Here is a 115,343-nt window from a genome sequence, read left to right as displayed (position 1 = left end):
GACATTGCAGCAACTTGGGAAAAAAGCAGTGGTGTTGGCAGGTGATACTCACAATGCTTGGGCTGCAACCTTGCATACACATGAAACAAATCATAAGGTTGGGTTGGAATTCGCGACCAGCTCGGTATCATCGCCCGGAATTGAGTATTACTTAAATGTGCCTGCAGACGAAATGGCAGCGTTGGAATATGCCTTTCAAGAACTGATTGATGAACTGGATTATTGCAACTTAAATCAACGTGGTTATTTAACGGTGACTTTTGATCGTGCGCAAGTGGTTGCAGATTGGAAGTTTATAGATACGGTTAAGGCACGTGAATACAAACTCGATGATACGCGTGGTCATCAACAGAAGTATGGTGTAGACTTAAAACCAATCATTGATGTCGCTAAAACTGCTTAAAATTGGTGTGATATTTACAGAAAACCGAGTCTAAGTTGCTCGGTTTTTTTTGATGATTAAGCGGAGGTTTTTAATCGAGTTTATCTTGAATATAACTGTCTAAATCTATGTATTTAATGCTTTTACATAAATTGTGTTCAACCTGCATCAGTTGTTGATGTAACTGAATTGCATGTTGATATTGCTGATTCAATTGGGCAAAACGAGGGCTATTTTTATTGGAAAAATACATCCGATATTGAATTTTAGCAGCTTGACGATATGACCAATACGCAGCACGGCGAAATTGCGTTAAGCAATATTTTTGTTCAAGGCTTATGTGGTCACGGAACATATTCTCTTTATAGAAACGTACAAAACCAAAACTGATGCAGAAAAAGAATAAAATCCCTTGCAGAATTGCACTCTGAAAATAGGCGAAATTTACCGCTTGTAGCAGAATCAATACTGCTATTTTTATGGTGGCATGTTGCTGTAGTTGATACCACGATGCCGAACTGTGTTTAATTTGATACAACACATAAGGTAGAAGCAGCATAAAACCTAACATGATGGCTAAAATCGCCAATGCCTTGGCTTGAAAGGCATCGTACTGCGTTACAAAGTTTTGAATCCCGTGCGCCAGACTGATTGAAATAGGAATAAAAATCAGGCAGGCCAAGACCCATGGAATCATTTCTTTCCAATCATCCAGCATGCCTTTGCTTTGAATAAAACCATAAAACAAAATATTTCTTTTAAATGCAGCAGGGTATTGTTGTTGCAATTGCTGCAAATCAAGAAGCGCTTGTTTAGGGTTCATAGAGGCATCATTGAATATTGAATAAAGAGGGGAAAACCTAAAATTTAGGCATAAAAAAACCAGCTTAATGCTGGGTTCTTTATTTGCACCATTTTAATCTATTTTAAAATGGTGCCCGAGGCCAGACTCGAACTGGCACGCTTTGAGGGCGGGGGATTTTAAATCCCCTGTGTCTACCGATTTCACCACTCGGGCATAGTTTTACAAGATTGGAGGCGGAGGTCGGAATCGAACCGGCGTCCACGGAGTTGCAGTCCGCTGCATGACCACTCTGCCACCCCGCCGCGTCTTGTGATGCGTATATTAGCAAGCTCTGAAAAAAAAACAATACTATTAAATGAGCAGATGCACATTAATTCGACATATAGAATAAAATAGTCTAAATAATCATGTATTATTTGCAAAATTGATTCATATCAACATTTGGAGATGTGCCGTGGCATTAATTTTAGACGGTCGTGCATTGGCAAAACAAATTGAAGCTGATCTGTTAACACGTGTAGAAGCGTTAAAAGCAAAATCAGGTCGTACCCCAATTCTAGCGACTATTTTGGTCGGTGATGACGGTGCATCTGCAACTTATGTACGCATGAAGGGCAATGCTTGCCGTCGTGTGGGCATGGATTCTTTAAAAGTAGAATTGCCAACAGAAACCACCACAGAACAATTATTGGCAGAAATTGAAAAATTGAATGCCAATCCTGATGTGCATGGTATTTTGTTGCAACACCCAGTTCCTGCGCAAATTGATGAGCGTGCTTGTTTTGATGCGATTTCACTTGCAAAAGACGTAGATGGTGTGACCTGTTTAGGTTATGGTCGTATGGCAATGGGCGAAGCTGCATATGGTTCTGCAACACCTGCAGGCATTATGACCATTCTTAAAGAAAAAAACATTGAAATTGCAGGCAAACATGCCGTTGTTGTGGGGCGTTCGGCAATTTTAGGTAAACCAATGGCTGCGATGCTTCTTGAAGCCAATGCAACAGTAACCATTTGCCATTCACGTACCCAAGATCTTGCAAGTTTTGTGAAACAAGCGGACATTATTGTTGGTGCGGTTGGTAAAGCTGAATTGATTCAAAAAGACTGGATCAAACCAGGCGCTGTGGTTGTTGATGCAGGCTTCCATCCACGTGATGGCGGTGGTGTTGGAGATATCCAATTGCAAGGCATTGAAGAGATTGCTTCTGCATATACGCCTGTACCAGGTGGCGTTGGCCCAATGACGATTACAACTTTGATTCGTCAAACGGTTGAAGCGGCTGAGAAAGCGTTAGGTTGATGAAGACCTCTCCCTAACCCTCTCTTGCGCTTCAATTTAAAAGCAGTGCTTTAAATTTTGCTCAGGAGAGGGGAAATTCATTGTGAAAATAATGGATGCTCCTTCTCTTGCGCCGTATACGGCTCAGGGAGAAGGCTGGGATGAGGGCTTAAAAATTCTCTCCCTAACTCTCCTAAAAAAGAGTGGGGAATTCATTGTAAAAATAATGAATGCCCCCTCTCCTTTAAAAAAGCAGAGGGAACTTTTTAAATTAGAACGAATAAAAATCCAATGAGCTGTACCTTTCAATTTCCTAAAGCCCCTGAACATCTTTTAGATGCTTTACATGATGTAATTCCAAATTGTGAATTACTGGCACAGCAATTGCCTGAAACGCCTATTTCACTTTGGCTTATTCCACCAGTATTTCCTACCGACAAGCTAGATGATGAAGTGATTCGTCGTATTTGGAATGATACGCCGTACTGGATTTTCTGTTGGGCTTCAGGACTTGCAATGGCGCAATGGTTATTGGCAGAACCGCAGCAAGTAAAAAATAAAGTCGTTTTAGACTTTGGTGCAGGTTCGGGCGTGGTGGCGATTGCTGCAAAAATGGCAGGTGCCAAACGGGTAATTTGTTGTGATATTGACCCCATTAGCCTTGCAGCCTGTCGAGCCAATGCTGAATTGAATGATGTGGTGCTTGAATATTTAGATGATCTATACAAAGCAGAACAAGTGGATGTATTGTTGGCTGCCGATGTACTTTATGATCAATGCAATCGCTTTTTTTTAGATGAGTTCTTAAAGTTCGCCCCAGAAGTTTGGGTGGCAGACAGCCGAGTGAAAAACTTTAGTCATCCACAATATTTAAAAATAGATGAACGCAGCGCGACCACATGGCCAGATTTGGATGAAGCCAAAGAGTTCCGTAATGTGAGTTTTTATAAGACGCGATAACTCATCACGTCTTATAGGAAGCCAGTTTTGTGGCGCGAATTAATTGCAGCTATAACGCACAATGCGCAGTGTGCTTGGGCGAGCATCTAAGGCCTGACGTGTAGCATAGTTTTCACTGCTATGTAGCTCAGGTGTGTTCGATAAGCCAATAGAGGTGCGGCTTTGCCCAAGTTGGCGACCATACGGGTCTTGTTGGTTGGCTGCAGGATTCACCACTTCATTAATACTTAAAATCCGCAATTGATAAGTTTTATGCGCACCAAGTTCTTTTTGGCAGGCACGCTGTAATTTACTTTCATCGCGCTGTTGGTTTTGACGTCCTGCAAGAGTGTAGGCTAATACTGCGTTGCGATCAGTTTTGCTTTCGACTTTATAGCCAATAAAACTATTCTCGTTTTGCTCAGGCAAACTTTGACAAGCGGATAAACCTAACCCAAGTCCCGTCATAGCCAAAATAATCATTGTATTCTTCATGGTTTTATTCATGATCATGTCTCATGTTTTGATGTCATTTCATTCTTGTTTTAAGTATGCCATAGCTGAGTGGACAAAGCATGGCTTTGTTGGTGATGTGGTAGGCTGTCTATATTGGGGGTGATAAGTGTGTTTTGATGATGTCATGTTTTTACCTTGAATCTTCGTATTATTTAGTATTTACACATCAGCGGGGGATGTTGAAGCTGGAATGTTGATGTTTTTAGCAACTAAAATATTAGGGCAATAAAAAAGGTCACCGAAGTGACCTTTTCTTAGCAATCAGCGTTGAATTACGCAGATTTAACCGCTTCAAGTAAAGCAGCTTGACGTGCTTTCAATGCAGCAGGTAGGCGCTCACCAAGTTTGTTGAATAACTCAGTGTGGCTTTCTAACTCTTTGATCCATTGTTCTTTGTCTTGCGCTGTTACAGTTTCAAATTGCTCTTTAGAGAAATCTAAACCAGTCCAGTTCAATTGCTCATACGTTGGAACAAAACCAATTGGAGTTTCAACAGCTTCTGCACGACCTTCGCAACGATCAATGATCCACTCAAGTACACGCATGTTTTGACCAAAACCAGGCCATACGAAGTTGCCTTCTGCATCACGACGGAACCAGTTTACGTTGTAGATACCTGGTAATTTGTTGCCTGCAGCTTTTGCTTTTTCGCCAACTTTCTCACCCATTTCTAACCAGTGAGAGAAGTAGTCTGCCATGTTGTAACCAGCAAATGGAAGCATTGCAAATGGGTCGCGGCGTACAATACCTTGTTGACCAACGGCTGCTGCAGTAGTTTCAGAACCCATAGTTGCAGCTTTATATACGCCATCTACCCAGTCAAATGCTTCTGAAATTAGAGGCACTGTGTCTGCACGACGACCACCGAAGATGAACGCTGAAATTGGAACACCTGCTGGATTTTCCCAGTCAGCATCAATAGAAGGACATTGACCCGCTGCAACAGTGAAGCGCGCATTTGGATGAGCTGCTTTTTCTGCGCCAGTATGTGGTTGACCTTTCCAGTTGGTTAAGTTTGCAGGAACTTCTTTAGATAGACCTTCCCACCATACTTCGCCGTTGTCAGTCACAGCAACGTTGGTATAAATCACGTCTTTGTGCAGAGTTGCCATACAGTTCGGGTTAGTCTTGGTGTTTGTACCAGGAGCAACACCGAAGAAACCAGCTTCAGGGTTAATTGCATATAAGCGACCATCTTCACCTGGTTTGATCCAAGCAATATCGTCACCTACAGTTTCAATTTTCCAGCCTTCATAACCTGCAGGTGGAATTAACATCGCAAAGTTGGTTTTACCACATGCAGAAGGGAATGCTGCTGCGATGTAGTGTTTTTCGCCTTGTGGGTTGGTCACGCCTAAAATAAGCATGTGTTCAGCTAACCAGCCTTGTTCACGACCCATTGCAGAAGCAATACGAAGCGCTAAGCATTTTTTACCCAATAATGCGTTACCGCCGTAACCAGAACCATACGACCAGATTTCACGAGTTTCTGGATAATGTACGATGTATTTTTCTTTGTTACATGGCCAAGCAACGTCTTTCTCGCCTTCAGCCAATGGTGCGCCCACAGTGTGTACGCAAGGAACAAATTCGCCATCTGTGCCCAATACGTCATAAACAGCTTTACCCATACGAGCCATTTTAGACATGCTGACAGCAACATAAGGAGAGTCAGTTAATTCAATACCGATGTGCGCAATGTGGCTACCTAATGGGCCCATAGAGAATGGAACCACATACATGGTACGACCAGCCATTGAGCCGTCGAATAAACCGTTTAATTTAGCGCGCATTTCAGCTGGCGCTTCCCAGTTGTTTGTCGCACCAGCATCTTCTTTGTTTTCAGAGCAGATGTAAGTACGGTCTTCAACACGAGCAACGTCAGAAGGATCAGAATTTGCAAGGTACGAACCAGGGTGTTTTTCTTGGTTTAATGCTTGCATGGTGCCGTTAGCGATCATCAAGTCGATTAGACGTTGATATTCTTCTGCGCTACCGTCACACCATTCAATTTTTGCTGGTTTCGTTAACTTTGCAATTTCTTCAACCCATGCAATAAGCTTAGGGTGACGAACGAATTCTGGTGCGTTCACTTGGGTCATGGTGAGGCCTATCTTAAATGTGTACAAGTCGTGTACAAAGTACAATCTGAACGATGGGGTACATGGTTCAGATGAAATATGAAAAAAAAGTGGCTGTATTAAAGCACAAAAACATAAAAAAAATAAGACATAGGCTTGATTTAGCTTTATGTGAAAAATACCCATATAAATAATGAATAACATATATGAAACATGGGCTTACAACTTTTTTGTGTTCCATTTATCATTATTTAAAAAAATTATGGGTATTATTTATTTTAATTATTTTTAATTAAAACATGTACTTATATCTTAAATTTTATAAAGAATGATTATTGATTTAATGAATGGTCGTCATTCGATTTTTACATAAAGCTGCTTTTCATTCTGCATCAATTGGTTGAAATTAGAGCAAAAGCTTTAAAATGATTGAAGAAAATGTCGACAACATTACAGCCTTTATCTCTTATTTATAATCAAAAATCAGGATTTCATGCCACACAGCAAGAAGGTGTCTATGAAGAACTGTTGCATGTTTTGTCACAGCATGGTTTTGAAATCCAATTGTTTGAAATGGGTGAAATCGCCAATTTTGATCAACTGATGCAACAGGTATTAGCACGGCATCAAGCAGCGCATTTAAGCGGTGTAGTGGTTGCAGCAGGTGGTGATGGTACTTTAAATGCAGTGGCGGCTAAACTGAAAGGCACTCACATTCCGATGGGTATTTTGCCTTTAGGCACGTTTAATTACGTGGCGCGTTTATTGAATATTCCACTGGATTTAATTGAAGCCGCACAGGTCATTGCCACAGGCACGACGCGAGCTGTGCATGTGGCACAAATCAATCAACATATTTATTTAAACAATGCCAGTTTGGGTTTGTATCCTTTATTCATTCAAAAGCGCGAGCGTTATAACCAATATTTAGGACGTTTACCTTTGCATGCCTATACTTCAGGTTTGGATGTGCTGATTCGTGACCGTAAAGAGTTAAAATTAAAAATTGCAGTCGATGGCAAACTTTATCCCTTAAAAACCCCGTTGATTTTCTTTGGCAATAATCAATTGCAATTATCTGAAATGAATTTACGTATTGCGCAAGCGGCAGAACAGGGCAAAGTTGCGGGTGTCGTGGTTGCCAAAAGCGATAAGCTGACTTTATTTAAAATTTTATGGCAAATGATTCAGGGCAAACTAGATCAAGCCAGTGATGTTTATAGTTTTGCTGCAGATCAGGTGGTAATTCACAGTACACAGACGCAGCTGACCGTGGCGATAGATGGGGAAATTGTCAAAATGCGTCCGCCATTACATATTTCGGTGCAGAAGAATGCACTCAACATTAAGGTGCCGCATGCTGTTGCATCTGTCTGATTTGCATTTCGGCACTGAAAATGTGGCTTGTATGCAGGCAGTACAACAACTGTGTGCAAGTATGCGACCAGAAGCGGTAGTGGTGAGCGGCGATTTAACTCAACGCGCACGTTATGCACAATTTTATGCCTGTAAGCATTTTTTAGACAGTTTAGATGTGCCGTATTTGGTAGTACCAGGTAATCACGATATTCCGCTGTTTCATCTCTGGAAAAGGTTTTTGAGTCCATTCGCCCGTTATCAGCTGTTTTTTGGACGCATGGAAAGTGTGTTGGAAACGCAACATTTTTATCTGATAGGCGTAAATAGTATTCGACGCCGTTTTCATACTCGCGGGCATATTTCTTTAAGTCAAATTCAGGAAGTTGAAGCTTTGCTACAAGTTGCGCCAAGTAATAAGTTTAAAATTTTGGTGGCGCATCAACCATTTTATACACCACCAGATGATCGCCACAGCATTAAAGATTGCCCAGTGTTGGGGCGAATTGCCTTAGAGCAGTGGAGCAAAAATGGTTTGTATGCCTTGCTGCATGGGCATTTACATCAACCAGCCGTGTATGACTTAAATCAAATTTATGCCTTAGGTGTAGCGCATCCTGTGCTGGATATTCATGCAGGTACTGCAATTTCATATCGTTTGCATCAAGGTATGCCGAATAGCTTAAATGTATTGTGTAACAATGGTGATGTGCAGCATTACATTTTTGATGCTGAAAAAAAGCAATTTGTGTTGTGGCAACAAAATGCAGAATAAAACACCGACCTAGCCAATTTGTCTAAAAAAACAACAAAAACTGAAATATTTTTATCTTTCCCCCTTGAAGCGTTTATTTCCATCCCCACAACAGTGTCATCTAAAATTTATTTTGATGATGACCAAAGGAATAATTAAGTCGTCATCAGGAATCTATACATAGACTTAGTCTGATGGAGTTATTTATGAGCAACATTCGTCCATTACATGACCGCGTAGTTATTCGTCGTGTTGAAGAAGAAACAAAAACAGCTGGCGGTATTTTGCTTCCAGGTTCTGCTGCAGAAAAACCAGCTCAAGGTGAAGTGATTGCAGTAGGTAATGGTCAAATCACAGACAATGGCGTACGCGCTTTAGACGTAAAAGTGGGCGACAAAGTCTTGTTTGGTACTTATGCAGGCACCACAGTTAAAGTAGACGGTGAAGAACTTCTAATTATGAAAGAGTCTGATATTTTAGCGGTACTTGAAGGCTAAGTTCAGAACTCATATTCAAAGCAAATTTGAACATTATTTAAAAATATTTGGAGTTAAACATGTCAGCTAAAGACGTAAAATTTGGTGATTCAGCTCGTACAAAAATGATTGCAGGTGTGAACGTACTTGCAGATGCTGTGAAAGTAACTTTAGGCCCTAAAGGCCGTAACGTAGTGATTGACCGTTCTTTCGGTGCACCGCACATCACTAAAGATGGTGTATCTGTTGCGAAAGAAATCACCCTGAAAGACAAATTTGAAAACATGGGTGCGCAATTAGTTCGTGAAGTGTCAAGTAAAACCAATGACATCGCAGGTGACGGTACAACGACTGCAACAGTACTTGCACAAGCCATTTTAAATGAGGGCATCAAATCTGTAACTGCGGGCATGAACCCAATGGATTTGAAACGTGGTATCGACCTTGCTGTAAAGGCAGTCGTTGCAGACATTAGAGCAACGGCTAAACCTGCTTCTGACACGAAAGCGATTGAGCAAGTAGGTTCTATTTCTGCAAACTCGGACACGACTGTGGGCAAGTTAATTGCAGAAGCAATGGAACGCGTTGGTAAAGAAGGCGTAATCACTGTTGAAGAAGGTTCAGGCTTTGAAGACGCGCTTGACGTTGTAGAAGGTATGCAGTTTGATCGTGGTTATATCTCACCATACTTCGCGAACAAACAAGATACTTTGACTGCAGAACTTGAAAACCCGTTCATTCTTCTTGTTGATAAAAAAATCAGCAACATTCGTGAACTGATTACTGTCCTAGAAGCGGTTGCAAAAACAGGTAAGCCTCTTCTGATCATCGCTGAAGATGTTGAAGGCGAAGCGTTGGCAACACTTGTTGTAAACAACATGCGCGGCATCATTAAAGTATGTGCAGTGAAAGCACCTGGTTTTGGTGATCGTCGTAAAGCAATGCTTCAAGATATCGCGATCCTGACTGGCGGTACTGTGATTTCTGAAGAAATTGGTATGCAGTTAGATCAAACTTCACTTGAACACTTAGGTACTGCACATAAAGTAACTGTATCTAAAGAAAATACAGTGATTGTTGATGGTGCTGGTGATGCAAATCAGATTTCTGAGCGTGTTCAGCAAATCCGTGCGCAAATCGAAGAATCTACTTCTGAATATGACAAAGAAAAACTTCAAGAACGTGTTGCTAAATTAGCAGGCGGTGTAGCAGTCATCAAAATTGGTGCTGCAACTGAAGTTGAAATGAAAGAGAAGAAAGACCGTGTGGATGATGCGCTTCACGCAACTCGCGCTGCGGTTGAAGAAGGTGTTGTTGCAGGTGGTGGTGTTGCACTGGTACGTGCTGCATCTGCACTTGATGGTCTGACTGGTGCTAACGATGACCAAAACGTAGGTATCAACATTCTTCGTCGTGCAATCGAAGCGCCGCTTCGTCAAATCGTATCCAATGCTGGTGATGAGCCATCTGTAGTAATCAATGCTGTGAAGAACGGTGAAGGTAACTATGGTTATAATGCTGCGACTGGTGAATATGGCGACATGCTGGAAATGGGTATTCTTGACCCTGCAAAAGTAACTCGTTCTGCACTTGAGCATGCAGCGTCTGTTGCTGGCTTAATGTTAACTACGGAATGTATGATTACTGAAATTCCAGAAGAAAAACCAGCTATGCCTGATATGGGCGGCATGGGTGGCATGGGCGGTATGATGTAATACATCTGCTGGTCATTCGATCATAAAAATCCCCGCAATTGCGGGGATTTTTTTAAATTATCAATAAAAGTTATATTTTTAATTTAAAATAAATTAGAATCAGTGACTTAGGTTGAACTGCTAGAATTAAGTGTTAACCACATTGTATTTTGATGGTAAACAAAAAATAGTTTTGGTTTTAAGATTTTTTATTGGTTTATCTTTGTACACGACAAAAAAAGATAACTCATTGAAATAATAGCATAATACTTGTTTTCTGACGACGAATATGATGACACATTTCAATGAGTTAGGACTTACGCATTGACGGATTCAAAAAAGTATTAGAATACTTTATAAAGTATCTATGATCAGACGAATTAAACATGCTTCTACAGCAACTTGTACTCTACCCATTTATATGGGCTTTCTCATGACAGAACCGAACTCTATTAGCTGCACACAACTTGCCGAGACTTATAATATCTCGCATGATAGTGTAAATCGCTTTCTAGAGCGTGAAGACTACACACCTCACGACCTATATCAAGAATCAATTCAACATGTTGATAATAACAAACTTATAGTCAGTATTGATGATACTGTTTTAGATTAACCATATAGTCAACATATGGACTTAGTTAGCTATTTTGGCTCAGGCAAACACCACCGATCCGTCAAGGGTATTAATCCCATTACCTTTTATGCGACAGATCAAAATGGTCAAAATATTCCAATTAATTTCCGAATTTATGACAAATCTGAAAGTAAAACCAAGAATGATTACTTTATGGATATGTTAAGTGAAGTACTCAGTTGGGGTGCAAAGATTCAATTTATTACAGGTGATAGTTGGTATTCATCGACTGGAAATTTAAAAACCATAAGAAAATACGGTATTCGATTTATGTTTGGTATCGACTGTAACCGTAAGGTTTCCCCAGAAAAAGGACAATGGTTTCAACTGCGTTTATTGCCAGATTTCCATCAGGGTCAAGTGGTCTGGCTCAAAGATTTTGGCTTTGTACAATTATTTAAGACACAATTAAAAGAACAGTAGATGTTTTATATTGTGCATCAAGATGAAGATGATTTATTGTCCTTTGAGGGTTTTTATTAATTACATTCAAGTCATTGGGAAATAGAGCAATATCACCGGGTGATTAAACAGGTTTGTCATATTGAAAAGTTTCAAGTAAGACGATCTGAACTGATTTAAAATCATATTTTTTCAGCCTTGATGGCCTACGTTGAGATACAAAAGAACCAGTTTGAGCGGATCTTTGAAAATATATATCGTTGGCAGAAGAAATTATTTAGACCAATGATCAAAAACTTTATTGATGACTTTATTCTCGATACAAATCATCTGCTACCACAGAGAATCTATAAATAATAGTGCGTAAGTACTATTTTTATTGAAAAATAAATCAGATTTTGATTGATAAATTTGTTGTGTTTTGTATATTATTACCACAGGACCGCGGTGGCGGTGGGGTATGAATGGCGTAATTCCCTTTTAACCACGCATTCGTAACGGTTTTGCTGGTTTACATGATCCTAGGGTAGGCCAGTCTTTTTATAAAAATTGAAGGAAATTTATATGAAATTTCAAAAATCTCTATTGGCAGCAGCATTAGCAGTTGTAGGTTTTGGTGCACAAGCTGCACCAGTTACTGAATCTGGTGAAGCAAACGTTTACAAATATTCAAATGGTGAAGATGTCCTTTATAAGATCAAAGTTACCAATGACGAAGGAACTGTGTTTGCTGATGGCTGGTATAAAAAAGCAGAAAACGGTGACTTATCAAAATTTGAAGGTGATGTTGCTGGGTATTCAACTCTAGTTTCTGGTGGTCAGTTAGAAACTAAAATTACTTATGATAATCAGGATCCAATTGTTGCTGGTGGTGACCTAAGCGACGAAGATCGTAACTACTACTATGCTTATAATAATAGCGTTACTATTCCTGGTAGTACCGTTGGTTTTGAAATGAATGGTCAATTGGTTAATACTGACTTAACAGGTGTTAATGGTATTCCAGCAGAAGAGCAAATTGAAGCAGAATATCCTCTTGACCAATTAGAACCTACAGGCTCATTAGTTAAGAAAGATATTGAAATTGGTAACTTAACTAAAGATAGTTTAGGCAGCACGAGTAACCGCGATTTTACTATTGCTGGTGATAATGTTTACGGTACTGTAGCAACAGCTGCAGCATCAACAACAACTACGGTAACTAGCACCTCTGTAACAGGTTTAACAGGTAATGGTTTAACTGTTGTTGATGCTCCGAAGGGTTCTATTGTCGACTTAGAAAAAGGTACTGTAACTACAGTTAAATTATCTGATGATGCGAAAACTACTCGTACAGAATTGCAAGCATTTGCAGCAGAAGATGGCGCTCGTGTATTTGAAATTCAAAATAAATATTACCAAGTTGAAGGCAATAAATTAGTTGACTTTAAAGGTGATGTTGACGAATTAACTCTAGTTGGTGCTGGTGTTGCAGATACAACTACAGGCGGTTCAGTTGATACTTTAGTTAATACAGGTTTTGTTTCTAGCCAAAATGTAACTTATGGTGAGTCTAAGACTTCAGTTGTAAATGGTACTTCAATTAATGTAGCAAGTACAGATCCAAATGTAGCTAACCCTGAAAGTGGTGATGTATACCAAGTTACAGCAGCTGGACAAACGACTTCATCATCTAAAGATGTTAAAACTGGTATTATTGCAGTAGATCAAGCAGGTAATAAAACTTACGGTTTACAAGCTACAAATACTACAGATGGTAAAGTTACAGCGCAAACTACAGTAACTGCAGCTGGCATTGAAACTACTGGTGACATCGCTTTTGTTGATGCTGCTACTGGTGCAAAAACTTCTGTGAAAGGCTACTTAGAAGAAACTTCTAAAGCTGTTGATGCTAAAGTTGATGCTGCTTTAGTAGAAGTTGATTCTCGTTTAACTCAATTCAATTCTACAGCAGCTCGTTTAAACAGCCGTATTGATGACGTAGAGCAAACTGCTTACCGTGGTATTGCGATTGCTTTAGCTGCTCAACAACAAATTCCTAACATCGGCGCAGGTCAATTCGCAGTATTCGGTGGTGTAGGTCACTATGAAGGTGAAACTGCTGGTGCTTTAGGTGTTGCAAGCGTATTCGCTGATGGCCGTACTTCTCTAAGTGCTGCTCTTGGTTTCGCTGGCGGTAACGAAGTTGGTGGCCGTGTAGGTGTTTCATATGTGTTTGGCGGTAAATAATTTACCTTCAACATAGTTGAAATAAAATCCCCGCAATTGCGGGGATTTTTTATAAGCAGGCCAATAAAAAATACAATAAAATAAAACTAAAGTTAATGCATAAAAAAGTAAGAAAAAGATAAATATATCGAAAATAACTAGGGTCTGTTGACATTTCATAAAGGCAGCCACAGATAAATACAAGCTAAGGCAACTGCGCTTTGAAAGTTTCGCTTTAGTTTATCATACCGTGTAGCAATTCCTCGGAATTGCTTCAAACGACAAAATACATTCTCAACTAAGTGTCTGATTTTATATAAATACCAGTCCATATGATCATTACTTGATCTTGTGTTTGATTTCTTCGGTATATTCGCTTTAGCACTTCTATTTTTAATCTGCTCTCTTAATGTTTCAGAATCATAGCCTTTATCCATACAGACCATTTCAGTGTCAGTTAAATGTAATTGTTCGACTAAAATAGGGGCAACTTTGACATCATGGGTTGTTCCATCTGAAATAATAAATTCGATCGGGTTACCGTGAGAGTCAACAGCTAAGTGGATTTTAGAACTATTACCCCCAACACTTTTTGAAATATCATGATCAGGGATTCCTGCTGAATGTTGGTGTGCTCTAACATGAGTAGGATCAACAAATATCCATTCATGATCCGCGCTCTCTGAGAATATTTTAAATATTTTCATTAGCTTATCTTTGCTAGACCAACGATTGTACTTTTGAAAAATTGAGTTAGGATTAACAAAGAGCTCGGGTAAATCTCTCCAAGGGCATCCTGTTCTAATACGATATAGGATTGCCTCAAAAAAATTTCTCAAATTTGATTTGAGATAAATATTAAACTTCTTGCGTTAGTCAAATTTTAAGCAGCCAAAAGCTATATTTTATGAGGCTTTAGCCAATTCAAAAATTAGATAAAACTATACTTTCGCAAGAAGTCTATTAAATTTGCGGACAATAGCTTTTAACTTAGACCATGTTGATCATTCAACATTGTACGAGGCATGGCGAGGGCTTTGGTGCACAAAAATTTCATAACTATATGATTTTAAAGGTTTTGATTACTTTTTGATACAAAATTAAATTTATTTAAATCAGATGCTTACATATTTATGCAACAAAGCCCATGGCGAGTAGTGAATTTAGTTTGGCGATTGAATTTTACTATCTCGCTATTTTTTTTACAGCAAATGTCAACAGCCCCTAAATGTATGATGAGCTTTTTTATTAAATTGGTAGTGCTTAATGATTAAGCTGGGGGGAGATATGAAAGAACAAGAACACCAGATCATTGGGTTAATTTATGATGCCGCGATGGATACGCGTTTATGGCCGCAATTAATTGAAAAAATTGTTCAATATACAGACAGTAAAACCGCCATTTTTACTGCCTTAGATCAATTTAGCCCAAGTTACGATTTTTTATTTAGCCATAATATTCCAGATGAAGCTTTGCATGCCTATCGTGATGAGCGGATTCGCGTGATTGACATGCAGTTGCACCGAGTATTGTGGGAAAATTTAGGTGTGGGGCAAGTAGCGAGCTCGGATTTATCGCATTATGGGGAAAACCCTGAAAGTGATGAATATATCTTTTATGAACGGTGTTTGAATCCGACGGGAATTAGTTATATCTCGGCTGTTTTGCTCGATCAGGGTTCACATCGTTGGGCAGTTTTAGGATTACATCGTGCGCCAGATGTAGCGCCGTATCAACAAAAAGAGTTGGATTTTTTAAAGCATTTGGGTGTGCATTTGCGCCGTGCTTTAAAATCCATCGTCAGTTTAGTTTGGTTAAACAAGAAAATTTAAGTTTGTATAGCGTGCTCGATCATTTAAAAACAGGTGTAATTTTGCTTGATCATCAGCTGAGTTTGATTTATTCAAACCCTGTAGCTCAAAGCATGCTGGAACACGATTCATGTTTAGGTTTGGACTTGTATAATTGTTTAAAAACAAATGCTTATGATCAAAATCGTTTAGATCAATTATTGAACTCAGCCTTATTGGGACAGTCGGCATTAAACGCAGATGTAGGCGGTGTATTGTCTTTGTCAGATGCGAAAGGACAACAATTAATGCTGACTATCGTACCTTGTTCTAAATTAAAAAATATGCAGCATCAAAATGCAGGACAACATCAAATTGCGGTATTTCTGACCGATAAACATCAGCACTATGCCTTGTCTAAAGCCTATTTGCAGCAAGCTTATCAATTATCTAAACGTGAGTTTGAGTTGTGTGAGTTGTTGTTGAATGGTTATAAGTTAGAAGAAATTGCGGAACATTGCGGGATTACCCTCAGTTCGGTGCGCACTTATTTTAAAAATATTTATGAAAAAACCCAATGCAACTCGCAAATTGAACTTATGCATTTATTAATGGGTTGTACCATTCATTTTGAGCATATTGGTTAAAGCTGCCTAAGTTTGGCTTAGGCAGCTTTTGAATATGTTTAGTTACTACGTTGTAGGGTAACAGAGTCTTCGCCTTGCGGATGCAAGGTCAGGCTTGTTCCTGAGATGCTGTAAGTTGCATTCACTTTACTGCCATCCCAAGAGTCTTGTAAGCCACCGCAATCGTTGGTGTCATATAACACTTCTGTTGCGGCAAGTGTATTGGCTGTCATTGAATATTTGCCATATTCAATACCTGGGTTAGCGCAATCATCATCGCCTTCAGTGTCTAACAAGAAATAGAATCCTGTGTCAAAGAAAGCAAATAAATGAGTTTGATTAAATTGCCAAGTGCCGACTAAACCTGATGATTGTTTGACTTTAGTTAAAATATAGGTGCTATTACTTCCTACATCAGTCAGCACTAGATCTGTACCGTTATAACTTAGGCGGTAATGACCATCATTGTCTGGATGTGAAAGCCCGTAGTCTCCATTAGTATCTACTGAGATCACAGGGCTCAGCGCTGAAGTTAAAGCATTCCAATTTAGTCGTCCTGTTTCGATACCAGACTTCCCTGTTTCATCAGCTACATCTGCTTCACCTAGCGCATAACGTCCGTCTGGTAAAATATGTAATAAAACAGCAGATGTGTTGGTGCGTCCAATTTCCCAAGTTCCAGCAATATCTTTATAAAAGGTGGCTTGGAAGTTTTCTGCAGCTTTTTCTGGTGTCACGATTCGATCTAATGGGATATCGGTTTTAGGGATCACTTCATTGACAAACGTAGTTGAAAACTCTGCGGGTGCTTGCTCGAAATTCATATTCACAGCGGTTAAGGCTGTTTGAATATCTGGTTTAATTTCGATCCCATTACTATGGTCGCCATCATGATCTAACGTTTGTAAAAACACCATTAAATTTGTTCGGGCATTTTCTGATTCGGCTAAATCTAGTGGTGTAATACGTGCTTTGGCTTCAATCGCTTCACCCAGTTGGACATCGCCAATAAAGAAGCGGACAGTATCACCCTCTGCATATTCAAACTCACCTTTATCATTGGTGAAGTCTTCAAAACTTTCACCTGAACTCGAGGTTCTGAGATATTTAACCCCAGTTACAGGTCCATCGGTCAGTATCCCAGTTTTTAGGGAGCTTGAAGGTGGGGGAGCAGAACTACCAGAATCATTGTCTGAACCGCCACATGCACTCAGTAAGCCTGCTAAAGTTAAGCATAATAAAGTTTTTTTCATCACGAATTCCTTGTTATTCAAATTATCATGTCTGCAGTATAGAAATTAGATGAGTTTAGGTGCTATCCCAAAATTGGGAGGGTGTACACAAAAATCTGTGAGAAAAAATGAAGACCAATCAATATTTTTGTGACAAAACTAGATTTTTTGATGTGCAGTCATCGAAGTTCTATTTAGCTGTGTTAATTTGAAACACGGTTTCAAGTTTTTTTGATGATTTTCATCCACTTGATTCATTTCATATAAATCTCATTATTGTTATCTATAAGTGATCCAGTTTTATGCTGTCTAAATTTTTTATTGAACGTCCAATTTTTGCAGGTGTGCTCGCTATTATGGTGATGGCACTCGGGATTTTTTCAGTATTAAATTTACCAGTAGAACGTTATCCAGACATTGCACCACCTCGTATCACTGTCAGCGCAACCTATACGGGAGCTTCGGCAGAAACGGTGGAAGAAAGCGTCACACAGGTTTTAGAACAGCAAATTAAAGGCTTAGATCACTTACTGTATTTCAGTTCTAGCAGTGATTCTTCAGGACGAAGTCGCATCAGCATTAGCTTTGAAAATGGTACCAACCCCGATACCGCACAAGTCCAGGTACAAAATGCGATTAATGGCGCAATTAACCGCTTACCTGAAGATGTGCAGCGTCAGGGGGTAAATGTCTTTAAATCATTGGGTGATACCCACATGGTCATTGGGCTGTACGATGCCACAGGCAAAAGCAGCAATATAGCCTTGTCTGACTATATGATGAGTCATTTAGAGCAAGAGTTGGCACGCATTGAAGGTGTGGGTGAGGTCGATGTTTTTGGTGCGCAATATGCAATGCGGATTTGGCTGAATCCGATAAAGTTAAAACAATATGTGCTGATGCCAAGTGATGTACGTGCTGCGGTATTGGCACAAAATACTCAAGTTGCAGCAGGGGCAATTGGTGAATTACCCACAGCACAAGAACAATATCTCAATGCCAAAGTCACCTCAGGTTCACGCTTAAAAACGGTAGAAAAATTTGAAAATATTATTTTAAAAGCAGATCAGGCAGGTGGCTTTGTTTATTTAAAAGATGTGGCACGTATTGAACTTGGTGCAGAAAATTATCAAAGCTTTAATACCATTAATGGTTTTCCATCGGCAGGGATGGGGATTTCATTATCTTCTGGTGCCAATGCGTTACAAACTTCAGCCTTAATTCAAAAACAAATTGAGCATTTAAAACAACAATTGCCCGAAGGTTACCAAATTGTCTATCCACGCGATAACACACCTTTCGTGCAGGAATCAATTAAAGAAGTGGTGAAAACTTTAATTGAAGCGGTAATTTTAGTCGTCATTGTGATGTTCTTGTTTTTACAAAACTGGCGCGCGACGCTCATTCCTACCGTAACCGTGCCTGTAGTGATTTTAGGCACCATGGCCGTGTTGCAACTCTTTGGGATGAGTATTAACACGCTGACCTTATTCGCTTTGGTCTTAGCCATTGGTTTATTGGTGGATGATGCGATTGTCGTGGTGGAAAACGTCGAGCGTTTAATGCACGAACAGCAGCTCTCGGCTAAACAGGCATCTATCGCATCTATGCAGGAAATTAGCGGTGCTTTGGTCGGCATTACCTTGGTTTTGACCGCAGTATTTATTCCAATGGCATTTTTTGGTGGTTCGACTGGAGTAATTTATCGCCAGTTTTCTATCACCTTAGTCACTGCGATGGTGCTGTCTTTAGGTGTGGCCTTAATTTTAACGCCTGCTTTGTGTGCCTTGATTTTAAAACCCAATCCACAACCAGCCCAATGGGCCATCTGGTTTAATCAAAAACTGGAACGCTTAAAACAACACTATCTCAAATTATCAGGCTGGACGATTCAGCATAAAGCGGTGTGTCTGGTTATTTTTGCAGGTTTATTGACGGTGTTTGCCTTGTTTTACCGTGCCTTACCTACCAGTTTTATCCCGAATGAAGATCAGGGCATGTTGTCGGTGCAATTTAAATTACAGGAAGGTGCGCCGTTGTCTAAAAGTCGTGAAGTGGGCGAAAGCATACGTGAATACTTTATGCAGCATGAAGCCCACAATGTTGATTTGGTGATGATTCGTTATGGACGTAATTTTTCGGGAACAGGGCAGAATTTAGGGCAGGGTTTTATTGCGCTAAAACATTGGGATGAGCGTCAAGGGCAACAGCATACCGCACAAGCTATTCGTGAACGTGCCATGCAGCATTTTCGACAGCATCCCAATGCACAAATTACCATTGGCATGCCCGCAGCAGTTCGTGGTTTGGGGCAAACCGATGGCTTAGAGTTCTGGATGCGCGATGTGAATGGTACAGGACGCGATTTTTTAATTCAGCAATTTCAAAATTTACAGCAGCAAGCCGCTCAATATCAAAGCTTTAAAAATTTAGATCAACGTGCCAATCCTGAAAAAGCGGAGTTAAACGTCACGATTGATCAGAAACAGGCGATGGCAGCAGGTTTAAATCAAACGGCTATTAACAGTACCTTAGCGGCAGCTTGGGGCGGCAGTTATATCAACGACTTTATTGACCGTGGTCGAATTAAACGCGTAATTATGCAGGGTGATGCCGAGTTTCGTGGTAAACCTGAAGATTTGAATCAATGGTCGGTACGCAGTCAGCAAAATCAAATGGTACCTTTTAGCCAGTTTGCTCAACTCAGTTGGAGCGGTGGGCCAGAAGTCGTCAATCGTTTTATGGGGTATAGCGCCGTGCAAATGGAAGCCGATACTGCCGAAGGATATAGCTCAGGGCAGGCGATGCGTGATTTAGAACAGATGGTGGCACAGCAGCAGGGCATTGACTTGGCATGGAGTGGGTTGTCTTTTGAAGAAAATCAGTCCAGCAATCAGGCTTTGTTACTGTATTTGGTTTCCATCGGGTTTATTTTCTTATGCCTTGCTGCCTTGTATGAAAGTTGGAGTATTCCAACAGCCGTGATGAGTGCCATTCCTTTAGGAATTGGTGGAAATATTATTTTCAGCTATTTGGCAGGTTTCCCGAACGACATTTATTTCCAAATTGCCTTGCTTACCACCATTGGTTTGTCATGTAAAAATGCCATTTTAATTGTGGAGTTTGCTTCGGCTGCGCAGCAACAAGGCAAACAGGTGATTCAAGCCGCTTTAGAAGGTGCAAGCTTACGGCTCAGACCTATTTTAATGACCTCATTGGCATTTGGTGCAGGTATTTTGCCGCTAGTATTTGCCTTTGGTGCAGGTGCAGCAAGCCGTCAGGAAATTGGGGTGAGTGTTTTAGGTGGAGTTATTTTTGGCACAATTTTAGTGCTTGTTTTTATTCCGTTTATGTATGTGCTGGTTCGTTCTATATTTCAAGTGAATCGTTCATCACCCATAAACTAAAGATGTTTTTTATTAGGCACTTAGCAAAATTATAGGCTATGATATGAAACGCTAAAAATCTTGTATAAATCTACAGATTTTCGGGTTTTTAAGGGTTGGTTTGGGCTGAGAAACTTTGCCCATTCTTCATTTTACGTTTTGGAATGATGGAGTGGGTGAGATTAATGACCAATCTGCACGCTGAACAGTTAGAACAAGCCTTGCAATTACATCAGTCAAGTACAGTGCGCAGCTTGATCGATGGTATCAACCCTGCCGATTTAGCCGACTTAATGCAGCACTTGAGTCTGAAAGCACAGCTGAGTTTAATTGAACAAATTGACAGTGCTGCCTTGGTGATGGAGTTTTTACCACTGCATTCGCAACATCAAATTGCAGAGGCGATGGCACCGCAGCAATTGGTCAAACTGATTTCAGCCATGCATTCAGATGACCGCACCGACTTATTTAAGTTACTTTCTCCGCATTTACAGCGTTTTGTCAGCTTACACATTACGGAAGAAAAACGCGCACAGATTCAGACTTTAGCGCGATATCCTGAAGAATCTGCGGGCGCGATTATGAGTTCGGATTTCGTGGTGCTCTCGCCAGAACTGAACATGCAGCAAGCCATAGATGAATTACGCAGAATGACCACAGATCGGGAAACTTTGTACCTGATTTATATTGTCGATGAACTGATGAAACTATTGGGGGTGATTTCTTTAAGAGAAATAATTCAAAACCCGCCTGAACAGAAAATTAAAAATGTGATGCGCACAGATTTAGTCACTGGTTTAGTGACAGAAGATCAGGAAAGTATCGCGCAAAAACTCAGCCATTATGATTTTTTGGCCTTACCGATTGTAGATGATGCACAGCATTTACTGGGGATTGTCACCTATGATGATGCGATGGACGTGGTACAGGCAGAAACTACAGAAGACTTTTTAAAATCAAGTGCGGTAGCGTCTTCACCTGGCATGAGTATAAAAACTGCGCCAATTTTATTTTTATATCGCAAACGTGTGTTTTGGTTGGTGATTTTGGTATTTGGCAGTTTATTGTCTGGAATTGGCATTGCGCATTATGAAGACACTATTGCAGCACATATTGTACTGGTTTTTTTCTTGCCGCTTTTGGTCGGTAGTGGTGGTAATGCGGGTTCTCAGTCTGCGACCTTAATGGTACGGGCACTGGCTACAGGTGATGTGCAATTTAAAGATTGGCTGCATTTACTCGGACGTGAAAGTTTGGTGGCGCTATGTTTGGGTGGAACTATGGCTTTTGCGGTTTCAATTTTAGGCTATTACCGTGGCGATATGATGGTGTCTGTGGTATTGGCACTGAGTATGCTGGGCATTGTGCTGATGGGCTGTTTAATTGGCATGAGTTTGCCTTTTATTTTGCATCGCCTGAAACTAGACCCTGCCAGTGCCTCTGCGCCTTTGGTAACCTCGATTTGTGATGCAACGGGCGTGGTGGTGTACTTATTTATTGCTTCACAGTTGTTACTTTAAACACTGTCGGTGATGATGACTTATTCAAGACCTCATCTTAAACTTTTTGCATTGATCAAAATTCTGTTTATAAAATCATAACAGACCTGAGTAAAAAACTGCTTTATTCTCAAGTAGATTGCATTTACCCAACGATACGTTTTCTATGCCAGAACCTGCATCTTCAAAAAAACTTAGCCAGCAAGAGGTGATTCGCTTAGAGCGCGATTTAGCCAAGTTTGCCAATATGATGGATTCTGTGGTGCGTATTCCATTTACCAAGCAGGGCGTGGGAGCAGATGCCGCATTAGGCACTGTACCTGTCGCGGGGGATGTCGCAGGTTTTGCACTGACCTGTTATGCGATTTATAAAGCCAAACAAATTGGTGTACCACAAACCAAACTCACTCCCGTGATTAAACTTGCTGTGATGGATGCAGTAGTTGGTTTTGTGCCAATTGTCGGCACAGTATTTGATGTATTTATTCGTCCAAGCCGTAAAGCTTTAGATGTAGTGCATACGCATATCCGTGAAGAATATCAGATTCACAGTGAGCATCATGTGGTACATCCTTTTTTACATGAGCGATTGGAACGTAAACAGCAGCAGTCAGCATTTTGGCGTAATCCTGTAGTGGCATGGCTGTGGCTACATTTGCCTGATTTGCTTGGTGTGATTTTTCTTATTTTCTTTATTTGGGCAGCATGGCTCGGTGCAAGTTGGTTGTGGCACTGGTCACAAAGTTTTGCTGTTTAAATGAACCTGTTTAAAGTACAAAACCATCTGGCAGATCTAATTTACAGACATGAAAAAAGCTTCCCTGAGGAAGCTTTTTGGTGTCGCTGTTACAATATCTTGCTAGCAGTATTAAGGTAAATTTAATTGCTGTAAAGCTGCAACACGTTGTTCAATGCTTGGGTGAGTTTGGAATAACGCTGCCAAGCTAAAACCTTCTTCTTTACCTGCAGAAATCGCAAAAGCTTTCATTTCTTTTGGCATTGCATCAGGCATTTCAGATTCTGCCTGTAAACGTAATAATGCAGAAATCATGGCTTGCTTACCTGCCAAACGTGCACCTGCTTCATCGGCACGGTATTCACGTTGACGCGAGAACCACATCACGATTGAAGAGGCCAAAATACCAAATACGATATCCAGTACAATGGTAATTGCAAAATAAGCCAAGCCTGGTGCTTCGCCATCTTCACGACCAAATACGTTACGGTCAATGAAGTCACCTGCAACACGGGCAAAGAACATGACGAATGCGTTGACCACACCTTGAATCAGTGCCAAGGTCACCATGTCACCATTGGCAACGTGACCAATTTCGTGTGCCAAAACTGCACGTAATTCATCTTTGTTCATACGCTCAAGCAGCCCTGTAGATACAGCGACTAAAGCATCGTTTTTATTCCAACCTGTTGCAAAAGCATTCGATTGGTAAGAAGGGAAAATACCCACTTCTGGCATTTTGATACCAGCACGTTGCGACAACTGCGCAACTTCATTTAATAACCACGCTTCAGCTTGGTTACGAGGTGCATTCGGGTCAATTAATTCAGTCCCAGTTGTTTTTTTCGCCATCCATTTAGACATGAATAGTGAAATTAAAGAGCCAACCATACCAAAGACAAAACAGATGACCAACAGGTTGCCTAGGTTTAAGCCACCCGCGCCATGGTAACTACCGACACCGAAGAGTGACAAAATTATGCCAGCTACAACCAGTACCGCGAGGTTGGTTAGCAAGAACAAACCAATCCGCATCATTGAGTAAATCCTCTTATATTAAAAATGTAATCTGATTTATTAATAAACCATGCCGTAAATATGCGGTGTATGTATTAAAAATTCAAGAAAAAATAATAAAACTGTACTAAAAATATTTTGCGCTGATACTGCAATTGGCATTTCAAAAAGGCTTGCGTTGCCGCAAGCTCAAATGAAGTGCTGCAGCTTTTATTCTGAAATAAAAATACGTGCCGAAGCCGTGGCATTCCCTGTCGCGTATGAACCTGCAGGTGCATCGGTAAAGCGACCATCGGCGGCCATAATAATTTGACGTTGTGGGCGTTTGTTTGCCGCCACTTGATGACTACTGGCAGTGTAACTCTCTGACTGCGCAATCACTTGAGCATTTTGACTCTGAGTATTGCTATTGTTATTTGCCGTAATCGCATTGTTATTAGCACTTGCACTAACACCGTTGGCATACAGGTTGCTATAACGACTGGTCACACGACGTACATAGTCCTGAGTTTCACGAAAAGGTGGTACACCGCCGTATTTTGCAACATTGCCTTCGCCCGCGTTATAACCCGCCAAAGCTAAAGTGGTGTTGCCATTAAAGCGTTTGAGTAACCAAGCCAAGTATTTTGCACCCGCCATAATGTTTTCATGCGGGTCATAAGCGTTGCTGACATTAAAACGTCGTGCTGTCGCAGGCATGAGCTGCATTAGACCTTGTGCACCGACAGGCGAGCGGGCGTTGACATTAAAACCTGATTCGGTATGCATCACTGCTTTAATTAGACCTTCTGAAACACCGTGTTGTTGTGCTGCTTGCTGAATAATGTGGTCAAAGGCGTTTTTATTGCGGCTATAACTTGGCAATACCGACGCTTCGGAATTGCCCCAGTTGCGATAACTGTGAATATTGCTGTCTGGATAATATGTGACTTTTACTTTTGTCAGTGAACGATCTGCACTTTTGCGGTTAGTCAGCAAGGTACTGCCATTGCTGTCCTTATACATATAAATTTGACCTGCGTGCGTTGTCGTTGCCAAAGGCATGATGCTGGCAGTCCCCAAAATATACAGTAAAAAGGCATTAATTTTATTGTTCATGCTGTGAATACACTAAAAGCTGTCCCCAAACAGTTATGAGGAGTTTAACAAAAATCTCACAGATGAAAAGGCTTTGTACAAATTCATTTACAGTAGTGTCGAAAAAAATCAAGCTTAATTGCTGACAGAGTAATCAAAAAAAATATTTATTTTTTTTTAATTGGATCAGCTTGACACACTTAAGTGTATGATTTTAAATTAAAATAAAATCGATCAAAAAGTAATCAATTTAAAGAGAAGCCTTAGAATAACGGCAAGAGGCGTTGTCAAGTTGTTTTAAATCCACAAAGTTATCCACAGCTTTTGTGGAAAACTGTGGAAAAGTCCAAAAGATAAGCATCTTGGCGAAAAAGTGAACCTGAGGGTTCAAACTTGCCGCAGAAAAAACGATCTGCGCAGACAAAAATAAAGTGTGCAAACAGAAATGAACGCGCAGTCAGAAATTAAGTTCTCTGACGAAAAGGAAGATTGCGATGAAATTACATTCTTTTGATGCGGGATTGGTCTGAATCGGCTAAAATTGCGCGGTAATTTTTTTCATGGGTTAATCGCGTCTATGTTCTCACCAGTTGAGTCCGATCAAGGCTTTAATTTCAAACCAGAACTTCCAACCAGCTCTGCGTATTATCGTTTGTTGAAAAAGCTGCGTCGCCAAGTCGGGCATGCGATTCGTGACTTCAACATGATTGAAGATGGCGATAAAGTCATGGTGTGTATTTCTGGTGGTAAAGACAGTTATACCTTGCTGGACATTATGTTGCAGTTCAAGCGCATCGCACCCATCAATTTTGATGTGGTGGCTGTGAACTTAGACCAAAAGCAACCGGGCTTCCCTGAAGATGTATTGCCGCGTTATTTAGAAGAAAATAACATCCCATATTACATTTTAGAAAAAGACACCTATAGCATCACCAAGCGTTTAACGCCTGAAGGTAAAACTTACTGTGCAGTGTGTTCGCGTTTGCGTCGTGGTTCTTTGTATGGCTTTGCGCAGGAAATAGGGGCAACCAAAGTGGCGCTTGGGCATCACCGTGATGATATTTTGGCGACTTTTTTCTTAAACTTGTTCCATGGCGGTAGCTTAAAAGCCATGCCACCGAAGTTGTTGTCATCAGACAAGAAAAATATGCTGATTCGTCCACTGGCTTATGTGGAAGAAAAAGACATCATTAAATATGCAGAAATGCGTAAATTCCCAATTATTCCGTGTAACTTGTGTGGTTCACAGGAAAACTTACAGCGTGCCATTATTAACGACATGTTACGTGAGTGGGATAAAGCACATCCTAAGCGTTTGCACAGTATTTTTGGCGCATTACAGAATGTATCGCCATCGCAGTTGGCAGACCGTGAATTATTCGACTTTGAAGCGTTAGACAGCCAGCGCGTATTTGATTTTGCCGATCAGGCCGAACAAAACGCAGCAGAGCAAAACAAACGCATCAATATGGTCAATTTAGGCTACGCTGCAGACTAAGCGATAACAGCCTGTCAATCCCTTTAAAATGTAATCAACACCAAGCCAGAGCTTGGTGTTTTTTTATGAATTTGATTTATTTGAGAAAGTCGTCATTTCGACTAAAAATACAAAAACTGAACGTCCCGTACAAAATTTCTTAGCCTTTCACGAAAGGTTCATGCTATAACAATCAGCAAGCAAAACAGCTTAATAATGATGGTGTCTGGATAGACAACACACATGCACAAATATATTGAGGAAAAATCATGCCTGCTTTTTTAACTGATGATTGGTTTGCAACTGTAGAAAATCTAACGGCTCAAGCTGGTGATTTAAACCTACCTCCAGCACTTGCAAATCTGGCAATTAACTTAGTGGTGACTGATGCTGCAGGCAACACAGAATTGTCTTTAGATGGCGGTAAAATCCAAAAAGGTTTGGCGGACAACGCAAAAACAACATTAAATATGGATGCGGAAACTTTACGTAAAGTATTCCTAGAGTTTGACATGGCGGCTGCTATGCAAGCCTTTATGACAGGTAAAATCAAAGTACAGGGCGATATGTCACAATTAATGGCATTACAAACTGCAAAACCAAGCCAAGAACAAAAAGACTTATTTAAGAAGATTCTTGAGCAATCTGCTTAATTCAAGCGATTTACGCTGTAGCAGGCGAATTTCCCGCTATAGTACAAAAAAGCCTAGCTGAAGTATCAACTAGGCTTTTTTATGCACTGCAGCTTTAACAGCGCATTATTCATGTTTGAATTGCAGCTGATATACACTGCAACTCAATCACGCGAGGTAAATTTTAGATATTCACCAATTGCGGTGTGGTCTTAATATGCTCAAGGTAGGCGCGAATACGAGTCACATATTGCACTGCTTGACGATAACGACCGTTGCTCGCTTTGTTACGGTCTAAATACGCATATAGGTTAACCCAATTGTTCGGGTTTTTGCCTTGTGAGCGAATACGCTTCTGAATTTGACTGACTGCACCAGGACCCATGTTATAAGCGACTAGGGCATACCAGTTACGATCAGGAAATGGAATATGCTCATAACGGCTCAGCATTTGGTCATAATACTTAGCACCACCCTGAATACTTTGTGCAGGATCGGTACGGTTGCTTACGCCCATCGCTTTGGCTGTATTATTGGTCAGCATCATAATACCGCGCACACCTGTTGGCGAAACCGAGTTGGGTTTGAGGTAAGATTCCTGATAACCAATTGCCGCCAAAAGATGCCAGTCTAAATCGTACTGCGTGGCAGTCTTTTTAAAGTTGGCCTTATATAAAGGTAAACGATTACGCAAATCCCGCTGGATCACATCCCACGATTCTTGTTTGACCACATTACGATTATAAAATGAAGCCAATTGGGTAATTGAGCCGTTTTGCTTGCCACGACAAACAAAGTTGCTTGCGGTTTGGCTAAGAGGATCATCTGCGTGTTTAAACACCCAGTTCAGCTCACTATTTAAACCATTACGCTTTAAAGTATTTAAATCGCCACAACTGGCAGAAAATGCCGTGAGTTGCTGCTTTTCGATGCTTTGGATACTCGACGTGGTCATGGCAAAGTTCGCTTTACCAGAAGACACCCATTTTAAAGCGGTCGCATTGTCGCTTACCGTTTTAAATTCGAGTTTCACATTCATGCTGTCGGCATAGTTACGCACAAGGTCATAACCAAAGCCATGTAAATGTTGTCCATCTTTAAACACTGTGGTTGGATTTTCCACAGACACAACGGTCAATTTGTTCTGATTGACGACGCTGTCAAATTGATGAACGGCTTTGCCTGCGTTAATACTGTGGAATGGGAGAAGAACAGTACTGAAAGCGAGGACTTTGAATGGGAGGCGATTAAAAAATGAGTGAAGGCTAAGCCTAGACCCAGACGTTGAACTACTGTGCATGTTGGCTCCGCTACAAGTAATTTATGCCCTAAAAAGCAAAGGCAACACACCTTAAACTTTTTCAAGTTTGATAAATTCAATAAGGGTTGGGCAGTCATGACGTCATTCAAAATGACTTGGGATTAAAGGGAAAATGTGTAAAATTTATACACAGGTTAAAAAGTGATCAAAACTAAAAGATGTGCGAATAATAAAGATGAAAATTTTGGATGTCAAATTTTGTACATAAATTTTTTGAAAAATGTAACATAAGATATTCATTTCATTGAGAAATAAATTTTATAAATTTTTATTGTGTATAAAAATGCAATAAAATATAGGATTGATGTTAACCAAATGTAAAAAACTGGCTGCAAAAACACCATGAAATCTAACTTAATTACACGTTCTGGACACGATAAACTCGTGGCAGAGTTACAGCATTTGTGGCATGAAGAACGCCCTGAAATCACCAAAAAAGTAAACTGGGCGGCAAGCCTCGGCGATCGCTCTGAAAACGCAGATTACCAATATAACAAACAGCTTTTGCGTAAAATTGACCGTCGGGTACGTTATTTGGGCAAGCGTTTAGAAGAGCTGCGTATTGTCGATTTTGCACCAGAACAAGAGGGTAAAGTATATTTTGGCGCATGGGTCGAAATTGAAAATGAACAAGGCGAGCAAAAGACCTTGAGAATTGTGGGCGTGGATGAAATTTATGATCATCATCCACAACATATTTCGATTGATTCACCTATGGCTAGAGCTTTGTTGTCTAAACAGGTAGATGATGAGGTGGAAGTGCAGACGCCGTTAGGCAAAAAGAGCTGGTTTATTAATTCGATACGCTATGAAAAGCCTGAAATTGCAGAAAATGACTGATTTTTGATTTTATTTTGAACATTTGGATCATAATTTTTAGAAAATATTTGCCAAGCTGAATTTTTCTTTATATGATAGCCGCCATTGGAAGCGTGGCAGAGCGGTTTAATGCACCGGTCTTGAAAACCGACGAGGGTGTGAGTCCTCCGTGAGTTCGAATCTCACCGCTTCCGCCAAATATCAATGACTTAGCCCTGACATACTCAGGGCTTTGTTGTATTTGGGGTTTATGCAAGGTAAGCCTGTAGTAAGCAAAAAAATAAAACCACATAGCCTTATTGAAATTAAAAATTTTAGCTCTATTAAACTTTAAATATTAGTAAAAAGTTTTGGAATAATGAGCTTAGAATCAGAACAACAAGATTATGAACAAAGATTAAGGTATAGACTTAAAATTCTTTCAGAACAGTTAAAAGCCGATAAAGTAAAAATCGCTTCACACCTAGCTGAAGGTTTCGAAGAGAGTTTTCGAAATATCAAATATGATGAAAGTGGCGAGATCATTTTAGAGTCTGTTGATGGGCGAATTCGTTCAATGGCTTTGGCTATAGAACATTTCGACACAAGGGAAAAATTAAAAAAAGAAATTTCTTTAGTTGAAATTCAAAAATTATATTTTGACCTGATAGAGCATAATTTTGATTTTATCTATCAACAAATGCTTAAGGCGAACTCTACGCCTCACCATATTGCGGAATTTTTATCAACAAAAGCCGATTTTGTTGACAATATGTTTGAACAAATTCCTGGTTTTATGGATGCAATTATATCATTTTGGAAACAAGTAGGTGATATAGGTTATTGGCATTTAGAAGACAATCACTCAAATCTTACTGGTGTATATGGAGGAGATTTATTTCCTACCCACGATGAAAATATTGCTTCAAAATGTGGTATTTACACGGACACAATTGTTCTACCAGATCCTTATGTACGATCACAGCATATATTTGAATTTTATCCAAAAGAGAAAGCTGTCTTTTTCTTAATAAAGCATGCTATGAATATTCTCAAATATAAAAATTTAGCATGTGTTGAAGATGGAATGCCAGTGGTTGTAATACTCCCTGATTTATCAAATTTGGAAGAGGGTGGTAAAGATTTTATCTATAACTTTTCCCAAAATGATGCATTAATTCATGGTAGTAAATTATTCGGTCAAAATTTTGAGAGTATTGAGGAATTTAATGAGTTTTGTTTAAGCCTTAATACTGTAGAAAAAACAATTCGAGCAATTAAAGATAAGAATAGGGTCTTATTTGATACAAATTGGAAAGGTTCTTTAGAGGAACAAATAAATAGGGCTTTAAATGGAGATGAGCTAAAAGCTCTTAATAGAACAGAGCCAGGTTTGTTACTCAAAATGCAAGCTGTTGGCAGAATGTCGGTGAGTAATGAATTATTACTCAAAGCACGACAGCTTTCAGGAACCCCAATTATTGAAGCTGAAACATCGTGGCAATATTTTAACTGGAAATTAGAATATGATGCCGATAAGGCTCAAGAATATTACGGTTCTGAAAATTTGCACATAATGAAAGGACTAACAGATTTATCTCAAACGGATTTACCTTGGTTAGGCAATATTCCTCCAGAATCATTGTTGGAGCTTAGAAAGCAAGGAGCTTTAGAAGAAATCCGCAATATTTTAGGAAATAATATCAAGGAATTAGTAGAAACTAATCCTACTAATTGTTTTAGAACTAGAGATCAAATATTAGAAAATATTGAGCAAAGTTTTGATAAACATCGTAAAAAACTTGATGAGTTGAAAGCTAAAAATTGGAAATTTGCTGGATTCGATATTGGATCTTGGATTGTTTCTGGAGGAATAGAAATAGGGGCAGCTTTAACTGGAACACCTACATGGGGATTAGCAGTATTAGCAGCTGATCAATTACTTGATGCTCCTAAATTGAGAGAAATACCTGAAAGATTTCGTGATTTGGTTGATCAGAATAAACAAGTTAAGCAATCTCCAGTTGGAATGCTTTTCAAGGTAAGTAAAAAGTTGATTAATTAATTCCTAGTATCGTCAACTAATTGTTGTTGATGTAATACAGCAATCGCTTCCCATTCATCATAAGACAAAATAGGCGGAAAAGCGGCTACTAACAACTAAATAGTAGTCGCTTTGTTCTTTCTATGGGTTTCGTTTAGCTGAATACCTTTCCCATAGAGGTGAGAAAACACCTTTAACAGTCAAATTACTCAACAAATTTAGATTAAGTAACGAACTGTCCCATTAAACAAAAAACCAGTGAATTTTACAATTCACTGGCTTTTGAAATGACATTATATAGCGCATGGGCAGATGAACCACCCATGCAGCGCAATGCACTTAATTAATCGAATCATCCAAGTTTGGAGCTAACCAACGCTTCGCTTCATCTAAACTCCAGCCTTTACGCTGTGCATAATCTTCAAGCTGATCTAACGAGATTTTACCCGCGTTAAAGTACTCAGAAGCAGGGTTGGCATAGTAGAAGCCGCTCACAGATGAAGGCGGCCACATTGCAAAGCTGCTCGTAAGCTGTGTGCCAATCTTTTCAGTCGAACCTAACCAGTTAAACAGTGTGGCTTTTTCAGAGTGCTCAGGGCACGCAGGATAGCCCGGTGCAGGACGAATCCCTACATATTTCTCTTTAATCAGCTCTTCATTGCTTAGCTGCTCATTCGGCTGATAGCCCCAGAATTCTTTACGAATACGCTCATGCAAATGCTCTGCAAATGCTTCTGCAAAACGGTCACCCAAAGACTGCACCAAAATGGCAGAATAGTCATCGCCTTTGGCTTTAAACTCATTGGCCATTTCTTCCGCACCAAAAATCGACACGGTAAAGCCGCCCAAGTAATCTTGCCCTTGCTCTGTAGTTGCGACAAAGTCTGCCAAAGACAAGTTTGGTTTACCTGTGACTTTGTCTGACTGTTGACGAATATGATGGAAGGTATGCGTTACTTGATTACGTGCTGCATCATATACTTGTACTGAATCTGCCGCAGAACGGTTGGCAGGGTAAATCCCAAAGACTGCACGTGCATCAAAGCGATTATTTGCAATAATATCTTTGAGCATGGCTTGCGCTTGGTTATATAAGTCGGTTGCAGCTTCGCCCACCACTTCATCTTCCAGAATTTTCGGGAATTTGCCCGCCAAACTCCAAGAAATAAAGAATGGTGTCCAGTCAAAGTATGGCAACAAGGTTTCAAGCGGGTAATTGGTCAGCACTTGTGTACCAATTAATTTTGGTACTGCAGGCGTGTAGTTGTCCCAATCAATTTTTAAACCATTGTCGATGGCTTCTGCATACGACAATTTCGCAGCTTTTGGTTGCTTATTGGCAATACGTTCACGAATTTTAGCGTATTCCGCACGATGCTCTGCAACAAAAGCAGGTTTCATTTCAGGGGAGAGTAAGGTTGTCGCAACACCAACGGCACGCGAAGCATCGGCAACATAAATCACTGCATCATTTGAGAACTGTGGATCAATTTTAACTGCAGTATGTGCTTTAGATGTGGTTGCGCCACCAATCAACAATGGAATGTTAAAGCCTTTACGCTGCATTTCTTTGGCAACAAAAACCATTTCATCTAAAGATGGGGTAATCAGACCAGACAAGCCAATGATATCGACTTTTTCGTCAATGGCAGTTTGCAGGATTTTTTCTGCAGGTACCATCACGCCTAAATCGACAATATCGTATCCATTACAGCCCAAGACTACGCCCACAATATTTTTACCAATGTCGTGAACGTCGCCTTTTACCGTTGCCATCAAAACTTTACCTTTAGACTGACCTTCGGTTTTTTCAGCTTCGATGTACGGGTTGAGCCATGCAACGGCTTGTTTCATCACACGTGCAGATTTCACCACTTGTGGCAGGAACATTTTACCTGCACCAAACAAGTCACCGACCACGTTCATGCCATCCATCAACGGGCCTTCAATCACATCTAATGGACGTTTGGCTTTCAGGCGCGCTTCTTCGGTGTCTTCATTAATAAAGGTGGTGATGCCTTTAACTAAAGCGTACTCAAGACGTTTTTCGACAGATTCACTACGCCATTCTAAGTTTTCTTCGGCTTTTTGTGCGCCTGATTGACCACGATATTTTTCTGCCACTTCTAGCAGTTTTTCTGTGGCATCCTGACCGCTTTCACCTTGGTTCTGGTTCAGAATAACGGCTTCAACTGCTTCTTTCAGTTCTTTCGGGATGTCATCGTAAATTGCCAACTGACCTGCGTTGACAATCCCCATGGTCATGCCTTGCTGAATAGCGTGATATAGGAATACCGCGTGAATGGCTTCACGTACAGGTTCGTTACCACGGAATGAGAAAGATACGTTCGATACACCGCCTGAAATCATGGCATGCGGCAGGTTTTCTTTAATCCAGCCTGTGGCTTCAATAAAATCGACTGCGTAGTTGTTGTGTTCTTCAATACCTGTCGCAACTGCAAACACGTTCGGGTCAAAAATAATGTCTTCGGCAGGGAAGCCAACATCATTGACCAAAACATCATAAGAGCGTTTACAAATTTCGCGTTTACGTGCTGCAGTATCGGCTTGTCCGACTTCGTCAAAGGCCATAACAATGACAGCTGCGCCGTATTGGCGGCAGAGGCGGGCTTTTTCGACAAACTCGTCATAACCTTCTTTTAGGGAAATAGAGTTGACAACGGCTTTACCTTGTACGCATTTTAAGCCTGCTTCAATGATTTCCCATTTAGAGGAGTCAATCATGATAGGTACGCGAGAAATATCAGGCTCAGATGCCACCAAGTTCAGGAAGTGCACCATTGCACCCTCTGAATCGAGCATGCCTTCATCCATGTTGATGTCGATGATTTGTGCACCGCTTTCTACCTGTTGACGTGCAACATCTAAGGCTTCGGCAAAGTTTTCTTCACGAATTAAACGCAGGAATTTTTTAGAACCTGTGACGTTGGTACGTTCGCCCACGTTTACAAATAAAGAGTCATCATAAATGTTAAATGGTTCTAAACCACTTAAACGGCATGCAGGTTTAATCTCTGGAATTTTACGCGGTGGAATGTCTTTTACCGCATTGTAAATCGCGCGGATATGATCAGGCGTTGTACCACAGCAACCGCCTGTAATATTGATCAAGCCGCTTTCAGCAAATTCTTTGAGGAAAGCTGCGGTTTCTTCAGGCGTTTCATCATAACCACCAAATGCGTTGGGTAAGCCCGCGTTCGGGTGTGCAGAAACAAACACATCGGCAACGTCTGAAACGGTTTTAACGTGTGGACGCATGGCATCTGCGCCCAAAGCACAGTTAAAACCAATTGAAAGTAAATCGCCATGACGTACCGAGTTCCAGAAAGCTTCTGCAGTTTGACCCGTTAAGGTACGTCCTGAAGCATCGGTAATGGTACCTGAAATCATCAACGGCAATTCACGCCCGAGCTGTTTAAACACTTCTTTGACCGCAAAAATCGCAGCTTTACAGTTTAAGGTGTCAAATACAGTTTCAATGAGCAGGATATCTGCACCACCTTCAATTAAGGCATGCGCAGCTTCAATATAGTTTTCTTTGAGTGCATCAAAGCTAATGTTACGAAATGCAGGGTCGTTTACATTTGGTGAAATTGAACAGGTACGCGATGTTGGCCCAAGTACACCTGCCACAAAACGTGGTTTGTCTGGTGTTGAATATTTTTCACAGGCAGCTTTGGCTAAACGCGCTGCTTCGCGGTTAATTTCTGGAACCAAATCTTCCATGTGATAGTCAGACATAGAAACGCGTGTGCCGTTAAAGCTGTTGGTTTCAATAATGTCTGCACCCGCATCTAAGTAGGCTTCGTGAATACCCTGAATAATGTGCGGTTGGGTCAGTACCAATAAATCATTGTTGCCTTTGAGGTCATGTGCCCAATCTGCAAAACGCTCACCACGATAATCGGCTTCTTCCAATTGATGGCGTTGAATCATAGTACCCATAGCACCATCGATAATTAAAATTCTTTGGGCAAGAAGCGCTTTCAGGGTGGTAAGCGTGGACATAAAAAACCCTTTATGACTGAATCCGAAATGAGCGCTATTTTAGCAGAGTTCGCACGGCTTTCGTGCACTTGAAGCGACCAGAGAGAGTGGAAGTCGTAAAAATAGTGCATAAAGCAGTATTTTTAGGATTTTGCTGTAGCTTTTGAACCTAAATAAAAGTTGTGATGAGGAACATTCTAATTTTGATTTTACTTTGATGCATCATCGCTTTGTCATATTGCTCAGGCAAAATTGGCTCAGGGTAAATTTTGTCTGAAATTTTAGGCAAATATGACAAAGGTGTAACAATCTAAATTTGAGAGAATGGCATAAGAAAAGTAGGTTTATTTATTCTAAGTGTTTAAATTTAAATGTTAATTCTAATTTTATGCACAAAAAAAACAGCTTAAAGTGTGAAAATAAAGTATGAAAGTTGCTTTATATAGCAGCTCTTTGTCATATAATTGTCACAATTTAATTGAACAATAAGGGGATTTTAAATCCTCTTTTCTGCTTGCATGAATTCTAATCCAACTCCTGTAGATTCAGCACACAAGTCGACCACTAAATCGACCAATGTTCATGTGCCTACACCGAAATTTTTTATGCCGGTGTTTTTAACGATCATCGTTTCTACCCTTATTTATATTGGTTTCCAATTGTCTGCGGACTTATCCCACGTGCCTGCGTTAAGCATGTACTCGGTGATTTTATTGGCAACCGCTTTATTCATTGCTTTAGGCTTTGAATTTGTGAATGGTTTCCATGACACAGCCAACGCTGTAGCAACAGTTATTTATACCAATGCCTTATCTGCACCTGTGGCAGTAATGTGGGCAGGTTTCTGTAACTTCCTTGGGGTTATGGTGGCCAGTGGGGCAGTTGCCTACGGTATTATCGCCTTGCTTCCAGTCGAGCTGATTATGAATGTCGGTTCGGGTGCTGGTTTTGCCATGGTGTTTGCCATGCTGATTGCTGCAATTGTTTGGAACTTAGGAACGTGGTTTTTCGGTATTCCTGCTTCAAGTTCGCACACTTTAATCGGTTCGATTTTAGGTGTGGGGATTATGAACTACTTGCTCAATTCAGGTGCAGGCGCTAGTGGCGTAGATATGGAACAAGTGATGAAAGTCGGTAAGGCTTTATTGTTCTCGCCATTAATTGGTTTTGCCTTTGCTGCGATTTTGTTCTTCTTGGTGAAAAAAATCTTCAAGAAACAAATGGAATTGTTCCAGCCACCTGAAGGCAATAAACCACCACCACCACTGATTCGTGCCATTCTTATTTTTACCTGTACAGGGGTAAGTTTTGCGCATGGTTCAAACGATGGTCAAAAGGGCATGGGTTTAATCATGTTGATTTTGATCGGGATTGTGCCGTTGGCGTACTCGTTAAATAAAGAGTTAGACCAAAACCACATTCAATCGTTCCAACAGCTTTCAACGCAAACAGCTGATGTGATTTATGCACAACATGTCGATATGCCAGATGAAAAAGCACGTCAGGTCATCACTAGCTATATTCAGACCAAAGAAATTACCCCTGAAGTCGTGCCTGCTTTGGCAAGCTTAACTGACCATTTGGGTGAGCGTGTGGGTCAATATGGCAACTTGAAAGATGTGCCTGAAGCTGAAGTAGCAGAAATGCGTAATGATATGTATTTAAGCACGACTTCATTCAAGCGTTTAGACAAAGCCAATGCCTTGCCTGAAATGTCGGAAGAACAGAAAAAAGTGGTTAAAAGCTACCGCAGCCATTTAGATTCATTCTTACAATACATTCCAACTTGGGTCAAAGTTGCCGTTGCCTTAGCACTAGGCTTGGGTACGATGGTCGGCTGGAAACGTATTGTAGTCACTGTGGGTGAGCGCATTGGTAAGCAACACATGACTTATGGTCAGGGGATGTCTGCCGAGCTTGTTGCAATGTCTACCATTGCTGCTGCAGATGGTTTGGGTATGCCAGTTTCGACAACACACGTATTGAACAGTGCGGTGGCAGGTACTATGGTGGCAAATAAATCAGGTCTGAATTTCCAGATGGTTCGTACCATTCTTTCTGCATGGATTTTCACGCTACCTGCAACGATTTGTTTATCGGGTAGTTTGTTCTGGTTATTCCTAAAAGTGTTTAACTAATATCAAACATTCGAGTGATTATAAAAAGCGCTGTAACGATACAGCGCTTTTTTGTGCTTACAGATCAATCAAATGAAATATCTGCAGGCAAGTTATTAAAGTGAGATCTCTGCTTTACTTTTTAAACTTAGCGATGACTTTGTCTAGCGGTAATTTATCTGCAGCAAAACCATATAGCGCAGCAAAAGGCAGTGCAGTACGGGCTAAATATGCCACACGCCACAATCCGCCGTGGTTAGCACCTTCCATCATCAATTGAAGAGGATGTTCGAGTTGCACAGCAGGGTTAGCCGCTGAAGCTGGATTACGCAAGTCATGAATCCACAATGCCGCCATAATCGCATTGGTGGTTTCAGGGCTAAATGCTTCAACATCAAACAAACTTGCGCCACTAAATGCTGCTTTGAGTAATGGATTTTTGGTCACAGAGTGTGTGGTGGTCGAAGGTGCAATATTGATGCTGACATGCTGTCCTTGATGACGCGCTAAAATTGCACGCCATTGCTGGATGCGTTTTGCTAAAGCATAGTTTGGCCCTTGTTCAACCACCAAACAGTCGGCAATACCATAATGTTGACCATTGTCTGAAGCAATTAAATTATGCAGATTCTTTTGGAAGAAATGACTGCGTGAAATGGTTTCAATACTTTTGGTAAGTAGCTTTTGCCCTTGCGAACGCTGCTGAAACTTCTCTGCCGATGCGCTAATCACTTCTTCAGGAACGGCATAAACATCGGTTGGGGTACACATAAACATAAGGCTGCTATCAGCTTTGTGTTCGCTGACATATTGCATAATCGCATCCATTGCCATCGCAACACGCACGTGTTTTTCACCATCTAAATAGGCAATGGCTGCTAAATCTAGCGTTTGAGGTTTTTGAGCTAACCATTGTGCAATTTCTGGGGTTTGCGTTAGCAGATTTACACCCAATTGTTCTGTTAAAACGTCAAGTGGGGTATCTGCCGCGAGTTGTGTTGTACTGGGTGCGTATAAGGTGGCATTGCCTTGTTGCACAGTGCTTAAAATTTTATTCCACACACGGCTATTTGGTAAATCGACTGCAATAATATTGGCTTTCCATTTGGCTAACCATGTGAGTGGCCCTGCTTCTGAAGCTGCGCCAAATAGCACCATGTTACGGTCAGACAAATCAAACCATTCAGGATGCGCCACCGCTGCATTTAACGCTTCGGCATGACTTGGTTCAATAATGCCTGCTGCTAGCCAAATTGCAACTTGATCTAGCAGAGCTTGACCTTGTAACTTTTGCCCACGATACGGCACATACCATTCAGGTGCTGCTTGGCTGCTGCCTTGTAATTTAAAGGTATGTAAAGTTTCAGTAGGCAAGTGCATGACATCTTTCAGCACATATTTTTGCTCATGACGATAAAACTCAAAACATTGATGGGCTTTTCTTAATCCATCTTCTGCAATTTGAATTGCGTTAGCTTGTTCACGAATACCATTGGTCACGAGGGCTTTAAAGTATTTTGGATAGTGTTTACGCCAGTTTTTTTCTGCCAAAGCATCGACTGAGCTTTGATGATCGACTGTGGCTAAGGCTTCGGCAATAATTTGTTTGCCCGTGCTTGAGGTGCTGGGTTTATGATTTTCTGGATGAATTGGAAACTGTAAGCCATCGTAAGAAGTGGACATGCAAAAACTCGCAAACTAAATTGAAATTAATATACAGATGTATACATTATCTATGCCAAGTTGCGATATGGGGTAGCAAAAACTACCAAAATTGAGTGAAATTTGAATAAAAAAACCTTCACGAAGTGTAAAGGTTTTTAATGTGAATGAAATGTTGTTGAGATTTAAAGGTTAGTGTTTAAATGTCTAGGTTCGAATCATAAATGAGTCTGATGCTGTATCAACAATGTTTTATTCACTCAGACCAACAGCTTAACAACGTCCTTTTTTCGCCTGACCTGGAGGACAAAAATCACCATCACCATGCGGATGTTGGTGTGGATAATAGCCTTTCGGGTAGATCGTGCGGTCAGGATCAATCACCACACTGCCTTCAGGGGTATGTACGGCACAGGCGCTTAATCCTAGACTGAGTAACAGGGCGCTTAGAAGTGCAAACTTTTTCATGGCTGACTCCTGATTGCTTGATAGTTTTAGTCTTTATATTCTTAGTATAAGTGCTTGTCGAGTAACTGCATGTTATTTGTTGTGTGCTTTATGCTGTATTGGATCATTCAGATGCTTTCATCAATCAAAAATACTTATCAGCAGTTCATAAAATGACGATTGAAAGTCGTTTTTCCCAATGAGAGAGGCTGAAGATGAGAGGCAATAAATGATGGTGTTAAGCGGATTTATGAAAGCAGTCTATTGACGGATTTGAAAATTCTTTAAAGTAGCAACGACTCAGTGGTAGATGTACCGAGTCGTTATAGTTTCAAAAGTTAAAACGGCAGTTGCGCCAGTTTATTCAGGAAGTGAGGCAAGATGCGTGGTTCAATTAAAATAGTCACAATCACACCATAGGCCGCACCCCATAAATGCGCACTGTGATTAATATTGGAATTGCCGCGTTTACCCGACCAAATGCTATACGCTACATACAGTATTGCAAAAATAATGGCAGGCACTGGAATAAAGAACACGAAAATCAACTTCCACGGCTCAAACAAAATATAGGCAAACAACACCGCAGATACAGCACCAGATGCGCCTAAGCTGGCCCAACGATGGTCATTTTTATGCTTTAAATAACTTGGAATAATCGCGGCGATTAAACCACCCAAATAGAATAAAACAAAGCCTAAATCATAGACGTATTGGCGATAAAAACTTTCAATAATGCTGCCAAAGAAAAACAGGGTAATCATATTGAACAGCAAATGCGCACCATCGGCATGCACAAAACCATGGGTAATGAAGCGGTCATATTGACCACGTTGCATAGCAGGCGGCCAAAAAATCAGACGATTCATTAATTCTTGTTTGGAAAACGCCAACATAGACACAATGACCGTAATAATGATAATGGTCACGGTATGATTAAAAGGTAAATCGAGCATAAACGCCTATTCTTTTACTTGAATTCTGCTGTAATAATGCATCAAAACTGAGTTTGAGTCGAACTTTAGGAATAAATCCGACAATTTTGGTTGATTTTTTTTTATTCCCCCGCATCTTCAGTTAAAATAGCCACTTCAGCTTGAGGAAATTATTGTTATGTCGACTGAGAACAGCAGCACAGCAGTTGTAGATGAAATTCCAAACTTATTGATTACGCCAACTGCTCAAGAGTATTTGAAGGATTTATTGGCAAAGCAAAATACACCGGGTATTGGTGTGCGTGTTTTTGTGGAAAATCCTGGTACACCGCGTGCTGAATGTTGCATGGCTTATAGTGCGCCCGATGAAGTTGTACCTACAGACTACAAACAGGAATATCCAGACTTTCCTGCATTTATTGATACGCCGTCTATTCCGTATTTATTGGATGCCGTAATTGACTACAACAAAGACCGTTTTGGTGGTCAATTGACTTTCCGTGCACCGAACTCAAAAGTGCCACGCGTAGGCCCAGATGCTTCGGTAGAAGAACGTATTACTTATGTTTTACAGTCTGAAATTAACCCGGGCTTAGCAGGGCATGGCGGTAATTGTGCTTTGGTAGAAGTTGTGGAAGATGAAGAACATGGTTTAACAGCAGTGTTGAAATTTGGTGGCGGTTGCCAAGGCTGTTCAGCAATTGATGTGACTTTAAAGCAAGGTGTTGAAACTACTTTGAAGCAGCATGTACCAGAATTAATGCGAGTTGTGGATCAAACCGACCATAGCCAGTCTGACGGTGCTTACTTTAAATAAGTTGCTGATTTGAAAATAAAATAACCTCCTAAAACAGGAGGTTATTTTTTTATCCGAAATTAGAATTTAATTTGGTTGATCGGTTGGAAGGTTTAAAATTTGTTGTGCTTTTTCAGAATAATAAAACTTTTCTAAATAGTGACGTGCACGTTGTCTTAAATATTGCTCTGCAATCATTTTTTGAATAATTGGATACAGTAGGTTTTGCAATTGCTGCTGCACCAAAGCTTCATCAATATTCAAATCACGTAATAACAAGTCAAAAGGGCGAGCCTGATTGCGGACATACCATGCATAAACGCCGTCATGTACTTGTTGTTTTAAGTAATCACTTTGACGCAAATGATCCCAGATTTCATGCCCAAGATTCACGGTTTGGGGGAGGTCTTGAATCTCGATATAATTTTTTAAGGTCGAAAGTGGTAAATCTTTAATTTTATGCCATAAATTTGCCTGAAAATGATACAGCTTTTCATCATCAAAATGCTGATTAAGCACTGACTCACTCATTTGTGTCAGTTTTTGCACATTTTTTTGCAAATAATGCTGAATAGCATGATCCAAATTGGTATCGGTCACACTTTCTAAAACAGATTTACCCATTTTCATAAAGCGCGAAACACCAGGAACATTTTTGGCAATTACAGAGTTATCCAAATAGTCCTGAATTGAGTGCTGAATGAGTTGGGTAATCATGGCGGCAAAGGCAGGATTATTTACCACAGTTTTAATTAGGCGTTGGCGATGCCCACTTTTACTGGCAACGTATTGGGCAATTTTATCTATGGTCAAAACTGGGATGACATCGGAAATTTTACTGTTGTCATTCGCAGGGTGTACCAAGGCAAAGCGGATATGCTCTGCAATTTGTTCAATTAAAAATGAGCTAGCTGGGGTATTTAAAATTTGTTGTTGAATAAGTGCGTAAATTGCTTCCGAGCGCCATAAGTCCTGTAATGTTTGTTTGCGGAACCATTGGTAAAATTGCACAAATTCCATTTGCACAGTTTCGGCTTGAGCAAATTCCTGATCCAAAAAATCTAGGTGAGCATCAATCAGTTGCTCAATCATCGAATGTTTTTGCATGATGGTTGATATAATAGTTAATTTAAAGGAATCAGTTTATCAGCAAGTGGGTTTTTTAGGTTCTGAGTTTTAGCCAGAAACGGCAAATAATATTGTGCGACTTGTTTTTCAGCTTCCAATAACGGCATGTGTCCAACATTATTAAGAATCACAGGTGTTTCGGCGCGTTTGAGTAAAGATTGTAATTCCTTCGCCACTTCAACATTAATAATGCGATCTTGCTTACCCCATAAAATCAGGGTCGGTGCTTCAATTGATCCTGCTAAACGTGCAAATGAGTCTGGAGTATAAATACGGTTGAGTTTGACAATTTGCTCAATTGCTTTACGGGTTTGTTCTGAGCGAGAAATCAGGACTTCTTCTTGCGCATGTTGAATTTGTGAGGTCATGGCAGGCGGGCTTTGCATGATTTGTTTGGCGACGTCGGCTAAATCGCCATGTTTGCTCACAATTAAGTCATTTAAAGATAATGGATTTTTGGTGTAAGGCGTATTAGCAAGTTTATAAATGCCTGCACTATTGAGTAAAAATAAACTTTGCGTATCAAAAGGATATTGCGAGGCATACACGGTTGCAATTGAGCCGCCTAAAGAATGTCCTGCCACGTGTAAGTTTTCTTCACAGTCAATTGCTTCAATAAATTGACGCAGTTGTGAAGTTACATTCGGAACTGAATTATCAAAATTGCTTGGAGTTTTGGTGTCACCGCTATTGGGTAAATCTGGAATAATCACATGATAATGTGGGGTTAAAAATTGCGCGACACGGTTCCAATTATCACGTGTGCCTGCCAAACCATGAATCAATAAAATTGTGGGTTTGCTGTGCGAGCCACCTTCGTTATAGCTCCAGACGACATCTCCAACACGAATGCTTTTAGAGCTTAGTCCTGCTTGTTTGCGCTGTTGCTGAAAATGATTTTGTAATAGTTTAAGTTCAGTTGCGTTGCTGTTACTGGCGTTATTGTTTTTTGTGAAGGTATATGGATTGGGCGCAGCGCTTTGCACAAGGCAAGATGTACTTAGTCCCAAAGCCAATAAAGTCGTATGTAGATAACGTGATCGAATAAATTTCATCATGAAAACGTCTTCCCCTGACGAACCCAAAACAGGCTCCAATAATGATAGGCACTAGCTCTTAGGTCTAATTGCACAAGTGTATTCTGTCTATTGTAGGCGTTTAAAAATGAAAGTCATCCCTTGCTTTTTGATCAAAGCTTTGAAATTGGTAGAAAATGTGATACATCTCAAGAAAAATGGAAAAAATTTATAACAAAAATCTTGAAATAAAAAAGCATAAGCTAATTTTTTTGCAAGTGACATTCACCCAGTCTGGCTTTAGAATATTGCAACTTCAAAGATCGGTGGTAAATCAAGAATGCTAACAGCTCAAGAAGCTTTAGAACGTCTTAAACAAGGAAACCAACGTTTTGTTTCTGGTGACACCAAACATCCTAAACAATTGTCGCACCAGCAGCGTGCAGAAATGGCAGAAGACCAAAATCCATTTGCGATTGTTTTAGGTTGTTCAGACTCACGTGTACCAGCAGAAATGGTATTTGACCAAGGACTGGGTGATCTTTTTGTAATTCGTGTTGCGGGCAACGTGGTTGCGCCATCACAAGTGGGTAGCGTTGAGTTCGCAGCAGAGCGCTATGACTGTGCGGTTGTCGTGGTTTTAGGACACAGCCATTGTGGTGCGATTCAAGCCACAATTGATACTTTAATGTGCCCAGATTGTCCACCATCGGCAAATTTAATGTCGATTGTAAACCGTGTTCGTCCTTCAGTTGAAACCTTAATGCAGACTGAACTGAAAAATGACTTGGCGAAATTATCTAAGCATGCTGTACGTTCAAATGTGTTCGCATCGGTGAATCAATTGCGTCATGGTTCAGCAGTTTTAGAAAATTTGATTGAACAAGGTCAGCTCAAAGTAGTGGGTGCAGAATACTCGCTCGAAACAGGTGAAGTGGTATTTTTTGATTTTTAATTAAAACATCACAGTAAACAGATTTTCTCAAAGGCGCTTACAAAGCGCCTTTGATATATGGATAAGCATTATTTAGCAAAATAGGCTGAGCTTTGGCATTTGGATGAATTAAATCTTTTTGCATCAATTGCTTATTGCCCGCAATACCTTCCATAAAAAATGGCAGTAATTTGACTTTATATTGCTGACTCACCACTTTATAGTTATTTTCAAATGCTTTGCTATACGCCGAGCCGTAATTTGGCGGCATTTTCATCCCAAAAATCACCACTTTCGCTTTGGCTTTTTGGCTATTCTGAATTAAGTTCGCTAAATTTTTTTGAATCATTTGTGGCGGTTGTCCACGCAAGCCATCATTTCCGCCTAACTCAATGACTACAACGTCTGGACGATGGGTCTGCAGCAATTTAGGCAGACGCGCCAAAGCACCACTGGTGGTTTCGCCACTGACACTTGCATTGACCACTTTATGCTGTTTCGGATACTGTTGTTCTAAACGTTTTTGCAATAAGTGAACCCAACCTTGTTGTGGTTGTATGCCGTAACCTGCACTTAAGCTGTCACCTACAATCATAATGGTTTTTGCAGATACCACGAATGGGCTGAAACATAGTCCGAGCAGCAACACACGCGGGAAGACACGACTAGTTAGATTGCGATTTTGCATAATGGGAAACGTATGACTCAAAACACTAAAGAATCTAATATCATGCCACAAACGATTATTTCTGCCCAAAATTTGACACAAAAGATACAACTTGCACAAAAACAATTGACCATTTTTGAGAATTTAAACTTCGATATTCAGGAAGGTGAACAAGTGGCCATTACAGGTCGTTCGGGTTCAGGAAAATCGACCTTATTGGGTATTTTGGCAACATTAGATCAGGCCAGCAGTGGAAAATTGGTGGTATGTGGTGAGTCAATTGCAGAATTAAACGAAGAACAACGTGCAGAAGTTCGTTTAAAGCATATTGGTTTTGTGTTCCAGTCATTTCAGTTATTGCCGCATTTGACGGCACTGGAAAATGTGATGTTGCCACTACGTTTGCAGGAAAAATTTAAATATGCAGAGGCAGAACAAAAAGCCCTCAACTTGCTGAAACGTGTGGGTTTAGAACGACAAGCACAGCAAACGCCGAAAGTGCTTTCGGGAGGTGAGCAACAACGTGTCGCCATTGCACGCGCTTTAATTCGTGAACCTAAAATTATTTTTGCCGATGAACCGACAGGAAACTTGGATGGGGAAACTGCAACTGAAATTGAGCAATTGTTATTTGAATTGAACCGCGAGTTGGGCACAACCTTGGTGTTGGTCACGCACGACCCGAAACTGGCGGCACAATGTCAGCGTCACTATGCCTTAATTGATGGGCAATTGGTTGAGCAATTTGCAGCTAAGCCAACTGCTGCCATAACAGGAGGATGAAATGAACGCATTATTTCATCCGCTGTTAAAGCAGAGTTTTAAAAGCAGTGGTGTATATTTACTGATTATTGCGCTGACTTTAGCGATTAGTGCGACCACGGCCTTAAAGTTTAGCAATGAACAAATTCAAAATGCGGTAGCGTTGCAAGCGGCAGAAATGTTGGCGGGTGATTTAGTCCTGAGTGACAATGAGCCCATTGCGCAAGACTGGCAGGATCAGGCGACTGCACATCAGTTACAACAGTCGCATGTGACTGTATTTAGTTCGATGGCACATACTCAAGCGCAATTTGTGATGGTGAATGTCAAAGCGATTGAGCACAATTTTCCGTTACGTGGTGAATTGAGGGTGAGTCCTGCAGCGGACAAGATTCAATCTGGTGAAATTTGGCTCAGCCAACGTGCCATGGATTTGCTTCATGTTAAACTTGGTGAAACGGTGAATATTGCCGATGCAGCATTTACCGTGACTGCCAAAATTGAACATGATTCTAATCAGGAACTCGGTTTTTCAGGTTTTTCGCCGACAGTAATTATTTCACAGGCCGATGTGGCACGTACCCACGCGATTCAAGTGGGTAGCCGCATAGATTACCGTTTGTTGTTGGCAGGCAGCGCCAAAGATACACAAAATTTTGAGCAGTATTTTAAAACACATACACAACAGCCTGCACAGGCACAGCAAACGGCCAGCCCTGAACAAAACTTTGAAGAACAAAGTAGTTTAAGACTACGCAATGCCAGTGAAGGCAATACTCGCTTAATGCGCCCAATTGCCAATTTAGACACCTTTTTACAGTTAGCGAATATCCTGACCATTTTATTGTGTGGGATTGCGATTGGTTTGACCAGTCAGCGCTATGTGCAACAAAATCAGGATCATATCGCCTTATTACGTTGTATTGGTGCAAGTAAACGACAAATTTTAGCCGCTTATTTGGCTTTGCTTGCTTTGGTCTTAATTGTCGCTATGGGCATTGGCAGTATTTTGGGCGTGACGTTGGGCTATGCTTTGTTGCAAATCATGCTGCAACTGATTCCGCACCTGGAAATTCAATTTTCAGCCATGGCAATGTTGCTTGGGCCATTGCCAATCGCCATGCTCACCAGTGCTGTGGTGTTGTTGGGTTTTGTGCTGCCTAATTTATTGCAATTGCTGAATACCGCACCGATTCGCGTGATTCGCCAACAAGACAAAAGCATGCGCGCTTGGTGGTGGATGTTGCTTACAGGGACGCTAAGTCTAATCGTATTTTGTGTGGTCTTGACCGAAAGTTTAGTGCTTAGTACATGGGTGATTGGTGCGATTATTGCGCTGTGCGTATTGCTGTATGGAGTGGTGTGGAGTTTATTAAAATTATTGCGTCATTCTAAAGGCAGACTCGCAGCGTATATTCGTGCGCCTGCTGTCACGGCATTTCAAATTACTGCATTGGCTTTAGGATTAAGTTTAATTACGGTACTTGCAGTGTTGCGTACCGACCTGCTAGATCGTTGGCAGCAGCAATTGCCCGAAGGAACACCCAATCAGTTTGTTTACGGCTTGCCACCGTTTGATATGCCTGAGTTTCAACAACAATTAACGCAGCAGCAGTGGCACAGCACGCCACTTTATTCAAATATACGCGGGCGTTTGGTCGCCAAAAATGATCAACCTTTTGCCGACGCCTTAATTCAGCAAAGCAATACGTTAAGACGCGAACTCAACCTGACACAGTCTGACCGTTATCCTGCCGATAATATCATTGTAAATGGGCAAGCCAATTTCAGTGCAGTGGGACAAGTGTCAGTAGAAGCAGATACGGCTGCCGAGTTGGGCATTCAAATTGGTGATCGACTCAGTTTTAGTTTGCCTGAAGGCATACTTGAAGCCGAAGTGATTAATCTGCGTACGGTGGAGTGGGAAAGCTTTAGTCCAAATTTTTTCTTTATTTTTTCACCGCACACTATGGATGAAAATGCAGGCAGTTATTTGGGCAGTTTCTATGTGCCTGAAGCAGATAAACCGAAACTAATTCAATTGATTCAGCAATTTGCCAACACAGTGTTTATTGATGTCAGCCTAATTTTGGATGAAATTAAACGCATTGTGAATGTGTTGGTGCAGATCATCACCATTTTAGCCATTTTGGTGAGTGTGTCTGGGCTGTTGGTATTAATCGCGTGTTTAAACTTGCTGATGGATGAGCGCAAACGCGAAGTCGCATTACTGCGTTCTTTTGGTAGTTCTAAACAAAAACTCAAACGTATGTTGAGTCTGGAAATCGGTTTTATGGGCTTTATAGCGGGAATAGTGGCGTGTTTATTTGCCGAAGTCATTAGTGCTGTTGCCAGTTACCGCATGGATTTAATGCTGCAACCACATTGGGAAATCTGGCTGATTTTGCCTGTATTTATGACCGTGCTGTGTGCCTTGATTGGACGTTATCGTTTAAGTTATTTATGCGATATTCCGCCACTGCAAAGTTTAAGGGAGATGAATCAGTCCTGATTCATCTCTAGTTGATGTTGTTTTACTTGCTGTAAAGGTTGATTGTTCAACCCAGACTGCGTTGCATCATGCTAAGCAGTTCTTGCCAAAGGGGTTGAATTGGAGCAAGCAGTTTATGGCAATACCAGTAAAATGCAGCACAACCCAATGGTGCAAGGAGCATCGCAAAACTGTTCACTAAGTTACTGTGTTTGCTGCGTTGTCCAAGGTACCAAATGATTGTCATGGCTGCGCCCATGAGCATGCCGCCAATATGTGCAGCATTATTAATGCCACTGATCATAAAGCCCATACCTAAGTTCAGTGCCATTACCATCACTAAGGTTTTACCATCCAAGAGAAATTTTTGGCGCGGTAATTGGGGCAATAACGCCAATACCGTCAGTGCAGCTCCAAGTCCCATCACTGCACCCGATGCACCTGCACCCACGCTAGGTAACAGCTTTGGATTAGCGACACCTTGTTCGAGCAGGGTATAGCTGTCTTGAATGCTGACATAGCCACTAAGCAGGCTACCCATCAAACCTGCGCAAACATATAACACTATAAAATAGACACGCCCAAACAACTGTTCACTGACGCTGCCAAAAATATACAAGGCCCACATATTTAACATTAAATGTACTAAACCGAAATGAAAAAACATGCTGCTGAACAGGCGAATGGGTTCCGCCAAAAAGGTTAAAGGTGCATAATCAGCACCCCAGCGTATTGCATCTTGCGGGCTAGGATTGCTAATGTTCATGCCGTTGAGCACTTGCCATGCAAACAAAGCCACGTTTATTGCAATCAGGGCTGCGGTAATCCACCACAGGTGAATTTCAACTTTATTGTTGCGCAGGTTTGGGGGATGTTGGGACATATATTTGAATATTGTGTCGTAGTGATCAATCTAAGCTTAACACGAAAAAATAACGCTTCAGGAGCCATGCACCAAGATGAAAGCTTTTTTTATACGAACTTTGTTAATTCTTGTCAGTGTGGTGCTTTTGGTTCAATTATGGATTTTTAGCAGCTTGGTGTGGTGGCGTACGCAGCCTGTGCAATCGACCATGATGATGCGTTTGGATTATTGGGCTGAACCGAGTAAGCCTATACAACATCAATGGCGCGACTATGACCAACTCAGTGATAATTTAAAGCGAGCTGTGGTGACTGCCGAAGATGGCAAATTTATGCAACATCATGGCTTTGACTGGGAAGGTATTCAAACTGCGCTGGAACGGAACAAAGATGAAGGCAAGGTTGTTGCAGGTGGTTCCACAATTTCTCAGCAGCTCGCCAAGAATTTGTTTTTATACAATAAGCGATCTTTTTTGCGTAAAGGGCAAGAAGTTGTGGCGACATGGATGATGGAACGCATGTGGTCAAAGCAGCGTATTTTAGAGGTCTATCTCAACTCGGTAGAATTTGGCGATAATATTTATGGTGCCGAAGCTGCGGCACAGCATTATTTTGGCAAAAGTGCAAAAAGTTTAAGCCGTGATCAAGCAATTTTCTTGGCTGCGATTTTAACCAATCCAAAATATTTTCAGGAACATCGTAATGCGGGGGCATTAAAAGCCCGTAAACAGATGGTGCAGCGCTATATGCGTTATGCGGAAATTCCCTAAATTGAGCGAAAACAAACTATAAAATGTGAAAATATCCACAAAGCCTAATTTTTTAGGCTTTTTTTATGAAAATGTCACAAAATTGAAGCATACTTGTAGCAGTGCCAAACATTTTAAAAAAGCATAGGTGGGTATGAATACGGCAACAGGCGCGACTCCTGCGCAAACAGAATATACATATAATGATCGCTACATTAACCGCGAACTGTCTATTTTAGATTTCCATTTGCGCGTGCTTGAGCAAGCTGTCGATCCGTTGCATCCTTTGTTGGAACGCATGAACTTCCTGCTGATTTTTTCACGTAACTTGGATGAGTTTTTTGAAATTCGTGTTGCGGGCATGATGGAACAATTGGACTTGGGCAATGAAAGCCGTAGTCCAGATGGTTTAACCCCTAAGCAGGTGTTAGATCAAATTTCTAAAACAGCACATGCTGCTATTGAACGCCAGTACCGTATTTTAAATCAGGAAATTTTGCCAAAATTACGTGAAGAAGACATTTGTTTCTTACGTCGTGGTGAATTAACCCCTGCACAATCGGCATGGGTGAAAAAATATTTCCAAGAGCAAGTTGCCCCTGTATTAACCCCAATTAGCCTAGACCCTGCACATCCATTTCCACGTTTGGTCAATAAAAGTCTGAATTTTATTGTGACTTTAGAAGGGAAAGATGCTTTTGGTCGTCAAATTGATTTGGCGGTTGTTCCTGCACCACGTTCATTACCACGTGTAGTTCGTTTACCCGATGAACTTACAGGCGGTAAAGAGCACCACGTCATGCTTTCAGCAATTATTCATGAGCATGTGTCTGACTTATTCCCGGGCATGACTGCGACTGGATGCTATCAATTCCGTGTGACCCGTAATGCAGATTTGGCCTTAAATGAAGATGTAGAAGACTTGGCCAAAGCCCTAAAAGGCGAATTAAACTCACGCCGTTTTGGTCGTGCGGTACGTTTAGAAGTAACGCACAACTGCCCGAAAGCCATTTATGATTATTTGCTAGATGAGTTCGATCTTGAAGAAGAACAACTTTATAAAGTAGATGGCCCAGTGAACTTGGCGCGTTTATTGTCTAATTTTAAACGTCCACATTTACGTTATGATTCACATACACCCGCCATTCCAAAGGTGTTAAAAAAGTCTGAAAATATTTTTTCAGCGATGCAAAAGCAAGACATTTTATTACACCATCCGTTTGAATCTTTTGCACCCGTGATTAACTTGCTGCGTGAAGCTGCACGTGATCCACAAGTCTTGGCAATCAAACAAACTTTATATCGTAGTGGCGCAGATTCTGAAATTGTACAAGTGCTTGCAGAGGCTGCACGAAACGGTAAAGAAGTGACTGCGGTGATTGAACTGCGTGCACGTTTTGATGAAGAATCTAACATTGCTGTGGCTAACGTGTTGCAAGAAGCGGGCGCTGTGGTTGTGTACGGTATTGTGGGGTATAAAACCCACGCCAAAATGATTTTGGTGGTGCGCCGTGAAAATAATAAATTGGTGCGTTATGTACATTTAGGCACAGGTAACTACCACGCAGGCAATGCGCGTATTTATACCGACTATGGTTTACTGACCACAGACAAAGAGCTGTGTGAAGATGTGCATCGTATTTTCCAAGAGCTAACAGGCATGGGTAAAATGGCAAAACTGAAAAAGTTGTTGCATGCACCATTTACCCTGCACGCACAGTTGGTGAATTATATTGATGAAGAAATTGCCAATGCTAAAGCAGGTAAGCCCGCACAAATTATTGTGAAAGTGAATGCACTGACTGAAATGCAATTGATCAATAAATTGTACGAGGCGTCTCAGGCGGGTGTGCAAATTGATCTCATCATCCGTTCAATTTGCTGCTTGCGCCCAGGTTTGCCGGGCTTATCGGAAAATATCCGTGTGCGTTCGATTGTCGGACGTTTCCTTGAACATACCCGTGTCTATTATTTCTCTAATAATGGCAATCCACGTATTTATTGTTCAAGTGCTGACTGGATGGATCGTAACTTATTTAACCGCGTTGAAGCGTGTTTCCCAATTGAAGATCCAGCTTTGAAAAAGCGTATTTATGAGCAAGGTTTATTGACCTACATGCAAGACAATCAACAGGCGTGGCTGTTGCAGGGTGATGGAACTTGGGTGCGTGTAAAAGCAGCTGAGGGTGAAGAACCACACAATGCGCAGCGTATCCTGACCGATAGTATTGTTTAGTTTCAAACATTTATAACAGGTAAAAAGAGCGATGCCAGACATCGCTCTTTTTTTGTTTCTAATATTTATTTAAGACTTATATTTTTGATTGATATTTATTGATCAATAATTTAAGAAAAACAGCACATCGCATCATCCGCATTCATAATTTTGCGATAAATACTTTTCACATAACCATGCACCAGTTGTTCTGAAGCATTCAGGTTGGCAGCAACTTGTTGTGAAGGTAAACCTTGTCCTGAAAGCGCCAATATTTCATGTTCAGTTTTAGAGAGTGCCAAAGAATGACCATGTGCGACAATGGATTGTTCGCAGGCTAAGATTTCATTGGCTAAGTTGCCGTCTAGCGGTGAGCCGCCACGTAAAATGGTGCGAATCTGGTTTTGCATGCCTGTTGCAGATTGGTCGCTAAAGACATAGGCTGAAATGCCTAAATGAATAGCTTGTAGCAATTGTTTTGGCATACTTGAAGGCAGCACCGCCACAATTAAGGTGTCTTTACGGAAAAGTTTGAGATTTTGGATAAAATCAATTTGAGCTTTTGACCAAGACTGTAAATTGATAAATACCAAATTAGGCAAATGTTGCTGCACCATCAGCACTGCATTTGCGAGCGATGGGCTGCAAAGTAGAACCTCTTTAGGGTAGCCAAAATTTTGTAAAATGTGGCTTAAATTTTGTGATGCTTCTACCTGATCATCAATCAGCAGAACAGGCACAGGTAAAATGAGATCTCTGTGAATCATGACAAATACTCCTGTGCTGTTCTATAAATAATTTTGATAAATAGATTGTGCGTGATATTGCTGTAACTGAATATCCTTAAATATAGTGATTTTTATATAAAAAGGGTAAATATAAGTAATTGTTGCTGAATATTTTTTTTGAAATGTGTTGAAAACGTGAGTAATGTAACTCGATACCGTTCTTTCGTTCAGTGGTAAGAGTGAATTGTTGAATTTGTGATGAATCTCACATTTTAAAAACTTGTTCATATTTATAAGTCACTTAAATCATCCTGAACTGCAAAAACAATACACATTTTTGAACGAAAAATAAAAAAGGAGCCAGATTGGCTCCTTAATGAAATGTTGGATCATGTGTCTAAATTTAGACTGCGTTTTGAGTGATTTTCTGTAAAATCTGCAGCAAAACGTCAAATTCACTTTGTAATGGTGTGCTTTTACGCGTCACTAAAGCCAAAGTACGGCTTGGTGCAGCCTCAATACTTTTGATCTGTAAATCTGGATTCGATTTGATCATGGCATTATGAATTGCAATTTCAGGCAATAGGGTAAAGCCTAAATTTGCAGACACCATTTCAACCAAGGTCGGCAAAGAGCTGGCTTTTAAACGATGATCGTTTTTGCGTTCACCAATCGGGCAAGCACTTAAAGTGTGATCACGTAAGCAATGACCTTCTTCAAGCAGCATTAAACGCGATAAATCCAAATCATCTAAAGAATTGGCCTGCGCCGATTTTTGATCGCCCTTGTGATAAACCAAGAACAAATCTTCTTTAGAAATTTCAGCCACTTTCAAACCACGCGTATCGAATGGCAGGGCTAACACCACCATATCTAAATTGCCGTGTTCCAGTTTTTCGACAATTTTTTCACTTTGCGCTTCGTGTAAATGCAATTGAATTTTAGGTAGCTGCTTATGCACTTCATCTAACAGTTGCGCCAAAATAAATGGGGCAATGGTTGGAATCACGCCTAAGTGTAAATCACCTGTGAGAGGCTCACTCATTTCACGGCTTAAACGCATTAAGTCCTGTGCATCTGCTAACAGAACACGGGCGCGTGCTACGACTTGTTCACCCAATGGGGTTAAACGTACATTCTGTCGATCACGTTCTACCAGTACGCCGCCAAGCAGGCGCTCCAGTTCCATGATCCCGCCAGACAAAGTCGACTGAGTTACAAAAGAACGGCGAGCCGCTTCTGTAAAATGTAACGTTTCAGACAGTGTAACGAGGTATGACAGCTGTCTTAAAGATGGTAATGCAGCCATAGTGTCCTAATGATTATGATTTAAAGTGGTGAGCAAACAGTTCGCTAAGATGAGGAATAAAGTGTGGGGGAATATCATGCCCCATTCCTTTAATTAACTCAAACTTAGCGCCCGGAATCGCTTTCGCAACAGCTTTACCATGCCCTGGTGGGAGCAAACGATCCTGCGAACCATGTACCACAAGGGTAGGGTGCTGAATTTGTTTGTCCAGTTGTAGCAACGAACCTGTACATAATATTGCTAAAAACTGTTGAAGTACACCCGCTGGATAATAACTTCGTTGATATAATTTACGTGCGGTTTGCATGGCTTCGAGTTGGTTCACGTAGCCAGGTGAGCCTATCACCTTAAATAGTTTTAAACTATGATCAACAATACCATTTTCATCCTGCGATTTTGGTCTTTCTAACAGACTGAACAGTTGTTTAGGAAATGGTGGTGGTAAAAAAGGCTGATTGTTGCTAGTAAATAATAAGCCTAAATTATTTACTTTATCTGAATATTTTGCTGCAAGGATTTGCGCAATCATGCCGCCCATTGAAGCACCGATGACATCAGTCTTTTCAATGCCCAAGCGCTCTAAAAGTAGCGCTGCATCTTCCGCCATGTCATATAAATTATAAGGCGCGCCTTGGTTTTGTAGTCCTAAGCTAAAACGCCCCATCATTTTATAGGTATTTAGGCGTGGGCCTTTATGGCGAATTTTTGACGACAAACCAATATCCCGGTTGTCATAGCGGATCACCCGATAACCCTGATCAATTAAAGATTTACAGAAGAAATCGGGCCAATACAACATTTGCGCACCCAGCCCCATGATCAGTAAAATTGGAGGATCTTCAGTCTTACCGCCAATTTCGACATGCAGCTCAATTCCATTGCCTAAATCGACCTTGGTTTCGTGCATAAATGCCGTATAAGGCGAAGTATTAAACTGAAGTGCGCTATTCATGTTGTTGTCCTCATTCAAGGCAAAGCCGAAGCCTTGCCCTTATTATTATTTTATTCTGTTATTGGCAATAAGTCTGGCACTAATTTAGTCAAACTCAAGCGTTGTTTAGCCGCAGTTGCTCCTAAAAGTACAAAGCCACGCAGGGTGTCAGTTTGGTCATAAGCTCTAGCAATCATGCCATCATCAAACTCTTCAGTATGCCAGTTCACATCTACCCCAAGTGGTGCAGGTAAAACAGTGAGTGGTGCAGCTGGTGTTTTAACCGCAACAGGCATGGCAGGGTAGTGCACCTGTGTGGTTTCACCATTTAAGGTTTTAGCTAAGGCACGTGCCTGCTGCATGATTGGCATCACATACGGCAATAAAATACCATTCACTTCCGCACAGTCACCTACTGCATAGATATCAGCTTGGCTGGTTTCAAGTTGCGCATTGGTTAAGACCCCACGACTGGTTTCGATGCCTGCTGTTTTAGCCAAAGCAATGTTTGGTTGTAAACCAATGGCAGACAGTACCACATCGGCAATTAAAGACTGACCGCTGGTAATCGTCACTAAATAGTCGTCATTTTTAATTTTTGAAACTTTTTCAACAGTTGTGCCAAGTACAAAGTGAATGCCTGTTTCTTCTAAATTTTGTTTAAATGCGCTGGCAACATAATCAGGTAGTAAACGCCCAAGAGGTTGGGGCGCAAGGTCAATCACCGTGACTTGATGACCTGTTTGCTGTAAGTCATTGGCAAATTCACAACCAATTAAACCTGCACCTAAAATCACCACACGTTTGTCTTGACGTTGTTCAAGCTGTTGGCGAAATGCGGTGTAATCACTTAAATTATTTACCACATGAATGTCATCACTGCCATCGCCCGCAATGGCTAAACGTACAGGATTCGCACCCACTGCCAAAACCAATTTAGAATAAGGTTGTTGGCTGCTTACACCCTCTTTTTCTAATTCAAGTACATGCGCTTCTGCATCAATTGCTTTAACCCAAGTGTGGGTTTCAATACGCATATTGAGTTGGCTTGCCATTTTAGCTGCATCGCCCAATGCAATTTGAGCAGGGGCTTTATTGCCCGCCAATGCGTTAGATAAAGTTGGTTTGGCATAATTGGCAGCATCATCTGCACAAATCATGACTAACTCTTGTTCTGCATTTAGCTTACGAAACTCGCGTGCAACAGTATAACCTGCCATGCCTGAACCAATAATAACGATAGGATGCATAGGGTGTACTCCAAATTAGGGCATAGAAATAGGCGTTAAAAAAAGACCATGCGGCATGGTCTTTTAATGGTCTTAAACTTCAATCATTTCAAAGTCAGCTTTTGAAACGCCGCAGTCTGGGCAAGTCCAGTCATCAGGGATATCTTCCCACAATGTACCTGCCACAATACCGTCTTGAGGCCAGCCTTCTGCTTCGTCATAAATCCATCCACAAACGATGCATTGATATTTTTTCATTCAATTCTCCATAAACCGATCTTTAAATTTCTAGATCAGCAAAAACTTATCTACGACCAGATACATGATATGACTTTTAGTATATCTATTTGATTAAATTTTTACGCAGTTATACGGCTAAAGTAAAGTAAATAAGCGATTTTAATCTGTGCTTTTATAGAATGAATAGCTGCATGGGACATAACCGCGCAGAAAAGACCTCTTTTGATATAGATACGGCATTGTAATGAGAGAATGGCTGCAGGAAAAATCACGTTTTTATGCGTTTAAATGCCATTTAAGACCTTGGTCGTACAGTAAAAGTCTTATATTTTTGCTATTTTATTATGGAATAAATATATATTAATATTTTTAAGTATATTAAAGTTTATATAAATCAAAACCTTGTAGTGTTTTGATGCGTGATTGATGGCAGTCTTGCCGATTCGATCACTAGCCTTATGTGAAAATAAACGGTAAAATTCAACCATTCTTTAGTCACATTTCTGATCTTCCATGAGCAATTTGTCTACTTTTTTGTGGTCGCATATTCGTACAGTTCCTCATTTTCCAAAACCAGGCGTAGATTTTTATGATTTAACGCCTTTGTTTATGAATAATTTGGATTCATTAACAGATGCTTTAATTGCCAGCATTCCTGCAGAAAAATTAGCTGAAGTTGAAAGCTTTATTGCAGTAGAAGCACGTGGTTTTGTATTGGCGAGCCTTTTGGCACAGCGTACAGGCAAAGGTTTGGTACTTGTGCGTAAAGCAGGTAAATTGCCACCACCAGTTGTGGGTGTGGGTTATAGCTTAGAATACGGTTTAGACCGTTTAGAAATGGCTGCCGATGTGCAAGCGCAAAAAGTCATTATTGTAGATGATGTATTGGCGACAGGTGGCACTTTAAAAGCAGTGAAACAATTGGCTGAAAAATGTAATCATCAAGTTTTAGGTGCAAGCATTTTCCTAGACTTACCAGATTTACACAAAAATTTAGGTTTAGATATTTGGTCCGTATTGGACAATAAATCTAAACCAGAACAAGCAGTGGCTTAATCCTTTTAAGTTATTGTAACTGCTGTAAAAAAGCCTGATCTCCATAGTTGTGATCAGGCTTTTTTAATGGGTGATGTTTAATTGATTATTTTTAATGGATAGCTTTGACTTTATTTGGCAAGATAAGCTTGTTCGATTTGCTGAATACAAGAATTAATATTTTCTGGATGCAATAAGCGATGATGCCCAGACTCAAAAGTAGAGGTCTGCATATAGTTTTCTAAAAATGCTTGCGCGGCATGCATATCCAAAATTTCATCGCCCAATTCTAAATAAGCCAATTGTGGAATATCGTGCTGCAAGTCATCATCTGAAATTGCAGGATAGTCATTGCGAAATGTGGGAGCTAAACTTGGATTTGCCACCACACACGGAATATGGTGCGACAAAGACATTTTGAGTGCCCAATAGCCGCCTAGACTATGTCCCACCAAAATTTCAGGCTTAATTTTTTGAATGATATTGTGATAAAAATCGGCAACAGTTTGATAATTTAAGTTGCGATAATCGACATTGATACAAAATTTTTGTTTTGCATCTATGGCATGGAATTTAGTCGACTCCCGCGAGGAATCTAATCCATGTAAAAACAAGACTTTTAAAGCACATGTATTCATTGCCAGATTCACAAAGTTAAACATCTTGAGTCAAACTGAGCCTAAAGATAAAGTGGATAGAAAATAAAATATTTAGACTGATACATCAGCAGGTTTAAAAACAGCAAAATACGGTCTTTTTCATCTATTTTCTGAACAATATTGTAGTGCGCTTAGCCTGAGAAAGAAGTTAGCTTTTGGTCTAAGTCTACAAAAAATCACAAAAGCAAGTGGCAATTTAAAAAATAAATTGCTCGAGTCAGAGAAGGCATACGAAATCGTGTCTAAATCTGCTATTCTATTGAACTTCTTTTTTTAGTAATTATTCGAGGCAGAGATGACGCAACATAACGCTCAATCGACTTCTGAACCCACTATTTCCGAAAACGATTTAATTGCGCAGCGTCATGCCAAGTTAAAGCAAATTCAAGAACAAGCGCAGGCGAAGGGAACTAGCCCTTGGCCAAATACGTTTAAGCGTGAAAACTACGCAGAAGATTTGCAGGCACAATTCGCAGAAGTTTCTAAAGAAGAAATTGAAGCAGGCGAAAAAGTGTATGTGTCTGTAGCAGGTCGTGTGATGTTGAACCGCGGTTCATTCATCGTAATTCAAGACATGACAGGTCGTATTCAGTTGTATGTGGCGCGTAAAGAACTTAGTGCTGAAACATTAGAGACGATCAAGAGCCTAGATTTGGGCGATATTATCGCAGTGAAAGGCTATATTGGTCGTTCAGGCAAAGGCGATTTATATGTTCATATTCAACATTTTGAATTGTTGACCAAATCTTTACGTCCATTACCAGACAAATATCATGGTTTAAGCGATACCGAAGCGAAATATCGTAAGCGTTATTTAGACTTAATCGTAAATGAAGACACCCGTAAAACCTTTGAAATTCGTGCCAAAGTGGTTTCGGGTATTCGTGCATTTTTAACTGAACAGCGTTTTATGGAAGTTGAAACGCCAATGATGCATGTGATTCCTGGCGGTGCATCGGCACGTCCATTTGAAACGCATCATAATGCTTTAGATATGCCGTTATTCTTGCGTATTGCGCCTGAATTATATTTAAAGCGTTTAGTGGTTGGCGGTTTTGAACGTGTGTTTGAAATTAACCGTAACTTCCGTAATGAAGGGGTGTCTACACGTCATAACCCTGAATTTACCATGATCGAATTCTACCAAGCTTATGCCGACTATAAAGATTTGATGGCATTGACTGAGCAAATGCTAGAAAAACTGGCTTTGGATATTTTGGGTACTACCGATGTGCCGTATGGCGATGAAGTGTATAGCTTCAAAGGCCCATTCAAGAAAATTTCTATGTTTGATGCCATTCTTGAGCATAATCCACAATTCACGCCAGAAAATGTTAATGACCGTGATTTCTTGGCTAAATTTGTGCAGGAAGAATTGAAAGAACAGGTGAAGCCTGGTTTTGGTTTGGGCAAACTACAAACCATCGTGTTTGAAGAAACCGTAGAAACTCAATTACGTCAGCCGACTTTCATTACAGAATATCCTGCAGAAACGTCGCCTTTGGCACGTCGTAATGACGATAACCCACACATTACTGACCGTTTTGAGTTCTTTATTGGTGGTCGTGAATTGGCGAATGGTTTCTCAGAATTAAATGACCCGATTGACCAAGCTGAGCGTTTCCAAGCACAGGTTGCAGAAAAAGACGCAGGCGATGATGAAGCGATGCATTACGATGCAGACTTTGTTGAAGCTTTGGAATACGGCTTACCACCAACTGCAGGTGAGGGCATCGGGATTGACCGTTTGGTAATGTTGTTTGCCAACGCTGCGAGTATCCGTGATGTGATTTTATTCCCACACATGCGTCATAAAAACTAAGTTTTAGCGCATCGTTGACGACATAAAAAACAACCTGCAGAAATGCAGGTTGTTTTTTTGTTGTAACTTAAAGTTAAACACTTGCCACCAATTTTTTGATCATAGGTCGCTGGCGTTGACTGGCAAGCCATAAATCATGCTGCATTTGTAAATTCAACCAAAACTCTGGTGAGGTTTCTAAGGCTTCACTCAAACGAATCGCCATATCTGCAGAAATTCCAGTATGACCATTCAAAATGCGAGATAGGTTTGCACGTGTCACTCCAAGTGCTTGAGCCACTTCAGTCACAGAAGTTTCACCAATATATTCGCGCAACATTTCGCCCGGATGAGGTGCATTAAACATCATATTCATCTTTGTACTCCTGCGCTAGAAGCTATGTGATAATCCAAATAATCTACAATGTAGACATCACCATCTTCAAATTTAAAAATTACACGCCAATTACCATTTACTGTTAGTGACCATTGATCTTGTAGATTTCCACTCAATTTATGTAAACGCCAATTGGGTGGAGTTCGCAAATCATTCACCGTAGATGCAGCATGTAGTGCTGCAAGTATTAAACGTAATTTTGTAGAATACGCTGCTTGAATACCTGCTGTTGAACCAGTTTGGAAAAAAGCCTGAAGACCTTTATGTTTAAAACTCTTAATCAAGCCTTAGTATCCAAGTGTATTGTGTATATGTACAGTATACGATAATTTCGAGTTTAATCAATCAACCAGTTTTGGCGGGGTTTAAGTGCATCTTGCGTAATCCGCAGAAACTTAAAGTGATGATGCTTATAACAACGCCGTTTGAATCCGTACTTTCATCTCTAAAGCTTGCTGCAAAATATGCGCTTTCATCCAAGTTACTTGTGTACCCATGGGGTTGGTTTTAATAGCAGTGTTTAAGAAATCCAGTTTTTCTTGCGAAAATAATTGCGTTTTAATCGCTTGATGCAGTTCTGCCGTGGTTGCATTTAAAGGCACATATACCAAATAAAAACCTTTAGGATAATTATAAAATGCATACATTAAGTTAAAGGCTTTTTGTTCGGCCTTTAAATTGCCCGCACCAATTTCATAGCTGCGGTCTTGATTGCTATGCGTCACGCCTATTAAAAAGGAGAGTTGTTGATCACGGCAACGCAAACCAAATTGCAGCCCAATCTGATCTGCACTGAGTTCATGTTGCACAAAAACATTCAGCATTGAAGCATCATCGTTTAAAGGCTCTTGTAGGACGAGTAGCTCAGGGCTGTGCTGATACAAAAAACCAGCCAGCTGCGCCTGTTCAAGTTTGGATTTGATCTGTTCAATCTGTGGCATGGGAGCATCTTAAAAATAAAAAAATATGTTTTTACTTTAAGCATTTTTTGTTCATGCTTGAAGCACTGAATTAGATGAATAATCTATGAAGTTATTCAAAAATGAGCAGCTTGTAAGCGCGATTTGTATGTATCAAACGTAGCGAGAATGACGTTAAATTTCAATATATGATGGAATAAACTATTGATTAAATAAAACTTATACTGCTTATTGGTTTTCTTTTATATGAGCTTTTTGCATATAAATATAATAAAACAAGCAATAGTCTGCATAACTAAGTCACTATAATGAAAATCAAATTCTATCTGTGTTATTCGTACACAAGTTTAAGTACATCTGGTGTGATCAATGTCAATAAATCAGGAAAGACTTACTCATCTTAAACAGCTTGAAGCTGAGAGTATTCATATTATCCGTGAAGTTGCAGCCGAGTTTGAAAATCCAGTCATGTTGTATTCGATTGGTAAAGATTCAGCGGTAATGTTGCATTTGGCTTTAAAAGCATTCTATCCAGCGAAACTGCCATTTCCACTGTTACATGTGGATACAGGCTGGAAATTCAAAGACATGATCACTTTCCGTGACAACATGGCAAAACAGCACGGTTTTGACTTGATTGTTCATCAAAATAAAGAAGGGGTAGATGCCAACATTAACCCATTCGATCATGGCAGTTCTAAATATACCGACATCATGAAAACCCAAGGCTTAAAACAAGCTTTAGATAAATACGGTTTTGATGCGGCATTTGGTGGCGCGCGTCGTGATGAGGAAAAATCACGTGCCAAAGAACGTGTTTATTCTTTCCGTGATGCAAAACATCGTTGGGACCCGAAAAATCAGCGTCCTGAATTGTGGAATTTGTATAATGGCAAGGTCAATAAAGGCGAAAGTATTCGTGTGTTCCCATTGTCTAACTGGACTGAATTGGATATTTGGCAATACATTTACCTCGAAAGTATTCCATTAGTACCGTTGTATTTGGCTGCAGAACGTCCTGTCGTTGAGCGTAGCGGCACTTTAATTATGGTCGATGACGAACGCATGCCGTTGCTAGAAGGTGAAGTTCCACAAATGAAATCGGTACGCTTCCGTACTTTAGGTTGTTATCCACTTACGGGTGCAGTCGAATCAGAAGCGAATACCTTGCCTGAAATTATTCAGGAAATGCTATTGGCAACCAGTTCAGAGCGTCAGGGTCGTATGATTGACCACGATGAAGCTGGCTCGATGGAAAAGAAAAAGCAAGAAGGTTACTTCTAATCTCTCCTGAAAAATCTCCCCAAACCCCTCTTTATAAAGAGGGACTTATAAAAAGCGGAGCAAAGCCTCCCTTTATAAAAGGGAGATTTAGAGGGATTAAAGATTAAAAAACCGATTTCTAAAAAATATGTGGAGCTTTGAGCAATGTCTCATCAATCGAATTTAATTAGCCAAGATATTTTGGCGTATTTAAAACAGCACGAAAACAAAGATCTACTGCGCTTTTTAACTTGCGGTAACGTAGACGATGGTAAATCGACATTAATTGGTCGTTTGTTGTATGACTCAAAATTGATTTATGAAGATCAATTACAAGCCGTGACTCGTGACTCGAAAAAAGTCGGCACTACGGGCGATGCACCTGATTTAGCTTTATTGGTCGATGGTTTGCAAGCCGAGCGTGAGCAGGGCATTACCATTGATGTGGCTTATCGTTATTTTTCTACTGAAAAGCGTAAGTTCATCATTGCCGATACACCTGGGCATGAGCAATATACACGTAACATGGCAACAGGTGCATCGACTTGTGACTTGGCGATTATTTTGATTGATGCGCGTTATGGCGTACAAACTCAGACCCGTCGTCATACTTTTATTTCTAGTTTATTGGGCATTAACAATATTGTGGTTGCCATCAATAAAATGGATTTGGTGGATTATTCAGAAGCACGATTTAACGAAATTCAGACGGAATATGCGAACTTTGTGAATCAACTGGGTGATCGTAAACCATCGAATATTATTTTCACGCCAATTTCTGCCTTAAATGGCGATAACGTGGTGAACAAGTCTGAGCATACCCCTTGGTACACAGGCGATACTTTAATGGGAACATTGGAGTCGGTAGAAATTAACCGTAACTCGGCTCAAAATGATTTCCGTTTCCCTGTGCAGTATGTCAACCGTCCAAACCTTGACTTCCGTGGTTTCTGCGGCACGATTGCTTTGGGCGATATTCATGTGGGTGACCGCATTGTGGCATTGCCATCGGGCAAAAGCTCGACAGTAAAAGAGATTGTGACTTTTGATGGCAATCTTGAACATGCAATTGCAGGTCAAGCAGTTACCCTAACACTGAACGATGAAATTGATATTTCACGTGGTAATGTGCTGGTGCGTGAAGATCAAGTGCGTCCTGAAATTTCACGTGCTGTAAATGCCACTGTGGTGTGGATGGCTGATCAGCCACTATCTATTGGCAAGCTGTATAACTTAAAAGTGGGTACACAAACTGTGCCTGCAAAAGTCACAGCCATTCATTACCGTACCAATGTGAATACTTTGGAACAGGTGCAGGTTGAACAGCTTGAACTGAATGCAATTGCCAATGTCACCATCGAATTTGATGCGCCTGTGGTATTTGACCGTTATCAAGACAGTCGTTATACGGGTTCGTTTATTTTCATTGATCGTTTAAATAACGTGACCATTGGCGCAGGTATGGTTGAAGCTTGCGTAGAATGGACTGCACACAGTACACCTGTAACAGCCGAAGACCGTGCTGCACGTTTGGGTCAAAAACCTGCAGCGGTATGTGTACCAAGCCAAGCACTTGAACAGGCACAAGCACTTGAAAGCTTGCTGATTCAGCAGGGTATTGTTGCCATTGCCAAAGCAGGTTTAGATGCTGCGCAGGTTGCATTACTCCGCGAAACGGGCATTGTGGTCATTAGTGATGTAAACAGTGGTGCAGATGCAGAGTTGACTGCGACAGCTACAGAAGAACTGGCAGAAAAAATTATTGCCCTAGTTCGCTTATAAAATTAGATTCGTTTATAAAATCGAATCCACATCCCCAAAAAACCGCTTTCACCTGAAAGCGGTTTTTTTATGTGCGTTCACTATATTGGAAAGTTTGTTTTTTAAGTGTGCTCTAAGGGTTCGCCATTGAGATGTTTGAGCATGGGTGTGAAGTGCCCATAGCTAATTTTTTGAGGTTGTATTTCAAAGCCATTTTTTTCATAAAAACTTAAAGCAGTCTGTGTGCTAAATACACTCATGTGCGATACATTTTTGCGCTTTAAATCGCTTATTGCTTCAAATAACAAGGTTTGACCAATACCGCGTTGTTGTACTTCGGGGGCAATGGCATGTTGTAAAATTTGCCCGCGATCACTCATCATAATAAAGCCAACCACCACATGCTGTAAGACATAGACCCAACAATTGTTGTAATGCAGCAGCATTAAAATATTTTCATAGCTTTTATTTTCTAGCCATGCCTGAATTTTGGCTTCATTGCGTTGATGATCTTGAATACAAGAGCGAATACTGGCGTGTAATACCGCAACCAAATTGGCGACATCTTGAATTTGTGCAGCTCTAATCATCTAGGCTTAGGGTGATAGATAAAAACAAGGCTCTATTGGAAGCGAAAAGTGTTTAAAGAAATAGCAGAAAATTGTTGTGTTTTACTGCGTTATACTGCAGCACAAGTCCTATTTTTAAGGCAATCGGTATCATTGTGTAATTGAGCATTGCACTTTTTAGCGATGCATGGATGGAATCATCTGTTAAAGCATAAGCGTTGAAGCGTGCAGCAGCGAATAGACGCTAAGCCCTGAAATGGTTATACTTTATTGAAACGCCTGAAATAAGAGCGAAGACCAAGATGGCAAAACTATTGTTATGGATTTTGTTGTTGATTGCCGTATATGCAGTCTGGAAAGTCTGGTTCAAAATAAAAATTAATCGTACTTTTCAGCAAAGCTGTCAAGATATTGCCAATATTGTCCAAGACCCGATTACCCACAAAGCACCGCGCCCTGTTCGTGAGGTGGTGGAAGAAGTTGCCGAATACGAACAGCAATTATTTGATGATATCGCAGAAATATTTTTAAGCTTAAAAGTATCTAGTCGTGACCCTGAAGATGCCGAAACTATTCAACAAGAAGTGCTGAATAAAATGCCTGCCAAAGCACATACGCAAATTCGTCAGTTAGACTTGGGGGAGTGGTCAATTTACTGGAGTTTTTACGAGCAATCCCTTGAATATTTTGTCGGCAAATACGGAGTTTTTATTACCCATGTAGACCGCTTTGGGCAAGAGCATAAATACAATAATTCAGAGCAGTTTCAAACAGATTGATTTTCATGCCTGATTTTCTGTTTATGATTTTACAGAGGTTTCTTGAAAATTAATTGCAGCATCTTCTTGTCAGTTAAGTGTTTGGTTAAATGTTGAGTTTTGCGCTATTTTCCCGAAAAGAGGTATCATGCCTTTTTCTTTTACATAGGCAGCATCAATGTCAGTTTTAGAAATCATTGCTGTGTTGATTAGTGTTTTAGGCGTGACCTTAACCATTAAGCGACATATAGCTTGCTGGGTGGTGAATTTTATTGCCTGTTTGCTGTATGCCTATTTGTTCTTTGAATATCAATTGTATGGCGAAACGGTATTACAAACCCTATTTATGGGCATGGCTGTTTATGGTTTTTTCCAGTGGAAAACTGCACAGCAGCAAAAACAACATATCATCATTCAAAGCTTGCCACTCTCTAAAATGTGGCTGCAAATTGCACTGAGTAGCATACTGGGTTTACTGTTTGGGCTAAGTTTAAAGTGGTGGACGCAGGCTTCACTGCCTTTATTGGATGCACAACTGGCAGCTATGAGTCTATTGGCAACCTATTGGACCAGTCGTAAATACTTGGCTACATGGGTGTTATGGATTGTGGTCGATCTGGTGTATATCGGCATGTTTATTTACAAAGAGTTGCTGTTAACGGCTGTGTTATATGCAGGTTTTGTGGTTCTTGCTTATTTAGGCTGGCGTGAATGGCATAAAATCCGACAACAACATGCGGCACATTCTGCGGTGTGATGGTGTGTAGCGATGAGCAATTTAATTGATTTTAAACAGGCGCAGCTTAAACAATTTGATTTATTGGCATTGGATATTTTAGCGTATCCTGAGCGTTATTTACAGTTTGATTCGATTGCAGATTTTTACCAAGCCCAGTGGTTAGATGATTTCCCCAAAGGGACGACATGGTGTTCCACAGGACTAGATGATGGCGCAGAACATTTTTATGCCAAAATTGAATTTTATGGGCATTATTTAACTATTTATAGCCATGAAACCTATGCCGCTGAATTTGGCATCATTCACACAGAATAGACAAAATAGAGTCAATGACAGCAGGCGGAAAAAACATTTTAATAGCCTGAAAATAAAGTTGTATTTAGGATATAAAACAGCTTATACCCGTTGAGCATCAGCCAAATTATATTGCACGATGATGCTAGACCTACTCCATCAATAAACAAAATAAAAGGAACTCAAATGGCTCATCAATTTACTGTAAACGCCACCATTCATGGCGTTTCAATTGACGAATTTAAGCGTTTAGTGGCAGATGTTGCTTTGCATGAAGCAGTCTGCAAGCGTATTCCTGGTGAAAATTTGGAAATTTTAGAATCTAAAAAGAACGGTGATATTTACACTTTACGCCGTGCTTATAATTTAGATGTGAATATTCCAGATATGGCTAAAAAATTATTAAAAGATGCATTTCGTTTAAAACGCAATGATGTGACCCATTTAACGGCGCTTACTTCTACCGTGGAGCTTGGTGCAAACTTGCCTTTAGAAGCTAAAGGCGAGCGTAGTGTGACAGGCAACCATGAAAAAATTGATATTCAATTAAACTGGACAATTAAGGTTAAAGTGCCATTGATTGGCGGCATGTTGGAAAAACATGCAGAAGGGGAAATCCGTCGTTTCAGTGAGTTGGAAATTGGGATTGTGGAAGATGAGCTTAAGAAAAATTTAGCGGCTTAACCCTTCATTTCTACTAGAAAAGATTGCTCTTAAATACATGCTTGGCGCTGCCGTTTTCGGTGGCGCTTTGTTTTTTGGACGTATTGAATTGTGATTGTTGATGCTGGGGTCATTTTACAGTGATCAATTTTTGATTTTTGAAAAAGTTTAGTGCTTGGCTTTATTGCATACAGACTATCGTCTTAATTTATTATTTAAATATAGTATATTTATTATGCTAATATTTTGACCAGATTTAAATTGAGTGTGAGTTCTGCCATGAAATTGATTCAGTTGTTATGTTTATCGGTTTTGCTGACCTTTGCCAGTCTATCTCCAGCAATGGCAGAGAGCAAAAAAGATCCACTTTTTGTATTGCTTACCAGCAGTGATGCGCACCGCACCAAAATGGCAATTGGCATGAGCAATAACCAATTTGGCAAAGGTCATCCACTGACGATTTATTTGGTCGATCAAGGCGTAATGTTGGCATCTAACCGCTTTGAACATAAATATGCAGAGCATCAGAACATGCTGAAAAGTATTATCGCCAAAGGTGGTGATGTGTATATCTGCAAAATGTGTATGGAGCAGTACGGTGTTGTTGAAGGTGACTTAATGAAAGGTCTGAAATATGCCAATCCAGATGCTATGGGTGAAGCAATTTTCCGTCCAGGCACTCAGACACTGAGCTGGTAATTCGGCTGCTTGAAATGCAAAAGCCTTGTTGAAAAACAGGGCTTTTTTATTGCGGAATTTCTAGCGCATGGCGTATTTTTTTAAACGATAATCCAGTGCAGCGCGGGAAATTCCCAATAAGCGTGCCGCTTCAGATACATTGTGTTTGGCTTTTTGCATCGCGGTGATAATCAGTTGTTGCTCATGCTGTTCTAAATCAAAACCTTCGGTTAAAAGCGTGTCTAAATCTACGCTGTCTTGTTCATCTACAGTATGGTCGCTGTGCATTTGCGGAAACAGGGCATTCAGTTTAATCAGTTGTTGATCTTCCGTCAGTAGTACCGCACGTTCGAGCAGGTTTTCCAGTTCACGAATATTGCCAGGCCACGCATAGCTTTGCATAAAGTCAGTGGCTTTTTCACTGACGCCTTGAATTTGTTTGTCATACATTATTTCAAAGCGTTTTAAGAAATGCGCAACCAATAGCGGTAAATCTTCACGGCGTTCACGCAGTGGTGGAATTTGCACAGGAAAAATATTTAAACGGTAATATAAGTCGGCACGGAAACGACCTGCTTTAACCGCTTGTTCTAAATCTTCATTGGTTGCAGCAATTACACGAACATCAATATGACGGGTTTGTGAATCCCCAACACGTTCCACTTCACCTTCTTGTAGCACACGCAGTAAAGCCGCTTGAGCGCGTGGTGAAAGCTCAATCACTTCATCTAAAAAAATAGTGCCGCCATGGGCGCGTTCGAATTTACCTAAGCGTGATTGATGTGCACCTGTAAATGCACCTTTTTCAACACCAAACAGTTCAGATTCAATCAGTTCAGGTGGAATTGCCGCGCAGTTGACCGCAACAAAAGCATGTTCTTTACGCTGACTGAGTTCATGCACACCACGGGCAAAGGCTTCTTTCCCGACCCCTGTTTCACCTTGCAGCAAAATGGAAACTTTGGCACCTGCGGCTTTTTTGAGTAAGTCACACACCCGCTGATAAGCCGCCGATTGTCCGACTGAGCTGAACATGCTGTAGTCATTTTTACTGGTGGCATAAATCGACTTTTTCAGTTCATACAATTCGGCTTGCAGTGCAATGAGTTCCTGTTCCATCGGTTCAGGCGACATGAACTGAATCAGCTCATCGGCATTTTCCCATTCACTGAGTTGTTTACCAATAATACGGCAATGCTCACGCCCGCAGGCTTTACATTCCACTTCCTGATAAATAATGGTCATGCCTGTGGCAAAACTGCTGTAACCGCAAGCATAGCCCAGCAGCATCCAGCAGGAAGGTTCGTGACTCAGTCCAAATTGCTCAACATGCACATCGGCTTCAAAAGAGTTATGCCAGTTTAAGTCTGCATAAAACTGTTTTTTCTTTTGATTTAAAATCAATTGATTGGCAGAAACTTGCACCATGCCACGAATACCGTGCATTTGCGGCCCTGCCATAAAAGCCTGTTCTTCATTTAAACCTGGGCGCATTTTAGTAGTGACTTCTGCATCTTTCAGACCTGCCTGATAGCCCAAACGAATAAAAAAGCGTTTGGTGCGTTCCATTCCAATCATATTGGCAAGGTCTTTACGCAAATAGCCCATGATGCTGGTATGCATCAGCAACATGCGATATTCATCAAACCAGATTTGTCCACGCTCAGTGTCAAAATGTAGTTTGGAAAGCAGGTCGTGAATTTCCTGAGGATGACCTGCATATTTGCCGCTGCTGTCGTATTTTACTCGTACCATGCGCCGTGTTTAATCCATTAAATTCGAGGCTGTTTAGCCATCTTATGCAAATTCGTGAAAATTCAATAATACCTAAACAGCATCATGCCAAACCTTAAAGGTATTTAGTTGTATCTATATGTTTTTGTTGTTTTTATTCCGTCTTTATCATAAGCGAATTGCATAAAGCCCAAGGGTAAATTTTTGTATCTGTACGGGCTGTATTTCATCAAATCATGAAATCTTAAATTTTTTAAACATCAAAATTCATCAAATCATGAAATCCAAATTCTTATAAAAACACTCAGATTTTTTAAGTTGCTGTTTTTCAATGTTTTTATAAAGTTGGCACGCTTGTTGTAATAGTAAAAGTAAGCAACAGATGCATGAAGCAACTGAAGCAAGTTCTGAATGAATCAGATCTTGTAGGAGAACAATATGAAGGATGCAACAGGCGCATTGCCCTTAACCAAATATATTCGGGTAACGGGCGATATTAATGCCGCATTTGTCGAGTTCGACTTTGCCATTCACGATCCCACTTTATATGTGGAGTTGGTGTTACCGCAGCAAGCATTCCGCGAGTTCTGCGCAACCAATCAAGTGGTGGAAATGAGCGAACAACAGCAAGCCGTGAATGATGCTGAAGAAGACAAATGGCGTTACGGCATTGAACACGACACTTTAGTCGGTGCACAGCGATACAACATTGATCATGAAGATCAACACTGAATGCTTAAGGAGATAAGCGATGACTTTAGAAATTAAAACAGCGGGTATTGAGCCAATTCGTCAAAACTATGCCTATATTGAGCGCCGTTTTGGCAACAAGCCAGCCACCCGTTATCAGGAAGTCAGTTTTGATATTCAGGCGGAAACCAACTTTCACTATCGTCCGCTGTGGAAACCTGAAAAAACCTTAAATGATAAAACCCATACTGCAATTGAAATGCAGGATTGGTACGCATTTAAAGACCCGCGTCAGTTTTATTACGGAACTTATGTGCAGCATCGTGCGCGTTTGCAGGACATTGCCGAAAGTAACTTTAGCTTTTTTGAAAAGCGTCAGTTGGCAGAGCATATTTCTGAAGATGTCAAAGCCAAAGTGATTGCCTTGTTTTTGCCGTTTCGTCATATCGAACAGACTGCCAATTTACACATGATGTCGGGCAGTGCTTATGGTTATGGCACGGTGCTGACCCAAGCCTGTATTTATGCTGCGATGGATCGTTTAGGGATGGCGCAGTACATCTCACGGGTTGGTTTGGCACTCGATGGCAACACGGGCGAATCTTTAATTCCAGCCAAACAAGCATGGATGCAGGATGAAGCATGGCAAGGACTGCGCAAGCTGTGTGAAACCAGTTTGATCGAGCAGGACTATTTCAAACTGTTTTTATTACAAAACTTGGTGATTGACAGCTTTATGAGCGAATTGGTTTACACCCAATTTGATCAATGGTTGGCACAGCATCAAGCACGTGACTTGGCGATGCTGATGGAATTTATGCAGGAAGCCATGGCAGATTTACGCAAATGGTCAGACAGCGTATTTAAAACCGCAGCTGCAGAATCTGCACATAACAAACAATTGTTGAGCCAGTGGTTAGCCGAATATTTACCTGAAGTGAAAGCGGCATTTGCAGCGTGGGCAGCTGAGGCGTTGTCTGCAGATGCAGTCGACATTGCAGAACAAAAACTGCTGGAACGCAGTAAAAAAATTGGCATCGAACTCGAACAAATTTTGCAGGCTTAAGGAGAAGCAGCATGTCTAAGGTTTATCTCGCATTACAGGACAATGACACGTCGCGCTACATCATTGAAGCGATTGAAGAAGACAACCCAGATGCCACGATTCAATATCTGCCAGCCATGATTCGGGTAGAAAGCGAAACAGGTCTGATTGTTAAAGCAGAAACGGTATCTGAAAAACTTGGACAAGATTGGGATATTCAGTCTTTACAACTCAACATGATTACGTTGGGCGGCAACGTCGAAGAAGATGATGACAGTTTCCGTTTGCACTGGAACTAGGAATAAGGATGTGCACTGAGCCAATTTGAGTACAGTGCCGCCAGAACATATTGCTGCATAGATTGCCGCTAAAAAATTTAAGGATGATGAGCATGAATTCACAAGTTAAAACCCCAGCAAAAAAACTGAATGCCAAAGACCGTTATCGCGCACTTACTCGTGACTTGGATTGGGACTTTTCTTATGCAGACCGCAAAGAAGCCTTTCCATACGAAGAATTTGAAGGCATTAAAATTACAGACTGGTCTAAATGGGAAGATCCATTCCGTTTAACCATGGATGCTTACTGGAAGTATCAGGCAGAAAAAGAGAAAAAACTTTACGCCATTTTTGATGCTTTTGCACAAAACAACGGTCAAATGAACGTGACCAATGAGCGTTATTTGAATGCCATCAAACTGTTTTTAACTGCGGTAACTCCGCTTGAATATCAGGCATTCCAAGGTTATGCACATGTAGGGCGTCAGTTCAGTGGTGTAGGTGCACGTATCGCATCACAAATGCAGTCGATTGATGAATTACGTCACGTGCAGACGCAAATTCATGCCATGAGCCATTACAACAAATTCTTTGATGGTTTTCAGGATTGGTCGCACATGCATGACCGCGTTTGGTACTTGTCTGTACCAAAATCTTTCTTTGAAGATGCGCGTTCAGCAGGGCCGTTTGAGTTCTTGTTAGCCATTAGCTTTGCCTTTGAATATGTATTGACCAACTTGTTGTTCGTACCGTTCATGTCAGGTGCAGCACACAATGGCGATATGGCAACGGTCACCTTTGGTTTTAGTGCACAGTCCGATGAAGCACGTCACATGACTTTAGGTCTAGAAATCGTGAAATTCTTGTTAGAACAACACGAAGATAACGTGCCAATCGTACAGGAATGGATTGATAAGTGGTTCTGGCGTGGGACTCGTCTGTTATCTATAGTTGGCATGATGATGGACTACATGCTGCCAAACAAAGTCATGTCGTGGAAAGAAGCGTGGGAAACCTACTTTGAAGAAGCGGGCGGTGCGTTATTTAAAGACTTGAGCCGTTACGGTATTCGTATGCCGAAATATTCAGAAGTAATTACCAAAGAAAAAGAACACGTGTCGCATCAAGCGTGGTGGATTTTCTATAACTTCGGTCATGCAGCAGGTTTCCATACTTGGATTCCAACCGATCAGGAAATGGATTGGTTATCTGAAAAATATCCAGACACCTTTGACAAATACTACCGTCCAAAGTGGGAGTTAGCACGCAAGATGGAAGCAGAAGGCAAGCGTTTCTACAGCGCAGGCTTACCGCAATTGTGCCAAATTTGCCAAGTGCCAATGACTTTCACCGAAATGGATGGCGATCCGACCATGTTTACGTATCGTGAGTCTGTTTATAAAGGCGAGCGTTACCACACCTGTTCAGATGGTTGTCACGATATTTTTGAACGTGAACCTGAAAAATATGTGCAGGCATGGTTGCCAGTGAACCAAATTCTACAAGGCAACTGTGGTGGCTTAGATTTGGAAAACATGCTGCGCGAATATTATCGCTTCAATGTCGGTGCAGATAACTTGGATATTGAAGGTTCACCAGACCAGCAACGCTGGAAAAAATGGAAAGGTGATGCGGCTTAACGCTCATTCACTATCTAAAGTAAATATCTAAAATTTAAGTTATTTCAAGATTCAAATTTAAAAGGATTTCGGTTTGAGTCATTTGCGGCTCAAACCACCCCAATACGGAGAATGACCATGTCAGTACGCGCTATTCGCCCAGATTACGACTTTGAACCACGCGACCTACAAAAACACTATGGCGACAACATTTTGGTGTATGTGGGTTGGGATCATCACACTTTATATTGTTCTGCACACGCCATGTTGGTTTCGCCGCAGCAAACCTTTCAGGAATTTTTGGATCAGCAAATGCAGGCGGGTTTCCATCAACATCCTGACTTTGAAAACATTAAATGGGATGAAGTGCAATTTACTTTAAACAAACAGGTAATTCAGCCACGCCCTGAACAGACCTTGGCAGAAATTGGCTTCGATCAAAAATCACTACTGCGTTTTGTGACCCCAGGACTGAATGGGTACAAGGGCGCACACGTTTAAAACAGTAAGATCACAACAAAATAAAGACAGCAAAGCACAGTCAGTAAGTACAAGACAGGAGGTCGCAGATGAGCTATCAAGTCACAATTGAGCCAATTGGCACAACCATTGAGGTTGAAGAAGATCAAACCATTTTAGATGCCGCGTTACGTCAAGGCGTGTGGTTGCCATTTGCTTGTGGGCATGGCACTTGCGGCACTTGTAAAGTCCAAGTCACCGATGGTTATTATGATGTCGGCGAAGCGTCACCTTTCGCGCTGATGGATTTGGAACGTGAAGAACACAAAGTGTTGGCGTGCTGCTGTAAGCCTGAATCAGACATGACCATTGAAGCCGATGTTGATGAAGACCCAGATTTCTTGGGATATTTGGTTCAGGATTATCAGGCCAAAGTCCTTGAGGTAAAGGACTTATCTCCAACCATTAAAGGTGTGCGCTTGCAGTTAGACCGCCCGATGGAGTTTCAGGCAGGGCAATACATTAACGTGCAATTCCCGGGTATTGAAGGCACTCGTGCCTTCTCAATTGCCAATGCACCAAGCGAACTAGGCATTATTGAATTGCATATTCGTCATGTTGTGGGCGGCAGTGCTACGACCTATGTGCATGAGCAGCTTGCGGCAGGCGACGCACTGGAAATTTCAGGGCCATACGGACAATTCTTTGTACGTAAATCGGATGATCAGGATGCGATTTTTATTGCAGGTGGTTCAGGTTTATCTAGCCCGCAATCTATGATTTTAGACTTACTAGAGTCGGGTGATACCCGCACCATTTACCTATTCCAAGGTGCGCGTGATGTTGCGGAATTATATAACCGAGAACTGTTTGAGCAGTTAGTCAAAGACTATCCAAACTTCCGCTACATTCCTGCATTAAATGCACCTAAAGCAGAAGACCATTGGACAGGATTTACAGGCTATGTGCATGAAGCGGTTGCCGATTATTTTGAGCAGCGTTGCGGTGGACACAAAGCCTATTTATGCGGCCCACCAGTCATGATTGATGCAGCAATTTCGACCTTAATGCAAAGCCGTTTGTTTGAACGTGATATTCACACTGAACGCTTCTTGAGTGCTGCCGATGGTGCAAGTGGTCAGTCACGTTCAGCATTGTTTAAACATATTTAACACATATTTAAAAGTGGATAGGTGCTGCAATATTGTACTGAGCCTATCGAATTGCAATAGATAAAAAGTTTCCAAGGAAGTCGGTCAGTGTTGAGGCATTTAGCTCAGCACTGACACCATCATCAACACAGTAAGGCAGTGTCAAAAGCCAAAATAGCAATGCGACAACCAGCAAAGCCAAAATAGCCAAGGAGAGTTACATGGACCGTCAACAAATTGATACTTTAGTGAAGGAAATGAACGTAGACACCGCTACACGCCCTGTCGATCAGCGTGTGCAGCAAATAGTGGTGCGTTTAGTGGCAGATTTATTTCAAGCCATTGAAGATTTAGACATTCAGCCTTCAGAAGTGTGGAAAGGTCTGGAATATATTACCGATGCAGGCAAAGCCAATGAACTTGGTTTACTTGCAGCAGGTTTGGGTTTAGAACATTATCTAGATTTACGTGCCGATGAAGCCGATGCCAAAGCAGGCGTAACAGGCGGTACACCACGTACCATTGAAGGGCCACTTTATGTTGCAGGTGCGCCTGAATCAGTCGGTTTTGCGCGTATGGATGATGGTTCAGAATCAGACCATTTAGATACGTTAATTATTGAAGGTACAGTCACTGACACCAATGGCAATATCATTGAAAATGCCAAAGTCGAAGTTTGGCATGCCAACGGTTTAGGTAACTATTCATTCTTTGATAAATCTCAGTCTGACTTTAACTTACGCCGTACTATTTTCAGTGATGCCAATGGTAAATATGTGGCGCAAACGACCATGCCAGTCGGTTATGGCTGCCCACCAGACGGCACGACTCAAGCTTTATTAAACAAACTAGGTCGTCATGGCAACCGTCCATCTCACGTGCATTACTTCATTTCTGCACCAGGTTACCGCAAACTCACTACGCAATTTAACATTGAAGGTGATCAATACCTGTGGGATGACTTCGCATTTGCGACCCGTGAAGGTCTGGTTGCAACAGCGGTAGATGTGACCGATGCTGCAGAAATTCAGCGCCGTGGTTTAGACAAACCATTTAAGCACATCACCTTTAACTTTGAATTAGTCAAAGACACTGCAAATGCACCATCGACTGAAGTTGAACGTCGTCGTGCAAGTGCTTAATCCCACACCTTAAAACACAAAGTTTTAACACGTTCGCCAATACAGCATCAGCAAGTTCTTTGTTGATGCTGCCCTTAAAAGTCGGCTGTTCGCGCATGAATGATTCAGGCGCAGCAGGCAGACTTCATCAAAACTTCTATTGAATAGGATGTTCTATGAATAACAAAATTTGGGCACTCATGCTTTTGGGTGTCATGGCGACACACGTCAATGCAACAGAAAACGGTTTAGATACATTTGGATTAGGCGCAGAAGGCATTGCAGCAGGGGCTTTACCACCAGCTGGGGTATACTTACTCAACTACTATCAGAACTATCATGCCAGTGAGTTTAAAGACGGCCCAGACAATTTCCATGCCGATGTGAATGTCTATATTCCACGTTTGGTATGGATGACCCCCCAATACATTGCAGGCGGTCAGTTGGGTTTATATGCTGCACAGCCTTTGGTCGATTTGCGTTTAAATGTGATGGGCATGTCAGACTCTAACAGTGGTTTGGGCGATTTGATTATTGGCAGCATGTTGGGTTGGCATAAAGGCAATCATCACAGTGTAGCTGCTTTAGAAGGTGTGCTCGCAACAGGCGATTATGAAGATGCCAATCCACAACGTCCTGTAGTTGCCAACTTAGGTAAGAACTACAACACCATTCGTCCTATCTTTGCGTATTCTTATTTGCAGCCGCAAGGTTGGGAGTTTTCCACCAAAATGTCTTATAGCTTCAACAGTGAAAATGACGACACAAATTATCAGTCGGGGGATTATTTCGCTGGAGATTATGCAATCGGTTATCAATTGAATGATCAAGTCAAATTGGCACTCGAAGGTTATGTATTTAAACAAACCACAGATGATGAAGTGAATGGTGTCAGTATTGGCAATAAAGGACAGGCTCTATCTTTTGGTCCCGCGATTCAATACAAACGTGATAATTGGTCTTTGGAAGCAAAGTTTTTGAAAGAAACCGAAGTGGAACATCGTCCTGAAGGACACTCTTCGACTTTGAAATTGGTTTGGGCTTTTTAAAGCCCGAACCTGATTCTGCAGTGTTGCACATCAAGCTATCTTACAAAACAAAGTCAAGTTGAAAGACTTGGCTTTTTTGCAGCATCATTTTTCAAGATGGCTTGCTTCTAATTACGTGCTTCCATAAGTTGAGTTTGGTGGACTGAATTTTTAATCTCTCACGTGTTGCACTTATGCGCTAAGATTAGGCATAGCAACAGGGTGCGTATTGCGAGCAGGAGAGCCATTTTGAATCAAATAATGGATGCCGATGTAATTATTATTGGTGGCGGACAAGCAGCATTGGCCACGGCTTACTTTTTAAAACGGCAAAAAATCAATTTTCTGATCTTGGATAATCAAACGCAGTCGGGCGGTGCGTGGCAACATGCGTGGGATTCTTTACAGCTGTTCTCTCCAAATACATGGAGTTCTTTGTCCGGCTGGTTAATGCCAAAAACCGAACAGGAATATCCGAAACGATTAGAAGTGATTGACTATTTAACAGCGTATGAAACACGCTATCAATTTCCTGTGCTGCGTCCTGTGCAGGTCGAAAAAGTCCTGAAGGAAGGCAATGATTTAATTGTGTGTTCGGCACAGCAAAGCTGGCGAGCCAAAGCCGCTGTGAGTGCTACTGGAACGTGGAGTCAGCCTTTTATTCCTGCTTATACAGGACGCGAACGCTTTTTAGGCACACAAATTCATTCGGCTCATTACCGCAATGCCAATGCTTTTCAGGGCAAAAGAGTCATGATTGTCGGCGGGGGTAACTCAGGCGCACAAATTTTGGCAGAAGTGTCTAAAGTGGCCGAAACTTTTTGGGTTACACAGCAACCGCCAAGTTTTTTAGCCGATGATGTAGATGGACGGGTTTTATTTTTACGTGCCACGGAGCGCTTAAAAGCCCAGCAGGAAGGTCGCAGTATTGAACAACCGATCGGTGGTTTGGGCGATATTGTGATGATTCCAAGTGTCAAAGAAGCACGGCAACGTGATGTATTACATGGTCTGCCGCCATTTGACTATTTAACCGAACATAGTGCAGTTTGGGCAGATGGGCGCGAACAGGAAATTGATGCCATTATTTGGTGCACAGGTTTTAAGGCAGCATTGTCGCATTTACAAAGTTTGAATGTGGTTAATGCACAAGGCACAGTCGATGTGTTAGAAAATCGAGCGTTACAACAGCAAAATTTATGGTTGGTTGGTTATGGCGATTGGACAGGCGCAGCCTCGGCAACTTTAATTGGTGTTTCCCGAACCGCACGGAATGTGGCAGAGCAAATTGCTGCGTATTTGCAGACAACAGCGTAAAGTCATTAACGTGACAAAAACTGTGTTTAAAAAATGAATCATGCAATTTCAGCCATAAAAAAGCCCTCTGTAGAAGAGGGCAAGAGGGTAACTCAAAAAATTAAAGATGCTCAATCATAATAAGGTGACAGTCAGGACTTACTGTTTTGGTAAATCAAACCAAATGAACTGGCTGTCTTCTTTTGCTTCAATCACAGCATTATCAGCAAATAACAAAGCATCGCCCGCTTTAACTGTTTGCTCGCCAATGGTGATTTCACCACGAATTACATGCACATAGTTTACCGCTTGTGTTGCTGTAACTTCTAAACGATGTCCAGTTTCTAAAACAGCTGCTTTTACTTCTGCCTGTTGACGAATGTGCATTGGGGCATTGTCATTCGGGCCGACAATTAAATGCCACTGGTTGGGTGCTGTATTTGGGTCACGTTGAATTTGCTGATACGTCGGCTCTGCATCGCGTACATTCGGCTGAATCCAAATTTGCAGCATGTGTACTTCTTCATCACCATTGTTAATTTCGCTGTGCTGAACGCCTGTACCTGCGCTCATTAACTGCCATTCACCTGCAGTAATATGGCGTTCATTGCCCATGCTGTCGCGGTGGGAAATCGTACCACTTAATACACAAGTCAAAATTTCCATGTTGTCGTGTGGGTGAGTACCAAAACCATTATGTGCGGCAATACGGTCATCGTTAATGACACGTAAGGCACTAACACCCATATATTTCGGGTTATACCAATTACCAAAAGAGAAACTATGTTTGGTGTCTAACCACCCCATTTTCACATGACCACGATCTTCACTACGGTGTAAATAAGCATTCATGATAATGTTCCTATCATTTTTTTAACTTGAACTAATCTTAATCTTTTCACCGCAGCCGACCTAGAGGCGAACTGCAACATGCCGTTCTAAAATTGCAACATGTGTAGATTTTTTGCAGAACCTAGACATTTTAGAGTTTTATCGCGGCATTAAAAAACCCACGTAAAAACGTGGGTCTTTTGCGGTTTAAAGCGATCACTGATTATTCAAGGAATTTTACAGTCACGCCAGAACGTACTTTACGACCTAAATCGTTTGCATCCCAGTTGGTTAAACGGATACAACCATGCGACGCCGTTTTTGAAATGGTCGATGGGTTTGGTGTGCCGTGAATACCGAATGATTTTTTACTTAAACCAATCCAGATATTCCCCACAGGGCCGTTAGGGCCTGGTGGTAAAGACAGCGGTTTTAAGTTTTTGCCCTGAATAAAGTTACTTGGTGAATAGCTGTACCATGGGTTTGGTGCAACACCTGTCACTTTATAAGTACCTGTTGGCGATGGAGTATCTGCACTGCCAATGGTTGCTGGGAATGAGCCGACCATTTGGTTTTGTTTGTTGAACAAATACAGTTGTTTTGCACCTTTGTGCGCCACAATCAGGTGAATGTCTTCAGGTAAGTCATTGCGAACGTTGGTCACCAATAACTTTTCACCCACTTTATTAAATGTTGCATTCGGATTTAATTTCTTTAAGAAATTTTCATCCATGTGGAATTTTTCACCTAACATTTCACTTACGCGGGTGTAGTACAAGCCTTTCATTTTGGCTTGTTCTGCATAGTCATGCGGAATAGATTTCGCATAAGGACCTTTTAAGTCCGCTTCAGTAACCGTGTATTCTACAAATGCAGGACGTGAACCTTGACGTGCAACCAACGCATCCCAAGTTTCTTTGGTTAAAATACCCGTTGGGCTAATGCCATTCATTTGCTGGAATGATGCAATTGCTTTTAGGGTGTTCTTACCACTAGTGCCATCAATTGCACCTGGAGAAGCATGTGAATTGTTCAGCATCACGTGTGCACGTGCATACACAGGGAACTGACCTTTACCAATATTTTCATACCAAGTGGCATTATTTAAACCATCTAAAGTCCATGAAGCTTTTGGTGCTGCTGTGTTGGATGTAGCAGTTTGGCTTGCAGAGCTTTTTGTTGGTGCAGTGCCTACATCGGCAGTGGTATCTTCAGTTTTGTGTAGATCATCTAAGGTTTTTGAAGCCTTATTTAAATCATTTTGTTCTTGTTGCGTAATAGCAGTGTCTGTTGCATTTAGATTATTTTGTGCAGCCGATGCTTCTGTCGCTAAAGGATCAATCGGATCTTCAATAGCGGTATTGCTAATCACTTGTGGATTTAACGGTTGTTCAGCAGTAGATGCAGCAAAAGTAGTCCCTGCAAAAATGCAACTTAAACTCATTGCGAGTATTGTGCGAACCAACATGTAATTCAACCTTGAGAATTATTCATTTACATAGATAAAAACTAGCCAAGTATTGCAGAAAAACTAAGGAGATGCAGTAGTTGTTTTGTGTAAATATGCAAGATAACCCCAATTTTACAGTGACTTTTGTTTGTGTGATGTATTTCACATAAACGTAAGCTGAATTTGAACACTTAGAATAGGCTGAAAAGACGAGCAAGAAATGAAGTTATTAAAACTTCAACCTTTTTGATATGATGGCTGCAAGATTGAAAATGAGTTGGGAAAGTAAATGACGACCTTAAAAAATGATCGTTTTCTTCGTGCCTTATTACGTGAGCCAGTAGATTGCACGCCCGTATGGATGATGCGTCAGGCAGGACGTTATTTACCAGAATATCGTGCTACACGTGCGCAGGCAGGAGATTTTCTTTCTCTATGCAAAAATACTGAATTTGCCTGTGAAGTGACTTTACAGCCTTTGCGTCGTTATGAATTAGATGCTGCGATTTTATTTTCAGATATTTTAACTGTACCCGATGCATTAGGCTTAGGTCTGTATTTTGAAGTAGGCGAAGGGCCAAAGTTTCATAAAACGGTGCGTACCGAGCAAGACGTTGCCAATTTACCTAAATTTAATGCCAAGTCAGACTTAGACTATGTCATGAATGCAGTATCGACCATTCGTTCTGCTTTGGGCGGACAAGTGCCTTTAATTGGTTTTTCAGGTAGTCCATGGACTTTGGCAACGTATATGGTTGAAGGTGGTTCAAGCAAAGATTTCCGTTTCACCAAAAACATGATGTACGCACAGCCTGAAGTTTTACATGCACTATTAGACTGTCTGGCCGATGCAGTGACCGAATACTTAAATGCACAAATTGATGCAGGTGCACAGGCAGTACAAATTTTTGACAGTTGGGGCGGTGCATTGGCCCATCGTGAATATCTTGAATTTTCACTCCACTATATGCAGAAAATTGTGTCAGGTCTGCAACGTGAAAAAGATGGACGTAAAATCCCTGTTATTTTATTTACCAAAGGTGGCGGTCAATGGCTGGAGCCAATGATTGCAACAGGTGCAGATGCTTTTGGTCTGGACTGGACAACACCGTTAAATGTCGCACGTCAAACGGTGAGTGGTCGTGCCGCATTGCAAGGTAACTTAGACCCAGCCACTTTGTACGGTTCACCTGAAGCAATTGCCAAAGCAACACGTGCGATGCTAGATGATGCCTATGCCAATGGTGAAAAAACAGGTTATGTAGCCAACTTAGGGCATGGTATTACCCAGTGGGTAGACCCTGAACGTCCTAAAGTATTTATCGACACGGTTCATGAATACAGTGCCAAATATCTATAATCGCACAATGATATAGATGGATCATTTGTAGATGTATCGGTGTAATCTCAGCTTCAGTCAGGTTGTCACATCATGTGGATAACATGGCTAAAGTCAGGAGTTGAGTTTTCGACTAAGGCAGCTTCGGCTGCCTTATTTGGAATTTTATTGCTGATTGCATTTGCCCTGACTGCTTCAATGGGCAGTCAGGAATATTTCGGATTTTTCCGTTACGACTATTTATTATTCTATGCCTTAATTATTCAAGTTTGTCTTTTATATTTAAAACTGGAATCTTGGGCAGAAGCCAAAGTCATCGCTTTGTTTCATATTTTAGCGATGATCATGGAAATTTTTTTAACTCATCCACAAATTGCATCGTGGCAATATCCTCAACCTGCTGTCTTTAAAATTATGACCGTACCGCTTTTTGCAGGCTTTATGTATTCTGCAGTTGGCAGTTTCTTTGCGCGTTCTTTGCGTTTGTATCGGGTATCTTTACGGAATTTGCCGACTTTTAGCAATATGATGGCCTTGGCAGTGTTGTCGTACATCAACTTCATGAGCAAGTTTTTTATCCCCGATATTCGTTATGGCTTGTTTGCGTGGAGCGTTGTGATTTTCTGGAAAACCAAAATTCGTTTTCAATTACAACGGTCTCAATTACAACTGCCAATGTTGCCTGTATTGATGCTTTTGGCTTTTATTATTTGGGTCGCAGAAAACATTAGCACCTTTTATCAAATATGGTTGTATCCAAGTCAGGTCGATGCGTGGCACATGGTCGGCTGGGGCAAACTCGGTTCTTGGTATTTATTGCTGTTACTGAGTCTGGTTCTGGTCATGAAAATTTTGGGTTATCGCGATGCAGAAGGGCAGTGGACACTGAAAACTGAGGATCAACAGCAGCTGTAAATCTAAATGCTATCTTCAACACTAAAATCTATTTTCAAATTTAAGACCAATCTTTAAGCTAAAAACCAATCGACGCTACAAAAATGCACAAAAATAATGCCTGATTTTGTGATAAATGTTTTGCCTTCTGAGTGACATCTCGCTATCTTAAAATAGTGTAATAAAAATTACACATAGCAATAAAGAATAACGATTCGAAGCATAATTTTTCGAATAATAAATCTCTGGAGTAAGGCGATGATTAAAAAATTAGCATTAGCTGCTGTCTTAGCAGTGGGTTCTACAGCAGCATTTGCAGACCGTGATGCAGGTTGTGGTATCGGTTCTCAAGTTTGGGCAGGTCAGTCTGGCAAAGTTGCAAAAATTTTAGCAGCAACTACAAACGGTATTTTTGCAAACCAATTGTTTGGTATCACATTTGGTACTTTAGGTTGTAGCGGTACAGGTACAGTAACTGCACAAGTTGTGACATTTACCAATGAAAATGCTGAAACATTGGCACGCGATATGGCAGTTGGTGAAGGCGAAAGCTTGAACGTATTGGCTGAATTATTAAGCATTAAAGCAGAAGATAAAGCACATTTCTTTGCGGTTTCTAAGCAAAACTTTGCATCTATTTATTCTGCAGAAAACCAGACTTCTTTAGAAGTATTGGCATCTTTACAGAGCGTGATGGCGAATGATGACGTTTTAAAAGCATACGTTTAAGTTTGAATAAAGCCCTGCATTATTCGCAGGGCTTTTTTATAGCACAAGAATACGTTTAAGCCTGAATATGTATATAAAATTTATAAAATGTCCATGAAATCCATTATTTTAAGTAGTTTCGTTTTTTTATCTCCTACGGTTTTTGCGTTATCTCCTGAAATATCTCCAATACAGATTCAGCCACTTACAGCCACTTCTACAGTACAAAATACAAATAAATTAGCAATATCTTCCGCACATTATGTGCAAAAAGCCAAAGACCTACACTTGGCAGAACAGGTGACTTGGCAGCGTTTAATGTATGCGCAGCAAGGCAAAAGTGAAGTGCAATATGCAGGCTATTTTGTGTCGGAACAAGGCGGAAGCAATTTAAACCAAGAGTTACTTCGCAATGTGCAGGCATTATTTGAAACAGCGCCTGCCAATCAATCGGTGCAGTGTAAATTTCCTGCACGTAGCCGCTGGTTAATTGAACAATTACAAATTCCTCAACAAGATTTGGCACAGGTGCAATGTCCTGAATTGGACGAATGGATTGGACAAATTAAACCTTATAAAGCAGTGCTGATTTATGCCACAGACTTTATGGGCAATCCAAGTTCTATGTTTGGGCATACTTTATTGCGCTTAGACCCAAAAGATCAAAAACAACTGAATTTAATTTCTTATGCTGTCAATTATGCAGCAACGGTAACGGGCAGCGAAGGTTGGTCTTATGCATGGAAAGGACTTACAGGGCAATATCCGGGTGAATATTCACTGATGCCGTATTACCGCAAAGTAAAAGAATATGGCGATTTAGAAAGCCGAGATTTGTGGGAATATGAACTGGCACTGAATGAGCAGGAAACCACATTTTTAGTGCAGCACATTTGGGAAATGAAGCATGTGCAATTTCCGTATTATTTTATCAGTGATAATTGTGCCTATCGCTTATTGGGTTTAATGGATTTGGTGCGCCCTGAGCTGAATTTACAGCAGCAGTTTAGAGTCGCATCTATTCCAATTGAAACACTAAAAGCTGTAGAGCAGGAAAATTTAGTGGCAGATGTTGTCTATCGTCCTGCTTTGGAAACTCAGTTATTGGCGCAAGCTAGACAACATGGCACAGCGTTGGCAAAAACTGCCCATCAAGTGGCCGAAGCAGAACCTGAAAATGTGGCGGCAGTTTTGCAAAATCACAGCCAAATCGATCAAGCTAAAATTCTGGAAATGGCTTATGACGATTTGTATCTGAAACTGATTGGACGCAAAATTGAAGCCAAAATTGCACAACCGCGACTGAGACAAATTTTAAGTTTAAGAAGTCAGATCAATTTAGAAAAACAACGTCAGGATGTCGCACGCCCTCAGGTCGATCCTGTGCAGGGGCATCATGCACGAAGCTTTGCTGTGCGTACTGGCGAGGTGCAAGGCGAGCATTTTGTAGAGTTGAGTCATCGACAGGCTTACCATGACTTACTTGATCCGCAAGGTGGTTTTCGTACAGGGACGCAACTCAACTTTTTAGAAGCTTCTGTGCAATATCGTGAAGACCGCTTAAAACTGAATCAGTTAGATTTACTCTCGGTGAACTCTTATAACCCAATGACCGCATTTAAAACACCACTTAGTTGGGGCTTTAATTTGGGTTGGCAGCAAGAAGCCCTGAATTCGCACGGGGCTTTTAGCGAAACGGAACAGCATGGTGTTTTAAGTTTAAAAACACAGTTTGGTTATAGCGTGGCTAATCAAGCGCGTGAACATTTGTGTTATGTGCAAATTCAAAATCATGTGCAAGCGGGTAAGGCTTTAGACAAAGGCTGGCGTGTTGGAATTGGCCCAACACTGGGTTGTCAAAATATCTGGTCAGCACGCATGAATAGTTTGGTTCAGCTTGAATTACCGTATTGGGAAGATCGTCACCAATGGCAATTTAAGCTGAACAGCCAGTTGCAATATGTACTCAACCCGCAGCATGTGTTGCGATTGGGTTGGGAATATCAACAACAGGACAAACAGGACTGGAACAAGACCAGTTTAGGCTATGTGCATTTTTTTTAAAGAGCTGTTGAATTTATACTGAATTGTAAAAAACCAGCTAAACAAGTTGAGTTGCTGGTGAAACCCGTTAAAATTTAGCAGTTTCTTTTGGCTGGGTTGTTGTGGATGTATCAAGAGTGTACGCATGAGCTTGCAGAGCAATGGAAGTCAATTTGCGAGCAATTTAAGCCAGAAGATTTGCAAGCGACATTCCAGTTTATTCAAGCACATGCAGAAGATTTTGTGATCGAGTTCTATCAGCAAATGTTGCTTGAAGAACATGCGACAGAATTTTTGTCTGCAGAGATGGTGAAGAATCGCTTAAAAAACTCTTTATATCAGTGGCTAATTTCCAGTTTTGAAGTTCCGTTTCAACACAATTATAACGAGATTGTAGAAAAGCAATTTAAAGTGGGCGATGTGCATGCACGTGTACAAATTCCATCTTGGCTGATTATTCGTGGTGTGCGCGTTATTATAAAAAAGGCTTTTGAGTTTTTTGCAACAGAAGCCAATAGCAACTTAAATCAGTTTAATTATTTAAGCCAAATTTTATGCTTTGCCACAGAAATTATGTGCCGATCTTATGAAATGAAGGTCGAAGTACATAATGATATGAAACATACCTATCGCTTATTTTCTGCCATGCAAGATGTTGCCGTGCACAAAGATCGACAACGCGGAACTTTGCTGGATTGGGAAAATGAACTGATGTTTCAGGTGGTGTCCGATCACACCAAAATGACGCAACCGATTTTATCTAAAACAGAATTTGGTTTATGGTTTATTCATAAAGCGGCTTATGCATTTTCAAGTTCGGAACAAGTACAAACTATTACTGAATTTATTTATCAGGTGGATGAATTAATTCAGAAAATTGGTCAATGTGAAAGTCAGGCACAGGCAATTGAAATGATTCAATCCATTCGTGCCAAGAATCGTGAAATTTTGCATTTAGTCGATCAAATTTTTCAGGTGTCTGAATATATCAATTCAGGCAATGATGCCTTAACTCAACTGCTCAACCGCCGTTATTTAAATACCATCGTGTCCCGTGAAATTAATTTTTCACGAAAAAATAATTCGCCTTTAACATTGTTGGCGATAGATGCCGATCATTTTAAATCAATCAATGACCGTTATGGACATGCAGCAGGAGATGATGCATTACAGTTTTTAGCTGATGTGATTTTGCAATATGCAAAAGCCAGTGACTATGCCTTCCGAATTGGCGGCGAAGAATTTTTACTGTTACAGATTGATACCACCATTGATCGTGCCTTGGTAGTCGCTGAAAATATTCGTAAACGTGTCGAAAAAGCCACATTAAAAACATCAACAGGTGAAGAATTTAACTTTACCATTAGTATAGGTGTGCATGAATATGATGGGCATCCAGACTATCAACGTTTTTTTGAAGAAGTGGATAAAGCCTTGTATATGGCAAAAAATAATGGACGCAACAATGTGTCTGTAGGTTGAATCTGAAGATGTATCAAGCTAATTTTTTAATCTAAAACCCAAAAATCCCGAACATAAATTTCGGGATTTTTTATTTGATTGAGGAACTTAGCCACAATTTAAAAACTCTCAGGCACCGCACTTAAAAATTCACGACGGGCTTCTTTATCTGTTTTAAAGTCACCTACAAAAGATACGGTACGTGTGGTCGATTCCTGTTTGCCTACACCGCGCATCATCATGCACATATGGGCTGAATCAATCACCACAGCAACACCGCGTGCTTTGGTCACTTCAGCCACAGCTTCCGCAATTTGCTGAGTCAGATTTTCCTGAATTTGCAAACGACGTGCAAACATTTCGGTAATACGGGCAAATTTAGACAAGCCTAAAACATTACCTTCAGGTAAATAGGCGATATGCACGCGACCATAAAATGGCAATAAATGATGTTCACACAGTGAGTAGAACTCAATATTTTTCACCAAGACCATTTCACGGTTGTCGGATGGAAATACGGCATTATTGGTCACTTCGGCTAAGGTTTGGCTATAGCCCGAAGTTAAATACGAAAAAGCTTTAGCAGCACGCATCGGCGTATCTTTTAGACCTGGACGATTAAGATCTTCACCAACGGCGGTTAGGATGTTTGCGTAGGATTGCTGCATAGACATAAGACGTGTTCACTTACACTGATATTGAACAAGGTCGGCATTGTAACAGAAAACTATTGCAATGCCTTGTTTAAAAGATGAAACCGATTACTGTTTAAACTTTGGGTTCTTTTCGCTGCGTTTAAGCAACACTAAAACTGCACCAGTGCCACCTTGTTTTTCAGGCGCACTCACAAAAGCCAAAACATCACGATGCTGACGCAGCCAGCCATTTACATAAGTTTTTAAAATGGCTTCAGGGCCTTTGCCATGCACAATTTTAATCACGTTCTGGTTTTCATCTTTAGCCATTTGAATGATTTGCAAAACGGCTACCCGCGCTTCTTCTACCGTACAACCGTGCAAATCAACAGCTTCAAACCAGCGTAAGTTGCCTGCTTTTAAATCTTCAAAGACTTTATGTTGCAAAGTTGCAATGCGATAGCTCAGCGAAGCTTGGCTGCCCACAGGGTTAAGCATGGCTTGCGTATCGGACAGCAAGGTATCATCGGTTTCCATAGGGCCTATGGCTGCTGCACGTTTGGCCAGCGTTTGGGCATCTGGTTTTTTCTTGGCAGTGTGTTCGATTTTTGCAATATTGCCTGCGTCCATTTTTTGAACGCCTTGCATTTGCTGACGAAACAATGCGAGATCATCTTCCTGTTGTTGCTCAGGCGTCTGAACTTTGGGTTCAGACGGCTTGGCAATGCTTGAAGTATGAGGCTGAGTGATTTGCTTTTTAAAAGATTTTAGTAAATTGTACTGTTCTTTAGAAAGCGAAGAATCATGTTTACTCATGGTATTTCAAATTGGATTATAGATTTTCAGGCTGACCAAACAGTGCCGTAAAGGCATGGTCAGGACGTGCTTGTTTCATAAAACTTTCACCGACCAAGAAACTGTGAATCTCATGGTCTTGCATCATGCGGACATCTTCTGGTGTGGCGATACCACTTTCAGTGACCAATAAACGCGCAGGCGGCAACAAGTTTTTTAAACGCAATGAGGTGTTTAAATCGACTTCAAAGGTTTTTAAATTTCGGTTATTGACCCCTAAAATACAACGCTCTGAAAGATTCAAAGCACGTTCCAATTCATTTTCATCATGCACTTCAACCAACACATCTAAGTGATGTTCAAAAGCCGTTTCCGACATTTCTTCCAACTGTTGGTCAGATAGGCAAGACACAATCAATAACACACAGTCTGCGTGTAAGGCACGTGCTTCTACCACACCATACGGATCAATCAAGAAATCTTTACGCAGAGCAGGCAAGTTACAGTGTGAACGGGCAATCTGAATATTTTCATCTGCACCCTGAAAGAAATCGACATCAGTCAGCACAGATAAACAGGCTGCGCCTGCGGCTTCATATTGCTGTGCAATTTCGGCAGGGTCAAAGTTTTCACGAATAATGCCTTTAGATGGTGATGCTTTTTTAATTTCCGCAATCACCGCTGGGCGTTTGTTATGCAAGGCTTGTGCAAAGCCACGTGCAGGTGTTGCTGCACGTGCCAATTGTTCTAGGTCTGCATAACTGCGTTGTTTTAAACGCTCGGCAAACTCTTCTTTTTTACGTTCTACAATTTTACCTAAAATGGTATTGCTAATATCCACCATGATGCACCTTCCTGATTTGCTTTATGCTTCGTACTGTTTGAGCGTTTTGGTAAATTCAGACAACACGCCCATTTTTTCCAAAGCTTGTCCACCATAAATAATGTCATGTGCCAAAGCGACACCTTGTTTGTAGCTTGTAGTTAGACCCGAAACATAGATACCCGCACCCGCATTGAGTGCAATCATATTGGCCGCTTTTTCGCCTTTATCTGATTTGTTTTTGCCTAAAGCATCTTTAATCAAACTCAAGCTTTCAGCAGAGTTTTCTACAATCAGTCCTGTTAAAGTTTGAGATTCAATTCCCACGCTTTCAGGGGTAAGTTCCCATTCGGTAATTTCACCATCTTTGAGTTCTGCAACATAAGTGCTCGAAGCAAGGCTAATTTCATCTAAACCATCTTTAGAATGCACCACCATGACATGCTCAGCACCGAGCTGTTTCATCACTTCTGCAATCGGGCGGCATAATTCATTGCTAAACACCCCAATGACAAAACGCTTTACACCCGCAGGGTTAGTCAATGGCCCAAGCAAGTTGAAAATACTGCGAATACCCAACTCTTTACGCGGGGTAACCGCATATTTCATGGCTTTGTGATGATTCGGTGCAAACAAGAAACCTACGCCCATTTCACGAATACAGCGTTCAGTTTGTTGCATGTTTAAATCAAGATTAATGCCTGCTTGCTCAAGTAAGTCAGATGAGCCTGATTTGGTTGAAACCCCACGGTTACCGTGTTTGGCAATGGTTGCACCTGCAGCTGCAATGACAAAGGAAGAGGCGGTAGATACGTTAAATAGGTTTTGACCATCGCCACCTGTACCAACAATATCTACGAGGTAAGGAATATCGCTGACATCAATTTTGATGGCAAATTCACGCATTACACGTGCAGCAGCAGTAATTTCATCAATGCTTTCGCCTTTTAAGCGTAAGCCCATCATCAATGCACCAATTTGAGCGTCTGTTGCTTCGCCCGACATAATCGCGCGCATCACATCTTCCATTTGAGGCTGAGTCAGGTGAATTTGTTTTGTAATATGGTTGAGTGCTTGTTGAATATTCATGTGATTTGACTCGCTCATTATGCGTAAATTTCCAAAAAGTTTTTAAAGATTTGATGACCGTGTTGGCTCAGGATCGATTCGGGGTGAAATTGCACGCCTTCAACAGGCAAAGTTTTGTGCTTCACGCCCATAATTTCTTCCATCGAACCATCTGCTTCTTTGGTCCAGCATGTCACTTCCAGACAATCTGGCAAGGTTGCTTGATCAATCACCAAAGAGTGGTAACGGGTTGCAGAAAATGGTGAAGGCAGATTGCTAAAAATACCTGTGTTGCTGTGGTACATATCCGATAAACGACCATGCATCACGGTTTTAGCGCGCACAATGTTTCCACCAAAGGCTTGTCCGATACTTTGGTGTCCTAAACACACACCCAGTAACGGAATTTTGCCTGCAAAATGCTGAATTGCAGGAATAGAAATCCCTGCTTCAGATGGAGAACAAGGGCCTGGGCCAATCACCAAATACTTGGGTTGCCATCGCTCAATATCTTCTAATGTCACGGCATCATTACGAACGACTTTTACTTCCTGATTTAACTCGCCAAAATACTGGACGATGTTGTAGGTAAAAGAGTCATAGTTGTCGATCATTAAAAGCATGAGCTAACCTATTGAAAATTGAACACTTTAAGTGCTAAAGAGTCTGAGATAATTTGCTTTATTCCTGCGCCTATAACGAGAAAGGACTTTATTTTTCTTGTCGAAAAGAAGGTGGAATAAGGAAGCGCTTATCATCATAGCAAAAAATAAGCATTTTCTGCGGACTATTTATATGATAATCCCTGTTAAAGCTTATCAGCGCATTCACCAATTTATAGATTTTCAAAGCTTGCTGCGCAATGTTCAGGTTTGATCTGAAAGAAATGAACACATGATCAAACAGGGTCATTCACCAGTCATATTTTAGCTTCACACTTATAGATAACGTAAAAAATGCGCTAAAAAGTAGCATCATGGCGCATGTTATTAGCGGTTCACGTCAGGTAGTTTGAGTGCAGCGTTTCGATAGAAAATACAAATCTGCAGTATAGATATTTTCAATCAGTTTGATCGAAAATAATACAGGTTTAGGATTTTTAAACGATCTTATTATTTTTGCTCAATAAAAAATAAAGTGTTGTTTAAGATTGGTCGGATAATTTGCATTGCTTAATACAACCATGGCACAGCAAAATGCTTGCATAGATACTGTTTGAGCTATTTTTTGATCTACAATTCAACAGAAATAAAACATAAATGCACTAAAATGGTGCTATGTTTTGCAGTTTTAAATCAAATCAAATGAACAGTGTTTGAATATGGTGCAAATCGTATTTCTGACAGTATAATAGAGACAAAGTAATTTTTTTAAATGATGTATTCTCATACGGAATTCATGGTTTTAGCTTTGCTTTTAAAAGTTGGTACGCTAATTGCTTAATAACTGCCAACTACTAACACGCACTTTCGGGTGCAACAAAAAACATCGGAGCAAAATGAGCATGGCGAACAAGGTCCTTCAACTCATCCAAGAAAGTGGTGCAAAATGGGTCGATTTCCGCTTTACAGATACTAAGGGTAAAGAGCAGCACGTAACTTATCCTGCAGACAGTATCGATGAAGATACCTTTGAAGACGGTAAAATGTTTGATGGTTCTTCAATTGAAGGCTGGAAAGGAATCGAAGCATCAGACATGATCTTACGCCCAGATGCCAACACAGGTTTTATTGACCCGTTCTTTGCAGAACCAACAGTGGTTGTAACGTGTGATGTTATCGAACCATCGACAGGTCAAGGCTATGACCGCGATCCACGCTCTATTGCTCGCCGTGCTGAAGAATATTTAAAATCGACAGGTATTGGTGATACTGCTTTCTTTGGCCCAGAACCAGAATTCTTTGTATTTGACGAAGTAAAATGGGACATCGATATGTCTGGCGCGCGCCACACATTAATCGCTGAAGAAGCTGCATGGTCTACAGGTAAAGACTACGAAGCTGGTAACTCAGGTCACCGTCCACGTGTGAAAGGCGGTTATTTCCCAGTACCACCAGTAGATTCTTCTCAAGATATGCGTGCAGATATGTGTGCAAAAATTGAAGAAATCATGGGGCCTGGTCGTGTAGAAGTACATCACCATGAAGTTGCATCTTGCCAGTTAGAAATTGGTGTGAGCTTCAATACCATGGTGCGTAAAGCTGACGAAGTGCAACAGTTCAAATATGCAGTTTGGAACGTTGCGCATCAATATGCAAAAACTGCAACCTTTATGCCTAAACCAATGGTAGGCGATAACGGTTCAGGTATGCACGTACACATGTCTATCTCTAAAGATGGCAAAAACTTATTCGCAGGCGATGAATACGCAGGTTTGTCAGAAATGGCGTTGTACTTCATTGGCGGTATTATCAAACATGCCCGCTCTTTGAACGCGTTGACTAACCCATCGACCAACTCATATAAGCGTTTAGTACCGCACTTTGAAGCACCAATTATGTTGGCTTACTCAGCGCGTAACCGTTCTGCATCTATTCGTATTCCTTACGTGTCTAGCCCGAAAGGCAAACGTATTGAAGCGCGTTTCCCTGATCCAATGATGAACCCGTACTTAGGTTTTGCGGCATTGTTGATGGCGGGTCTTGACGGTATTCAAAACAAGATTCACCCAGGTGAAGCTGCAGATAAAAACTTGTATGACCTTCCGCCTGAAGAAGAAGCAAAAATCCCAACTGTGGCACACAACCTAGAAATGGCGCTTGATGCTTTGAAAGAAGATCACGACTATTTATTAAAAGGTGGTGTATTCACCAAAGACATGCTTGATGCTTATATCGAATTGAAAACTGAAGATGTACGTCGTTTGAACACGACGACTCACCCAGTTGAATTTGATATGTACTACAGCTTGTAATACATCAAAAATCTTAAATTTGAAAAACCCGCTTCGGCGGGTTTTTTGTTTTAGATGGTGCAATCATGGTTTTGAATTGGCATGGATTTTATCAAAATATAAGAATTCGCTTAATTTTTTTGGATAATTGCAGGGAATTGCGCCATCGGTCACAAAACTTTGCCTAAATTTGGGCTACACTAGGCTATCTTGTTAAGGTGGCGGAACATGCGAACACAGCCTATTTTTCCCAAGCAGGCAAATCTGCCTTCTGAATTAAAAACATGGCTATATGCAGCAGGTTCTTTGACCCAACAACTGACTCAGCTCGCAGGCGGACAATTTAAAGTTGAACCACTGCAGCAATCTTTTCAGCGTTTAAATTTACAAGATGCCCAGTGGATGCAAATGCCACATTGGCACACTTCATGGGTGCGTGAAAGCTATTTATATGGGTGTGATGAACAGCCATGGGTCAAAGCCAAAAGTATTTTTCCGATTCTAAGTTTGCAAAGCAAAGCCCGTTTATTTCAGCATATTGGCAATAAACCCATTGGCTGGTTTTTATTTCAGCGTACCAATCCGTTGTGTCAAAGGCGTGTGGTTTTGCTCGATGAAGGCTGGACACGACAGAGTTGCTATACTTGGCATGGCTGTAAATTTATTGTGCAAGAAACTTTTTTACCGCGTTTTGAGCAATTTATTCAACAACATTAAGATACGAGATTGGTATGGCATTGGCACAGCAGATCACGTGGCGTGAGCGTTTAGAAGCATATTATTATTTGTGTCGTTTCGATAAACCGATTGGCACAGAACTGGTGTTTTGGCCAACCATGTGGGCCTTGTGGATTGCTAATCAGGGCATGCCGTCTATCGGGATATTAATCCCTATGATTCTGGGCACAATTTTTATGCGCGCTGCAGGCTGTGCCATTAATGACTTTGCTGACCGTAAGGTGGATGGTCATGTGGAGCGTACCAAAACACGTCCTTTAGCCACGGGTGTGATTAGTGCCAAAGAAGCCATTTATGTATTCTTGGGTTTGGTTGCACTTAGCGCAGCCATGTTGTTGTTCTTACCGATTGAAACTTTTTATTGGTCATTTGGGGCATTATTTTTAGCGTTTATTTATCCGTTTATGAAACGCTACACTCATTTGCCGCAAGTGTTCTTGGGAGCTGCATTTTCATGGTCTATCCCGATGGCTTATACCGCTGTAGGTGCAACGCCTGATCTTACTTGTTGGTTATTGTATTTTGGCAATTTGGCGTGGACTGTGGCTTATGACACCCAATATGCAATTACTGACCGTGAATATGATTTGAAAATTGGGGTGAAATCTACCGCAATTTTATTTGGTCGCTATGACATTCAGATTATTTCATTGTTGCAAGCGGGCAGTGTGCTTTTGATTGGTACGGCATTGTGGTTAGAAAATTTATTGATTCCGTTTGGTTTAGCGGCGTTATTGGTGGTGGTTGCAGACTTTATATATCAATGGAGTAAAACTAAAGATAAAGATCCGCAACGTTGTTTTTGGGCATTTCGTCATAACCGTTGGGTAGGGCTGATTATTTTTTCAGGAATCGTATTGGCTTTAATGTAAATATTTCTGTGCGATAAAAAACTGAGCAAAGCATCTGATGGTAGTTTGGTCAGGTGCTTTTTTATTCGATCGCTGATCAATTTTTGCTGTTAAAAATTAAACTGAGCATTAGAACGTGCGTACTTATGCACAAAGCACAATCAGCATTATTCTGATATATTGAGCTTCATTTTGATGCGTTTGAAATAGGAATATATGATGTCACAGTCTGAGCAGCAAAGTCCTGAAAAAAAGCCAAGTCTAAAAAAGATGATTATCTTGGCAAGCTTAGGTTTGTTGATTCCTATCTTTTTGGTCAGCATGGCATTTTTAGCAGTCAATAGTGATGCCAAAAATCAGGAAAAATATAAACAACAGCAGGCAGAAATTATTGCGCGTATTGAAGCGCGTGAAGCTGCAGCACAGCAAGCGAAGCAGGCGGGTCAGACACAAGCTGCTTCAGAAGCTACACCTTAATATCGAGTTGATGATCTCAACTCAAATCTGATTGTAGTTGTCTGATACTTGGAATCTCGGTGTATCGGACAACGCGATAACCTGCCTCGTGAAACATTGCATCCCGTTCTGCATCTTCCTGTTCTTTGCCAATATGTGAGGGGTCATCTAACTCTATAATTGCAATGACCTGCATTTCTGCATTTAAGATCACAAAATCAGTCACTTTACGATTAAACAGCGCACGAATTTTATAGTGGTTGTTGGTGATTAATGCGCTAAACGCCACTTGTGCCAAGATGTGATGCTCAGGAAAAGCTTGTTTTAAACGCATAAACATTCTGCGTTCAAAAGCAGTCATCATCGGTTTAGGATAAAAGTTTTTCTTGGGGAAAAATAATTGCTTAAAAATTAAGATAAACAGGGCAAGGCTAGCCAAGCTGCCAATAAGCAAGAAAGTCGATTGACTGGATTCAAACATAGATGATGCGGTGTCGTTAGACCCTAAACAGCAGGAATAAAAAACCCACGTCATAATGCGTGGGTTTTTTAAGAATTTTGGCTCTCCCACCTGGGCTCGAACCAGGGACCTGCGGATTAACAGTCCGTCGCTCTACCGACTGAGCTATGGGAGAATCTGACACGCATTCTATGTGGGTATCTGTTTTTGGTCAAGCTGGAATTGAAAAAAATCCGTAATTATAGATTAACTGCTTTAAAAATAATCATCTAGCTTTGTTTCAACGCAGTTTTTAGAGTGCTTGAATGGCTTTTATATAATCTTCGCGTGTCTGTGGTGGGTTGGTTTTACGACATAAGTTAATTAATTGCAGCATCTCTTGCTGAGTCATTTCTGTTTTCACTTGGCTTTGAATTTGTTTTAAGGTGGCTTGTTGTTGTGCGTTCAGATCACGACTGCATTGATACAGACGTTCATACATGAGTGTCGCAGCAGTTTTATTGCTTTCAGATTTTTGCGTACATTGAAAAATTTCAAAAATCACCACAATCAGAATTGTCCAAAAAATCAGGGATTTTAACCAAGGCGCTTGCATGGGCTTTCAAGTTTTATTGTTGTTGATGAACCTAAGTTAGCGAAAAAATAGAGTCATCACAAGAGGGGATAGCCCGATCTTCACTGTATGGTTTTAATTTTGATTTAAGGGGAGAGTGAGGCCTGTTCCATTCGTTTAGAACATCATATCCACTATAAAAACAATAAAAATTGCAAAAAAAAATCCCACGTCATACTGCGTGGGATTTTTAGAATCTTGGCTCTCCCACCTGGGCTCGAACCAGGGACCTGCGGATTAACAGTCCGTCGCTCTACCGACTGAGCTATGGGAGAATAGATTGGCTCTCCAACCTGGGCTCGAACCAGGGACCTGCGGATTAACAGTCCGTCGCTCTACCGACTGAGCTATTGGAGAATCTGTGGGGCATTTTAGGGATGAAAGTTTAAGTCGTCAACACGTTCATCATCAGAAATGTATTGTTTGCTTTATAAATATTCATTTCATCTGCAAAAATAAAAAAACTGCCCATAAAGAGCAGTTTTTCTACAGAAAAATAGAAATTATTTTTCTACACCAGCATCTTGACCTGCGTATTTCGCATTTGCGTAATCCCAGTTTACAAGGCTTTCTAAGAAAGTTTTGATGTAAACAGGACGTGCATTACGGAAGTCGATGTAGTAAGCGTGTTCCCAAACGTCAATCGTCAATACTGCAACTTTGCCGTGCGCCATTGGTGTGTCAGCATTTGAAGTTTTCATAATAGAAAGTTTGCCATTCACTTCGTCAGCTACTAACCAAGCCCAACCTGAACCGAATTGAGTTGTTGCAGCAGCAGCAAATTCTTCAGCAAATTTTTCGTAAGAACCGAAAGCTTCATCAATTTTAGCAGCCAAAGCACCAGTAGCTTTACCACCACCGTTTTTCGCCATACAGTTCCAGTAGAACGTGTGGTTCCAAACTTGCGCTGCGTTGTTGAATACACCAGCTTTAGCTGCATCGCCTGCAGTTGCTTTGATGATTTCGTCTAAAGTTTTACCTTCAAGCTCCGTACCCGCGATCAAGTTGTTCAGGTTCACAACATAAGTGTTGTGGTGTTTGTCGTGGTGGAATTCTAAAGTTTCTTTGCTGATGTGTGGAGCAAGATCTTCGTAACCGTATGGTAAAGCCGGTAAAGTAATGGTTGTCATGTTTTCAATTCCTTGCATTTTGCTGGGTTTTAACATTAAGTGGCTCTATTGTAATAGATTTCGAGATCAAATTGCGCATTAGGTATAAATAACCATACAGAATAAGACTCGAATGTATACATCTAAAGACTATGTTAAACACAGATGTCATTTGAGTGAAATCGTTGGGTGAAACGGTGTATTAAATTGGGTTATTTAATTCAAAATAACTATACTCAATATTAAACTGTTCTGAAATAGCTTTTGCGAGTCGTTGTACACCATAGCGCTCAGTCGCGTGATGTCCGCAGGCATAATAATGCACGCCTAGTTCTTTGGCTTCATAATAGGTGCGTTCACTGACTTCGCCCGAAATAAAGGCATCACAACCTTGTTCTGCCGCTTTGCCAATAAAATCTTGTGCTGCACCCGTGCAGAACCCTACTTTTTGAATCTGACTTTTTTCGGCAGGAAGATGAATGGTTTTAAAGCCTAAACGCGCTGTGAGATAGTCACGAAATTCGGTTGCGCTCATGGCTTGCTTTAAAAAACCAATATTGCCAATAGGATGACGTTCACTAGGGTCTAAGGCTTGCAAATTTTCTAACGCTAAACATTCAGCAATGGCTGCGTTATTGCCTAGACTTGGATGTGAATCGAGCGGTAAGTGATAACCGACCAAAGAAATATCATGTTGGACTAAACTTTTGATGCGTTTACCGCGCATGCCTGTAATTGGGTAAGGTTCGCCTTTCCAAAAATAGCCATGATGCACCAACAATAAGTCTGCATTTTGCGCAATAGCGGCCTCGATAGCCTCTTGAGAGGCGGTTACTGCACAAAGAATTTTTTGAACGTCAGACTTACCTTCAATTTGTAAACCGTTGGGCGCGTAATCTTTAAATTCATGTGTATTTAAAGTTTGATCACACCATTGAATAATTTCTTTTAATTGCGCCATAACTCTCTCAAATTGCACATATTTAGCGAATATCAAAACATATTTTGTATTGTAACTAAAGCAAGACAAAACTCTTGGGCTTTTTTATGTTTCTATTTGTGTTTCGTTTTACAATAGCTCATTCAATGACTTAATCATCAAAAAAAATTTACTTAGAGGTACAAAACGTGCGCCGGACCTTTACCTGGTTACCTTGGGTGTTACTCATTCTGGTTATTATTGGCTTTGTGACTTGGCAACAACTGCAAAAACCGAAAGCGCCTGTGGCTGCCGATGGGGTCAAAATGCCTGCCGAGAAAGTTGAACCATTAATTGATACAACACGGACAGGTGGGGTGGTGTCGTATAGCGCTGCGGTTAAAGTGGCAGCGCCTGCGGTGGTAAATATTTTTACCACACAAAAAGTGAAACAAATGGATCATCCATTGTTAAATGACCCTGCATTTCGTGAATTTTTTGGCAATCAGTTACCCGATCAATTTAAGCAAGGCCCAAATGAAAACAGTTTGGGGTCTGGGGTCATTGTTCGTCCAGATGGTTATATTTTAACGAATAATCATGTGATCGCGCAGGCTGAACAAATTGTCGTGGCTTTGCACGATGGACGCCGTGCGGTTGCAAAAGTTGTTGGAACTGACCCAGACACAGACTTAGCGGTCATTAAAATTGATCTAGAAAAACTGCCTGTATTGCCATTTAAACTGAGTGGCAATGAAGTGGGCGATGTCGTACTTGCGATTGGTAACCCATTTGGTGTGGGACAAACCGTGACTCAAGGGATTATTTCTGCGACAGGACGTTCTGACTTGGGTATTAATACCTATGAAGATTTCATTCAAACCGATGCAGCAATTAATCCAGGTAACTCAGGTGGTGCATTGATTGATGTGGCAGGAAATTTGATTGGAGTAAATACGGCAATTTTCTCGCAATCAGGTGGTTCATTGGGCATCGGCTTTGCAATTCCTGCACAAGTCTGTCAGCAGGTTTTAAACTCGATTTTAAAAGATGGACGTGTGGTTCGTGGTTGGTTAGGTATTAGTTTGTTGCCTGTGCAACAAGACAACATTTTAGAACCTGCACAAGGCGGTGTAGTGGTTGCTGATGTACTGCGCGGTGGCCCTGCAGCAGAAGCAGGTTTAAAACGTGGTGACAAAATTTTAAAAGTGAATGATGAAGCGATTACTTCAACCTCGCATTTAATTAATTATGTTGCTGCACAAGCACCGCATACGACGGTGACTGTTTCAGTTGAACGTGGTGAAGAAGCCTTAGATTTGGAAGTCGCAGTCGGTGAGCGCAAAGTTCAAAATACCGATAAGCAATTTATTCCATTGCCTGAATAATAGATTTAACAGTAACAATTTAGCCTTGCCCGTTTGCAGGGCTTTTTTGTTGGCTAAGTAAATGGAGATCGACTGGAAATAACCAAAGTGATACGGATAACGTGATTTGATTTATCTCTGGGTAGATACAAAGAGAAGGTGGGCTAAATAAACTGTATTGATGAATGATGATACTTTTTGATAGATCTAATCAATCGAGGGTTTGGTTTTGTGTGGCAAGTGTGGATGTATTCGGTGTTGATGTCTTAGAAGATTTAAACGTGCTGTTTAAACATGATGGGTCTCAACTTAGATAAAGAAAGGCATAAAAAACAGCAACCGAAGTCGCTGTTTTTCTAGATCCATTGAAATTATTGCTCTTGCTGAATACCTGCCACTAACCAGTCTTGATTAGAGCCTGCAGGTTTTACAAAGTGCCAAATTTCTGTAAATGGTTGCGGTAAGCTGTTCAGGTCTTCGCTGACTGTACCTGTAAAGCGTACACTTATGACATATTGACCATTTTCAGTTGCAGAATCGACCACCATGGCATTCAAGTTAGAAAACTCTGCTACATCTTGGTCTTGGTTTGCCATAATGTCCTGATACATCGACTGATATAAATCAGGAGTTAAATAACGCTGAATTTCTGCGATATTACTGGCTGTGTTCATAGACTGAATATGGTTAAAACGCTGACGCGCTACACGTAAAAAGGTTGCAGGCTCTGAACCATCAGGCAATTGATTGCCACTGTTGGTATAAGCTGCACCAAATGGCGCGTTATTATTGGCAGCTTGACCAAAAGGCGCTTGGGTAGAAGCGGCAGAACCCCCAACAGATTGACCAAAAATATTGGTATTGTCGTTACGTGGCGCTGCAGCAGGTGGTGTTTGCGCAAACGGTGCCTGATTGGCACCGCTATTTGGCGCATACGGATTAGGCGTTAGTTTTTTTTTTGCGCCCATCTTACGGAAAATGAAGAAGGCAACAGCAGCAGCGAGTAAAATCCAAATCCAGCTTGGAATACCGCCTTTTTCCTCTTGCGCTTCGGCAGCACTTGCAGCTTGATCATCGGCCAAGGCATTGGCAGCAACCGCACCAATTGCCGCACCTGCAACACCTGCAGCAACCATACCACCTACGCCTGGACCAGATTTTTGCTGTGCTGGTGCAGTTGTTGGTTGTTGTGCTGGCGTTGTTTGACGAGGTTGTTGGTAAGACTGAGTTGGAGCAGCCGAACGACTCATGCCATGGCTTTTACCGCCACCTGCACGTTTTGCTTCTGCTGCTAACGGAGCTACCAATAAAGTCGCTGTGAGCATTGCTGCGATCAAACCACGCTGTCGAACTTCCATCAAATTTTCCTATATTAAAATAAAGTTAAGCTGTGTATTTATGCAGGCATTTGCTGCGAATTTCAATATAAATATGATATTTTTTCTTGAAACTGAAAAAATATCATCCAAGGATTTAACCTAAGTTTTCACTTAAATTCATGGCTTCAGTTAAGGCTTCATGCAAACGCGCCACCGCAATAATTTGCACACCTGCAATGGCTTTTTGTGGGGCATTGCCACGCGGCACAATAATATATTTAAATCCGTGTTTAATAGCTTCTTTTAAGCGTTCCTGACCATTTGGTACTGGGCGGATTTCACCCGATAAACCGACCTCACCAAATACTGCCATTTGTTGTGGCAGGGCTTTGCCACGCAAGCTAGAAGCACAGGCAAGTAGTACAGCAAGGTCTGAACCTGTTTCGGTAATTTTTAAGCCGCCGACCACATTCACATACACATCTTGCCCTGAAGTTTGTACGCCGCCATGCCGATGCATCACCGCCAATAGCATATTCAGACGGTTTTGTTCCAGACCTAAAGCCACACGTCTAGGCTGACCATGTGCATCATCCACCAAAGCTTGTACTTCAACTAAAAGTGGTCGCGTTCCTTCGCGGCTAATCATGACAATAGAACCTGGAATTGCCTCATCATAACGGCTCAAAAATATCGCAGATGGATTGGCAACCTCGCGTAAGCCTTTATCGGTCATGCCAAAAACGCCCAGTTCATTCACTGCACCGAAACGGTTTTTGACTGCTCGAATCATACGGTAGCGTGAGTCTGACTGTCCTTCAAAATACAAGACGCAATCGACCATGTGTTCAAGGACGCGCGGCCCCGCTAAAGCCCCTTCTTTGGTCACATGACCGACAATAAACAGCGCAGTGCCACTATTTTTAGCAAAACGAGTCAGCAAGGCAGCTGATTCACGAATTTGTGAAACACCACCTGGAGCAGACTGCAACGTTTCGGTATATAAAGTTTGAATCGAGTCCAGAATGGCTACCGCAGGGCGTTCATGCGCCAAAACTTCACAAATCCGTTCGACACAGGTTTCTGCCATGACTTTCAGTTGATCGGTGGGTAAGTCTAAGCGTTGAGCGCGTAACGCCACTTGCGAAAGAGATTCCTCACCTGTGATATATAAAGCGGTGTTATTGGCAGCCGCCATGTGAGTCGCAGTTTGTAGCAAAATGGTCGATTTCCCGATACCAGGATCTCCACCAATCAGTACCACAGAGCCCGTAACCAAACCGCCACCCAAAACACGGTCAAATTCCCCAATGCCTGTTGTTAAACGGGTTTCGTGCGATACAGACACTTTATTAAGCGTGGTAATGGCGGCCGCTTGTCCTGCATAGCCACCGCCCATTTTAGGTTGGGCACGATGCGTCACCGCAGGGGCAATACTGACCTCATGAAGTGAGTTCCATTCCCCACATTCTGAACATTGACCTGCCCATTTAGGATGATCTGCACCACATTGTTCACAGCGATAGACACTTTTTACTTTTGCCATAACCCAGTCATTGCATCAATTAAAAACTGACTACAGCATACAGAGGAATGTTCGCGAAATGAATGTTATCTGGATTTTTCATGGAAAATCATACAACCACGTGGGTGATTGTATGATTTATGATTTGAACGGAATAATTCAATGAATTGGGTTTATTTAGGGTTTGTTGACATTTCATAAATGGCTTGCGCTGTAGGCTAAAACTGAGCAGATTAGGCATGAAACGCAGGGAATAGCGAGACTATTGCCAAGTTTCATAACGCAATCTGAGAAAGTTTTAGCCACAGCCTTTCAGGGCAAGCATATTTTTTGCTGCTATTGCGTTATGCGCCAGTCATTTAGAATGACTAAATCTCCTGTCCCATGCCTTATATCAGCTAAAAAATATGCGTTGCCGCAAACATAGACGAATTGTCAACAGACCCTAATACAACTCGCCAGATTTGCGCTTCGCAATAAAGTCTTTAGATTCTTTGGCAATCACACCAGACAGTAACAACAAGGCAATTAAGTTTGGTACAGCCATTAAACCATTAAAGGTATCGGCAAATAACCAGACTAAATCTAGGGTGGCGATGGTGCCAATGAACACTGAAGCAATATAAATTAAGCGGTAAATCAACACGTATTTTTCGCCGAATAAATAAGTACAGCATTTTTCACCATAATAGCTCCAACCGAGAATGGTGGAATAGGCGAAGAAGATGATCCCGAAAGTGACGACCCAACCACCAAAGCCTGGCAATAACTGGTCAAAAACCTGTGTGGTGAGTACAGCACCTGTTGCACCACCAAAGCTATTACCTGCCATAATGAAGCCCATTACCAAAACAATCCCCGTGATGCTACAGACAATAATGGTATCAATGAAGGTACCTGTCATAGACACTAAACCTTGACGCGCAGGGTGGTCGGTTTTTGCAGCCGCAGCAGCAATTGGGGCAGAACCCATCCCTGCTTCGTTGGAGAATACGCCACGTGCAACCCCGTAACGAATTACTGCACCAATTGCACCGCCCGCAACTGCTTCACCAGTAAAGGCATCACGGAAAATTAGCTCAAATGCAGGCACGACAAGGTGTAAATTATTCAGGATAATAATTAAACCGCCTGTAACATACAGAATGGCCATAATCGGAACAATCACCGAAGATGCTTTGGAAATCGAGCTAATTCCGCCCAAAATCACCAATGCAGAAAATACGGTAATTACCACGCCAGTAATCCAAGTTTCTACACCTAAGCTATTTTCAACTGCTAAAGCTACGGTGTTGGATTGTACTGAACTACCAATTCCAAACGAGGCGACTGTGCCAAAAAAGGCAAAGATAATCGCGAGCCATTTCCATTTTAGTCCGCGTTCAATGTAGTACATTGGGCCGCCTGACATTTGCCCTTTTTCGTTTTTAATACGGTATTTAACCGCCAAAACACCTTCACCATATTTGGTCGCCATACCAAACAGGGCAGTCATCCACATCCAAAACACTGCACCCGGGCCACCGAGGACGCAAGCCGTTGCAACACCTGCAATATTTCCCGTACCAATGGTGGCAGAGAGTGCAGTCATCAGTGATGCGAAATGTGAAATATCGCCCGGTTCTTTTTGCGCTTTGTCGTGTTTGCAAAAGACTTGTTTAAAAGCCAGTGGCAGCATGCGGAATTGCCAGAACAATAAGCGGAAGGTGAGGAAGACGCCCGTTCCCACAATGAGAACCAGCATGTATGGACCCCAGACCCAACCGCTTAGGGTTTCCATCATCGATTGTAAATTTTGCATAAATTTCTTCTTATAAACGCAGTGTATAAATGCTTAGTTTGTGACTGTAGTTGAACAGTTGTAAAAATTAAGCAAGTGATATGCCAGTCTTTAAAACTTCCTGTTAAAAGAACTTGGTTTTAAGCACGTTATATTTTTTGCATAGTTTTTAGATTTTGACAATTGATGCCTTGAAATAAAATTGACTTTATCTGTGTCAGAAGTCGCAATTTTTCAGACCTGATAAGGTCAATCTATGCCAGCAGAATAGTAAGTAAGCTAGAATTTTTACTAAGCTCAATATAATCTCTCTGCATTAGCACTTTGGTCGCGGCAGTGATCGCGTTATACTTCATCGAAAATATTTTATAGGTGGTCAGATGCGTACCGTCATTTGCTGCATGAGTGTTTTGCTTACAACAGTGGTTTTGGTCGGTTGTGGTCAGTCAGGTACATTACAGTTACCCAATGACCCAAATTACGACAAACGCGCAAAATATTTGTTATATCCAGATGCTGCGCCTAAACGTGCAACGCAATCGGCAACATCGTCAGACACAGCCGTACCTGTGCAACAGCAGTTTGCTGCACCTGCTGCATCTACATCGACTACACCTTAACGCTTTCTAGATAAAGGATACATTCATGAGTTTTACCCGCATTCAAGGGGTTTTGCACGCCGAGCAATGTTCGCTACAACAACTCGCACAGCAATTTGGCACACCACTCTATGTTTATTCAAAAGCGACTTTTGAAAAGCATTATTTAGATATGGATCGTGCTTTCCACTTTATCGATCATCAAATTTGTTTTGCGGTAAAGTCAAACTCGAATCTTGCGGTATTGAATGTATTGGCTAAGTTGGGTGCAGGTTTTGATATTGTGACAGGCGGTGAATTGGCGCGTGTTCTCAAAGCAGGTGGTGATGCATCGAAAATTGTTTTTTCAGGTTTAGGTAAAACTGAAGCCGATATTCAAAAAGCGTTGGAAGTTGGGATTGCCTGCTTTAACGTAGAATCGCATGCAGAATTAGACCGTATTCAAAAAGTTGCGGCAAGCATGAATGTCAAAGCACCAATTTCATTACGGGTTAACCCAGATGTCGATGCCAAAACCCATCCTTATATTTCTACAGGCTTAAAAGAAAACAAGTTCGGGATTCCGTCTGATTCGGTATATAGCACTTATGAATATGCGGCTTCTTTAGCAAACTTAGATATCGTTGGAATTGACTGTCACATCGGTTCACAATTGACCGAAACACAACCGTTTGTCGATGCTTTAGATCGCGTGATTGTGATGATTGATACCTTAAAAGAAATGGGTATTCAGCTAAAACACATTGATATTGGCGGTGGTTTAGGGGTGACTTATAAAGATGAAACTCCACCAACGGTTGAAGAATATGCCAATGCTTTACGTCCCGCTTTAGAAAAGTTAGGTCTTAAAGTGTATATGGAACCGGGTCGTAGTATCTCTGCCAATGCGGGCGTGCTGCTAACAAAAGTTGATTTACTCAAACCGACCAATCATCGTAACTTTGCGATTATTGACGCTGCCATGAATGACTTAATCCGTCCTGCGTTATATGAAGCATGGATGGACATTCAGCCCGTAACCCCACGTACTGATGTTGAAACGCTAGAGTGGGATGTGGTTGGTGCAATTTGTGAAACAGGTGATTTCTTGGGTAAAGAACGTCAGCTTGCGATCAAAGAAAATGATGTTTTAGCTGTAATGGGTGCGGGCGCATACGGTTTTGTGATGAGTTCTAACTACAACAGCCGTGGTCGTGCAGCTGAAGTCATGGTCGATGCAGATCAAGCACATTTAATTCATGAACGTGAAAGCATTGAATCGCTGTGGGAAAGAGAGCGTTTATTGCCATAAGGGGAATTCGAGATGTTATTAGAATTTACCAAAATGCATGGTCTGGGCAATGACTTCATGGTGGTTGATCTCATCAGCCAGCGTGCGTATTTGGATGCGCTGACTATTCAACGCCTTGCAGACCGCCACTTCGGGATTGGCTTTGACCAACTCCTGATTGTGGAACCGCCCGATTTACCAAATGTCGATTTTAAATATCGCATTTTCAATGCCGATGGTTCTGAAGTGGAGCAGTGCGGCAATGGTGTGCGTTGTTTTGCACGTTTTGTGCATGAACGTCAGCTTACGACCAAAACCAAAATCAAGGTGCAAACCAAGGCAGGCATTGTAGAGCCTGAATTGGGGCAAAACGGTTGGGTGCGGGTGAATATGGGCTATCCAAAATTCTTGCCGCATGAGATTCCATTCATTGCCGATGAGCCTGATAACTTATATGACATTGCGCTGAAAGATGGTGCTGCATTGACCATTGATGTGGTGAACATAGGCAATCCTCATGCTGTGACCATTGTGCCTGATGTATTGACTGCCGATGTTGCAGGTATTGGCCCAGAAGTGGAATCACACGAGCGTTTTCCACAGCGCGTCAATGCAGGTTTTATGCAAATCATTGACGAAAAACATGCGCGTTTGCGTGTGTTTGAACGTGGCGTAGGTGAAACCTTGGCTTGTGGTACAGGTGCATGTGCTGCAGCCGTTTCGGGTATGCGCCGTGGCTTATTGTCTAATTCAGTTGAAATTGAACTGGCAGGTGGTAAGTTGCAAATCGAATGGCGTGAAGGCGATGTGGTGTGGATGACAGGGCCAACTGCTAATGTCTATCACGGTCGTTTGGATTTAAATTATTTTCAGGGCTGATGTTTCGTTCTAACATGAACAGCTCTTATCTTACTTAAAAGCACTTTTCAAAACGAATGGTGCTTTTTTGTATCTTGCAGCACGGATTAGGTATGCTGTACTGAATGTCACTCTAAAAACTTCTACTCATTATGCCGCAACTGATTTTTTTACCTGGCGCTTCAGGCAATACCGCATTTTTTCATCCGCTAATCGAAAAAATTGAAAAATTGCCGTGGCAGAATGCTGTAAAAATTGTGGCTTATCCTGAATTTAATCATCAACCTGCACATTCACAGGTACATGATTTTGCAAGTTTGCAGGCTTATGTGTTGGCGAATATCCCAGATGATTGCATTATCATTGCACAGTCGATGGGTGGTATTTTTGCAGTTGCTGCCGCGTTGCAATATCCAGAAAAAGTCAAAGGATTAGTATTGGTTGCAACATCTGGTGGCATGGATTTAAGCAGTTTTCAGGTGCAAGATTGGCGACAAGACTATCAAGCAAGTGATTTAAATTATCCTGACTGGTTTGTAGAGGCAAAGGCCGATTACACGGTAGACTTTGCTAAAATCAACATGCCTATTTTGTTGTTATGGGGTGATCAAGACCCGATAAGTCCACTGGCGGTAGGTGAGTTTTTACAACAACAATTTCCACAAGCCGTATTAAAAATTGTGCATGATGGTGATCATTTGTTTTTAGAAACACATGCAGATCAGGCGGCTGAACACATTGCTGCTTATTTATCTCAGTTTGCCGCAGTTCAGCAATCGGAGCGTGACTAATGTACGATCCGCAGCAACTATTAAAGATGTGGCTCAAAGAACGAGAAATACAACAGCAGTCACCGCATACGTTAAAAGCCTACGCACGCGATTTAAACGATTTTTTTAGCTTTTGTGAGCAACAACAACTTGCCTTATATGATGTAGAGGCTGCAGATTTGCGCCATTATTTAGCGCAAAAAGTAGAACAGCAACAGTTAAATAGCAGCAGTTTACAGCGCATGTTGTCAGCGATTCGTCAGTTTATGAAATGGGCCGAGCAAGGGCAGTATTTACAATTTAATCCAATTGATAATTTTCAGCTAAAACGTCAGCCACGACCTTTGCCGGGTTTGATTGATATTGAAACGATTCATCAAATTTTGGATCAGCCTGAACCTGAAACTGAAGTACAACAACAAATGTGGCGACGCGATAAAGCGATTTTAGAATTGCTCTATTCGAGTGGTTTGCGCCTAGCAGAGGTACAAAGTTTACGTATCCGCGATTTAGATTTTAACCGTCAATTGCTGCGCATTACGGGTAAAGGCAATAAAACCCGTATAGTGCCTTTTGGTCGCAAAGCCAAAGATGCGGTGATGCAATGGCTGCAGATTTACCCTTTATGGCAGGGCGATTTTGTACCCGATGCAGCATTGTTTATTACTCAAAAAGGTGAACCTTTAAAAGCACGCCAAATTGAAAATCGGGTGAAGTTTCAGGCGCAGCGTGCGGGCGTTAATGTCGATTTGCATCCGCACTTATTGCGACATTGTTTTGCAAGTCACATGCTGTCGAATAGTGGGGATATACGTGCAGTCCAAGAAATGCTTGGGCATAGCAATTTAAGCACCACGCAAATTTATACCCATGTCGATTTTGATCAGTTAGCGCGAGTTTATGATCAGGCACATCCACGTGCGAGTAAAAAGTAAAGCTTTACCTAAAGTCGGCATTATTTTTGCAAGTTAAAATATAGCTATTTCATACTGCAAATATTTTTCTCACAGTCAGTTGTAAAGCCTTTGTGCTGTACTTAATACTTTAAGTAAAAGCGCTTTCACCAAGATGTCATTGCAACTATTGTAGAATAATAAAAAAGTGCGTTATGCAGTATAAAGAAGCAGAAAGAGTGGGTCACACGAATAATAGACATGGATGACATTATTTTTTGTTCCACTGCATAACACTTTGGATATCAAATGATAGGCAAAACCATGATTTCGAATCTTCAAGAAAAATATGAACAATTAAGCCCAAGCCAAAAAGAAATTTTTGCAGGTTATGGCTTGCGTCAAGTGAAACATTTTGTCGAAATAAGCTTGCCGATGATCGAGCAAGAACTACCTGCCGATTGTTTGGTGCAGGGTATTAATGCTGAAGGTAAAATGCAGGCGATTCATCCGCAAACGCAACAAAGCTATTTATGGATTTCAGATCAGCAGTGGCAAGCACGCCCAAATGCAAGCAGTAAAATAGATGTAAAAGAAGATTTTATTGCAGTTTGGGAAATTTTTAATTTACAGGCCTATGAATTGATAGATTTAAGTCATATCCACCGTGACTTTTTAGAAACTCAGCAAGTTTAAGCTGAGTTTTTTTATGTCCTTTATCTGGGAGGTGGCGTGGTGAAAGCGCATAAATATCCATCAAAATAAAACAGATTGTTTATTTCATACCCAATAAACTGCTGAATACAGTTTTGTGAACCAGCAGTCACATTTTAAAAGAGCATTTATATCTGAAAAAATACTGCAAAAAATAAAGTTTTCTATCTTTAATGACAGTCAGATTATGGGGTTTTATGTAAGGAACTTTGCTTAAATTGTAGGCGGAACTCAATTTGAATTGCATTTCAATCAATCTTGTTGATGAGGGAAATAAATAAAAAACATAATATAAATCAAAGCTTAAAATTGCTTATATAATCGTCGCTTGGTTTGTTAATTTTTAGAAATAAAAAAGTATGAACGCATCGTTCAGTTAATTTTCGGCATTTTTAGCCTTGTTTAGACAATTCTGACTTGACCGAAATGCCGATCACATAGCAAGATAGGACACCTAAAAAATTTAAAGCGAAGAGTTATTATTAACTTTTCTCAATATTTACTTTTGCTAAAACAGCCGAGGATTACATGAAGGCTCTTGTTGCTGTAAAACGTGTGGTAGATGCCAACGTTAAAGTTCGCGTTAAGCCGGATAATAGTGGAGTTGACCTAACTAACGTTAAGATGTCAATTAACCCATTCTGTGAAATCGCAGTGGAAGAAGCGGTTCGTTTAAAAGAAAAAGGAACTGTTTCAGAAATCGTAGTGGTATCCATTGGTCCTAAAGAAGCGCAGGAACAAATTCGTTCTGCAATGGCGCTTGGTGCAGACCGTGGTATTTTGGTTGAAACAGCCGATGAGATTGGTGCACTTGAAGTGGCTAAAATCTTAAAAGGTGTTGTTGAACAAGAACAACCACAACTTATTTTATTGGGTAAGCAAGCTATTGATGACGACTCTAACCAAGTTGGTCAAATGCTAGGCGCTTTACTTGGTGCAGGTCAGGGTACTTTTGCTTCAGAAGTAAAAGTAGATGGCGACAAAGTTCAGGTAACACGTGAAATTGACGGTGGTTTACAAACTGTTGAGCTTGCACTTCCTGCAATCATCACCACTGACTTACGTTTGAATGAGCCACGTTATGCGGCACTTCCAAACATCATGAAAGCACGTAAAAAACCGCTAGACACCAAATCTCCTGCAGATTATGGCGTTGCAACAGGTACTAAGCTGAAAACTGTAAAAGTTGAAGCACCTGCTGAGCGTAAAGCGGGCGTACAAGTGAAATCTGTAGATGAGCTTGTAGAAAAATTGAAAAACGAAGCGAAAGTGATCTAATACAGAAGGATAAAAATCATGAGTATTTTAGTTATCGCTGAGCACGACAATAAAGCACTAAATGGTGCAACATTAAACGTTGTTGCTGCAGCTCAAAAAATCGGTGGTGATATCACTGTATTGGTTGCGGGTTCTGGTGCACAAGCAGTTGCAGACCAAGCAGCTAAAGTTGCAGGCGTAAGCAAAGTATTGCTTGCTGATGATGCTGCTTATGCAAATCAATTGGCTGAAAACGTTGCAAAACTTGTTGCAGAGTTAGGCAAAGGTTATAGCCATATCCTTGCTGCTTCTACAACAACAGGTAAAAACATTTTACCGCGTGCGGCTGCACTTCTTGATGTCAGCATGATCACAGACATCGTAGCTGTAGATTCTGCAAAAACATTCAAGCGTCCAATTTATGCAGGTAACGCAATTGCGACTGTAGAATCTTCAGAAGCGATTGTGGTGGGTACTGTACGTGGTACAGCATTTGACCCTGTTGCTGCAGAAGGTGGTTCAGCTGCAGTTGAAGCTGCTGCATCACAAGGTGATGCGGGTATTTCTAAGTTCGTATCTGAAGAAATTGTGAAATCAGAGCGTCCAGAATTAACAGCAGCGCGTATTGTGGTTTCTGGTGGTCGAGGTGTAGGTTCTGGTGAGAACTATCACAAAGTGCTTGATCCATTAGCGGATAAACTTCGTGCAGCACAAGGTGCATCTCGTGCAGCAGTTGATGCGGGCTTCGTACCAAATGACATGCAAGTTGGTCAAACAGGTAAAATCGTTGCACCTGATTTGTATATCGCTGTAGGTATCTCTGGTGCGATTCAGCACTTGGCAGGTATGAAAGACTCTAAAGTGATCGTTGCGATCAACAAAGACGAAGAAGCGCCAATCAACGCAGTAGCTGACTACTGGTTAGTGGGTGACTTGAACACTGTTGTTCCAGAGTTAGTATCTAAAATCTAATTACTGAACACAGTCAAAAACGCCTCTATGTGAATAGCATAGGGGCGTTTTTTATTGTCTTTTTTAATTAAGATGCAGTGATTGGTTTTAAGTACATTATGTGAACTTAGCGTATATGTGGGTACATATCGAGCAAGTATATGTTGAAGATATTTTGACGTGACTCTTAAAAATATGAAGCACTTTTGTTTCTTGGGTGTGAATATTTTTTGCCTAAAAAATCACCGTTAAATTTAAGTAAATTAACAAGATTAAGATCATCTCTAAAGCACAAAAACACAGGCGTATATGCTATAATTTTTCGCTAGTTTTTATTTTTAGCCTGCATTTCAGGCTAATCATTTGCAAGTTTTACGACATATAAAATGCAAGCAAAATTTGTTTGCAGAATAAGGAGTATGCATGAGCGTATCGGAAATTAGACCGATTGCCATTGAGGATGAACTCAAGCACTCGTATTTAGACTATGCGATGAGCGTGATTGTGTCACGTGCGCTGCCAGATGTACGAGATGGTCTAAAACCTGTGCATCGTCGTGTGCTATTCGCAATGCACGAATTGGGCAATGACTACAACAAAGCTTACAAAAAGTCTGCCCGTGTAGTCGGTGACGTCATCGGTAAATATCACCCGCATGGTGACTACGCTGTTTACGAAACGATTGTTCGCATGGCGCAAGATTTCAGTTTGCGTTATCAATTGGTCGATGGTCAGGGTAACTTCGGTTCGATTGATGGCGATAGTGCTGCAGCTATGCGTTATACCGAAGTCCGTATGCGCAAACTTACCCACGAATTGTTGGCCGATTTAGAAAAGGACACCGTCGATTGGGAAGATAACTACGACGGCTCTGAGCGTATTCCTCAAGTAATGCCAACTCGTATTCCAAACCTATTGGTCAATGGTGCTGCAGGTATTGCGGTGGGTATGGCGACCAATATGGCACCGCATAACATGACTGAAGTGGTGCATGCATGTTTGGCTTATGCAGACAACCCAAATATTTCAATTGAAGGGCTAATGGAACATATTACTGGTCCAGACTTCCCTACAGGCGGTATTATTTACGGTAAATCAGGCATTGTCGATGCTTACCGTACAGGTAAAGGCCGTTTGCATATTCGTGGTAAGTACCATTTTGAAGAAGATCAAAAATCTGGTCGTACCACCATCGTCTTTACTGAAATCCCTTATCAGGTCAACAAAGCCAAAACCATTGAGCGTATTGCTGAACTGGTGAAAGAGAAGAAACTCGAAGGTATTTCAGAATTACGTGATGAGTCTGATAAAGAAGGGATGCGTATTGCAATTGATCTGAAGCGTGGTGAAAACGCTGAAGTGATTGTGAATAACCTATTCTTGAATACACAATTAGAAAACTCATTCAGCATCAACATGGTTTGCCTAGACAATGGTCAGCCAAAATTGATGAACCTGAAAGATATTATTGCGGCATTTATTCGTCACCGCCAAGAAGTAGTGACCCGCCGTACCATGTTCGAGTTGCGTAAAGCGCGTGAACGTGGACACATCTTAGAAGGCTTAACCGTTGCGTTGGCCAATATTGATGCCATCATCGAAACGATTAAATCTTCTGCCAACCCAGCCGAAGCGCGTGAGCGTTTACAGGCAGGCGAGTGGGCAGCAGGTGGTGTAGTTGCGTTATTGGAAAAAGCAGGTTCAGTTTCTGTACGTCCAGATGAAATTGAAGGCGAAGACCCTAACCGCCCGTTTGGTTTAGATGGTCAGGTCTATCGTTTATCACCTGCGCAAGTGACCGCAATTTTAGAATTACGTTTGCATCGTTTAACAGGTCTAGAACAAGACAAGTTACATGCAGAATATTCTGAAATTTTGGCACAAATTGCTGAATTAACTGCAATTTTGAATGACTTTAATTTGTTGATGGGCGTGATTCGTGAAGAGTTGGCGCAAGTTTTACAGCAATATGGCGATGCACGTCGTACTGAAATTGTAGAATCGCGTATTGATTTCTCGCGTGAAGATTTAATCCCAGAAGAACAAGTGGTACTGACAGTATCACAAACAGGTTATGCAAAAACTCAACCATTGTCAGATTACGCAGCGCAGCGTCGTGGTGGTCGTGGTAAATCTGCAACGTCGATGAAAGAAGATGATTATGTGCAGCATTTAATCGTGACATCTAACCATGCAACGGTGCTGTGCTTTACCGATGTGGGTAAAGTGTACCGTCTGAAAGTGTTTGAAGTACCACAGGCATCGCGTGGTGCGAAAGGTCGTCCAATGGTGAACTTATTGCCATTAGATGCCAATGAAACCATCACCGCGATTTTACCTGTCATTGATGCTCCGAAGAAATTTACCGAGCGTTTGGCAGACTTCCGTAGCTATGTAAAAGCCAATGCTACACATATACAAACCAACGCAATCATTGCTGCACATTATGCAGAATTAGAAGCTGCCTTTGCTGAATTAGCAGATGGTGATGATTTATCTGATGCATTGCGTGTGCAATTGAAACAATTGGGTGTAGAGCTTTCTGCAACCGATTTAGACGATGAGATCATTGCAGAATTTGCATCACAAGCAGAAGCCTTGCGTAAAAACTTTTATGTCTTTATGGCAACGGCATCAGGTACAGTGAAACGTGTTGAATTGGAACAATTCAGTAACGTACGTTCGAATGGTTTACGTGCCATTGAATTGAATGAAGAAGACACTTTAATTGGTGTTGCAATTACCGATGGCGAACAGCAAATTATGTTGTTCTCTAATGAGGGTAAAGCCATTCGTTTTGCTGAAACCGATGTACGTTCAATGGGTCGTGCGGCCAAAGGCGTACGTGGTATGCGTGTCAGCTTCGGTTCAGCACAAGTTGAAGATGTAGAAGATGTAGAAGTCGATGGCGATGATGAAGACAGTTCAGATTCAGCACTCATCAGCCGTATCGTATCGCTAGTCGTAGTACCAGAAACAGGCGAAGTTTTGTGTGCTTCGGCGAATGGTTATGGTAAGCGTACACCTGTAGACGACTTCCCAACCAAAAAACGTGGTGGTAAAGGTGTGATTGCCATTAAGACCTCTGAACGTAATGGTGAATTGGTCGGTGCAGTTGCTATTGATGAAAGCAAAGAACTGATGCTGATTTCTGATGGCGGTACATTAGTGCGTACTCGCGCTTCTGAAGTGGCGCAAACAGGTCGTAATGCACAAGGTGTACGTTTAATCCGCTTGGGTGAAAACGAAACACTGGTGGGTGTAGAAGCGATTGAAGCTGTTGAAGAAGACGAGTTTGTTGAAGCGATTGAAGGTGCAGAATCTTTAGTGGCTGAAACGGATGCAGTTGCTGAAACTGAGCAAGTGGAAAAAGACGGTGAAAATTCAGTAGAAGAATAAGTTTTTTACTGATAAAAAGGGCGCTTCGGCGTCCTTTTTTATAAACGTTGACTGCATAAGGGTAAGCGATGAAAGTAAGCGTCCGCTGAACCCCATGCCTATTTTTTAATTCGGTTCAGGTTTCCAGCGGTGTGGTAGCAATTCTTCAATCTGAGTCACTTTATGTGTCGGCAACCTTTTCAGCACATCACTTAAATAGGC

104 protein-coding genes, 6 tRNA genes and 1 pseudogene (1 of these 111 running past the window's edge) are annotated in these 115,343 nt (G+C 41.1%); 64 read left to right on the top strand and 47 right to left on the bottom strand.

All coding sequences use genetic code 11. The features are described 5' to 3' along the window. Positions 1-403, top strand: the 3' end of a protein-coding gene (locus FTU71_RS00550) for an alkaline phosphatase (protein ID WP_180111158.1). 1,370 nt of this gene lie to the left of the window's left edge; 403 of the gene's 1,773 nt are visible here — the last part of the coding sequence; its start codon lies off the left edge, out of view; the stop codon is at positions 401-403. A gap of 70 nt (positions 404-473) precedes the next feature. Here FTU71_RS00550 and FTU71_RS00545 read toward each other — a convergent pair whose 3' ends face one another. The 3 genes from FTU71_RS00545 to FTU71_RS00535 form a co-directional block, all read right to left on the bottom strand. Further along, a complete protein-coding gene (locus FTU71_RS00545; RefSeq protein WP_179988554.1) occupies positions 474-1,205 on the bottom strand; it encodes a hypothetical protein in 732 nt (243 codons plus the stop codon). 109 nt (positions 1,206-1,314) lie between these two features. Then, a tRNA-Leu gene (locus FTU71_RS00540) sits at positions 1,315-1,400 on the bottom strand. Positions 1,401-1,415: 15 nt separating this feature from the next. Then, positions 1,416-1,489: transfer RNA gene (locus tag FTU71_RS00535), tRNA-Cys, on the bottom strand. 152 nt (positions 1,490-1,641) lie between these two features. Here FTU71_RS00535 and folD point away from each other — a divergent pair. The 3 genes from folD to FTU71_RS00520 all read left to right on the top strand — a co-directional run bounded on the left by folD (position 1,642) and on the right by FTU71_RS00520 (position 3,429). After that, positions 1,642-2,490 carry a bifunctional methylenetetrahydrofolate dehydrogenase/methenyltetrahydrofolate cyclohydrolase FolD gene (gene folD / locus FTU71_RS00530; RefSeq protein WP_004972142.1) on the top strand — a complete coding sequence of 283 codons (849 nt, stop codon included), beginning with the start codon at positions 1,642-1,644 and terminating at the stop codon, positions 2,488-2,490. Between the two features lie 91 nt (positions 2,491-2,581). After that, positions 2,582-2,764: a hypothetical protein gene (locus FTU71_RS00525; RefSeq protein WP_096900994.1), complete on the top strand. Its 183-nt coding sequence runs from the start codon at positions 2,582-2,584 to the stop codon at positions 2,762-2,764. After that, positions 2,761-3,429, top strand: a complete 669-nt coding sequence (locus tag FTU71_RS00520; protein ID WP_180111156.1) for a methyltransferase — start codon at positions 2,761-2,763, stop codon at positions 3,427-3,429. Before FTU71_RS00525 ends, FTU71_RS00520 begins: the two co-directional genes overlap by 4 nt. Before the next feature lie 39 nt (positions 3,430-3,468). Here the strand turns inward: FTU71_RS00520 and FTU71_RS00515 are convergent, their stop codons facing one another. Both FTU71_RS00515 and FTU71_RS00510 read right to left on the bottom strand, forming a co-directional pair. Further along, complete coding sequence (locus tag FTU71_RS00515; RefSeq protein WP_131260784.1) at positions 3,469-3,903, bottom strand: hypothetical protein; 435 nt, start codon at positions 3,901-3,903, stop codon at positions 3,469-3,471. A gap of 293 nt (positions 3,904-4,196) precedes the next feature. Beyond that, the gene (locus FTU71_RS00510; protein WP_004972137.1) at positions 4,197-6,026 is read right to left on the bottom strand and encodes a phosphoenolpyruvate carboxykinase (GTP); all 1,830 of its coding nucleotides are present in this window, start codon (positions 6,024-6,026) and stop codon (positions 4,197-4,199) included. Positions 6,027-6,443: 417 nt separating this feature from the next. On the opposite strand from FTU71_RS00510, the gene FTU71_RS00505 reads away from it, so the two are divergent. From FTU71_RS00505 to FTU71_RS00480, 6 genes and pseudogenes are all read left to right on the top strand, one after another. Further along, positions 6,444-7,382 (top strand): diacylglycerol kinase family protein, encoded by a 939-nt coding sequence (locus tag FTU71_RS00505; RefSeq protein WP_180111154.1) that lies wholly within the window; start codon positions 6,444-6,446, stop codon positions 7,380-7,382. After that, positions 7,363-8,136: a metallophosphoesterase gene (locus FTU71_RS00500; protein WP_180111152.1), complete on the top strand. Its 774-nt coding sequence runs from the start codon at positions 7,363-7,365 to the stop codon at positions 8,134-8,136. Before FTU71_RS00505 ends, FTU71_RS00500 begins: the two co-directional genes overlap by 20 nt. A gap of 185 nt (positions 8,137-8,321) precedes the next feature. After that, a complete protein-coding gene (gene groES, locus FTU71_RS00495) occupies positions 8,322-8,612 on the top strand; it encodes a co-chaperone GroES (protein ID WP_004972131.1) in 291 nt (96 codons plus the stop codon). A 59-nt stretch (positions 8,613-8,671) separates the two neighbouring features. After that, positions 8,672-10,306 (top strand): chaperonin GroEL, encoded by a 1,635-nt coding sequence (gene groL / locus FTU71_RS00490; RefSeq protein ID WP_180111150.1) that lies wholly within the window; start codon positions 8,672-8,674, stop codon positions 10,304-10,306. A gap of 346 nt (positions 10,307-10,652) precedes the next feature. Then, a pseudogene (locus FTU71_RS00485) lies at positions 10,653-11,681 on the top strand (transposase). A gap of 207 nt (positions 11,682-11,888) precedes the next feature. Beyond that, a complete protein-coding gene (locus tag FTU71_RS00480) occupies positions 11,889-13,553 on the top strand; it encodes a YadA-like family protein (RefSeq protein WP_257222407.1) in 1,665 nt (554 codons plus the stop codon). 155 nt (positions 13,554-13,708) lie between these two features. Here FTU71_RS00480 and FTU71_RS00475 read toward each other — a convergent pair whose 3' ends face one another. After that, entirely contained in the window at positions 13,709-14,389 is a 681-nt protein-coding gene (locus FTU71_RS00475) for an IS5 family transposase (protein ID WP_180111174.1), read from the bottom strand. 430 nt (positions 14,390-14,819) lie between these two features. On the opposite strand from FTU71_RS00475, the gene FTU71_RS14545 reads away from it, so the two are divergent. Both FTU71_RS14545 and FTU71_RS14540 read left to right on the top strand, forming a co-directional pair. Then, positions 14,820-15,365, top strand: a complete 546-nt coding sequence (locus tag FTU71_RS14545) for a hypothetical protein (protein ID WP_257222406.1) — start codon at positions 14,820-14,822, stop codon at positions 15,363-15,365. Beyond that, complete coding sequence (locus FTU71_RS14540) at positions 15,344-15,970, top strand: LuxR C-terminal-related transcriptional regulator (RefSeq protein WP_257222405.1); 627 nt, start codon at positions 15,344-15,346, stop codon at positions 15,968-15,970. Before FTU71_RS14545 ends, FTU71_RS14540 begins: the two co-directional genes overlap by 22 nt. 38 nt (positions 15,971-16,008) lie before the next feature. Here the strand turns inward: FTU71_RS14540 and FTU71_RS00465 are convergent, their stop codons facing one another. Next, the gene (locus FTU71_RS00465) at positions 16,009-17,202 is read right to left on the bottom strand and encodes a hypothetical protein (RefSeq protein ID WP_180111148.1); all 1,194 of its coding nucleotides are present in this window, start codon (positions 17,200-17,202) and stop codon (positions 16,009-16,011) included. A 281-nt stretch (positions 17,203-17,483) separates the two neighbouring features. Between FTU71_RS00465 and FTU71_RS00460 the strand changes: the two genes are divergently transcribed. The 3 genes from FTU71_RS00460 to FTU71_RS00450 all read left to right on the top strand — a co-directional run bounded on the left by FTU71_RS00460 (position 17,484) and on the right by FTU71_RS00450 (position 22,823). Then, the gene (locus FTU71_RS00460) at positions 17,484-20,588 is read left to right on the top strand and encodes a multidrug efflux RND transporter permease subunit (RefSeq protein ID WP_180111146.1); all 3,105 of its coding nucleotides are present in this window, start codon (positions 17,484-17,486) and stop codon (positions 20,586-20,588) included. A gap of 164 nt (positions 20,589-20,752) precedes the next feature. After that, positions 20,753-22,087 (top strand): magnesium transporter, encoded by a 1,335-nt coding sequence (gene mgtE / locus FTU71_RS00455; RefSeq protein ID WP_179988559.1) that lies wholly within the window; start codon positions 20,753-20,755, stop codon positions 22,085-22,087. A gap of 145 nt (positions 22,088-22,232) precedes the next feature. Then, positions 22,233-22,823, top strand: coding sequence for a DUF4112 domain-containing protein (locus FTU71_RS00450; protein ID WP_004972119.1), 591 nt, complete (start codon positions 22,233-22,235; stop codon positions 22,821-22,823). Between the two features lie 111 nt (positions 22,824-22,934). Here the strand turns inward: FTU71_RS00450 and htpX are convergent, their stop codons facing one another. Then, positions 22,935-23,840: a protease HtpX gene (gene htpX, locus FTU71_RS00445; protein WP_004972117.1), complete on the bottom strand. Its 906-nt coding sequence runs from the start codon at positions 23,838-23,840 to the stop codon at positions 22,935-22,937. A 189-nt stretch (positions 23,841-24,029) separates the two neighbouring features. Next, the gene (locus FTU71_RS00440) at positions 24,030-24,917 is read right to left on the bottom strand and encodes a lytic transglycosylase domain-containing protein (protein WP_154320953.1); all 888 of its coding nucleotides are present in this window, start codon (positions 24,915-24,917) and stop codon (positions 24,030-24,032) included. A 556-nt stretch (positions 24,918-25,473) separates the two neighbouring features. On the opposite strand from FTU71_RS00440, the gene ttcA reads away from it, so the two are divergent. Continuing rightward, positions 25,474-26,394: a tRNA 2-thiocytidine(32) synthetase TtcA gene (gene ttcA, locus FTU71_RS00435; RefSeq protein WP_104853169.1), complete on the top strand. Its 921-nt coding sequence runs from the start codon at positions 25,474-25,476 to the stop codon at positions 26,392-26,394. A 248-nt stretch (positions 26,395-26,642) separates the two neighbouring features. Continuing rightward, positions 26,643-27,026 carry an SCP2 sterol-binding domain-containing protein gene (locus FTU71_RS00430; protein WP_004972111.1) on the top strand — a complete coding sequence of 128 codons (384 nt, stop codon included), beginning with the start codon at positions 26,643-26,645 and terminating at the stop codon, positions 27,024-27,026. A 163-nt stretch (positions 27,027-27,189) separates the two neighbouring features. On the opposite strand, the gene FTU71_RS00425 is transcribed toward FTU71_RS00430, so the two are convergent. Continuing rightward, positions 27,190-28,305, bottom strand: a complete 1,116-nt coding sequence (locus tag FTU71_RS00425; protein WP_004972108.1) for a transglycosylase SLT domain-containing protein — start codon at positions 28,303-28,305, stop codon at positions 27,190-27,192. Between the two features lie 363 nt (positions 28,306-28,668). Between FTU71_RS00425 and greB the strand changes: the two genes are divergently transcribed. From greB to FTU71_RS00410, 3 genes are all read left to right on the top strand, one after another. After that, positions 28,669-29,166: a transcription elongation factor GreB gene (greB, locus tag FTU71_RS00420; protein ID WP_004972106.1), complete on the top strand. Its 498-nt coding sequence runs from the start codon at positions 28,669-28,671 to the stop codon at positions 29,164-29,166. A gap of 86 nt (positions 29,167-29,252) precedes the next feature. Next, positions 29,253-29,342, top strand: a tRNA-Ser gene (locus FTU71_RS00415). 161 nt (positions 29,343-29,503) lie between these two features. Continuing rightward, positions 29,504-31,189, top strand: coding sequence for a hypothetical protein (locus FTU71_RS00410; RefSeq protein ID WP_180111144.1), 1,686 nt, complete (start codon positions 29,504-29,506; stop codon positions 31,187-31,189). Positions 31,190-31,507: 318 nt separating this feature from the next. Here the strand turns inward: FTU71_RS00410 and metH are convergent, their stop codons facing one another. Further along, positions 31,508-35,197, bottom strand: coding sequence for a methionine synthase (metH, locus tag FTU71_RS00405; RefSeq protein ID WP_180005791.1), 3,690 nt, complete (start codon positions 35,195-35,197; stop codon positions 31,508-31,510). Between the two features lie 497 nt (positions 35,198-35,694). Here metH and FTU71_RS00400 point away from each other — a divergent pair, with 497 nt between their 5' ends. Then, positions 35,695-37,314 carry an inorganic phosphate transporter gene (locus FTU71_RS00400; protein WP_180111142.1) on the top strand — a complete coding sequence of 540 codons (1,620 nt, stop codon included), beginning with the start codon at positions 35,695-35,697 and terminating at the stop codon, positions 37,312-37,314. A 114-nt stretch (positions 37,315-37,428) separates the two neighbouring features. Here the strand turns inward: FTU71_RS00400 and FTU71_RS00395 are convergent, their stop codons facing one another. The 3 genes from FTU71_RS00395 to FTU71_RS00385 form a co-directional block, all read right to left on the bottom strand. Next, positions 37,429-38,976: a hypothetical protein gene (locus FTU71_RS00395; protein WP_180005793.1), complete on the bottom strand. Its 1,548-nt coding sequence runs from the start codon at positions 38,974-38,976 to the stop codon at positions 37,429-37,431. Between the two features lie 252 nt (positions 38,977-39,228). Continuing rightward, positions 39,229-39,423, bottom strand: a complete 195-nt coding sequence (locus FTU71_RS00390) for a hypothetical protein (RefSeq protein WP_004972042.1) — start codon at positions 39,421-39,423, stop codon at positions 39,229-39,231. A 317-nt stretch (positions 39,424-39,740) separates the two neighbouring features. Then, positions 39,741-40,358: a rhomboid family intramembrane serine protease gene (locus FTU71_RS00385; protein WP_004972041.1), complete on the bottom strand. Its 618-nt coding sequence runs from the start codon at positions 40,356-40,358 to the stop codon at positions 39,741-39,743. Between the two features lie 157 nt (positions 40,359-40,515). Here FTU71_RS00385 and nfuA point away from each other — a divergent pair, with 157 nt between their 5' ends. Then, complete coding sequence (gene nfuA / locus FTU71_RS00380; RefSeq protein ID WP_168418699.1) at positions 40,516-41,154, top strand: Fe-S biogenesis protein NfuA; 639 nt, start codon at positions 40,516-40,518, stop codon at positions 41,152-41,154. A gap of 66 nt (positions 41,155-41,220) precedes the next feature. On the opposite strand, the gene FTU71_RS00375 is transcribed toward nfuA, so the two are convergent. Together FTU71_RS00375 and FTU71_RS00370 are read right to left on the bottom strand one after the other, a co-directional pair. Further along, on the bottom strand, positions 41,221-42,240 hold the full coding sequence (locus FTU71_RS00375; protein WP_168418700.1) for a hypothetical protein: 1,020 nt from the start codon (positions 42,238-42,240) through the stop codon (positions 41,221-41,223). 17 nt (positions 42,241-42,257) lie between these two features. Then, entirely contained in the window at positions 42,258-43,319 is a 1,062-nt protein-coding gene (locus FTU71_RS00370; RefSeq protein ID WP_026438298.1) for an alpha/beta fold hydrolase, read from the bottom strand. A gap of 298 nt (positions 43,320-43,617) precedes the next feature. Between FTU71_RS00370 and FTU71_RS00365 the strand changes: the two genes are divergently transcribed. Further along, on the top strand, positions 43,618-44,232 hold the full coding sequence (locus FTU71_RS00365; protein ID WP_168418702.1) for a carbonic anhydrase: 615 nt from the start codon (positions 43,618-43,620) through the stop codon (positions 44,230-44,232). Positions 44,233-44,269: 37 nt separating this feature from the next. On the opposite strand, the gene FTU71_RS00360 is transcribed toward FTU71_RS00365, so the two are convergent. Continuing rightward, the gene (locus FTU71_RS00360; protein ID WP_179993571.1) at positions 44,270-44,899 is read right to left on the bottom strand and encodes an arylesterase; all 630 of its coding nucleotides are present in this window, start codon (positions 44,897-44,899) and stop codon (positions 44,270-44,272) included. A 12-nt stretch (positions 44,900-44,911) separates the two neighbouring features. On the opposite strand from FTU71_RS00360, the gene FTU71_RS00355 reads away from it, so the two are divergent. Both FTU71_RS00355 and FTU71_RS00350 read left to right on the top strand, forming a co-directional pair. Continuing rightward, positions 44,912-45,661: an ABC transporter ATP-binding protein gene (locus FTU71_RS00355; RefSeq protein ID WP_004972026.1), complete on the top strand. Its 750-nt coding sequence runs from the start codon at positions 44,912-44,914 to the stop codon at positions 45,659-45,661. Position 45,662: 1 nt separating this feature from the next. Continuing rightward, positions 45,663-48,152 (top strand): ABC transporter permease, encoded by a 2,490-nt coding sequence (locus tag FTU71_RS00350; protein ID WP_180111140.1) that lies wholly within the window; start codon positions 45,663-45,665, stop codon positions 48,150-48,152. Positions 48,153-48,198: 46 nt separating this feature from the next. Here FTU71_RS00350 and FTU71_RS00345 read toward each other — a convergent pair whose 3' ends face one another. Next, on the bottom strand, positions 48,199-49,014 hold the full coding sequence (locus tag FTU71_RS00345; RefSeq protein ID WP_096900974.1) for a rhomboid family intramembrane serine protease: 816 nt from the start codon (positions 49,012-49,014) through the stop codon (positions 48,199-48,201). A gap of 76 nt (positions 49,015-49,090) precedes the next feature. Here FTU71_RS00345 and mtgA point away from each other — a divergent pair, with 76 nt between their 5' ends. Beyond that, the gene (mtgA, locus tag FTU71_RS00340) at positions 49,091-49,765 is read left to right on the top strand and encodes a monofunctional biosynthetic peptidoglycan transglycosylase (RefSeq protein WP_004972019.1); all 675 of its coding nucleotides are present in this window, start codon (positions 49,091-49,093) and stop codon (positions 49,763-49,765) included. Between the two features lie 133 nt (positions 49,766-49,898). Beyond that, on the top strand, positions 49,899-51,980 hold the full coding sequence (gene ppk1, locus FTU71_RS00335) for a polyphosphate kinase 1 (RefSeq protein ID WP_096900973.1): 2,082 nt from the start codon (positions 49,899-49,901) through the stop codon (positions 51,978-51,980). A 110-nt stretch (positions 51,981-52,090) separates the two neighbouring features. Here ppk1 and FTU71_RS00330 read toward each other — a convergent pair whose 3' ends face one another. The 5 genes from FTU71_RS00330 to rubA all read right to left on the bottom strand — a co-directional run bounded on the left by FTU71_RS00330 (position 52,091) and on the right by rubA (position 56,414). Further along, positions 52,091-52,726: a LuxR C-terminal-related transcriptional regulator gene (locus FTU71_RS00330; protein WP_004972014.1), complete on the bottom strand. Its 636-nt coding sequence runs from the start codon at positions 52,724-52,726 to the stop codon at positions 52,091-52,093. A 364-nt stretch (positions 52,727-53,090) separates the two neighbouring features. Continuing rightward, positions 53,091-53,996, bottom strand: a complete 906-nt coding sequence (oxyR, locus tag FTU71_RS00325; RefSeq protein ID WP_096900971.1) for a LysR family transcriptional regulator OxyR — start codon at positions 53,994-53,996, stop codon at positions 53,091-53,093. A gap of 13 nt (positions 53,997-54,009) precedes the next feature. Continuing rightward, positions 54,010-54,948 carry an esterase EstB gene (gene estB, locus FTU71_RS00320; protein ID WP_218945586.1) on the bottom strand — a complete coding sequence of 313 codons (939 nt, stop codon included), beginning with the start codon at positions 54,946-54,948 and terminating at the stop codon, positions 54,010-54,012. A 50-nt stretch (positions 54,949-54,998) separates the two neighbouring features. Next, the gene (locus FTU71_RS00315) at positions 54,999-56,177 is read right to left on the bottom strand and encodes an FAD-dependent oxidoreductase (RefSeq protein WP_178318565.1); all 1,179 of its coding nucleotides are present in this window, start codon (positions 56,175-56,177) and stop codon (positions 54,999-55,001) included. A 72-nt stretch (positions 56,178-56,249) separates the two neighbouring features. Continuing rightward, a complete protein-coding gene (gene rubA, locus FTU71_RS00310; RefSeq protein ID WP_004972007.1) occupies positions 56,250-56,414 on the bottom strand; it encodes a rubredoxin RubA in 165 nt (54 codons plus the stop codon). A 495-nt stretch (positions 56,415-56,909) separates the two neighbouring features. Between rubA and FTU71_RS00305 the strand changes: the two genes are divergently transcribed. Then, on the top strand, positions 56,910-57,452 hold the full coding sequence (locus FTU71_RS00305; protein WP_004972003.1) for an adenine phosphoribosyltransferase: 543 nt from the start codon (positions 56,910-56,912) through the stop codon (positions 57,450-57,452). A gap of 110 nt (positions 57,453-57,562) precedes the next feature. Here the strand turns inward: FTU71_RS00305 and FTU71_RS00300 are convergent, their stop codons facing one another. Beyond that, complete coding sequence (locus FTU71_RS00300; RefSeq protein ID WP_026438299.1) at positions 57,563-58,069, bottom strand: YqiA/YcfP family alpha/beta fold hydrolase; 507 nt, start codon at positions 58,067-58,069, stop codon at positions 57,563-57,565. A gap of 316 nt (positions 58,070-58,385) precedes the next feature. Between FTU71_RS00300 and lysS the strand changes: the two genes are divergently transcribed. Beyond that, positions 58,386-59,912: a lysine--tRNA ligase gene (gene lysS / locus FTU71_RS00295; protein WP_096900968.1), complete on the top strand. Its 1,527-nt coding sequence runs from the start codon at positions 58,386-58,388 to the stop codon at positions 59,910-59,912. 73 nt (positions 59,913-59,985) lie between these two features. Here lysS and FTU71_RS00290 read toward each other — a convergent pair whose 3' ends face one another. The 3 genes from FTU71_RS00290 to FTU71_RS00280 all read right to left on the bottom strand — a co-directional run bounded on the left by FTU71_RS00290 (position 59,986) and on the right by FTU71_RS00280 (position 61,229). Next, complete coding sequence (locus FTU71_RS00290) at positions 59,986-60,267, bottom strand: HigA family addiction module antitoxin (RefSeq protein ID WP_004971994.1); 282 nt, start codon at positions 60,265-60,267, stop codon at positions 59,986-59,988. Beyond that, positions 60,264-60,572, bottom strand: a complete 309-nt coding sequence (locus FTU71_RS00285; protein WP_180050456.1) for a type II toxin-antitoxin system RelE/ParE family toxin — start codon at positions 60,570-60,572, stop codon at positions 60,264-60,266. Before FTU71_RS00285 ends, FTU71_RS00290 begins: the two co-directional genes overlap by 4 nt. Positions 60,573-60,698: 126 nt before the next feature. Further along, positions 60,699-61,229: a hypothetical protein gene (locus tag FTU71_RS00280; protein WP_180111138.1), complete on the bottom strand. Its 531-nt coding sequence runs from the start codon at positions 61,227-61,229 to the stop codon at positions 60,699-60,701. Between the two features lie 354 nt (positions 61,230-61,583). On the opposite strand from FTU71_RS00280, the gene cysD reads away from it, so the two are divergent. Both cysD and cysN read left to right on the top strand, forming a co-directional pair. Further along, positions 61,584-62,492, top strand: coding sequence for a sulfate adenylyltransferase subunit CysD (gene cysD / locus FTU71_RS00275; protein ID WP_026438300.1), 909 nt, complete (start codon positions 61,584-61,586; stop codon positions 62,490-62,492). Between the two features lie 144 nt (positions 62,493-62,636). Further along, positions 62,637-64,253 (top strand): sulfate adenylyltransferase subunit CysN, encoded by a 1,617-nt coding sequence (gene cysN, locus FTU71_RS00270; RefSeq protein ID WP_096900965.1) that lies wholly within the window; start codon positions 62,637-62,639, stop codon positions 64,251-64,253. 101 nt (positions 64,254-64,354) lie between these two features. Here cysN and FTU71_RS00265 read toward each other — a convergent pair whose 3' ends face one another. Continuing rightward, entirely contained in the window at positions 64,355-64,822 is a 468-nt protein-coding gene (locus tag FTU71_RS00265) for a GNAT family N-acetyltransferase (RefSeq protein ID WP_179993565.1), read from the bottom strand. 281 nt (positions 64,823-65,103) lie between these two features. On the opposite strand from FTU71_RS00265, the gene FTU71_RS00260 reads away from it, so the two are divergent. The 5 genes from FTU71_RS00260 to FTU71_RS00240 all read left to right on the top strand — a co-directional run bounded on the left by FTU71_RS00260 (position 65,104) and on the right by FTU71_RS00240 (position 67,954). Beyond that, on the top strand, positions 65,104-65,580 hold the full coding sequence (locus FTU71_RS00260; protein ID WP_104853188.1) for a hypothetical protein: 477 nt from the start codon (positions 65,104-65,106) through the stop codon (positions 65,578-65,580). A gap of 157 nt (positions 65,581-65,737) precedes the next feature. Beyond that, complete coding sequence (gene pnuC, locus FTU71_RS00255; RefSeq protein WP_004971981.1) at positions 65,738-66,316, top strand: nicotinamide riboside transporter PnuC; 579 nt, start codon at positions 65,738-65,740, stop codon at positions 66,314-66,316. 12 nt (positions 66,317-66,328) lie between these two features. Next, positions 66,329-66,613, top strand: a complete 285-nt coding sequence (locus FTU71_RS00250) for a hypothetical protein (RefSeq protein ID WP_096900962.1) — start codon at positions 66,329-66,331, stop codon at positions 66,611-66,613. 165 nt (positions 66,614-66,778) lie between these two features. Further along, the gene (locus tag FTU71_RS00245) at positions 66,779-67,276 is read left to right on the top strand and encodes a DUF2505 family protein (protein WP_004971978.1); all 498 of its coding nucleotides are present in this window, start codon (positions 66,779-66,781) and stop codon (positions 67,274-67,276) included. A 258-nt stretch (positions 67,277-67,534) separates the two neighbouring features. Next, positions 67,535-67,954 (top strand): DsrE family protein, encoded by a 420-nt coding sequence (locus FTU71_RS00240; RefSeq protein WP_004971976.1) that lies wholly within the window; start codon positions 67,535-67,537, stop codon positions 67,952-67,954. A 60-nt stretch (positions 67,955-68,014) separates the two neighbouring features. Here the strand turns inward: FTU71_RS00240 and mobR are convergent, their stop codons facing one another. Further along, on the bottom strand, positions 68,015-69,688 hold the full coding sequence (gene mobR / locus FTU71_RS00235) for a phenol degradation transcriptional regulator MobR (protein WP_180005801.1): 1,674 nt from the start codon (positions 69,686-69,688) through the stop codon (positions 68,015-68,017). 417 nt (positions 69,689-70,105) lie between these two features. Between mobR and FTU71_RS00230 the strand changes: the two genes are divergently transcribed. From FTU71_RS00230 to FTU71_RS00190, 9 genes are all read left to right on the top strand, one after another. After that, positions 70,106-70,399: a phenol hydroxylase subunit gene (locus FTU71_RS00230; protein ID WP_004971972.1), complete on the top strand. Its 294-nt coding sequence runs from the start codon at positions 70,106-70,108 to the stop codon at positions 70,397-70,399. Positions 70,400-70,418: 19 nt separating this feature from the next. After that, on the top strand, positions 70,419-71,423 hold the full coding sequence (locus FTU71_RS00225) for an aromatic/alkene monooxygenase hydroxylase subunit beta (protein ID WP_004971970.1): 1,005 nt from the start codon (positions 70,419-70,421) through the stop codon (positions 71,421-71,423). An 11-nt stretch (positions 71,424-71,434) separates the two neighbouring features. Further along, positions 71,435-71,701, top strand: a complete 267-nt coding sequence (locus tag FTU71_RS00220) for an MmoB/DmpM family protein (protein WP_004971969.1) — start codon at positions 71,435-71,437, stop codon at positions 71,699-71,701. Positions 71,702-71,793: 92 nt separating this feature from the next. Next, positions 71,794-73,320, top strand: a complete 1,527-nt coding sequence (locus FTU71_RS00215) for an aromatic/alkene/methane monooxygenase hydroxylase/oxygenase subunit alpha (protein WP_004971966.1) — start codon at positions 71,794-71,796, stop codon at positions 73,318-73,320. Between the two features lie 117 nt (positions 73,321-73,437). Further along, positions 73,438-73,800 (top strand): phenol hydroxylase subunit P4, encoded by a 363-nt coding sequence (locus tag FTU71_RS00210; RefSeq protein ID WP_104853300.1) that lies wholly within the window; start codon positions 73,438-73,440, stop codon positions 73,798-73,800. A 68-nt stretch (positions 73,801-73,868) separates the two neighbouring features. Then, positions 73,869-74,930: an NADH:ubiquinone reductase (Na(+)-transporting) subunit F gene (locus FTU71_RS00205; protein WP_004971960.1), complete on the top strand. Its 1,062-nt coding sequence runs from the start codon at positions 73,869-73,871 to the stop codon at positions 74,928-74,930. 200 nt (positions 74,931-75,130) lie between these two features. Next, the gene (gene catA, locus FTU71_RS00200; protein WP_004971957.1) at positions 75,131-76,051 is read left to right on the top strand and encodes a catechol 1,2-dioxygenase; all 921 of its coding nucleotides are present in this window, start codon (positions 75,131-75,133) and stop codon (positions 76,049-76,051) included. Positions 76,052-76,206: 155 nt separating this feature from the next. Continuing rightward, complete coding sequence (locus tag FTU71_RS00195; protein ID WP_179993561.1) at positions 76,207-77,079, top strand: transporter; 873 nt, start codon at positions 76,207-76,209, stop codon at positions 77,077-77,079. Between the two features lie 240 nt (positions 77,080-77,319). Then, positions 77,320-78,375, top strand: coding sequence for an ArsO family NAD(P)H-dependent flavin-containing monooxygenase (locus FTU71_RS00190; protein WP_373424807.1), 1,056 nt, complete (start codon positions 77,320-77,322; stop codon positions 78,373-78,375). A gap of 138 nt (positions 78,376-78,513) precedes the next feature. Here FTU71_RS00190 and FTU71_RS00185 read toward each other — a convergent pair whose 3' ends face one another. Both FTU71_RS00185 and FTU71_RS00180 read right to left on the bottom strand, forming a co-directional pair. Continuing rightward, complete coding sequence (locus FTU71_RS00185) at positions 78,514-79,206, bottom strand: pirin family protein (RefSeq protein ID WP_004971950.1); 693 nt, start codon at positions 79,204-79,206, stop codon at positions 78,514-78,516. Positions 79,207-79,408: 202 nt separating this feature from the next. Then, entirely contained in the window at positions 79,409-80,653 is a 1,245-nt protein-coding gene (locus FTU71_RS00180; protein ID WP_004971948.1) for a L,D-transpeptidase family protein, read from the bottom strand. A gap of 271 nt (positions 80,654-80,924) precedes the next feature. On the opposite strand from FTU71_RS00180, the gene hemE reads away from it, so the two are divergent. From hemE to FTU71_RS00155, 5 genes are all read left to right on the top strand, one after another. After that, complete coding sequence (gene hemE / locus FTU71_RS00175) at positions 80,925-81,995, top strand: uroporphyrinogen decarboxylase (protein WP_104853196.1); 1,071 nt, start codon at positions 80,925-80,927, stop codon at positions 81,993-81,995. Between the two features lie 72 nt (positions 81,996-82,067). Beyond that, positions 82,068-82,889, top strand: coding sequence for a DUF817 family protein (locus FTU71_RS00170; RefSeq protein WP_154320930.1), 822 nt, complete (start codon positions 82,068-82,070; stop codon positions 82,887-82,889). Positions 82,890-83,126: 237 nt separating this feature from the next. Then, positions 83,127-83,597 carry a DUF3015 family protein gene (locus FTU71_RS00165; RefSeq protein ID WP_104853198.1) on the top strand — a complete coding sequence of 157 codons (471 nt, stop codon included), beginning with the start codon at positions 83,127-83,129 and terminating at the stop codon, positions 83,595-83,597. Positions 83,598-83,690: 93 nt separating this feature from the next. Beyond that, positions 83,691-85,640 (top strand): DUF4105 domain-containing protein, encoded by a 1,950-nt coding sequence (locus FTU71_RS00160; RefSeq protein WP_180111136.1) that lies wholly within the window; start codon positions 83,691-83,693, stop codon positions 85,638-85,640. Positions 85,641-85,745: 105 nt separating this feature from the next. Continuing rightward, a complete protein-coding gene (locus tag FTU71_RS00155) occupies positions 85,746-87,101 on the top strand; it encodes a diguanylate cyclase (protein ID WP_180111134.1) in 1,356 nt (451 codons plus the stop codon). Positions 87,102-87,199: 98 nt separating this feature from the next. Here the strand turns inward: FTU71_RS00155 and folE are convergent, their stop codons facing one another. The 5 genes from folE to FTU71_RS00130 form a co-directional block, all read right to left on the bottom strand. Further along, positions 87,200-87,748 (bottom strand): GTP cyclohydrolase I FolE, encoded by a 549-nt coding sequence (folE, locus tag FTU71_RS00150; protein ID WP_171062567.1) that lies wholly within the window; start codon positions 87,746-87,748, stop codon positions 87,200-87,202. 93 nt (positions 87,749-87,841) lie between these two features. After that, positions 87,842-88,531, bottom strand: a complete 690-nt coding sequence (locus FTU71_RS00145; RefSeq protein ID WP_104853200.1) for a Smr/MutS family protein — start codon at positions 88,529-88,531, stop codon at positions 87,842-87,844. Between the two features lie 16 nt (positions 88,532-88,547). Beyond that, on the bottom strand, positions 88,548-89,354 hold the full coding sequence (trpC, locus tag FTU71_RS00140) for an indole-3-glycerol phosphate synthase TrpC (protein ID WP_104853201.1): 807 nt from the start codon (positions 89,352-89,354) through the stop codon (positions 88,548-88,550). Positions 89,355-89,375: 21 nt separating this feature from the next. Further along, positions 89,376-90,422: an anthranilate phosphoribosyltransferase gene (gene trpD, locus FTU71_RS00135; protein ID WP_004971918.1), complete on the bottom strand. Its 1,047-nt coding sequence runs from the start codon at positions 90,420-90,422 to the stop codon at positions 89,376-89,378. A gap of 17 nt (positions 90,423-90,439) precedes the next feature. After that, positions 90,440-91,024 (bottom strand): aminodeoxychorismate/anthranilate synthase component II, encoded by a 585-nt coding sequence (locus FTU71_RS00130; protein ID WP_004971915.1) that lies wholly within the window; start codon positions 91,022-91,024, stop codon positions 90,440-90,442. Between the two features lie 875 nt (positions 91,025-91,899). On the opposite strand from FTU71_RS00130, the gene glnA reads away from it, so the two are divergent. The 4 genes from glnA to FTU71_RS00110 all read left to right on the top strand — a co-directional run bounded on the left by glnA (position 91,900) and on the right by FTU71_RS00110 (position 95,360). Next, entirely contained in the window at positions 91,900-93,315 is a 1,416-nt protein-coding gene (gene glnA, locus FTU71_RS00125; protein ID WP_171287402.1) for a type I glutamate--ammonia ligase, read from the top strand. A gap of 207 nt (positions 93,316-93,522) precedes the next feature. Beyond that, positions 93,523-94,011 carry a chorismate lyase gene (locus FTU71_RS00120; RefSeq protein WP_004971911.1) on the top strand — a complete coding sequence of 163 codons (489 nt, stop codon included), beginning with the start codon at positions 93,523-93,525 and terminating at the stop codon, positions 94,009-94,011. Positions 94,012-94,025: 14 nt separating this feature from the next. Further along, entirely contained in the window at positions 94,026-94,904 is an 879-nt protein-coding gene (gene ubiA / locus FTU71_RS00115; RefSeq protein WP_131261595.1) for a 4-hydroxybenzoate octaprenyltransferase, read from the top strand. A 198-nt stretch (positions 94,905-95,102) separates the two neighbouring features. Continuing rightward, positions 95,103-95,360, top strand: a complete 258-nt coding sequence (locus tag FTU71_RS00110; protein ID WP_096900950.1) for a hypothetical protein — start codon at positions 95,103-95,105, stop codon at positions 95,358-95,360. A gap of 16 nt (positions 95,361-95,376) precedes the next feature. On the opposite strand, the gene FTU71_RS00105 is transcribed toward FTU71_RS00110, so the two are convergent. The 7 genes from FTU71_RS00105 to FTU71_RS00075 all read right to left on the bottom strand — a co-directional run bounded on the left by FTU71_RS00105 (position 95,377) and on the right by FTU71_RS00075 (position 98,482). After that, entirely contained in the window at positions 95,377-95,820 is a 444-nt protein-coding gene (locus FTU71_RS00105) for a DUF2726 domain-containing protein (protein ID WP_004971902.1), read from the bottom strand. A gap of 78 nt (positions 95,821-95,898) precedes the next feature. Then, a tRNA-Asn gene (locus FTU71_RS00100) sits at positions 95,899-95,974 on the bottom strand. A gap of 117 nt (positions 95,975-96,091) precedes the next feature. Continuing rightward, positions 96,092-96,394, bottom strand: a complete 303-nt coding sequence (locus tag FTU71_RS00095; protein ID WP_180005844.1) for a hypothetical protein — start codon at positions 96,392-96,394, stop codon at positions 96,092-96,094. A gap of 217 nt (positions 96,395-96,611) precedes the next feature. Beyond that, positions 96,612-96,687, bottom strand: a tRNA-Asn gene (locus FTU71_RS00090). 6 nt (positions 96,688-96,693) lie between these two features. Next, positions 96,694-96,769, bottom strand: a tRNA-Asn gene (locus tag FTU71_RS00085). 146 nt (positions 96,770-96,915) lie between these two features. Then, positions 96,916-97,542 carry a superoxide dismutase gene (locus FTU71_RS00080; RefSeq protein ID WP_026438302.1) on the bottom strand — a complete coding sequence of 209 codons (627 nt, stop codon included), beginning with the start codon at positions 97,540-97,542 and terminating at the stop codon, positions 96,916-96,918. Between the two features lie 181 nt (positions 97,543-97,723). Then, entirely contained in the window at positions 97,724-98,482 is a 759-nt protein-coding gene (locus FTU71_RS00075; RefSeq protein WP_180111132.1) for a Nif3-like dinuclear metal center hexameric protein, read from the bottom strand. Between the two features lie 167 nt (positions 98,483-98,649). Between FTU71_RS00075 and FTU71_RS00070 the strand changes: the two genes are divergently transcribed. Continuing rightward, on the top strand, positions 98,650-99,828 hold the full coding sequence (locus FTU71_RS00070; protein WP_004971893.1) for a trypsin-like peptidase domain-containing protein: 1,179 nt from the start codon (positions 98,650-98,652) through the stop codon (positions 99,826-99,828). A 350-nt stretch (positions 99,829-100,178) separates the two neighbouring features. Here the strand turns inward: FTU71_RS00070 and FTU71_RS00065 are convergent, their stop codons facing one another. The 3 genes from FTU71_RS00065 to FTU71_RS00055 form a co-directional block, all read right to left on the bottom strand. Then, a complete protein-coding gene (locus FTU71_RS00065) occupies positions 100,179-101,165 on the bottom strand; it encodes a Tim44 domain-containing protein (RefSeq protein WP_004971891.1) in 987 nt (328 codons plus the stop codon). A gap of 115 nt (positions 101,166-101,280) precedes the next feature. Continuing rightward, positions 101,281-102,672, bottom strand: a complete 1,392-nt coding sequence (gene radA, locus FTU71_RS00060; RefSeq protein ID WP_180111125.1) for a DNA repair protein RadA — start codon at positions 102,670-102,672, stop codon at positions 101,281-101,283. 424 nt (positions 102,673-103,096) lie between these two features. Then, complete coding sequence (locus FTU71_RS00055) at positions 103,097-104,452, bottom strand: sodium:alanine symporter family protein (RefSeq protein ID WP_096900947.1); 1,356 nt, start codon at positions 104,450-104,452, stop codon at positions 103,097-103,099. A 359-nt stretch (positions 104,453-104,811) separates the two neighbouring features. Here FTU71_RS00055 and FTU71_RS00050 point away from each other — a divergent pair, with 359 nt between their 5' ends. From FTU71_RS00050 to gyrA, 9 genes are all read left to right on the top strand, one after another. After that, on the top strand, positions 104,812-105,051 hold the full coding sequence (locus tag FTU71_RS00050) for a lipoprotein (RefSeq protein WP_004971884.1): 240 nt from the start codon (positions 104,812-104,814) through the stop codon (positions 105,049-105,051). A gap of 25 nt (positions 105,052-105,076) precedes the next feature. Further along, on the top strand, positions 105,077-106,321 hold the full coding sequence (gene lysA, locus FTU71_RS00045) for a diaminopimelate decarboxylase (RefSeq protein ID WP_180111124.1): 1,245 nt from the start codon (positions 105,077-105,079) through the stop codon (positions 106,319-106,321). A gap of 12 nt (positions 106,322-106,333) precedes the next feature. After that, positions 106,334-107,179 (top strand): diaminopimelate epimerase, encoded by an 846-nt coding sequence (dapF, locus tag FTU71_RS00040; RefSeq protein WP_167845877.1) that lies wholly within the window; start codon positions 106,334-106,336, stop codon positions 107,177-107,179. 131 nt (positions 107,180-107,310) lie between these two features. Beyond that, positions 107,311-107,949, top strand: a complete 639-nt coding sequence (locus tag FTU71_RS00035) for an alpha/beta fold hydrolase (RefSeq protein WP_096900946.1) — start codon at positions 107,311-107,313, stop codon at positions 107,947-107,949. Next, on the top strand, positions 107,949-108,863 hold the full coding sequence (xerA, locus tag FTU71_RS00030) for a site-specific tyrosine recombinase/integron integrase (protein WP_004971874.1): 915 nt from the start codon (positions 107,949-107,951) through the stop codon (positions 108,861-108,863). Before FTU71_RS00035 ends, xerA begins: the two co-directional genes overlap by 1 nt. A gap of 282 nt (positions 108,864-109,145) precedes the next feature. Further along, positions 109,146-109,517, top strand: coding sequence for a hypothetical protein (locus FTU71_RS00025; protein WP_096901040.1), 372 nt, complete (start codon positions 109,146-109,148; stop codon positions 109,515-109,517). Between the two features lie 546 nt (positions 109,518-110,063). Further along, positions 110,064-110,813 carry an electron transfer flavoprotein subunit beta/FixA family protein gene (locus tag FTU71_RS00020; RefSeq protein WP_096901145.1) on the top strand — a complete coding sequence of 250 codons (750 nt, stop codon included), beginning with the start codon at positions 110,064-110,066 and terminating at the stop codon, positions 110,811-110,813. Between the two features lie 18 nt (positions 110,814-110,831). Then, positions 110,832-111,764 (top strand): electron transfer flavoprotein subunit alpha/FixB family protein, encoded by a 933-nt coding sequence (locus tag FTU71_RS00015; protein WP_180111122.1) that lies wholly within the window; start codon positions 110,832-110,834, stop codon positions 111,762-111,764. Between the two features lie 402 nt (positions 111,765-112,166). Further along, on the top strand, positions 112,167-115,142 hold the full coding sequence (gene gyrA / locus FTU71_RS00010; protein ID WP_167845878.1) for a DNA gyrase subunit A: 2,976 nt from the start codon (positions 112,167-112,169) through the stop codon (positions 115,140-115,142). Between the two features lie 105 nt (positions 115,143-115,247). Here the strand turns inward: gyrA and FTU71_RS00005 are convergent. Beyond that, positions 115,248-115,343 (bottom strand): transposase domain-containing protein (locus tag FTU71_RS00005; protein WP_075175639.1); only part of this gene is annotated, 96 nt, incomplete at its 5' end.

The organism is Acinetobacter sp. YH12136, from assembly GCF_013418545.1.
Taxonomy (GTDB): domain Bacteria; phylum Pseudomonadota; class Gammaproteobacteria; order Pseudomonadales; family Moraxellaceae; genus Acinetobacter; species Acinetobacter towneri.
This window is presented reverse-complemented; position numbering and strand designations above follow the sequence as displayed.

What these genes read in the sequence shown, in the direction of transcription:
- FTU71_RS00520 (WP_180111156.1), top strand. Translation starts at nt 2,761, where the DNA reads ATGAGCTGTACCTTTCAATTTCCTAAAGCCCCTGAACATCTTTTAGAT.
- FTU71_RS00280 (WP_180111138.1), bottom strand. Translation starts at nt 61,229, where the DNA reads ATGCCACAGATTGAACAGATCAAATCCAAACTTGAACAGGCGCAGCTG.
- ubiA (WP_131261595.1), top strand. Translation starts at nt 94,026, where the DNA reads ATGGCATTGGCACAGCAGATCACGTGGCGTGAGCGTTTAGAAGCATAT.
- FTU71_RS00500 (WP_180111152.1), top strand. Translation starts at nt 7,363, where the DNA reads ATGCTGTTGCATCTGTCTGATTTGCATTTCGGCACTGAAAATGTGGCT.
- FTU71_RS00355 (WP_004972026.1), top strand. Translation starts at nt 44,912, where the DNA reads ATGACTCAAAACACTAAAGAATCTAATATCATGCCACAAACGATTATT.
- FTU71_RS00120 (WP_004971911.1), top strand. Translation starts at nt 93,523, where the DNA reads ATGCGAACACAGCCTATTTTTCCCAAGCAGGCAAATCTGCCTTCTGAA.
- groES (WP_004972131.1), top strand. Translation starts at nt 8,322, where the DNA reads ATGAGCAACATTCGTCCATTACATGACCGCGTAGTTATTCGTCGTGTT.
- gyrA (WP_167845878.1), top strand. Translation starts at nt 112,167, where the DNA reads ATGAGCGTATCGGAAATTAGACCGATTGCCATTGAGGATGAACTCAAG.
- FTU71_RS00080 (WP_026438302.1), bottom strand. Translation starts at nt 97,542, where the DNA reads ATGACAACCATTACTTTACCGGCTTTACCATACGGTTACGAAGATCTT.
- trpD (WP_004971918.1), bottom strand. Translation starts at nt 90,422, where the DNA reads ATGAATATTCAACAAGCACTCAACCATATTACAAAACAAATTCACCTG.
- FTU71_RS00545 (WP_179988554.1), bottom strand. Translation starts at nt 1,205, where the DNA reads ATGAACCCTAAACAAGCGCTTCTTGATTTGCAGCAATTGCAACAACAA.
- FTU71_RS00510 (WP_004972137.1), bottom strand. Translation starts at nt 6,026, where the DNA reads ATGACCCAAGTGAACGCACCAGAATTCGTTCGTCACCCTAAGCTTATT.
- FTU71_RS00130 (WP_004971915.1), bottom strand. Translation starts at nt 91,024, where the DNA reads ATGCTTTTAATGATCGACAACTATGACTCTTTTACCTACAACATCGTC.
- FTU71_RS00240 (WP_004971976.1), top strand. Translation starts at nt 67,535, where the DNA reads ATGAAATTGATTCAGTTGTTATGTTTATCGGTTTTGCTGACCTTTGCC.
- FTU71_RS00110 (WP_096900950.1), top strand. Translation starts at nt 95,103, where the DNA reads ATGTCACAGTCTGAGCAGCAAAGTCCTGAAAAAAAGCCAAGTCTAAAA.
- FTU71_RS00230 (WP_004971972.1), top strand. Translation starts at nt 70,106, where the DNA reads ATGAAGGATGCAACAGGCGCATTGCCCTTAACCAAATATATTCGGGTA.
- htpX (WP_004972117.1), bottom strand. Translation starts at nt 23,840, where the DNA reads ATGATGCGGATTGGTTTGTTCTTGCTAACCAACCTCGCGGTACTGGTT.
- FTU71_RS00015 (WP_180111122.1), top strand. Translation starts at nt 110,832, where the DNA reads ATGAGTATTTTAGTTATCGCTGAGCACGACAATAAAGCACTAAATGGT.
- FTU71_RS00220 (WP_004971969.1), top strand. Translation starts at nt 71,435, where the DNA reads ATGTCTAAGGTTTATCTCGCATTACAGGACAATGACACGTCGCGCTAC.
- greB (WP_004972106.1), top strand. Translation starts at nt 28,669, where the DNA reads ATGAAATCTAACTTAATTACACGTTCTGGACACGATAAACTCGTGGCA.
- FTU71_RS00170 (WP_154320930.1), top strand. Translation starts at nt 82,068, where the DNA reads ATGTGGATAACATGGCTAAAGTCAGGAGTTGAGTTTTCGACTAAGGCA.
- glnA (WP_171287402.1), top strand. Translation starts at nt 91,900, where the DNA reads ATGAGCATGGCGAACAAGGTCCTTCAACTCATCCAAGAAAGTGGTGCA.
- lysS (WP_096900968.1), top strand. Translation starts at nt 58,386, where the DNA reads ATGACGCAACATAACGCTCAATCGACTTCTGAACCCACTATTTCCGAA.
- FTU71_RS00315 (WP_178318565.1), bottom strand. Translation starts at nt 56,177, where the DNA reads ATGCATCCTATCGTTATTATTGGTTCAGGCATGGCAGGTTATACTGTT.
- FTU71_RS00185 (WP_004971950.1), bottom strand. Translation starts at nt 79,206, where the DNA reads ATGAATGCTTATTTACACCGTAGTGAAGATCGTGGTCATGTGAAAATG.
- FTU71_RS00305 (WP_004972003.1), top strand. Translation starts at nt 56,910, where the DNA reads ATGAGCAATTTGTCTACTTTTTTGTGGTCGCATATTCGTACAGTTCCT.
- FTU71_RS00190 (WP_373424807.1), top strand. Translation starts at nt 77,320, where the DNA reads ATGGATGCCGATGTAATTATTATTGGTGGCGGACAAGCAGCATTGGCC.
- FTU71_RS00525 (WP_096900994.1), top strand. Translation starts at nt 2,582, where the DNA reads ATGGATGCTCCTTCTCTTGCGCCGTATACGGCTCAGGGAGAAGGCTGG.
- FTU71_RS00265 (WP_179993565.1), bottom strand. Translation starts at nt 64,822, where the DNA reads ATGATTAGAGCTGCACAAATTCAAGATGTCGCCAATTTGGTTGCGGTA.
- FTU71_RS00400 (WP_180111142.1), top strand. Translation starts at nt 35,695, where the DNA reads ATGAATTCTAATCCAACTCCTGTAGATTCAGCACACAAGTCGACCACT.
- FTU71_RS00330 (WP_004972014.1), bottom strand. Translation starts at nt 52,726, where the DNA reads ATGATTCACAGAGATCTCATTTTACCTGTGCCTGTTCTGCTGATTGAT.
- FTU71_RS00215 (WP_004971966.1), top strand. Translation starts at nt 71,794, where the DNA reads ATGAATTCACAAGTTAAAACCCCAGCAAAAAAACTGAATGCCAAAGAC.
- FTU71_RS00430 (WP_004972111.1), top strand. Translation starts at nt 26,643, where the DNA reads ATGCCTGCTTTTTTAACTGATGATTGGTTTGCAACTGTAGAAAATCTA.
- FTU71_RS00075 (WP_180111132.1), bottom strand. Translation starts at nt 98,482, where the DNA reads ATGGCGCAATTAAAAGAAATTATTCAATGGTGTGATCAAACTTTAAAT.
- FTU71_RS00260 (WP_104853188.1), top strand. Translation starts at nt 65,104, where the DNA reads ATGGCAAAACTATTGTTATGGATTTTGTTGTTGATTGCCGTATATGCA.
- metH (WP_180005791.1), bottom strand. Translation starts at nt 35,197, where the DNA reads ATGTCCACGCTTACCACCCTGAAAGCGCTTCTTGCCCAAAGAATTTTA.
- FTU71_RS00440 (WP_154320953.1), bottom strand. Translation starts at nt 24,917, where the DNA reads ATGAACAATAAAATTAATGCCTTTTTACTGTATATTTTGGGGACTGCC.
- FTU71_RS00505 (WP_180111154.1), top strand. Translation starts at nt 6,444, where the DNA reads ATGTCGACAACATTACAGCCTTTATCTCTTATTTATAATCAAAAATCA.
- FTU71_RS00425 (WP_004972108.1), bottom strand. Translation starts at nt 28,305, where the DNA reads ATGCACAGTAGTTCAACGTCTGGGTCTAGGCTTAGCCTTCACTCATTT.
- FTU71_RS00195 (WP_179993561.1), top strand. Translation starts at nt 76,207, where the DNA reads ATGAATAACAAAATTTGGGCACTCATGCTTTTGGGTGTCATGGCGACA.
- FTU71_RS00480 (WP_257222407.1), top strand. Translation starts at nt 11,889, where the DNA reads ATGAAATTTCAAAAATCTCTATTGGCAGCAGCATTAGCAGTTGTAGGT.
- FTU71_RS00160 (WP_180111136.1), top strand. Translation starts at nt 83,691, where the DNA reads ATGAAATCCATTATTTTAAGTAGTTTCGTTTTTTTATCTCCTACGGTT.
- FTU71_RS00450 (WP_004972119.1), top strand. Translation starts at nt 22,233, where the DNA reads ATGCCAGAACCTGCATCTTCAAAAAAACTTAGCCAGCAAGAGGTGATT.
- FTU71_RS00410 (WP_180111144.1), top strand. Translation starts at nt 29,504, where the DNA reads ATGAGCTTAGAATCAGAACAACAAGATTATGAACAAAGATTAAGGTAT.
- FTU71_RS00375 (WP_168418700.1), bottom strand. Translation starts at nt 42,240, where the DNA reads ATGCAAAAACATTCGATGATTGAGCAACTGATTGATGCTCACCTAGAT.
- FTU71_RS00210 (WP_104853300.1), top strand. Translation starts at nt 73,438, where the DNA reads ATGTCAGTACGCGCTATTCGCCCAGATTACGACTTTGAACCACGCGAC.
- pnuC (WP_004971981.1), top strand. Translation starts at nt 65,738, where the DNA reads ATGTCAGTTTTAGAAATCATTGCTGTGTTGATTAGTGTTTTAGGCGTG.
- mtgA (WP_004972019.1), top strand. Translation starts at nt 49,091, where the DNA reads ATGAAAGCTTTTTTTATACGAACTTTGTTAATTCTTGTCAGTGTGGTG.
- FTU71_RS00250 (WP_096900962.1), top strand. Translation starts at nt 66,329, where the DNA reads ATGAGCAATTTAATTGATTTTAAACAGGCGCAGCTTAAACAATTTGAT.
- xerA (WP_004971874.1), top strand. Translation starts at nt 107,949, where the DNA reads ATGTACGATCCGCAGCAACTATTAAAGATGTGGCTCAAAGAACGAGAA.
- FTU71_RS00065 (WP_004971891.1), bottom strand. Translation starts at nt 101,165, where the DNA reads ATGGAAGTTCGACAGCGTGGTTTGATCGCAGCAATGCTCACAGCGACT.
- oxyR (WP_096900971.1), bottom strand. Translation starts at nt 53,996, where the DNA reads ATGGCTGCATTACCATCTTTAAGACAGCTGTCATACCTCGTTACACTG.
- FTU71_RS00245 (WP_004971978.1), top strand. Translation starts at nt 66,779, where the DNA reads ATGGCTCATCAATTTACTGTAAACGCCACCATTCATGGCGTTTCAATT.
- dapF (WP_167845877.1), top strand. Translation starts at nt 106,334, where the DNA reads ATGTTATTAGAATTTACCAAAATGCATGGTCTGGGCAATGACTTCATG.
- groL (WP_180111150.1), top strand. Translation starts at nt 8,672, where the DNA reads ATGTCAGCTAAAGACGTAAAATTTGGTGATTCAGCTCGTACAAAAATG.
- FTU71_RS00095 (WP_180005844.1), bottom strand. Translation starts at nt 96,394, where the DNA reads ATGCAAGCGCCTTGGTTAAAATCCCTGATTTTTTGGACAATTCTGATT.
- FTU71_RS00145 (WP_104853200.1), bottom strand. Translation starts at nt 88,531, where the DNA reads ATGAGTAAACATGATTCTTCGCTTTCTAAAGAACAGTACAATTTACTA.
- FTU71_RS00290 (WP_004971994.1), bottom strand. Translation starts at nt 60,267, where the DNA reads ATGAATATGATGTTTAATGCACCTCATCCGGGCGAAATGTTGCGCGAA.
- FTU71_RS00205 (WP_004971960.1), top strand. Translation starts at nt 73,869, where the DNA reads ATGAGCTATCAAGTCACAATTGAGCCAATTGGCACAACCATTGAGGTT.
- FTU71_RS00395 (WP_180005793.1), bottom strand. Translation starts at nt 38,976, where the DNA reads ATGTCCACTTCTTACGATGGCTTACAGTTTCCAATTCATCCAGAAAAT.
- FTU71_RS00345 (WP_096900974.1), bottom strand. Translation starts at nt 49,014, where the DNA reads ATGTCCCAACATCCCCCAAACCTGCGCAACAATAAAGTTGAAATTCAC.
- catA (WP_004971957.1), top strand. Translation starts at nt 75,131, where the DNA reads ATGGACCGTCAACAAATTGATACTTTAGTGAAGGAAATGAACGTAGAC.
- FTU71_RS00460 (WP_180111146.1), top strand. Translation starts at nt 17,484, where the DNA reads ATGCTGTCTAAATTTTTTATTGAACGTCCAATTTTTGCAGGTGTGCTC.
- rubA (WP_004972007.1), bottom strand. Translation starts at nt 56,414, where the DNA reads ATGAAAAAATATCAATGCATCGTTTGTGGATGGATTTATGACGAAGCA.
- mobR (WP_180005801.1), bottom strand. Translation starts at nt 69,688, where the DNA reads ATGGTACGAGTAAAATACGACAGCAGCGGCAAATATGCAGGTCATCCT.
- FTU71_RS00515 (WP_131260784.1), bottom strand. Translation starts at nt 3,903, where the DNA reads ATGAAGAATACAATGATTATTTTGGCTATGACGGGACTTGGGTTAGGT.
- FTU71_RS00180 (WP_004971948.1), bottom strand. Translation starts at nt 80,653, where the DNA reads ATGTTGGTTCGCACAATACTCGCAATGAGTTTAAGTTGCATTTTTGCA.
- FTU71_RS00050 (WP_004971884.1), top strand. Translation starts at nt 104,812, where the DNA reads ATGCGTACCGTCATTTGCTGCATGAGTGTTTTGCTTACAACAGTGGTT.
- FTU71_RS00300 (WP_026438299.1), bottom strand. Translation starts at nt 58,069, where the DNA reads ATGAATACATGTGCTTTAAAAGTCTTGTTTTTACATGGATTAGATTCC.
- FTU71_RS00105 (WP_004971902.1), bottom strand. Translation starts at nt 95,820, where the DNA reads ATGTTTGAATCCAGTCAATCGACTTTCTTGCTTATTGGCAGCTTGGCT.
- FTU71_RS00350 (WP_180111140.1), top strand. Translation starts at nt 45,663, where the DNA reads ATGAACGCATTATTTCATCCGCTGTTAAAGCAGAGTTTTAAAAGCAGT.
- FTU71_RS00155 (WP_180111134.1), top strand. Translation starts at nt 85,746, where the DNA reads ATGTATCAAGAGTGTACGCATGAGCTTGCAGAGCAATGGAAGTCAATT.
- mgtE (WP_179988559.1), top strand. Translation starts at nt 20,753, where the DNA reads ATGACCAATCTGCACGCTGAACAGTTAGAACAAGCCTTGCAATTACAT.
- FTU71_RS00035 (WP_096900946.1), top strand. Translation starts at nt 107,311, where the DNA reads ATGCCGCAACTGATTTTTTTACCTGGCGCTTCAGGCAATACCGCATTT.
- estB (WP_218945586.1), bottom strand. Translation starts at nt 54,948, where the DNA reads ATGAATAGCGCACTTCAGTTTAATACTTCGCCTTATACGGCATTTATG.
- FTU71_RS00165 (WP_104853198.1), top strand. Translation starts at nt 83,127, where the DNA reads ATGATTAAAAAATTAGCATTAGCTGCTGTCTTAGCAGTGGGTTCTACA.
- hemE (WP_104853196.1), top strand. Translation starts at nt 80,925, where the DNA reads ATGACGACCTTAAAAAATGATCGTTTTCTTCGTGCCTTATTACGTGAG.
- FTU71_RS00365 (WP_168418702.1), top strand. Translation starts at nt 43,618, where the DNA reads ATGCTAACAGCTCAAGAAGCTTTAGAACGTCTTAAACAAGGAAACCAA.
- FTU71_RS00055 (WP_096900947.1), bottom strand. Translation starts at nt 104,452, where the DNA reads ATGCAAAATTTACAATCGATGATGGAAACCCTAAGCGGTTGGGTCTGG.
- FTU71_RS00390 (WP_004972042.1), bottom strand. Translation starts at nt 39,423, where the DNA reads ATGAAAAAGTTTGCACTTCTAAGCGCCCTGTTACTCAGTCTAGGATTA.
- cysN (WP_096900965.1), top strand. Translation starts at nt 62,637, where the DNA reads ATGTCTCATCAATCGAATTTAATTAGCCAAGATATTTTGGCGTATTTA.
- ttcA (WP_104853169.1), top strand. Translation starts at nt 25,474, where the DNA reads ATGTTCTCACCAGTTGAGTCCGATCAAGGCTTTAATTTCAAACCAGAA.
- FTU71_RS00360 (WP_179993571.1), bottom strand. Translation starts at nt 44,899, where the DNA reads ATGCAAAATCGCAATCTAACTAGTCGTGTCTTCCCGCGTGTGTTGCTG.
- folE (WP_171062567.1), bottom strand. Translation starts at nt 87,748, where the DNA reads ATGCAGCAATCCTACGCAAACATCCTAACCGCCGTTGGTGAAGATCTT.
- FTU71_RS00025 (WP_096901040.1), top strand. Translation starts at nt 109,146, where the DNA reads ATGATTTCGAATCTTCAAGAAAAATATGAACAATTAAGCCCAAGCCAA.
- FTU71_RS00370 (WP_026438298.1), bottom strand. Translation starts at nt 43,319, where the DNA reads ATGATGAAATTTATTCGATCACGTTATCTACATACGACTTTATTGGCT.
- ppk1 (WP_096900973.1), top strand. Translation starts at nt 49,899, where the DNA reads ATGAATACGGCAACAGGCGCGACTCCTGCGCAAACAGAATATACATAT.
- FTU71_RS00020 (WP_096901145.1), top strand. Translation starts at nt 110,064, where the DNA reads ATGAAGGCTCTTGTTGCTGTAAAACGTGTGGTAGATGCCAACGTTAAA.
- nfuA (WP_168418699.1), top strand. Translation starts at nt 40,516, where the DNA reads ATGTCGACTGAGAACAGCAGCACAGCAGTTGTAGATGAAATTCCAAAC.
- FTU71_RS14545 (WP_257222406.1), top strand. Translation starts at nt 14,820, where the DNA reads ATGAAAGAACAAGAACACCAGATCATTGGGTTAATTTATGATGCCGCG.
- lysA (WP_180111124.1), top strand. Translation starts at nt 105,077, where the DNA reads ATGAGTTTTACCCGCATTCAAGGGGTTTTGCACGCCGAGCAATGTTCG.
- FTU71_RS00385 (WP_004972041.1), bottom strand. Translation starts at nt 40,358, where the DNA reads ATGCTCGATTTACCTTTTAATCATACCGTGACCATTATCATTATTACG.
- radA (WP_180111125.1), bottom strand. Translation starts at nt 102,672, where the DNA reads ATGGCAAAAGTAAAAAGTGTCTATCGCTGTGAACAATGTGGTGCAGAT.
- trpC (WP_104853201.1), bottom strand. Translation starts at nt 89,354, where the DNA reads ATGGTGGATATTAGCAATACCATTTTAGGTAAAATTGTAGAACGTAAA.
- FTU71_RS00465 (WP_180111148.1), bottom strand. Translation starts at nt 17,202, where the DNA reads ATGAAAAAAACTTTATTATGCTTAACTTTAGCAGGCTTACTGAGTGCA.
- FTU71_RS00225 (WP_004971970.1), top strand. Translation starts at nt 70,419, where the DNA reads ATGACTTTAGAAATTAAAACAGCGGGTATTGAGCCAATTCGTCAAAAC.